The 115,021-nt window shown below is 65.9% G+C and carries 101 protein-coding genes, 4 tRNA genes and 6 pseudogenes (1 of these 111 cut by a window edge); 66 read left to right on the top strand and 45 right to left on the bottom strand.

Annotation, left to right across the window (positions count from 1 at the left end):
• Together pspA and pspM are read left to right on the top strand one after the other, a co-directional pair.
• Window positions 1-657, top strand: the 3' portion of a protein-coding gene (gene pspA / locus AC5Y6Y_RS15195) for a phage shock protein PspA (protein WP_463826924.1). Its footprint begins 165 nt before the window's first position; 657 of the gene's 822 nt are visible here — the last part of the coding sequence; its start codon lies off the left edge, out of view; the stop codon is at window positions 655-657.
• 12 nt (window positions 658-669) lie between these two features.
• On the top strand, window positions 670-1,494 hold the full coding sequence (gene pspM, locus AC5Y6Y_RS15190; protein WP_463826923.1) for a phage shock envelope stress response protein PspM: 825 nt from the start codon (window positions 670-672) through the stop codon (window positions 1,492-1,494).
• A 7-nt stretch (window positions 1,495-1,501) separates the two neighbouring features.
• Here pspM and AC5Y6Y_RS15185 read toward each other — a convergent pair whose 3' ends face one another.
• A complete protein-coding gene (locus tag AC5Y6Y_RS15185; RefSeq protein WP_463826922.1) occupies window positions 1,502-1,948 on the bottom strand; it encodes a limonene-1,2-epoxide hydrolase family protein in 447 nt (148 codons plus the stop codon).
• Window positions 1,949-1,991: 43 nt separating this feature from the next.
• Here AC5Y6Y_RS15185 and AC5Y6Y_RS15180 point away from each other — a divergent pair, with 43 nt between their 5' ends.
• Window positions 1,992-3,152 (top strand): glycosyltransferase, encoded by a 1,161-nt coding sequence (locus AC5Y6Y_RS15180; protein WP_463826921.1) that lies wholly within the window; start codon window positions 1,992-1,994, stop codon window positions 3,150-3,152.
• A gap of 21 nt (window positions 3,153-3,173) precedes the next feature.
• Window positions 3,174-3,368, top strand: coding sequence for a DUF3046 domain-containing protein (locus AC5Y6Y_RS15175; protein ID WP_473140071.1), 195 nt, complete (start codon window positions 3,174-3,176; stop codon window positions 3,366-3,368).
• A 139-nt stretch (window positions 3,369-3,507) separates the two neighbouring features.
• Here the strand turns inward: AC5Y6Y_RS15175 and AC5Y6Y_RS15170 are convergent, their stop codons facing one another.
• The gene (locus tag AC5Y6Y_RS15170; RefSeq protein WP_473140070.1) at window positions 3,508-4,152 is read right to left on the bottom strand and encodes a (2Fe-2S)-binding protein; all 645 of its coding nucleotides are present in this window, start codon (window positions 4,150-4,152) and stop codon (window positions 3,508-3,510) included.
• A gap of 179 nt (window positions 4,153-4,331) precedes the next feature.
• Here AC5Y6Y_RS15170 and recA point away from each other — a divergent pair, with 179 nt between their 5' ends.
• Genes recA through AC5Y6Y_RS15150 form a run of 4 tightly spaced genes read left to right on the top strand, consistent with a single transcriptional unit; the run spans window position 4,332 to window position 8,045 of the window.
• Complete coding sequence (gene recA, locus AC5Y6Y_RS15165; protein WP_463826918.1) at window positions 4,332-5,372, top strand: recombinase RecA; 1,041 nt, start codon at window positions 4,332-4,334, stop codon at window positions 5,370-5,372.
• A complete protein-coding gene (gene recX, locus AC5Y6Y_RS15160; RefSeq protein ID WP_473140069.1) occupies window positions 5,338-5,856 on the top strand; it encodes a recombination regulator RecX in 519 nt (172 codons plus the stop codon). Before recA ends, recX begins: the two co-directional genes overlap by 35 nt.
• 54 nt (window positions 5,857-5,910) lie before the next feature.
• Window positions 5,911-7,434, top strand: coding sequence for a tRNA (N6-isopentenyl adenosine(37)-C2)-methylthiotransferase MiaB (miaB, locus tag AC5Y6Y_RS15155; protein ID WP_473140068.1), 1,524 nt, complete (start codon window positions 5,911-5,913; stop codon window positions 7,432-7,434).
• Window positions 7,435-7,445: 11 nt separating this feature from the next.
• Window positions 7,446-8,045: an Rv2732c family membrane protein gene (locus tag AC5Y6Y_RS15150; RefSeq protein ID WP_463826915.1), complete on the top strand. Its 600-nt coding sequence runs from the start codon at window positions 7,446-7,448 to the stop codon at window positions 8,043-8,045.
• On the opposite strand, the gene AC5Y6Y_RS15145 is transcribed toward AC5Y6Y_RS15150, so the two are convergent.
• A complete protein-coding gene (locus AC5Y6Y_RS15145; RefSeq protein ID WP_473140087.1) occupies window positions 8,042-9,418 on the bottom strand; it encodes a DUF349 domain-containing protein in 1,377 nt (458 codons plus the stop codon). The two genes, AC5Y6Y_RS15150 and AC5Y6Y_RS15145, sit on opposite strands and share 4 nt — an antisense overlap.
• A gap of 505 nt (window positions 9,419-9,923) precedes the next feature.
• On the opposite strand from AC5Y6Y_RS15145, the gene AC5Y6Y_RS15140 reads away from it, so the two are divergent.
• The 7 genes from AC5Y6Y_RS15140 to AC5Y6Y_RS15110 all read left to right on the top strand — a co-directional run bounded on the left by AC5Y6Y_RS15140 (window position 9,924) and on the right by AC5Y6Y_RS15110 (window position 18,785).
• Window positions 9,924-10,889: a DMT family transporter gene (locus AC5Y6Y_RS15140; RefSeq protein WP_463826914.1), complete on the top strand. Its 966-nt coding sequence runs from the start codon at window positions 9,924-9,926 to the stop codon at window positions 10,887-10,889.
• A gap of 37 nt (window positions 10,890-10,926) precedes the next feature.
• Window positions 10,927-11,610 (top strand): class III extradiol ring-cleavage dioxygenase family protein, encoded by a 684-nt coding sequence (locus AC5Y6Y_RS15135; protein WP_473140067.1) that lies wholly within the window; start codon window positions 10,927-10,929, stop codon window positions 11,608-11,610.
• The gene (gene miaA, locus AC5Y6Y_RS15130) at window positions 11,607-12,527 is read left to right on the top strand and encodes a tRNA (adenosine(37)-N6)-dimethylallyltransferase MiaA (protein ID WP_473140066.1); all 921 of its coding nucleotides are present in this window, start codon (window positions 11,607-11,609) and stop codon (window positions 12,525-12,527) included. The genes AC5Y6Y_RS15135 and miaA overlap by 4 nt, the downstream gene beginning before the upstream one ends.
• 4 nt (window positions 12,528-12,531) lie before the next feature.
• On the top strand, window positions 12,532-13,401 hold the full coding sequence (gene dapF, locus AC5Y6Y_RS15125; RefSeq protein ID WP_473140065.1) for a diaminopimelate epimerase: 870 nt from the start codon (window positions 12,532-12,534) through the stop codon (window positions 13,399-13,401).
• 47 nt (window positions 13,402-13,448) lie between these two features.
• Window positions 13,449-14,873, top strand: coding sequence for a GTPase HflX (gene hflX / locus AC5Y6Y_RS15120; protein WP_463826910.1), 1,425 nt, complete (start codon window positions 13,449-13,451; stop codon window positions 14,871-14,873).
• An 84-nt stretch (window positions 14,874-14,957) separates the two neighbouring features.
• The gene (locus AC5Y6Y_RS15115; protein ID WP_463826909.1) at window positions 14,958-16,118 is read left to right on the top strand and encodes an acyl-CoA dehydrogenase family protein; all 1,161 of its coding nucleotides are present in this window, start codon (window positions 14,958-14,960) and stop codon (window positions 16,116-16,118) included.
• Between the two features lie 333 nt (window positions 16,119-16,451).
• The gene (locus AC5Y6Y_RS15110) at window positions 16,452-18,785 is read left to right on the top strand and encodes an LGFP repeat-containing protein (protein WP_473140064.1); all 2,334 of its coding nucleotides are present in this window, start codon (window positions 16,452-16,454) and stop codon (window positions 18,783-18,785) included.
• A gap of 9 nt (window positions 18,786-18,794) precedes the next feature.
• On the opposite strand, the gene lexA is transcribed toward AC5Y6Y_RS15110, so the two are convergent.
• Complete coding sequence (gene lexA, locus AC5Y6Y_RS15105) at window positions 18,795-19,511, bottom strand: transcriptional repressor LexA (protein ID WP_463826907.1); 717 nt, start codon at window positions 19,509-19,511, stop codon at window positions 18,795-18,797.
• A 293-nt stretch (window positions 19,512-19,804) separates the two neighbouring features.
• On the opposite strand from lexA, the gene AC5Y6Y_RS15100 reads away from it, so the two are divergent.
• The 3 genes from AC5Y6Y_RS15100 to AC5Y6Y_RS15090 all read left to right on the top strand — a co-directional run bounded on the left by AC5Y6Y_RS15100 (window position 19,805) and on the right by AC5Y6Y_RS15090 (window position 21,387).
• Window positions 19,805-20,311, top strand: coding sequence for a LysM peptidoglycan-binding domain-containing protein (locus tag AC5Y6Y_RS15100; RefSeq protein ID WP_463826906.1), 507 nt, complete (start codon window positions 19,805-19,807; stop codon window positions 20,309-20,311).
• 118 nt (window positions 20,312-20,429) lie between these two features.
• Window positions 20,430-20,891: a transcriptional regulator NrdR gene (gene nrdR, locus AC5Y6Y_RS15095; RefSeq protein ID WP_463826905.1), complete on the top strand. Its 462-nt coding sequence runs from the start codon at window positions 20,430-20,432 to the stop codon at window positions 20,889-20,891.
• Between the two features lie 10 nt (window positions 20,892-20,901).
• On the top strand, window positions 20,902-21,387 hold the full coding sequence (locus tag AC5Y6Y_RS15090; protein WP_473140063.1) for a peroxynitrite isomerase: 486 nt from the start codon (window positions 20,902-20,904) through the stop codon (window positions 21,385-21,387).
• 27 nt (window positions 21,388-21,414) lie between these two features.
• On the opposite strand, the gene AC5Y6Y_RS15085 is transcribed toward AC5Y6Y_RS15090, so the two are convergent.
• Window positions 21,415-22,440 (bottom strand): alpha/beta fold hydrolase, encoded by a 1,026-nt coding sequence (locus AC5Y6Y_RS15085; RefSeq protein ID WP_463826903.1) that lies wholly within the window; start codon window positions 22,438-22,440, stop codon window positions 21,415-21,417.
• Between the two features lie 39 nt (window positions 22,441-22,479).
• Window positions 22,480-23,457 (bottom strand): proteasome assembly chaperone family protein, encoded by a 978-nt coding sequence (locus AC5Y6Y_RS15080; protein ID WP_463826902.1) that lies wholly within the window; start codon window positions 23,455-23,457, stop codon window positions 22,480-22,482.
• A gap of 147 nt (window positions 23,458-23,604) precedes the next feature.
• On the opposite strand from AC5Y6Y_RS15080, the gene AC5Y6Y_RS15075 reads away from it, so the two are divergent.
• Complete coding sequence (locus tag AC5Y6Y_RS15075; RefSeq protein WP_473140062.1) at window positions 23,605-24,324, top strand: trypsin-like serine peptidase; 720 nt, start codon at window positions 23,605-23,607, stop codon at window positions 24,322-24,324.
• A 3-nt stretch (window positions 24,325-24,327) separates the two neighbouring features.
• Here the strand turns inward: AC5Y6Y_RS15075 and sthA are convergent, their stop codons facing one another.
• The gene (gene sthA / locus AC5Y6Y_RS15070) at window positions 24,328-25,734 is read right to left on the bottom strand and encodes a Si-specific NAD(P)(+) transhydrogenase (RefSeq protein WP_463827166.1); all 1,407 of its coding nucleotides are present in this window, start codon (window positions 25,732-25,734) and stop codon (window positions 24,328-24,330) included.
• 113 nt (window positions 25,735-25,847) lie between these two features.
• On the opposite strand from sthA, the gene AC5Y6Y_RS15065 reads away from it, so the two are divergent.
• Entirely contained in the window at window positions 25,848-26,897 is a 1,050-nt protein-coding gene (locus tag AC5Y6Y_RS15065; RefSeq protein ID WP_473140061.1) for a DUF4192 domain-containing protein, read from the top strand.
• 19 nt (window positions 26,898-26,916) lie between these two features.
• On the opposite strand, the gene AC5Y6Y_RS15060 is transcribed toward AC5Y6Y_RS15065, so the two are convergent.
• From AC5Y6Y_RS15060 to AC5Y6Y_RS15050, 3 genes and pseudogenes are all read right to left on the bottom strand, one after another.
• Window positions 26,917-27,609, bottom strand: a complete 693-nt coding sequence (locus AC5Y6Y_RS15060) for an iron-dependent transcriptional repressor DtxR (RefSeq protein WP_463826899.1) — start codon at window positions 27,607-27,609, stop codon at window positions 26,917-26,919.
• Between the two features lie 145 nt (window positions 27,610-27,754).
• Window positions 27,755-28,717: pseudogene (locus AC5Y6Y_RS15055) on the bottom strand (sigma-70 family RNA polymerase sigma factor); the annotation flags it as partial.
• Between the two features lie 145 nt (window positions 28,718-28,862).
• Window positions 28,863-29,276 carry a DUF3099 domain-containing protein gene (locus tag AC5Y6Y_RS15050; protein WP_463826898.1) on the bottom strand — a complete coding sequence of 138 codons (414 nt, stop codon included), beginning with the start codon at window positions 29,274-29,276 and terminating at the stop codon, window positions 28,863-28,865.
• A gap of 76 nt (window positions 29,277-29,352) precedes the next feature.
• Here AC5Y6Y_RS15050 and AC5Y6Y_RS15045 point away from each other — a divergent pair, with 76 nt between their 5' ends.
• Window positions 29,353-29,592 carry a DUF3039 domain-containing protein gene (locus tag AC5Y6Y_RS15045; protein ID WP_463826897.1) on the top strand — a complete coding sequence of 80 codons (240 nt, stop codon included), beginning with the start codon at window positions 29,353-29,355 and terminating at the stop codon, window positions 29,590-29,592.
• Here the strand turns inward: AC5Y6Y_RS15045 and AC5Y6Y_RS15040 are convergent.
• A complete protein-coding gene (locus AC5Y6Y_RS15040) occupies window positions 29,579-30,556 on the bottom strand; it encodes a YihY/virulence factor BrkB family protein (protein ID WP_473140060.1) in 978 nt (325 codons plus the stop codon). The two genes, AC5Y6Y_RS15045 and AC5Y6Y_RS15040, sit on opposite strands and share 14 nt — an antisense overlap.
• A 66-nt stretch (window positions 30,557-30,622) precedes the next feature.
• Complete coding sequence (locus AC5Y6Y_RS15035) at window positions 30,623-30,808, bottom strand: DUF7455 domain-containing protein (protein WP_055578419.1); 186 nt, start codon at window positions 30,806-30,808, stop codon at window positions 30,623-30,625.
• A 126-nt stretch (window positions 30,809-30,934) separates the two neighbouring features.
• On the opposite strand from AC5Y6Y_RS15035, the gene AC5Y6Y_RS15030 reads away from it, so the two are divergent.
• Window positions 30,935-31,318 (top strand): DUF952 domain-containing protein, encoded by a 384-nt coding sequence (locus AC5Y6Y_RS15030; RefSeq protein ID WP_473140059.1) that lies wholly within the window; start codon window positions 30,935-30,937, stop codon window positions 31,316-31,318.
• 122 nt (window positions 31,319-31,440) lie between these two features.
• Window positions 31,441-31,680, top strand: coding sequence for a hypothetical protein (locus tag AC5Y6Y_RS15025; RefSeq protein WP_473140058.1), 240 nt, complete (start codon window positions 31,441-31,443; stop codon window positions 31,678-31,680).
• 237 nt (window positions 31,681-31,917) lie between these two features.
• On the opposite strand, the gene AC5Y6Y_RS15020 is transcribed toward AC5Y6Y_RS15025, so the two are convergent.
• Both AC5Y6Y_RS15020 and ppgK read right to left on the bottom strand, forming a co-directional pair.
• Window positions 31,918-33,408, bottom strand: coding sequence for an RNA polymerase sigma factor (locus AC5Y6Y_RS15020; RefSeq protein ID WP_463826893.1), 1,491 nt, complete (start codon window positions 33,406-33,408; stop codon window positions 31,918-31,920).
• 177 nt (window positions 33,409-33,585) lie between these two features.
• The gene (ppgK, locus tag AC5Y6Y_RS15015; RefSeq protein ID WP_463826892.1) at window positions 33,586-34,374 is read right to left on the bottom strand and encodes a polyphosphate--glucose phosphotransferase; all 789 of its coding nucleotides are present in this window, start codon (window positions 34,372-34,374) and stop codon (window positions 33,586-33,588) included.
• Between the two features lie 147 nt (window positions 34,375-34,521).
• On the opposite strand from ppgK, the gene AC5Y6Y_RS15010 reads away from it, so the two are divergent.
• Complete coding sequence (locus AC5Y6Y_RS15010; protein WP_473140086.1) at window positions 34,522-35,379, top strand: inositol monophosphatase family protein; 858 nt, start codon at window positions 34,522-34,524, stop codon at window positions 35,377-35,379.
• 4 nt (window positions 35,380-35,383) lie between these two features.
• Here the strand turns inward: AC5Y6Y_RS15010 and cei are convergent, their stop codons facing one another.
• Complete coding sequence (gene cei / locus AC5Y6Y_RS15005; RefSeq protein ID WP_463826890.1) at window positions 35,384-36,046, bottom strand: envelope integrity protein Cei; 663 nt, start codon at window positions 36,044-36,046, stop codon at window positions 35,384-35,386.
• 194 nt (window positions 36,047-36,240) lie between these two features.
• On the opposite strand from cei, the gene AC5Y6Y_RS15000 reads away from it, so the two are divergent.
• Window positions 36,241-36,543: a DUF4193 domain-containing protein gene (locus AC5Y6Y_RS15000; RefSeq protein WP_003899437.1), complete on the top strand. Its 303-nt coding sequence runs from the start codon at window positions 36,241-36,243 to the stop codon at window positions 36,541-36,543.
• Between the two features lie 4 nt (window positions 36,544-36,547).
• On the opposite strand, the gene AC5Y6Y_RS14995 is transcribed toward AC5Y6Y_RS15000, so the two are convergent.
• Window positions 36,548-37,027 carry a DUF3093 domain-containing protein gene (locus AC5Y6Y_RS14995; RefSeq protein ID WP_463826889.1) on the bottom strand — a complete coding sequence of 160 codons (480 nt, stop codon included), beginning with the start codon at window positions 37,025-37,027 and terminating at the stop codon, window positions 36,548-36,550.
• Between the two features lie 25 nt (window positions 37,028-37,052).
• Here AC5Y6Y_RS14995 and dut point away from each other — a divergent pair, with 25 nt between their 5' ends.
• Window positions 37,053-37,517, top strand: a complete 465-nt coding sequence (gene dut / locus AC5Y6Y_RS14990; RefSeq protein WP_463826888.1) for a dUTP diphosphatase — start codon at window positions 37,053-37,055, stop codon at window positions 37,515-37,517.
• A 35-nt stretch (window positions 37,518-37,552) separates the two neighbouring features.
• Window positions 37,553-38,314, top strand: coding sequence for a DUF3710 domain-containing protein (locus AC5Y6Y_RS14985; RefSeq protein WP_463826887.1), 762 nt, complete (start codon window positions 37,553-37,555; stop codon window positions 38,312-38,314).
• Here the strand turns inward: AC5Y6Y_RS14985 and AC5Y6Y_RS14980 are convergent.
• Window positions 38,311-39,018, bottom strand: coding sequence for an alpha/beta hydrolase (locus AC5Y6Y_RS14980; protein ID WP_473140085.1), 708 nt, complete (start codon window positions 39,016-39,018; stop codon window positions 38,311-38,313). The genes AC5Y6Y_RS14985 and AC5Y6Y_RS14980 overlap by 4 nt on opposite strands.
• Before the next feature lie 153 nt (window positions 39,019-39,171).
• On the opposite strand from AC5Y6Y_RS14980, the gene AC5Y6Y_RS14975 reads away from it, so the two are divergent.
• Entirely contained in the window at window positions 39,172-39,540 is a 369-nt protein-coding gene (locus AC5Y6Y_RS14975) for an OB-fold nucleic acid binding domain-containing protein (protein ID WP_180918088.1), read from the top strand.
• 35 nt (window positions 39,541-39,575) lie between these two features.
• The gene (locus AC5Y6Y_RS14970) at window positions 39,576-40,238 is read left to right on the top strand and encodes a DUF3159 domain-containing protein (protein ID WP_473140057.1); all 663 of its coding nucleotides are present in this window, start codon (window positions 39,576-39,578) and stop codon (window positions 40,236-40,238) included.
• On the opposite strand, the gene AC5Y6Y_RS14965 is transcribed toward AC5Y6Y_RS14970, so the two are convergent.
• Together AC5Y6Y_RS14965 and AC5Y6Y_RS14960 are read right to left on the bottom strand one after the other, a co-directional pair.
• Entirely contained in the window at window positions 40,235-40,909 is a 675-nt protein-coding gene (locus AC5Y6Y_RS14965) for a potassium channel family protein (protein WP_463826885.1), read from the bottom strand. The genes AC5Y6Y_RS14970 and AC5Y6Y_RS14965 overlap by 4 nt on opposite strands.
• Window positions 40,906-41,577, bottom strand: coding sequence for a potassium channel family protein (locus AC5Y6Y_RS14960; protein WP_463826884.1), 672 nt, complete (start codon window positions 41,575-41,577; stop codon window positions 40,906-40,908). Before AC5Y6Y_RS14960 ends, AC5Y6Y_RS14965 begins: the two co-directional genes overlap by 4 nt.
• Window positions 41,578-41,696: 119 nt before the next feature.
• On the opposite strand from AC5Y6Y_RS14960, the gene AC5Y6Y_RS14955 reads away from it, so the two are divergent.
• From AC5Y6Y_RS14955 to AC5Y6Y_RS14940, 4 genes are all read left to right on the top strand, one after another.
• Window positions 41,697-43,694: an APC family permease gene (locus AC5Y6Y_RS14955; RefSeq protein ID WP_463826883.1), complete on the top strand. Its 1,998-nt coding sequence runs from the start codon at window positions 41,697-41,699 to the stop codon at window positions 43,692-43,694.
• Window positions 43,691-44,896, top strand: coding sequence for a class I SAM-dependent RNA methyltransferase (locus AC5Y6Y_RS14950; RefSeq protein WP_473140056.1), 1,206 nt, complete (start codon window positions 43,691-43,693; stop codon window positions 44,894-44,896). The genes AC5Y6Y_RS14955 and AC5Y6Y_RS14950 overlap by 4 nt, the downstream gene beginning before the upstream one ends.
• A gap of 69 nt (window positions 44,897-44,965) precedes the next feature.
• Window positions 44,966-46,882: a 1-deoxy-D-xylulose-5-phosphate synthase gene (gene dxs / locus AC5Y6Y_RS14945; RefSeq protein WP_473140055.1), complete on the top strand. Its 1,917-nt coding sequence runs from the start codon at window positions 44,966-44,968 to the stop codon at window positions 46,880-46,882.
• 184 nt (window positions 46,883-47,066) lie between these two features.
• A complete protein-coding gene (locus AC5Y6Y_RS14940) occupies window positions 47,067-49,403 on the top strand; it encodes an arylsulfatase (RefSeq protein ID WP_473140054.1) in 2,337 nt (778 codons plus the stop codon).
• 53 nt (window positions 49,404-49,456) lie between these two features.
• On the opposite strand, the gene AC5Y6Y_RS14935 is transcribed toward AC5Y6Y_RS14940, so the two are convergent.
• The gene (locus AC5Y6Y_RS14935) at window positions 49,457-49,657 is read right to left on the bottom strand and encodes a hypothetical protein (RefSeq protein WP_499930113.1); all 201 of its coding nucleotides are present in this window, start codon (window positions 49,655-49,657) and stop codon (window positions 49,457-49,459) included.
• Between AC5Y6Y_RS14935 and AC5Y6Y_RS14930 the strand changes: the two genes are divergently transcribed.
• Together AC5Y6Y_RS14930 and AC5Y6Y_RS14925 are read left to right on the top strand one after the other, a co-directional pair.
• Window positions 49,643-50,827, top strand: coding sequence for a DUF1214 domain-containing protein (locus tag AC5Y6Y_RS14930; RefSeq protein ID WP_499930112.1), 1,185 nt, complete (start codon window positions 49,643-49,645; stop codon window positions 50,825-50,827). The genes AC5Y6Y_RS14935 and AC5Y6Y_RS14930 overlap by 15 nt on opposite strands.
• Entirely contained in the window at window positions 50,824-52,356 is a 1,533-nt protein-coding gene (locus AC5Y6Y_RS14925; RefSeq protein ID WP_473140051.1) for a hypothetical protein, read from the top strand. The genes AC5Y6Y_RS14930 and AC5Y6Y_RS14925 overlap by 4 nt, the downstream gene beginning before the upstream one ends.
• A gap of 13 nt (window positions 52,357-52,369) precedes the next feature.
• Here AC5Y6Y_RS14925 and AC5Y6Y_RS14920 read toward each other — a convergent pair whose 3' ends face one another.
• The 3 genes and pseudogenes from AC5Y6Y_RS14920 to AC5Y6Y_RS14910 form a co-directional block, all read right to left on the bottom strand.
• The gene (locus AC5Y6Y_RS14920) at window positions 52,370-53,674 is read right to left on the bottom strand and encodes an HRDC domain-containing protein (RefSeq protein WP_473140050.1); all 1,305 of its coding nucleotides are present in this window, start codon (window positions 53,672-53,674) and stop codon (window positions 52,370-52,372) included.
• Window position 53,675: 1 nt separating this feature from the next.
• Window positions 53,676-54,313 (bottom strand): annotated as a pseudogene (locus tag AC5Y6Y_RS14915) (DUF3000 domain-containing protein).
• 57 nt (window positions 54,314-54,370) lie between these two features.
• Window positions 54,371-55,165: an enoyl-CoA hydratase/isomerase family protein gene (locus AC5Y6Y_RS14910; protein ID WP_473140049.1), complete on the bottom strand. Its 795-nt coding sequence runs from the start codon at window positions 55,163-55,165 to the stop codon at window positions 54,371-54,373.
• 54 nt (window positions 55,166-55,219) lie between these two features.
• Here AC5Y6Y_RS14910 and hemE point away from each other — a divergent pair, with 54 nt between their 5' ends.
• Genes hemE through hemQ form a run of 3 tightly spaced genes read left to right on the top strand, consistent with a single transcriptional unit; the run spans window position 55,220 to window position 58,334 of the window.
• On the top strand, window positions 55,220-56,281 hold the full coding sequence (gene hemE, locus AC5Y6Y_RS14905; protein WP_473140048.1) for a uroporphyrinogen decarboxylase: 1,062 nt from the start codon (window positions 55,220-55,222) through the stop codon (window positions 56,279-56,281).
• A complete protein-coding gene (locus AC5Y6Y_RS14900; protein ID WP_473140047.1) occupies window positions 56,278-57,633 on the top strand; it encodes a protoporphyrinogen oxidase in 1,356 nt (451 codons plus the stop codon). Before hemE ends, AC5Y6Y_RS14900 begins: the two co-directional genes overlap by 4 nt.
• A gap of 5 nt (window positions 57,634-57,638) precedes the next feature.
• Window positions 57,639-58,334, top strand: a complete 696-nt coding sequence (hemQ, locus tag AC5Y6Y_RS14895) for a hydrogen peroxide-dependent heme synthase (RefSeq protein WP_473140046.1) — start codon at window positions 57,639-57,641, stop codon at window positions 58,332-58,334.
• A gap of 77 nt (window positions 58,335-58,411) precedes the next feature.
• Here hemQ and msrB read toward each other — a convergent pair whose 3' ends face one another.
• From msrB to AC5Y6Y_RS14875, 4 genes are read right to left on the bottom strand one after another with little or no spacing between them, the layout of a single operon-like run.
• Window positions 58,412-58,822: a peptide-methionine (R)-S-oxide reductase MsrB gene (gene msrB / locus AC5Y6Y_RS14890; protein WP_463827164.1), complete on the bottom strand. Its 411-nt coding sequence runs from the start codon at window positions 58,820-58,822 to the stop codon at window positions 58,412-58,414.
• 5 nt (window positions 58,823-58,827) lie between these two features.
• A complete protein-coding gene (gene aftC, locus AC5Y6Y_RS14885; protein WP_463826875.1) occupies window positions 58,828-60,168 on the bottom strand; it encodes an arabinofuranan 3-O-arabinosyltransferase in 1,341 nt (446 codons plus the stop codon).
• A 40-nt stretch (window positions 60,169-60,208) separates the two neighbouring features.
• Window positions 60,209-61,765 carry an alpha/beta hydrolase gene (locus AC5Y6Y_RS14880; protein ID WP_463826874.1) on the bottom strand — a complete coding sequence of 519 codons (1,557 nt, stop codon included), beginning with the start codon at window positions 61,763-61,765 and terminating at the stop codon, window positions 60,209-60,211.
• Window positions 61,766-61,784: 19 nt separating this feature from the next.
• Entirely contained in the window at window positions 61,785-62,543 is a 759-nt protein-coding gene (locus AC5Y6Y_RS14875) for a pyrimidine reductase family protein (protein ID WP_463826873.1), read from the bottom strand.
• On the opposite strand from AC5Y6Y_RS14875, the gene zapE reads away from it, so the two are divergent.
• Window positions 62,542-63,627 (top strand): cell division protein ZapE, encoded by a 1,086-nt coding sequence (zapE, locus tag AC5Y6Y_RS14870; protein ID WP_463826872.1) that lies wholly within the window; start codon window positions 62,542-62,544, stop codon window positions 63,625-63,627. The two genes, AC5Y6Y_RS14875 and zapE, sit on opposite strands and share 2 nt — an antisense overlap.
• Here zapE and AC5Y6Y_RS14865 read toward each other — a convergent pair.
• From AC5Y6Y_RS14865 to AC5Y6Y_RS14855, 3 genes are read right to left on the bottom strand one after another with little or no spacing between them, the layout of a single operon-like run.
• Window positions 63,590-64,132: a GNAT family N-acetyltransferase gene (locus AC5Y6Y_RS14865; protein ID WP_473140084.1), complete on the bottom strand. Its 543-nt coding sequence runs from the start codon at window positions 64,130-64,132 to the stop codon at window positions 63,590-63,592. The genes zapE and AC5Y6Y_RS14865 overlap by 38 nt on opposite strands.
• A 1-nt stretch (window position 64,133) precedes the next feature.
• Window positions 64,134-64,658: a hypothetical protein gene (locus AC5Y6Y_RS14860; RefSeq protein ID WP_463826871.1), complete on the bottom strand. Its 525-nt coding sequence runs from the start codon at window positions 64,656-64,658 to the stop codon at window positions 64,134-64,136.
• A 49-nt stretch (window positions 64,659-64,707) separates the two neighbouring features.
• Entirely contained in the window at window positions 64,708-65,439 is a 732-nt protein-coding gene (locus AC5Y6Y_RS14855; RefSeq protein ID WP_463826870.1) for a Clp protease N-terminal domain-containing protein, read from the bottom strand.
• A gap of 100 nt (window positions 65,440-65,539) precedes the next feature.
• On the opposite strand from AC5Y6Y_RS14855, the gene AC5Y6Y_RS14850 reads away from it, so the two are divergent.
• The 13 genes and pseudogenes from AC5Y6Y_RS14850 (at window position 65,540) to AC5Y6Y_RS14790 (ending at window position 73,956) form a co-directional block, all read left to right on the top strand.
• Window positions 65,540-65,857 (top strand): DUF732 domain-containing protein, encoded by a 318-nt coding sequence (locus tag AC5Y6Y_RS14850; RefSeq protein WP_473140045.1) that lies wholly within the window; start codon window positions 65,540-65,542, stop codon window positions 65,855-65,857.
• Between the two features lie 273 nt (window positions 65,858-66,130).
• Complete coding sequence (locus tag AC5Y6Y_RS14845) at window positions 66,131-66,256, top strand: hypothetical protein (RefSeq protein WP_463826867.1); 126 nt, start codon at window positions 66,131-66,133, stop codon at window positions 66,254-66,256.
• Between the two features lie 153 nt (window positions 66,257-66,409).
• A pseudogene (locus AC5Y6Y_RS14840) lies at window positions 66,410-67,318 on the top strand (alpha/beta fold hydrolase).
• A gap of 101 nt (window positions 67,319-67,419) precedes the next feature.
• A complete protein-coding gene (locus AC5Y6Y_RS14835; protein ID WP_463826865.1) occupies window positions 67,420-68,049 on the top strand; it encodes a hypothetical protein in 630 nt (209 codons plus the stop codon).
• A gap of 86 nt (window positions 68,050-68,135) precedes the next feature.
• A complete protein-coding gene (locus AC5Y6Y_RS14830) occupies window positions 68,136-68,480 on the top strand; it encodes a DUF732 domain-containing protein (RefSeq protein WP_473140043.1) in 345 nt (114 codons plus the stop codon).
• Window positions 68,481-68,837: 357 nt separating this feature from the next.
• On the top strand, window positions 68,838-69,962 hold the full coding sequence (locus AC5Y6Y_RS14825; protein ID WP_473140083.1) for a tyrosine-type recombinase/integrase: 1,125 nt from the start codon (window positions 68,838-68,840) through the stop codon (window positions 69,960-69,962).
• A 104-nt stretch (window positions 69,963-70,066) separates the two neighbouring features.
• A complete protein-coding gene (locus AC5Y6Y_RS14820) occupies window positions 70,067-70,345 on the top strand; it encodes a hypothetical protein (RefSeq protein ID WP_473140042.1) in 279 nt (92 codons plus the stop codon).
• Between the two features lie 158 nt (window positions 70,346-70,503).
• Window positions 70,504-70,749, top strand: a complete 246-nt coding sequence (locus tag AC5Y6Y_RS14815; protein WP_473140041.1) for a MerR family transcriptional regulator — start codon at window positions 70,504-70,506, stop codon at window positions 70,747-70,749.
• A 301-nt stretch (window positions 70,750-71,050) separates the two neighbouring features.
• Complete coding sequence (locus AC5Y6Y_RS14810; protein WP_473140040.1) at window positions 71,051-71,599, top strand: hypothetical protein; 549 nt, start codon at window positions 71,051-71,053, stop codon at window positions 71,597-71,599.
• Window positions 71,600-71,878: 279 nt separating this feature from the next.
• The gene (locus AC5Y6Y_RS14805; protein WP_473140039.1) at window positions 71,879-72,307 is read left to right on the top strand and encodes a hypothetical protein; all 429 of its coding nucleotides are present in this window, start codon (window positions 71,879-71,881) and stop codon (window positions 72,305-72,307) included.
• Window positions 72,308-72,485: 178 nt separating this feature from the next.
• Window positions 72,486-72,944 (top strand): HNH endonuclease, encoded by a 459-nt coding sequence (locus AC5Y6Y_RS14800; RefSeq protein ID WP_473140038.1) that lies wholly within the window; start codon window positions 72,486-72,488, stop codon window positions 72,942-72,944.
• A 149-nt stretch (window positions 72,945-73,093) separates the two neighbouring features.
• Window positions 73,094-73,432: a hypothetical protein gene (locus tag AC5Y6Y_RS14795; RefSeq protein WP_473140037.1), complete on the top strand. Its 339-nt coding sequence runs from the start codon at window positions 73,094-73,096 to the stop codon at window positions 73,430-73,432.
• A 368-nt stretch (window positions 73,433-73,800) separates the two neighbouring features.
• Window positions 73,801-73,956: a hypothetical protein gene (locus tag AC5Y6Y_RS14790; RefSeq protein ID WP_473140036.1), complete on the top strand. Its 156-nt coding sequence runs from the start codon at window positions 73,801-73,803 to the stop codon at window positions 73,954-73,956.
• Window positions 73,957-74,166: 210 nt separating this feature from the next.
• Here the strand turns inward: AC5Y6Y_RS14790 and AC5Y6Y_RS14785 are convergent.
• A pseudogene (locus tag AC5Y6Y_RS14785) lies at window positions 74,167-74,536 on the bottom strand (transposase); the annotation flags it as partial.
• A gap of 233 nt (window positions 74,537-74,769) precedes the next feature.
• Between AC5Y6Y_RS14785 and AC5Y6Y_RS14780 the strand changes: the two are divergent.
• The 3 genes from AC5Y6Y_RS14780 to AC5Y6Y_RS14770 all read left to right on the top strand — a co-directional run bounded on the left by AC5Y6Y_RS14780 (window position 74,770) and on the right by AC5Y6Y_RS14770 (window position 78,112).
• Window positions 74,770-75,309 carry a hypothetical protein gene (locus AC5Y6Y_RS14780; protein ID WP_473140035.1) on the top strand — a complete coding sequence of 180 codons (540 nt, stop codon included), beginning with the start codon at window positions 74,770-74,772 and terminating at the stop codon, window positions 75,307-75,309.
• Window positions 75,306-75,839: a hypothetical protein gene (locus AC5Y6Y_RS14775; RefSeq protein WP_473140034.1), complete on the top strand. Its 534-nt coding sequence runs from the start codon at window positions 75,306-75,308 to the stop codon at window positions 75,837-75,839. Before AC5Y6Y_RS14780 ends, AC5Y6Y_RS14775 begins: the two co-directional genes overlap by 4 nt.
• 200 nt (window positions 75,840-76,039) lie before the next feature.
• Window positions 76,040-78,112: a GmrSD restriction endonuclease domain-containing protein gene (locus AC5Y6Y_RS14770; RefSeq protein ID WP_473140033.1), complete on the top strand. Its 2,073-nt coding sequence runs from the start codon at window positions 76,040-76,042 to the stop codon at window positions 78,110-78,112.
• A gap of 690 nt (window positions 78,113-78,802) precedes the next feature.
• On the opposite strand, the gene AC5Y6Y_RS14765 is transcribed toward AC5Y6Y_RS14770, so the two are convergent.
• Genes AC5Y6Y_RS14765 through pglW form a run of 7 tightly spaced genes read right to left on the bottom strand, consistent with a single transcriptional unit; the run spans window position 78,803 to window position 101,676 of the window.
• Window positions 78,803-84,163 carry a sacsin N-terminal ATP-binding-like domain-containing protein gene (locus AC5Y6Y_RS14765; RefSeq protein WP_473140032.1) on the bottom strand — a complete coding sequence of 1,787 codons (5,361 nt, stop codon included), beginning with the start codon at window positions 84,161-84,163 and terminating at the stop codon, window positions 78,803-78,805.
• 43 nt (window positions 84,164-84,206) lie between these two features.
• Window positions 84,207-86,288, bottom strand: a complete 2,082-nt coding sequence (locus tag AC5Y6Y_RS14760) for a DEAD/DEAH box helicase (protein ID WP_473140031.1) — start codon at window positions 86,286-86,288, stop codon at window positions 84,207-84,209.
• Entirely contained in the window at window positions 86,288-87,562 is a 1,275-nt protein-coding gene (gene brxD, locus AC5Y6Y_RS14755) for a BREX system ATP-binding protein BrxD (RefSeq protein ID WP_473140030.1), read from the bottom strand. The genes AC5Y6Y_RS14760 and brxD overlap by 1 nt, the downstream gene beginning before the upstream one ends.
• Complete coding sequence (pglZ, locus tag AC5Y6Y_RS14750) at window positions 87,559-90,207, bottom strand: BREX-2 system phosphatase PglZ (protein WP_473140029.1); 2,649 nt, start codon at window positions 90,205-90,207, stop codon at window positions 87,559-87,561. The genes brxD and pglZ overlap by 4 nt, the downstream gene beginning before the upstream one ends.
• Window positions 90,204-93,893, bottom strand: coding sequence for a DUF6079 family protein (locus tag AC5Y6Y_RS14745; RefSeq protein ID WP_473140028.1), 3,690 nt, complete (start codon window positions 93,891-93,893; stop codon window positions 90,204-90,206). Before AC5Y6Y_RS14745 ends, pglZ begins: the two co-directional genes overlap by 4 nt.
• Window positions 93,890-97,456 (bottom strand): BREX-2 system adenine-specific DNA-methyltransferase PglX, encoded by a 3,567-nt coding sequence (gene pglX / locus AC5Y6Y_RS14740; protein ID WP_499918465.1) that lies wholly within the window; start codon window positions 97,454-97,456, stop codon window positions 93,890-93,892. Before pglX ends, AC5Y6Y_RS14745 begins: the two co-directional genes overlap by 4 nt.
• On the bottom strand, window positions 97,456-101,676 hold the full coding sequence (gene pglW / locus AC5Y6Y_RS14735) for a BREX system serine/threonine kinase PglW (RefSeq protein WP_473140026.1): 4,221 nt from the start codon (window positions 101,674-101,676) through the stop codon (window positions 97,456-97,458). The genes pglX and pglW overlap by 1 nt, the downstream gene beginning before the upstream one ends.
• 257 nt (window positions 101,677-101,933) lie before the next feature.
• Between pglW and AC5Y6Y_RS14730 the strand changes: the two genes are divergently transcribed.
• From AC5Y6Y_RS14730 to AC5Y6Y_RS14710, 5 genes and pseudogenes are all read left to right on the top strand, one after another.
• Window positions 101,934-102,899 (top strand): AAA family ATPase, encoded by a 966-nt coding sequence (locus tag AC5Y6Y_RS14730; RefSeq protein ID WP_473140082.1) that lies wholly within the window; start codon window positions 101,934-101,936, stop codon window positions 102,897-102,899.
• Complete coding sequence (locus AC5Y6Y_RS14725) at window positions 102,892-105,432, top strand: S8 family peptidase (protein ID WP_473140025.1); 2,541 nt, start codon at window positions 102,892-102,894, stop codon at window positions 105,430-105,432. The genes AC5Y6Y_RS14730 and AC5Y6Y_RS14725 overlap by 8 nt, the downstream gene beginning before the upstream one ends.
• 214 nt (window positions 105,433-105,646) lie before the next feature.
• Entirely contained in the window at window positions 105,647-106,750 is a 1,104-nt protein-coding gene (locus AC5Y6Y_RS14720) for a hypothetical protein (protein WP_473140024.1), read from the top strand.
• Complete coding sequence (locus tag AC5Y6Y_RS14715) at window positions 106,751-107,653, top strand: hypothetical protein (protein WP_473140023.1); 903 nt, start codon at window positions 106,751-106,753, stop codon at window positions 107,651-107,653.
• 746 nt (window positions 107,654-108,399) lie between these two features.
• A pseudogene (locus AC5Y6Y_RS14710) lies at window positions 108,400-108,830 on the top strand (ATP-binding protein); the annotation flags it as partial.
• A gap of 50 nt (window positions 108,831-108,880) precedes the next feature.
• Here the strand turns inward: AC5Y6Y_RS14710 and AC5Y6Y_RS14705 are convergent.
• From AC5Y6Y_RS14705 to AC5Y6Y_RS14680, 6 genes and pseudogenes are all read right to left on the bottom strand, one after another.
• A complete protein-coding gene (locus AC5Y6Y_RS14705) occupies window positions 108,881-109,465 on the bottom strand; it encodes a hypothetical protein (RefSeq protein WP_473140022.1) in 585 nt (194 codons plus the stop codon).
• Between the two features lie 338 nt (window positions 109,466-109,803).
• Window positions 109,804-110,286, bottom strand: a pseudogene (locus tag AC5Y6Y_RS14700) (GNAT family N-acetyltransferase); the annotation flags it as partial.
• Window positions 110,283-110,558, bottom strand: coding sequence for a type II toxin-antitoxin system TacA family antitoxin (locus AC5Y6Y_RS14695; protein ID WP_473140021.1), 276 nt, complete (start codon window positions 110,556-110,558; stop codon window positions 110,283-110,285). The gene AC5Y6Y_RS14695 and the pseudogene AC5Y6Y_RS14700, both read right to left, overlap by 4 nt.
• A gap of 126 nt (window positions 110,559-110,684) precedes the next feature.
• Window positions 110,685-110,759, bottom strand: a tRNA-Val gene (locus tag AC5Y6Y_RS14690).
• Between the two features lie 16 nt (window positions 110,760-110,775).
• Window positions 110,776-110,846: transfer RNA gene (locus AC5Y6Y_RS14685), tRNA-Cys, on the bottom strand.
• Between the two features lie 27 nt (window positions 110,847-110,873).
• Window positions 110,874-110,946: transfer RNA gene (locus AC5Y6Y_RS14680), tRNA-Gly, on the bottom strand.
• Window positions 110,947-111,115: 169 nt separating this feature from the next.
• On the opposite strand from AC5Y6Y_RS14680, the gene AC5Y6Y_RS14675 reads away from it, so the two are divergent.
• The 6 genes from AC5Y6Y_RS14675 to AC5Y6Y_RS14650 all read left to right on the top strand — a co-directional run bounded on the left by AC5Y6Y_RS14675 (window position 111,116) and on the right by AC5Y6Y_RS14650 (window position 114,193).
• A tRNA-Val gene (locus AC5Y6Y_RS14675) sits at window positions 111,116-111,187 on the top strand.
• A gap of 31 nt (window positions 111,188-111,218) precedes the next feature.
• A complete protein-coding gene (locus AC5Y6Y_RS14670) occupies window positions 111,219-111,611 on the top strand; it encodes a DUF805 domain-containing protein (protein WP_473140020.1) in 393 nt (130 codons plus the stop codon).
• Between the two features lie 112 nt (window positions 111,612-111,723).
• Entirely contained in the window at window positions 111,724-112,017 is a 294-nt protein-coding gene (locus tag AC5Y6Y_RS14665) for a putative quinol monooxygenase (RefSeq protein ID WP_463826862.1), read from the top strand.
• Between the two features lie 2 nt (window positions 112,018-112,019).
• A complete protein-coding gene (locus tag AC5Y6Y_RS14660) occupies window positions 112,020-112,325 on the top strand; it encodes a hypothetical protein (RefSeq protein WP_463826861.1) in 306 nt (101 codons plus the stop codon).
• A 119-nt stretch (window positions 112,326-112,444) separates the two neighbouring features.
• Window positions 112,445-113,311 carry a hypothetical protein gene (locus AC5Y6Y_RS14655; RefSeq protein WP_473140019.1) on the top strand — a complete coding sequence of 289 codons (867 nt, stop codon included), beginning with the start codon at window positions 112,445-112,447 and terminating at the stop codon, window positions 113,309-113,311.
• A gap of 114 nt (window positions 113,312-113,425) precedes the next feature.
• Entirely contained in the window at window positions 113,426-114,193 is a 768-nt protein-coding gene (locus AC5Y6Y_RS14650; protein ID WP_473140081.1) for a sulfite exporter TauE/SafE family protein, read from the top strand.
• A 19-nt stretch (window positions 114,194-114,212) separates the two neighbouring features.
• On the opposite strand, the gene AC5Y6Y_RS14645 is transcribed toward AC5Y6Y_RS14650, so the two are convergent.
• Window positions 114,213-115,021: carboxylate-amine ligase (locus tag AC5Y6Y_RS14645; protein WP_499918468.1), on the bottom strand; the 809-nt coding region annotated here is incomplete at its 5' end.

Genomic DNA, 115,021 nt, shown 5'->3' with positions numbered 1-115,021 from the left:
CGCCAGCTGGAGATGCGGTTGAACCGGCAGCTGGCGGACATCGAGAAGCTGCAGGTCAACGTGCGTCAGGCGCTGACCCTGGCGGACCAGGCCGTCGCCAGCGGAGATGCCGCCAAGGCGACCGAGTACAACAACGCGGCAGAGGCGTTCGCTGCCCAGCTGGTCACCGCCGAGCAGAGCGTCGAGGACCTCAAGACCCTGCACGACCAAGCCCTGCAGGCGGCCGGACAGGCCAAGAAGGCCGTCGAACGCAACGCGATGGTGCTGCAGCAGAAGATCGCCGAACGCACCAAGCTGCTCAGCCAGCTCGAGCAGGCCAAGATGCAGGAGCAGGTGAGCGCGTCGCTGCGCTCGATGAGCGATCTCGCCGCGCCGGGCAACACCCCGAGCCTCGACGAGGTCCGCGACAAGATCGAGCGGCGCTACGCCAACGCGGTCGGTTCGGCCGAACTGGCGCAGAGCTCGGTGCAGGGCCGGATGCTCGAGGTCGAGCAGGCGGGCGTCCAGATGGCCGGGCATTCCCGGCTGGAGCAGATCCGCGCCTCGATGCGCGGCGATGCGCTGCCGGCCGGCGGCGCGGCCGCGCCGGGGATCAACACCACCAAGCCGGTGACCGAGACCGGCGGCGCGGTTCCCGAGAAACCCTTCGGCCAGTAGGAGAGTGGACTGATGGTGGCGAGGTCGAATCAGCGCGGGTTGTGGCGGGGATTGCTGCAGCGTGGATTCGACACCCTCGCCGACGCGACCGACCTGCTGGCCAGAAAGGTCACCGCCATCTCCGACCCCCGCGCGCGCCAGCTGCGGCGGCGTCGACGCGCGCTGCGCTGGGCCTGGATCTTCACCGCCGGAGTGGCGTTCTGGGGGCTGGTGACCGCGGTGCTGGCGGCGTGGGGCTGGTTTGCGCTGCTGCTGCAGATCACCGGCGCCGTGGCGGTGCTGATGGTGATTCCGGCGACGCTGCTGTTCTTCCGCTACCGATGGTTGAAAGCCGAGCCCCTTCCCGCGCAGCGACCGGCCGGCGTGCGACGACTGCCGCCGTCCGGTTCGGCGGCGCGCCCGGCGATGTATGCGCTGGGTGCCTCCGAACGGGGATTCTTCTCGCTGCTCGGGGTGATCGAGCGCGGCGCAATGCTGCCGGCCGAGGAAATCGGGGACCTGACCGACGCGGCGAAACGTAGCTCGGCGGCAATGGCGGCCACCGCGGCCGAGGTGGTGTCGATGGAACGCGCCGCGCATTCGTCGGCGTCCTCGCGCTCATACCTGGTGCCGACCATCAACGCCTATACCGCACAGCTGGGCGCCGGTGTCCGCCAATACAACGAGATGGTGACCGCGGCGGCGCATCTGGTCTCGTCGGCCAACGGCGACAACGGCGGCGGCGTGGTGATGCTCACCCAGCAGCGATACCGCGACGAGCTCGTCGGCGCCACCGACCGGTTACTCGGGTGGGCGCAGGCTTTCGACGAACTCGGCGGTCTCAGAAAGGCCCAGTAGGGACCTCTTACAGCGTTTTGCGCAGGGACGGGATGACGACTCCGACCAGCCCGCGCACGATCGCCTTGAGGAAGTCGAAGCTGTCGAAATAGTCCCGCCACAGCGTGATCCGGCCGTCGTGCACCTCGAAGATCCCGCACACCCAGAATTGCAGCCGCAGCGGACCGAAGATCAGCGCGTCGGTGCGCTCGGTGAGTACCGCGTTTCCGTCTGCCGCCACCCGGTGGAACTTCACCTCGAAGCCGATCCGGCCTTGCATCTTGCGGAACATCTTGCCCACTGTGCGTCCGCCGCGGATCTTTGAGTAGCCGACGTTCTCGTAGAGCAGGTCGTCGGCCAGGGCGGCCTCCGCAGTGTCGAAATCCTCATCCTGCAGGGCGTACAGAAATCCCTCCACTGTGCGGATGTTGTCGTCTGTCCGGGTCTTGTCGTCCGTCTGAGTCAGCTCAGTCATGGTTGCCAGCCTAGGCGAGTGCCGCTGTGGCAGGGTAGGGCCGATGCGCGTCGCCGTGGTCGCCGGGCCGGACCCCGGACACTCGTTTCCCGCGATCGCGCTGTGCCAACGCTTCCTGGCCGCCGGTGACACACCCACGTTGTTCACCGGGGTGGAATGGCTGGAAGCGGCCCGCAACGTCGGCGTCGACGCTGTCGAGTTGGACGGGTTGACGGCCACCGACGAGGATGTCGACGCCGGAGCCAGAATTCATCGCCGAGCTGCGCGGATGGCGGTGCTGATCGCGCCGACGTTGCGTCAGCTGGGGCCGGATCTAGTGGTTTCCGACGTCATCACCTCCGGAGGCGGGCTGGCCGCCGAACTGCTCGGGATTCCCTGGGTCGAGCTGTGTCCGCATCCGCTGTACCTGCCGTCCAGAGGACTGCCGCCGATCGGCAGCGGACTGGCGCCTGGGGTGGGGCTGCGCGGCCGCCTGCGCGACACCGTGATGCGGCAGCTGACGGCCCGTTCCGTGCGGGCGGGTCTGCGTCAACGCGCCGCGGTTCGGGTCGACATCGGGTTGCCGGCGCGCGATCCCGGCCCGGTGCGGCGGCTCATCGCCACGCTGCCCGCCCTGGAAGTACCGCGCCCGGACTGGCCGGCCGAGGCCGTCGTGGTGGGGCCGTTGCACTTCGAGCCGACCGACCAGGTGCTAGACGTCCCGCCGGGGCCGGGACCGGTGGTGATGATCGCGCCGTCGACCGCGGCCACCGGCACCGTCGGGCTGGCGGAGCTGGCGCTGGAATGCCTGAAACCGGGGGAGACGCTGCCGTCCGGTGCCCGGCTGGCGGTGTCGCGGCTCGGCGGCGACGAGCTGACGGTGCCACCGTGGGCGGTGGTGGGGTTGGGGCGCCAGGACGAACTGCTGACGCATGCCGATGTGGTGATCGGCGGCGGTGGTCACGGATTGGTGGCCAAGACGCTGTTGGCCGGGGTGCCGCTGGTGGTGGTGCCGGGCGGTGGCGATCAGTGGGAGATGGCCAATCGGGTGGTGCGCCAGGGCAGTGGTGAACTGATTCGTCCCCTGACCGCCGAATCGCTGGTGGCCGCGGTGGGCAAGGTGCTGTCCTCGCCCGGGTATCGCGCGGCAGCCCAGCGGGCCGCCGGCAGCGTTGCCGGGGTGGCCGATCCGGTGCGGGTGTGCCGGGAAGCTTTGGCCGGGTGACTGGCTGGGTATTTTGGCTGCGTGCGGCTGACGGAGTTCAACGAGCGGGTGGTGCTGCGCTTCGGTGCGGCTTATGGGTCGTCGGTGCTGGCTGATCACGTGCTGAGTGGTTTCGGTGGCCGGACCGCCGGGCAGGCGATCGAGGACGGCGTCGAGCCGCGCGACGTGTGGCGGGCGTTGTGCGCCGACTTCGACGTGCCCCGCGACCAGTGGTGATCGTCTCGCCCTTGGCGTCGAGGCTGTGGTGGCGCCGAGCCTGTACTGGTGGCGTCGAGCCTGTACTGAGGACGCCGGTTGGCCGAAAATCCCGCCGCCAGTACAGGCTCGTTGCGCTGCGCACCGCAGTCCCGATGGACTAGATGCCGCAGTCGCCGCACTTCCCGCCGCCGGGCAGGCGGTAGTAGAGGCAACAGCTGTTGCGCCGGAAGCCCAGGTTGTCGCTGATCTGGCCTGCTCCGACCAGTGCGCCAGTGTCCAACAGCTCACCAGTGGTACGCGCGATCGTGTCGCGCAGGTCTGGCCGCGCCGCGAGCAGCATGCGGGCGGTGCCGGTGAGCGCGGATGCGATGTTGCCGTAGAGCAGGCCGGGCGCCAGGTTGATGTCCAGTCCGGCCGCGAACCGCTCCATGTGGTCCTGCACGACGACGCGATACAGGAGTTCCGGGGACGGCGCGACGGGTTCGCCGGCGGGGGCGGGCAGCCGTAACTGTGCGCCGTCGTCGGCTCGCTGCAGGTCGCTCAGGTCGGGCAGGACGCCGTGGGCGAGTACGCAGGCCAGCACCGGGGACCACAGCCGGGCGGCGTGGCCGAGCTGCACCAGGGAAGCACCGATGCGCGGCTCGGAGCTGGCCAGGCGGGCGTTGGTGGCGTCGATCAGGTCGGCGAAGCCGTCGGCATAGGACGCGGTCACCGGATGCCATCCCGCCGGGTCGCCGCCCACTGTGACTGCGAAAAAACCGCCATACGCGGAGATTTCGACGAGCGGTGCGGAGATGTCCATGTGTCTTTGCGGGTGTCTTTCCGGCGATATTGCCATACACCGCGTGTCGAACTTGAGTCGAACAGGTGTTCGGCTACTGTGGGTGACATTCGGTGATCTCGACTTGTCGGTGGCCTTCTCTAGTGTCACAGCCAACCGACCGATCCCGGTCACCGAACACCGACTACAGGAGAGGCACCATGGCACAAGCCCCTGACCGCGAGAAGGCTCTCGAACTGGCGATGGCCCAGATCGAGAAGAGTTACGGCAAAGGCTCGGTGATGCGCCTCGGTGACGAGGTGCGCCAGCCGATATCGGTGATTCCCACCGGATCCATCGCGCTGGACGTCGCACTGGGCATCGGCGGGTTGCCGCGTGGCCGGGTCATCGAGATCTATGGCCCGGAATCCTCGGGTAAGACCACTGTGGCGCTGCACGCGGTGGCCAACGCCCAGGCCGCCGGGGGTGTCGCGGCGTTCATCGACGCCGAACACGCGCTGGATCCGGATTACGCCAAGAAACTCGGCGTCGACACCGATTCCCTGCTGGTCAGCCAGCCGGACACCGGTGAGCAGGCCCTCGAGATCGCCGACATGCTGATCCGTTCGGGCGCGCTGGACATCGTGGTCATCGACTCGGTGGCGGCCCTGGTTCCACGCGCCGAGCTCGAGGGCGAGATGGGCGACAGTCACGTCGGACTGCAGGCCCGGCTGATGAGCCAAGCGCTGCGGAAAATGACTGGCGCACTGAATAATTCGGGCACTACCGCGATCTTCATCAACCAGTTGCGGGAAAAGATCGGAGTGATGTTCGGCAGTCCAGAGACCACCACCGGCGGTAAGGCGCTGAAGTTCTACGCGTCGGTGCGGATGGACGTGCGTCGGATCGAGACGCTCAAGGACGGGACCAACGCGGTCGGCAACCGCACCCGGGTCAAGGTCGTCAAGAACAAGGTGTCGCCGCCGTTCAAGCAGGCCGAGTTCGACATTCTCTACGGCCGGGGAATCAGCCGGGAAGGCTCGCTGATCGACATGGGTGTTGATCAGGGCTTCATCCGCAAGTCCGGCTCCTGGTTCACCTACGAGGGCGAACAGCTTGGCCAGGGCAAGGAAAACGCCCGCACCTTCTTGTTGGAGAACGCCGAAGTGGCCAACGAGATCGAGAAGAAGATCAAGGAAAAACTCGGCATTGGCGCAGTGGTGACTGATGACGGCGTCCTGCCCGCCCCCGTCGACTTCTGAGCGTCGCGATGAGCAGGCGCGGGCGCTGTGCCTGCGCCTGCTCACCGCACGGGCGCGCACCCGGGCCGAATTGGCCGGGAAGCTGGCCCAAAAGGGCTATCCCGACGATGTCAGCAAACGGGTTCTGGATCGGTTGGCTGCCGTCGGGCTAGTGGACGACGAGGATTTCGCCGAGCAGTGGGTGCGGTCGCGGCGGGCGAACGCGGGCAAGAGCAAGCGCGCGCTGGCTGCCGAGTTGCACACCCGAGGGGTGGACAACGAGGTGATCAGCACCGTGCTGGCCGGGATCGATGCCAGCTCTGAGCGGGCCCGAGCCGAGCAACTGGTGCGCACTCGCCTGCGCCGGGAGGAGCTGGGCGAAGACGACACCAAGGTGACGCGCAGGTTGATCGCGATCCTGGCCCGGCGCGGGTACAGCCAGGCGGTGGCGTGCGAGGTGGTGTTGGGCGAGATGGCTGCGGAACGGGAGCGGCGCCAGGTGTAGGGGTGAAGACGGCCGACACGGCACCGGCGTGCCGACCGCCAGTACCATGGCCCAGTGACTTCGACGGTGGCTCCGGACGTGGCGGGCGACGCTGCGCCGCTGTCGGCGCGCACTTACCAGGTCCGCACCTACGGCTGCCAGATGAACGTCCACGACTCCGAACGCCTGGCGGGCCTGCTGGAGGCGGCCGGCTACCGGCGCGCAGCAGACGGGACCGATGCCGACATCGTCGTGTTCAACACCTGCGCCGTCCGGGAGAACGCCGACAACAAGCTCTACGGCAACCTCAGCCACCTCGCCCCGCGCAAGCGCAGCAACCCCGACATGCAGATCGCGGTCGGCGGCTGTCTGGCCCAGAAGGACCGCGACCTGGTGCTTCGCCGGGCACCGTGGGTCGATGTCGTCTTCGGCACCCACAACATCGGCTCGCTGCCCACGTTGCTGGAACGGGCCCGGCACAACAACGCCGCCCAGGTGGAGATCGCCGAGGCCCTGCAGGAGTTTCCGTCGTCGCTGCCCAGCGCCCGCGAATCCGCTTATGCCGCTTGGGTTTCCATCTCCGTCGGGTGCAACAACAGTTGCACGTTCTGCATCGTCCCGTCGTTGCGGGGCAAGGAAGTCGACCGCAGCCCGGCCGACATCCTGGCCGAGGTGCGGTCGCTGGTGGACACCGGCGTGCTCGAAATCACGCTGCTGGGCCAGAACGTGAATGCCTACGGCGTTTCGTTCGCCGATCCCGCACTACCCCGCAACCGCGGCGCTTTCGCCGACCTGTTGCGGGCCTGCGGCCACATCGACGGTCTGGAACGCGTCCGGTTCACCTCGCCGCACCCGGCCGAGTTCACCGACGACGTGATCGAGGCGATGGCGCAGACGCCGAACGTCTGCCCGGCGCTGCACATGCCGCTGCAGTCCGGGTCGGACCGCGTCCTGCGGGCGATGCGTCGGTCCTACCGCGCCGAGCGCTACCTGGGCATCATCGAACGCGTCCGAGCGGCCATGCCGCACGCGGCCATCACCACCGACCTGATCGTGGGTTTTCCCGGTGAGACCGAGGAGGACTTCGCGGCCACCCTCGACGTGGTGCGGCAGGCGCGCTTTGCGGCCGCGTTCACTTTTCAGTACTCCCAGCGCCCCGGCACGCCGGCCGCGGCGCTCGCCGACCAGCTGCCCAAAGCCGTGGTGCAGGAGCGGTACGAGCGGCTCGTCGAACTGCAGGAACGCATCTCTCTCGAGCACAACCGGGCGCTGGTCGGCCAGCCGGTCGAGTTGCTGGTCGCCACCGGTGAGGGGCGCAAGGACGCCAGCACTGCGCGCATGAGTGGCCGCGCCCGCGACGGGCGACTGGTGCATTTCGCCGCCGGTGACGCGCGGATCCGTCCCGGCGACATCATCATCGTGCAAGTCACCGACGCCGCACCGCATCACCTCATCGCCGACGCCGGCATCTTGACCCACCGCCGTACCCGGGCCGGCGACGCGCACGCCGCCGGCCAGGGCCGTCGCGGCGTCGGTCTGGGGATGCCCGCCGTCGGGCAGCCCGCCGCCGCAACCCAGCCAATCGGGTGCGGCGGATAGGCTCGGAAGGCATGAGCAGAAAAGCGGACGGCGCGGATTTCGACGCCTACCGGTCCGAGATCGAGGCGGCTGAACGGCGCGTCGCCCGTGAAATCGACCCCGGCGCGCGAGCTTTGGCCGTGGCGATCCTGGTTTTCGTGCTGTTGGGGTCGTTCGTGCTGCCGCACACCGGCAGCGTGCGCGGCTGGGACATGCTGTTCAACACCCACGACGCACCGGGGGCCGCCGTGGCGCTGCCATTGCGGGTTTTCGTCTGGTTGACGCTGGTGTTCGGCGTCGGGTTTTCCATGCTGGCGTTGCTGACCCGGCGCTGGGCGGTGGCGTGGGTGGCGCTGGCCGGATCTGCACTGGCCAGCGGCACCGGATTGCTGGCCGTCTGGTCGCGGCAGACCGTGCCGGCCGGCCACCCCGGTCCGGGCGTCGGGTTGTTCGTCTCGTGGCTGACGGTGATCGTGCTGACGTTCCACTGGGCCCGGGTGGTGTGGCAGCGCACCGTGGTGCAGTTGGCCGCCGAGGAAGAACGTCGCCGCGTTGTGGCCCAACATCAATCCAAGACCCTGCTGGACGGCCTGCAGCCCGACGAGCCACCGGCCGACCCCGGCGACCGCTAGGACCGCCGGGTCAGCGCCTTCGCAGCCGCGTCCGCCCACTGCCGCCATTGTTCGGCGTTCGCTTTGGCTTCCTCGGCTTCCTTGGTCTTTCCGGCCGCCGCAGCCTTGGCGACCTGCTGTTCGTACTGCTCGGCGCGCGACCGGAACTGCTCGGCGCGCGCCTGAGCCTGCGGATCGGCGCGATTGGACTCACCGGCGTCGCGAACCTTCTTCTCCACCGCGCGCAGCCGTCGCTCCAAATCGGCGGACCGCTCCCGGGGCACCTTGCCGATCGCGTCCCACTTGTCTCCGATCGTGCGCAGCGCGGCCCGGGCGGCGTCCTGGTTGCTCGGGTCGATCTTCTCGGCTTCAGCCAGCAGCGCCTCTTTGGCCGCGGCGTTGGCGCGGAACTCCGCGTCCTTTTCCGCGGTGGCGGCATTGCGCGCTGTGAAGAACGAGTCCTGCGCGGCCTTGAAGCGGCGCCACAGGGCGTCGTCGACGTCTTTGCTGGCCCGGCCGGCCGTCTTCCATTCGGTCAGCAGCTTGCGGAACTCCGCGCTGGTGGTGCCCCAGTCCGTCGAATCCGACAACGCCTCGGCGCGTTCGCACAGCCGCTCCTTGGCCTGGCGCACCCCCGAACGCTCCCGGTCCAGTTCGGCGAAATGGGACCCGCGCCGCCGGTTGAACGTCTCGCGGGCCGCGGAGTAGCGCTTCCACAGCGCGTCGTCGACCTTGCGGTCGAGTCCGCTGATGGTCTTCCACTCGTCGAGGATGGCCCGCAGCCGGTCGCCGGCCACCTTCCAATGCGTGGAGTTCGCAGCCAGATCCTCGGCCTCGGCGGCCAGCGCCTCCTTGCGGGCGGTCTGCGCGGCCCGGTGCTCCTCGCGTCGGGAACGGTGCGCGGTGACATAGACGTCGATACGGGCCTGGATGTCGGACAACCGGCGTTCCAGCGCGTCGATGTCGCCCAGCACCGCCGCGGTCGGCAAGGTCGCGGCCAGCGCCGCGGCGTTGGCGTTGATCTTGCGCGGATCTCCCGTGCCCGACACCAACCGCTCTTCCATCAGGGTGACTTCGGTGCTGAGGTCGTCGAACCGCCGGCCGAAGTGGGCAAACGCCGCCTCGCGGTCGCCGGCCTGCCAGGATCCCACGACGCGCTCACCGGAGCCGGTGACCAGCCACACGGTGCCGTCGTCGTCGACGCGGCCGAATTTGTGCGGGTCACTGTGCGGGGCCTTGACCAGGTGAGCCGCCGACGGGCGGGGCCCGGGGCCGGGTACGCCGGGACGGGGGCCCGGTCCGGGGCGAGGCCCCGGACGAGGTGCGGGCACCGGCTTCGCGGTCGGATTGATCGACTCCGCGGAGTCATTGCTACCGGGCTGGTCACCCGTCATTGTGCTCGTCACCTGTCCTTCTCCGATCGCGCGGTCGACTTCCCGCGCAGCGGCCGCGCGCAGCGGCACCTCGACGGTCGGCAGTTCTGGTGCGGTGCCGACCGGTTTCCCACAAGTATTGAAGCAGTTCGGCGAGCGGTGTGCCGCCACCTTCGGCTATCGCTGCTTTTCAGCGCCGCCGCCCGGGTAACGAATCGGTTCCCGTTCGATTGCGCCGGATAGGCCCTATCCGCAGGCGGGTACCGTGACTTTGGGCATTGCGACAACACGCAGGGCAGGTGTTTTTCACAGCTTCTGCATAGCCGGCCCTGGGTGGCGCTCAGCTTGATGAGCGAGGCTTTGGGGTCGCACCAGCGGGTATCGAAGGCGTCGCGAACGTGCTGGATCACTGTTCACAGCGCCTTGCAGAGCCATAGAGTGTTCGGTTAACTGCCAGCGACAATCAGGTGTACGTGCACCTGACGGGGGGAAACTGGCGGCGGAGTTCGGGAATTGAGGGTCGCCCATGTCAATGGTTGGGATCGCCGGGATCATCGCTTTGTTCGCGGCGCTGGCATCGGCAACCGGTGATGTGATCCGGCAGCGCTCGGCTCACGAGATCACCGACAAGGAGGTCGGCCACCTCCAGCTGTTCGGCATGTCCTTGCGCGACGCCCGGTGGTGGACGGGCGGTCTGTGCGCGATCCTGAACTACAGCCTGCAGGCTGTGGCGTTGATCTGGGCATCGGTCATGCTGGTGACCACGCTTCAGGTGACGGCTCTGCTGTTCGCGTTGCCCATCTATTCGCGCCTCACCCATCACAAGATCACCCGATCGGAATGGATGTGGGCCGTCACCCTCGCCGCGGCCCTCGCCGTGGTGATCAAGGTCGGCGACCCGTTGGCCGGCCACGACCGCGCGCCCCTGCTGACCTGGATCATCGTCGCCGCGGTAATGGGCCCCCTGCTGGTGTCGTGTCTGGTGGCGGCCAGGATCTGGCACGGACGTCCGCAGGCTGCGGTGTTGCTGGCGGTCGTGGCAGGCTCGTCGCTGGCGTTGTTCGCGGTGCTGACCAAGGGCGTGGTGGAAGTCGTGCACAAAGACGGACTCGGCGGCGCGGTCACCTCGCCGGAGTTCATTCCCTGGTTGGTCACGATGTTGTGCGGGATGATCTTCCAGCAGTCCGCGTTCCGGGCCGGTGCGTTGACCGCCTCTTTGCCGACGATGACAGTCGCTAAACCCGTGGTGGCTGCGACACTGGGCACCCTGGTGCTCGGCGAGACGATCTCGGCCAACGGCCCGGAGGCATTCGTGCTGATCGCGGCGGTCGCGATGGTGATCGTCGCGACCGTGGCGCTGGCCCGCGGCGAAGCTGCGCAGATCGTCGCCGACGCCGGCGGCGACGCCCCGCACGTCGACGAATCAGCCCCGCCTCCGACGGGCACCGTCAGCGCGGCCGACGGCTCGGCGCTGGGGTCGACCTCCGGGTAGACCGGTCGGGGCCGCCTGGAGAAGTTAGTTTTAGGGCGTGCTGAGCGCAATCGCGATTGTTCCGTCCGCGCCGGTGCTGGTCCCCGAACTGGCCGGCGCGGCCGCCGTAGAAATTGCCGACCTGAGCGCTGCGGTGAGCGCGGCCGCGGCAGTCCTGCCCGACAGCTGGGTCGCCCTGGGCATCGGCAGCGCCGACGCGGTGCTGGGTCCGGAATGCACCGGCAGCTTCGCAGGATTCGGGGTCGACGTGCGGGCTCAGTTGGGGCCGGACGGCACGATGCCGGTGACGATGCCGCTGTGCGGGCTGATCGCGGCCTGGCTTCGCGGCCAAATCCGGCCCGACGGCAGCGCCTCGGTCTGGGTGTGCGCGGCGGGCCAGGACTCCGGCGCCGCGGTGGCCCGCGGCCGCCGGCTGCGTGCTGAGATCGACCGCGCGACCGAACCGACCGGCGTGCTGCTGGTCGCCGACGGCGTCAACACCCTGACGCCGCGCGCGCCCGGCGGGTACGACCCCGCCAGCACCGACATACAGCTGGCCCTCGACGACGCACTGGCCGGCGGCGACGTCGGCGCCCTGACCCGGCTGCCGGATCAGGTCCTGGGCCGGGCGGCGTTCGCGACATTGGCCGGCCTGATGCTCACCGCACCGCGGACGGTCAAGGAGCTCTACCGGGGGGCACCCTACGGGGTGGGCTATTTCGCCGGTGTCTGGCAGCCGTGAGACCGCTGGCCATCATCGGACCGACCGGCACCGGCAAATCGCAACTGGCACTCGACGTCGTCGAACGGCTCGGCGGTCCGGCCGAGATCGTCAACGCCGACGCGATGCAGCTTTACCGCGGCATGGATATCGGGACCGCCAAGCTGCCCGTCGCGCAGCGCCGCGGTATCCCGCACCACCAGCTCGACGTCCTCGACGTCACCGAGACAGCGACTGTGGCGAACTATCAGCAGGCCGCGGCCATCGACGTCGAGGCGATCCGGCGCCGGTCAGCGGTGCCGGTGGTGGTCGGCGGGTCGATGCTCTATCTCCAGTCGTTGCTCGACGACTGGTCTTTTCCCGCAACCGATCCCGTGGTGCGCGCCCGATGGGAGCAAAGGCTCGTCGAACTCGGGGTCGGCGGCTTGCACGCCGAACTGGCGCAGCGTGATCCGGCCGCTGCCGCGACAATTCTGCCCACCGACGGCCGGCGCATCGTGCGTGCGTTGGAAGTCGTCGAGCTCACCGGCCAGCCGTTCGCCGCGTCCGCGCCGCGCATCGGTGCCCCCCGCTGGGACACGGTGATCATCGGATTAGATTGTGAGACAACGATTCTCGATCAGCGCCTGGCGAAGCGCACCGAGGCGATGTTTACCGACGGGCTGGTCGAAGAAGTGCGCGGGCTGCTGGATCGCGGCCTGCGCGACGGTGTCACCGCGTCCCGTGCGCTGGGGTATGCCCAAGTGCTTGCGGCGCTGGATGCCGGCGGGACGCCCGCGTTGCTCGACGACGCCCGCGAGCAGACATTCGTCGGTACCCGCCGCTATGTACGACGACAGCGGTCCTGGTTCCGTCGCGACCACCGGGTGCAGTGGATCGACGGGACCGCCGAGGGTGCCGTCGATGAGGCGTTGCGGGCCTGGCGGCACGTAACCTGATCTGGTGCGTTTCGCCAAAGGTCACGGCACCCAGAATGACTTCGTGCTGCTGCACGACGTGCAGAGCCGAGCGGACCTGTCCGCCTTCCGGGTTGCTGCGTTGTGCGACCGGCGCCGGGGCCTGGGCGCCGACGGGGTCCTGCGGGTCACCACCGGTGGCGCCGCTGTGGCGGCCGGCGCGCTGGCACGCCTGCCCGACGGAGTGGGCGCCGACGACTGGTACATGGACTACCGCAACGCCGACGGCTCGACCGCGCAGATGTGCGGCAACGGCGTGCGGGTCTTCGCCCACTATCTGCGGGCCAGCGGGCTGGAATCGCGCGACGAGTTCGTCGTCGGGTCACTGGCCGGCCCCCGGCAGGTGAGCCTGCACAGTGTCGATGCCACCAACGCCGACATCACCGTTGACATGGGCAAGGCCAACCGGACCGGCGCGGGGGAGGCGCTCGTCGGGGAGCGACGTTTCACCGGGGTAGCTGTCGACGTCGGCAACCCGCACCTGGCCTGCGTCGACCCGCAGCTGACGCCGGCGACCCTGGCGGCGCTGGACGTGGCGGCCCCGGTCGGCTTCGACGCCGAACAATTCCCCGACGGCGTGAACGTCGAGATCCTGACCGCTCCCGCGGACGGGGTGGTCTGCATGCGGGTGCACGAACGGGGTGTCGGCGAAACCCGTTCCTGCGGAACCGGAACGGTGGCCGCGGTGGTCGCCGCGCTGGCAGCCGAGGGCCTCGACACCGGGACGTTGACGGTCCGGGTGCCCGGCGGCGACGTCGTCGTCACCCTCACCGAGGCCACCAGCTTCCTGCGGGGCCCTTCGGTACTGGTGGCCCACGGCGAGCTCGACGACGGCTGGTGGGACTCGCCGGTCTGATATTCGGGTGCGTCAGCCGCCGCGACGTGCCACCATCGAAAGCGCCTATGACATATCCAGATTCGCCCGAGACGGGCATTCCAGAACCCAGCCTCGGTGAGCTGGCGCTCGAAGACCGATCGGCGCTGCGCCGTGTCGCCGGGTTGTCGACCGAACTCACCGATATCTCCGAGGTCGAGTACCGCCAGCTGCGGCTGGAACGAGTAGTGCTGGTCGGTGTGTGGACCGAGGGCAGCGCGTCGGACAACCAGGCCAGTCTGGCCGAACTGGCCGCCCTGGCCGAGACCGCCGGATCCGAGGTGCTCGAGGGTCTGATCCAGCGCCGCGACCGTCCCGACCCGTCCACCTACATCGGGTCGGGCAAAGCGCAGGAGTTGCGCGAAGTGGTGGTCGCAACCGGCGCCGACACGGTGATCTGTGACGGCGAGCTGTCGCCCGCCCAGCTAACCGCGCTGGAGAAGGCCGTCAAGGTCAAGGTCATCGACCGCACCGCGCTGATCCTGGACATCTTCGCCCAGCACGCGACCAGCCGGGAGGGCAAGGCGCAGGTGGCGCTGGCCCAGATGGAATACATGCTGCCGCGACTGCGCGGGTGGGGTGAGTCGATGTCACGGCAGGCCGGTGGCCGGGCCGGTGGCAGTGGCGGCGGCGTGGGGTTGCGTGGCCCCGGCGAGACCAAGATCGAGACCGACCGGCGGCGCATCCGTGAGCGCATGTCCAAGCTGCGCCGCGACATCAGGGCGATGAAGCAGGTCCGCGACACCCAACGCAGCCGTCGGTTGCAGGCCGACATGCCTTCGATCGCCATCGTCGGCTACACCAACGCCGGGAAATCCAGTGTGCTCAACGCCTTGACCGGCGCCGGCGTCCTGGTCCAGGACGCGCTGTTCGCCACCCTGGAACCCACCACCCGCCGCGCCGAATGGGACGACGGTCGCCCGTTCGTGCTCACCGACACGGTCGGGTTCGTCCGTCACCTGCCCACCCAGTTGGTCGAGGCGTTTCGCTCCACCTTGGAGGAGGTGGTCGACGCCGACCTGCTGGTGCACGTGGTCGACGGCTCCGATGTCAATCCGTTTGCCCAGATCAGTGCGGTGCGACAGGTCATCTCGGACGTGGTCGCGGATCATCACGGCGATGCGCCGCCAGAACTGCTGGTAGTGAACAAGATTGACGCGGCCGGCGACCTGATGCTGGCCAGGTTGCGGCACGAACTGCCCGGCGCGATGTTCGTCTCGGCCCGCACCGGCGACGGGATCGACGCTTTGCGGAGCCGGATGGCCGAACTCGCGGTGCCGACCGACACCGCGGTGGACGTGGTGATCCCCTACAGCCGCGGCGATCTGGTGGCGCGGGTGCACTCCGACGGGCGGGTGCAGCAGGCCGAGCACCAGACCGACGGCACCCGTATCCAGGCCAGGGTCCCGGTGGCGCTGGCCGCCGCCCTTGCGGAGTTCGCGGCACGCGGCTGACGACCTCCGGCACCGACCAACCACCCGGTTGGTATATGTTGGGGAAAGAGACACACATCTTTCCGACATCCGGAGGCCATACGCATGGGTAGCGCCGTCAAATACCAGCGCACGCTTTTCGAACCCGAGCACGACTTGTTCCGGGAGTCTTACCGGGCCTTCCTGGACCGCCACGTCGCTCCCTACCACGAGGAATGGGAGAAGGCCAAGATCGTCGACCGCGGCGTCTGGCTGGAGGCCGGCAAGCAGGGCTTCCTGGGTATGGCGGTGCCGGAGGAGTACGGCGGCGGTGGCAACCCCGACTACCGCTACAACACGATCGTTACCGAGGAGACCGTGGCCGGGCGCTACAGCGGTCTCGGATTCGGCCTGCACAACGACGTGGTGGCGCCCTATCTGCTGAAACTGACCAACGAAGAGCAGAAGCAGCGGTGGCTGCCCAAGTTCTGCACCGGCGAGCTGATCACCGCGATCGCGATGACCGAGCCGGGCACCGGCAGCGACCTGCAGGGCATCAAGACCCGCGCCGTCAAAGAGGGTGACCACTACATCCTGAACGGGTCGAAGACGTTCATCACCAATGGAATCAACTCCGACCTGGTGATCGTGGTCGCCCAGACCGACCCGGAGAAGGGCGCCCAGGGATTCAGCCTGCTGGTCGTCGAGCGCGGCATGGAGGGCTTCGAGCGGGGCCGCCACCTGGACAAGATCGGTCTGGACGCGCAGGACACCGCCGAACTGTCCTTCACCGACGTCAAGGTGCCGGTGGAGAATCTGCTGGGCGAAGAGGGTCTGGGCTTCATCTATCTGATGCAGAACCTGCCGCAGGAGCGGATCAACATCGCCATCATGGCCGCTGCGGCGATGGAGGCGGTGCTGGAGGACACCGTGCAGTACGCCAAGGAGCGCAAAGCATTCGGCAAGCCGATCGGCAGCTTCCAGAACACGCGGTTCCTGCTGGCCGAACTGGCCACCGAGGCCACCGTGGTGCGCATGATGGTGGACAACTTCCTGGCCCTGCACCTGGAGGAGAAGCTGACGGTCGAGCAGGCCGCGATGGCCAAGTGGTATTCCACCGAGAAGCAGGTTCACCTGATCGACCGGTGCCTGCAGCTGCACGGCGGATACGGTTACATGCGCGAATACCCGGTTGCCCGCGCGTATCTCGATGCTCGCGTGCAGACCATTTACGGTGGCACGACCGAGATCATGAAAGAGATCATCGGCCGCAGCCTCGGCGTCTGACGGTCGGCGGCCGCAGGCCGCGATTTCGATGTGGAACGTTGACCGGATCGAGCCCTAACGTAGCGTCGGTCCGTGCGAAATGCGTATCCGCTGCGCTCGGTCGAGACGCAGGTGCCGCTCTCCCATCTCTCGCGACACGGGCGCGGCCCGGCATCATTTCGACGTCGGGTCGATAACCGTTTCCGTAATATCTACAATTTGACTTCGCATTTCTCGTTCGCTAGAGCAAAGTTATGCGAGCCCGGCAACGATGCAGGTCGTAGCTGGGGAATGGCCCACGGCGGGCGATCCGCCGGCTCGCCAGGTGGGCAGGGGCATCGGCTGGGAGGCTTGGTGGACGGGCGGAGAGGGCAATTGAGCAAGCTGGTCGGTCGGGCGCTGCTCGGCTTGGCGGCTACCGCGCTGGCTGTGACGCTGCTGGCGCCGACCGCTGCGGCGTCCCCGATCGGCGACGCCGAGGCGGCCATGATGGCCGCGTGGGAGAAAGCCGGTGGCGACACCTCGACGCTGGGCGCCCGCAAGGGCGACGTCTATCCGATCGGGGACGGCTTCGGGCTGGACTTCGACGGCGGCAAGATGTACTTCACGCCTGCCTCCGGCGCGAAGTTCATGTTCGGCCCGATCCTGGAGAAATACGAATCGCTGGGTGGTCCCGCGGGTAGTGACCTGGGTTTTCCCACCATCAATGAAGTGCCCGGCCTCGCCGGACCGGACAGCCGGGTCAGTACCTTCGCCGCCAGCGACAACCCGGTGATCTTCTGGACGCCCGACCACGGTGCGTTCGTGGTGCGCGGCGCCCTGAACGCGGCGTGGGACAAGCTGGGCAGCTCCGGCGGCGTGCTGGGCGCCCCGATCAGCGATGAGACCTACGAGGGCGAGGTGACCTCGCAGAAGTTCACCGGCGGTGAGGTGTCCTGGAACCGCAAGACCAAGGAGTTCACCACCAATCCGGCGAACCTGGCCGAACAGCTCAAGGGTCTGCAGGTGGCGATCGACCCCACTGCCGCCATCAACATGGCGTGGCGCGCCGCAGGTGGCGCTGCCGGACCGCTGGGCGCCAAGAAGGGTAGTCAGTCGCCGATCGGCGGGGACGGCATCGCCCAGGAGTTCGACGGCGGCAAGATCTTCTTCAGCCCGGCCACCGGCGCCAACGCGGTCGAGGGGCCGATCCTGCAGAAGTACGAAGCAGTCGGTGGTCCGGTGAGCAGCGACCTGGGCTTTCCGGTCGCCAACGAGGCCGACGGCGGCATCACGCCCGCCAGCCGTGTCGCTGTGTTCTCCGCAGCTGACAAGCCGGTGATCTTCTGGACGCCCGAACACGGCGCTTTCGTCGTGCGCGGAGCCATGAAAGCCGCCTGGGACAAGCTCAAGGGGGCCACCGGCAAGCTCGGCGCCCCGGTCGCTGACCAGACGGTGGACGGCGACGTGGTGTCGCAGAAGTTCACCGGCGGCAAGATCTCGTGGAACCGCGCCAAGAACACGTTCACTACCGACCCGGCCAACCTCGCGCCGCTGCTGTCCGGCCTGCAGGTGTCGGGGCAGAACACCCCAAGTAATTCGGCGTCGGCGCCCGCGGGCAAGAAGTTCACCTTCCACTGGTGGTGGCTGATCGCGGCCATTCCTTTGCTGCTGCTGGTGCTGATGACGGTGTTGGTGGTGTCGGGTTTGCGTCGGCGCCGCGCCGCAGTACCGGATGCGCCGGTGTACGACCGCGACCGGGACCTCGGTGTGGAATACGACCCCGGTGCCGATGACCGCTGGCCGCATGAGGAAATCGATTACGGTTCCGAGCGTTTCCCGCCCGTCGACCAGCATGTCGAGGCAGAGGCGGACGCAGACCCCACCGCCGGCCGGGTCAGCTGGTCCAGAGCGGGGGCCGTCCCGCAGGCCGGCTCCGAGCAGGGTGTTGACGACGACGAATACGGCCACGTTGCCGAAGAGCATTTCGATCCGGACGGGTCGGCGGAGTTCGAGGAGGAAGACCCCGACGCGGTGGGCACCACGCCCATCCCCGTCGTGTCGCGCGGCGCTCTTGGTGAACTCGCCGAGGAGGAGCCGGTCGTGCCGGAGACAGTCGCGCCGGACGATTTCGCGCCGGAGGTGTCGGTGCCGCAGACGAATGCGCCGTACCTGCCGGTCCCGGACGTGCCGGAGTTCGAGGAAGTGCCCGAACCCCTGGACGTTCAGGAGAGCCCGGAACCCCCGGAGTTCGTGGAGTACCCGGAAACGGAGCCGGCCCGGCCGTCCAGCGAGGATTATGCGGACGCGTTTTACCCGGTGACCGAGCCGGGGCGCAATGCGGACGACGAGTCACCCGATCTCGCCTCACCGCCGGATGCCGTCGCGGTTCCCGAGCTGCGAAAGGGTCGACATGCCGCAGCGGACCCGGCCGGGTATGCCGTGGAACCTGACACGCCGTTCGGGGCCGCCCCGCAGGTCCAAGCGCCGACCGCCGCGCCAGCAGGCAGCGCCGCGGTGCGCCCGACCATCCATCTGCCGCTCGACGACGACCCGTACCGGGCGCCGGACGGCTATCCCATCAAGGCCAGTGCCCGGTTCGGGCTGTACTACACGCCCACCAGCGCGCTGTACCACGACACCCTGGCCGAGATCTGGTTCGCCAACGAAGACGCCGCGCGCGCCAACGGTTTCGTCAGAGCCGATTGAGGATGCGCGCTACACCTTGCGAATCACGGTGACGACCTTGCCGAGCACGATCGCATCGTTGCCGGGAATCGGATCGAACGCGGGGTTGTGCGGCATCAGCCACACTTGACCGCCCGCTCGCTTGAACGTCTTCACAGTGGCCTCGCCGTCGATCATCGCCGCGACGATGTCGCCGTTGTCAGCGACATTCTGCTGGCGGACGACGACCCAGTCGCCGTCGCAGATGGCGGCCTCGACCATCGACTCACCCACCACCTTGAGCAGGAACAGCGTCCCTTCGCCCACCAGCTCGCGGGGCAACGGGAACACGTCTTCGACGGCTTCCTCAGCCAGGATCGGGCCGCCGGCGGCAATGCGCCCCAAGACCGGGACGAAAGTGGGTTCCGGCAGGGCGTCCGAGCCGATGACATCGGTACGGGGCACTGCCGCATCGTCGGCACCGCGCACGTCGACGGCGCGCGGGCGATTCGGGTCGCGCCGCAGATAGCCTTTGCGCTCCAGGGTGCGTAACTGGTGGGCGACCGACGAGGTGGACGTCAGGCCCACCGCGTCGCCGATCTCGCGGATACTCGGCGGATAGCCCCGCGTTGTCACCGAGGTACGGATGACCTCGAGGATGGTGCGCTGCCGCTCGGTCAGCGTTACATCGGCCGCAGGTGGCCGGCCTTGTGTCGCTTTCGCACTACCCGGGCCGAAACCGGCCGCGGTGTCGTTGCTGTCGCTCATGGATCTGAATGTAACCGCACCAGGCTCAAAATTCAAACATGTGTTCGACCGGGCGTGTCATCGCCCAGACCACAGCCGAAATCTGCGGAAATAAAGTGAATCACAAGTGTGTAACTTCCGCGTGGTCGGGGTATCTGATAGTCACCCAGCTGGTTGCACCGACAAATCCTTGTCGGTGGTGAGGTCTACCGTTTTGCTCGTGCGACACGCGTCGCTCAAATGTTCGGGTTTCGAACACGTGAGCGACTATGGTCGAACACACGAGCGATAAGTAGTCGACCGGAGGGAACGGCATGACACTCATCTACGCGGGTCCGCACCGCAGCGGGAACACGCAGGGCCACCTGAACAGGCCTGTTGGGCGGCCGGTGCGCCAATATCCCTCGTACCGCGCCGGCCAGGGTGGATCCAGCAGACCGGGGCCCGCACGCCCGGGTGTGGCGCCCGTTCGCTACTACGGCACCGGCGTCACGCGCTCGACGGTCGCACATCGCAGACGCCCGGTGAGCGTGGCCACCACGATCGGACTGGCCCTGCTTGCGGGCGTCATCACCGTGTGGCTGGGGCTGATGGCGAACTTCGGCAGCATGGTCAACGACGGCGCGGCCGAGTCGGCGCCGCAGGTGCCCGCCGCCCTGGCGGTCGTGCGGGTGGAACCGGGGGAGTCGTTGCAAGACCTCGCTGCCCGGGTGGCGCCCGGCGCGCCGGTGCGCGACGTCGTGGAACGGATTCGCGACCTGAACGCACTGGATTCCAGTGCGGTCTCGGCGGGTCAGACCCTGATCGCCCCGATCGGCTGAGCGAGCACCCGCCCGATCGGTGGTTGCCCGGGTCAGCGTTGGCCCGCTACGGAGCACGCAGGTACTGTCGGGGTGTTCTTCTACCCGGATACCAGTCGGTACGGCAAAGGAGCGGCTCTTGCACTGCCCGTTCTGCCGGCATCCCGATTCGCGGGTGATCGACTCGCGAGAAACCGATGAGGGCCAGGCGATTCGCCGTCGTCGCTCGTGCCCGGAATGCGGACGCCGGTTCACGACGGTGGAGACCGCGGTGTTGGCCGTGGTCAAGCGCAGCGGCGTCACCGAGCCCTTCAGTCGCGAGAAGGTGATCAGTGGCGTCCGCCGGGCCTGTCAGGGGCGCCAGGTTGACGACGATGCGCTGAATTTACTTGCCCAGCAGGTGGAGGACGCGGTGCGTGCCGCCGGCCCCGAGGTCCCCAGCAACGAGGTCGGCCTGGCCATTCTGGGACCGCTGCGCGACCTCGACGAGGTGGCCTACCTGCGGTTCGCCTCCGTCTACCGGTCCTTCTCGTCGGCCGACGATTTCGAGCGCGAGATCGAGGCGCTGCGCGCGCACCGCAACGTTTCGACGTCCGGCTGACCGCACCCCGATGGGCGCCGAACTACATCCTGATCTGCATGCGCTGGCGCCGTTGTTAGGTACCTGGGTGGGCCGGGGCGCGGGGGAGTATCCGACGATCCAGCCTTTCGAATACCTCGAAGAGGTTGTCTTCGCCCACGTCGGCAAGCCCTTCCTGAGCTATGGACAGAAGACCAAGGCCCCCGCCGACGGCAAGCCGTTGCATGCCGAGACGGGCTATCTTCGGGTACCGCAGCCCGGTCACGTGGAGCTGGTGCTGGCCCATCCCAGCGGCATCACCGAAATAGCGGTCGGCACCTACTCGGTGACCGGTGACGTCATCGAAATCGATGTGGCGACAACCAGTATCGGACTGACGCCGACGGCCAAAGAGGTCAGCGCCCTGGGGCGGTCGTTGCGGATCGCGGGGGACGAGCTGTCGTACTCGCTGCAGATGGGTGCGGTCGGGCAACCCCTGCAACACCATCTGTCCGCCACGCTGCGCCGACAGCTGTGACAGCCGCGCCGGCTCGCGGACGCGAACTCAGGTGGCGCTGCGCTCGTCGGCACCCATCGCGTTGAGCACGGCCACCCGGGTGTCAGTCGGACCGCTCACGGTTCCCTCGCCGCCGCCGGTGCGAAGCAACTCGCGCAGCGCGGCCTGGTCGTAGTCGGGGGGCGCGGTGGTGTCGATGAAGCGCTGGACGAGGTCGAGGAAGCGGGCCGGGTCGTCGTGAAACGGAAAGTGCGCGGCGTTCTCGAAGATTTCGAGTTGGGACCCCGGCATTGCGGCGTGCGCCATGTACGCGTGCTGGACCGGGATGACCGAGTCCTTGCGGCCCCAGATGATCTGCACCGGAATCGCCTGGGTCAAATAACATCGGTCCAGCATGGTGACGATCTGGCCGCGCCAGTCGACGACCGCCCGCAGGGTGCGGGTGAACGCCGCCGAAGCGGTCGGCTCCGGGAGATCGTCCAATATCCGCAGCATGTTCGGCAGATCCTGGCCGATAGCCGTCGACCCGAGCGCCAGACCCGCCAACCGGCCCAGCAACTGCACCGCCGGCAGCACCAGCGGCAGGCGCAGCAGCGCCAGCGCCTCGGCGCCCATCGGCAGCGACGCGAACCGCAACGCGATGTTGACGTCCTTGGTGACGCCCCCGGCGCCCACCAGGATCAGGCGCTCGACCAGATGGGGGAACTGGTAGGCGAACTGCATGGCCACCCCACCGCCCAGCGAGTGGCCGATGATGGTGACCCGCTCGATGTCCAGCACGCTGAGCAGGTCGCGCATGCCGTTGGCGTACGCCGCGGCTGAGTAGTCGGCGCGCGGTTTGTCAGATTTGCCGTGGCCCAACAGATCTGGGGCGATGACGGTGAACCGCTGGGCCAGTTTGGCGTGGATACCGGTCCACGTCGTGGAGTTGTCGCCGATGCCGTGGATCAGCAGGATCGCCGGGCCGGATCCGGCGATCCGGAACGCCCGCTTGTAGCCGTGGATGGTGCGGAACTGCAGCGACGGGGTGGTCACTTCCCGCACCGGGCGAAGATTGCGTTTTCGCTCGGTCATGTCGCCAACCTCGTCGTCGGGCCGTTAAGGCGTTCGGGACTAACTCGAATCGTCGTCGTCGTGCTTCTTCTCCGCCTGCTGAGCCAGAAAGCGCTCGAACTCGGCGCCCAGCTCGTCGCCGCTGGGCAGTTCCTCGTCACGTGCCAGCAAGGATCTGTTTTCCTGAGCGTCGATGAACGCATCGTACTGGCGCTCGAGCGCGGTCACCACTTGAGCGACTTCCGCGCTCGCCTGGACCTGTTCGTCGATCTTGGTCCGGATCTCAGCGGCCGCCTCGGCCAGCGCCTCCACCGGCAGATCCAGCGATCCCGTCTTCGCCACCTGCTCGAGCAGAGCCTGCGCGGCGGCCGGGTAATCAGTCTGGGTGAGGTAGTGCGGGACGTGCACGGTGAAGCCGACCACCTCGTGGCCGTGTTGCGCCATCCGGTATTCCAGCAGGTTGGACGCGCTACCCGGGACCTGGATCTCGGAAATCCACGGCTGGAAGTCGGCGATCAGCTCGGCGTTGTTCGAGTGTGCGGTCATCGTGACGGGCCGGGTGTGGGGGACGGCCATCGGAACAGTGCCCAGGCCGATCGTCTGCCGCACGCCCAGGCGTTCGGCCAGCAGTCGCACCGCGGTGATGAACCGCTCCCACTTCAGGTCCGGTTCCATGCCGGCCAGCAGCAGAAACGGGGTCCCGACGCTGTCGCGCAGCGCGTACAGGCTTAATTCGGGATCGTCGTACTTGGTGAAGTGGTCGGTCTTGAAGGTCATCATCGGCCGCCGGGAGCGGTAGTCCAGCAGCTCGTCGATCGCGAATGATGCGACCAGTTCGGTGTCCAGCACCTCTTTGAGGTGGGCGGCGGCAAGCCGAATCGCGTGACCGGCGTCGGAGAACCCCTCCAGGGCGTGGACCAGCACCGGACCGCGGCCGTCGGATGCCGATAACTGAGGTGCCGGGAACTCCAGCTCGTACATGCCGGGTTGTCCGGGCTGGTATTCCTGCGCCTCGCCTGGGTCGTGATGGTCGGACATTGAGCGTGCCTCCTTCCGGGATTCGCGCGCGGGCCTCTCTAGGTTGCCCTAACCAGTCTTCCTCAATCGACGCCGCATCTCTCAGAACGCAGTCGGACCGGTTTCTATTCGCTTGCCGGTCCCCTCCGGTCGGGCAGGATGGGACCGATGCGCGCAGTGACGGCAACGATCAGCCTGGCGGTGATTCTTGCGTCCTGCGCCGCGCACGAGGGCGCTCATGTGGCGCCGGACCCGCGGGTGGGTGCGGTTTTCCGGGACGGCGGCAATCGGCACGGGTGCAGCGGTTCGGTACTGCACTCGGCGAGCGGTGACCTCGTGCTGACCGCTGCGCATTGCCTGCTGGGCCCGACGAAGACGACCTTCGTTCCGGGTTTCAGTGGTGCCCCCGGGCCCGCCGACGTCTGGACGGTCGACGCGGTGTACTTCGACCGACGCTGGACTGGCAGCCGGGACCCGCGCGCGGACTACGCGATCGCCCGGGTGAGCGGTGCGCGCGGGACGGTGGAGGGCCGTGCCGGCGCGGCCCTGAGCCTGGGGACCTCCCCGCTGCCGGGCACCCGGGTGAGTGTCACGGGCTATCCCGCGGGCGTGGGTGGCGGTCCCATCGGCTGCCAGGGCACCTCCGGCGTCACCGGGAGCGGATTCCCCTCGTTGCCGTGTGCCGGGCTGGTCGGCGGAACGAGCGGCGCGCCCTGGGTCGACGGGTCGAAGGTCGTCGGGGTGGTCGGCGGTCTGGAGGGTGGCGGATGCACCGAAAACCTCTCCTACAGCGCGCCTTTCGACGAGAACATCGCACAACTGCTCGCCCGCGCCGAAGCCCGCGGTCCCGGCGACGTCGCACCAACCGACTACGACGACCACTGCTGAGATTTACCGCAAGAACTGGCTGAGCGCGCGCATCTTGTTGGTCACGTCCAGCGCGGCGACCTTGTAGGCCTCGGAGAACGTCGGGTAGTTGAAGACGGCGTCGACCAGGTAGTCGACGGTTCCACCGCACCCCATGACCGCCTGCCCGATGTGCACCATCTCGGTGGCGCTGGTGCCGAAGATGTGCGCGCCGAGAATCTTGCGGTCGCGGGTGGACACCAGCAACTTGAGCATGCCGTAGGAGTCGCCGGCGATCTGGCCGCGAGCCAGTTCGCGGTACCGGCACACACCTACCTCGTAGGGGATGGATTCCTTGGTCAGGTCCACCTCGGTGGCGCCGACGTAGGAGATCTCCGGGATGGAATAGATCCCGATCGGCTGCAGCGCAGTGATGCCGTCGGTCGGTTCCCCGAACGCGTGGTAGGCGGCCAGCCGACCCTGGTCCATCGAGGTCGCCGCCAGCGCCGGGAAGCCGATTACATCGCCCACCGCATAGATGTGTTCGACCTTCGTCTGGAACTGGTCGTCGACGAAAATCCTTCCGCGATGGTCGGTTTCGAGTCCCGCGTTCTCCAGGCCGAGGCTGGCGGTCTGTCCTTCCCGGCCGGCGGAATACATCACGGTCTCGGCGGGTATCTGCTTGCCGCTGCCCAGGGTGGTGACGGTGCCCGAGGAGCCGACGTCGACGGCGGTGACCTCCTCGCCGAAGCGGAAGGTGACCGCCAGGTCGCGCAGATGGAACTTCAGCGCTTCGACGATCTCCGGGTCGCAGAAGTCCAGCATGGTGTCGCGCTTCTCCACCACCGTCACCTTGGTGCCCAGCGCCGCGAACATCGACGCGTACTCGATGCCGATCACGCCGGCGCCGACGACCACCATGGAGGCGGGCAGCGAACGCAGATCGAGGATGCCGTCGGAGTCCAGCACCCGGCTCTCGTCGAACTCGACCCCGGACGGGCGCACCGGTTTGGTGCCGGTGGCGATGACGATGTAGTCGCCGCTGACCGTGACCCGCTCGCCCTGCGCGTCTTCCTCCACCAGCACGGTGTGCGGGTCGATGAATCGGCCGTGGCCCAGGACCAGGTCGATACGGTTGCGCATCAGCTGCGAGCGGACCACGTCGACCTGCTTGGTGATCACGTGCTGGGTGCGCGCGAGCAGGTCGGCCGGGGTGATCTTGTCCTTGACCCGGTAGCTGGCGCCGTAGAGTTCGCGCTGGCTCATGCCGGTGAGGTAGACCACGGCCTCCCGCAAGGTTTTCGACGGGATGGTGCCGGTGTTGACGCAGACTCCGCCGACCATGCGCCCGCGTTCCACGATCGCCACGGACTTGCCCAGCTTGGCCGCCGCGATGGCGGCTTTCTGTCCGCCGGGTCCGGAGCCGATAACGACCAGGTCGTATTCGCGCATGGAGGTCATGGGATAGACGATAAGGCCCACAGTCCAGACTTTCTCCACAAGCGCGGCGCTGAATCACGTTGCGCGAGCGCGGACTGACGGTGTCAGTCGTCAGCGTTGTGGTCATGACGAAGCATCGAGAAGACTTTCAACTGAATCGGCCCGGCGCGTTGATCGCGGCCCTACCCGCCATCCTCGGTTTCGTGCCGGAGAACTCGTTGGTGTTGGTGTCGCTGGAGGACGGGGGACTGGGTGCGGTGATGCGTGCCGACCTGGCCGACGACCTGATCGAGCGGGTCGATCAGCTTGCGGAGGTTGCCGCCGCGGCGCGCCCGGACGCCGCGATCGCGGTGATCGTCGACGACGAGGGTGCGCATTGCGCGGTGTGCAACGAGGAGCATCAGCGGCTCTGTGCAGCGGTCGCCGCGGCCTTGGCCCGTTACGACATCGACCTGTACGCGGCGCACGTGGTCGACGAGATCGCGCGCGGCGGACGGTGGCACTGCGTCGATTCCTGCGGCAAAGGCGGCGAGATCGACGATCCCTCGGCGTCGCCGCTGGCGGTGGCGGCGGTGGTGGACGGCCGGCGGCTGTACCGGCGGCGTGCCGATCTGCAGGCGGTGATCGCCCCGGACGTAGCGCGCGGTGCGACGCTGCTCGCGGCCCTGAAAGACGCGGAGAGCGTGCGCGAGAAGGCGGTTCGAACCGATGCGGCCGCCTGTTGCCGAGCCGAGGTGGAGAAAGCGCTGGCGGCCGCGGCCCAGGTGCTCGACGGCGAACTGCTCTCGGATGCCCAGATCGCCGAGCTCGGTTGCGCCTTGAGCGATACCCGGGTGCGGGACACGCTGTATGCCCTCGCTGTTGCGGAGAGCGCCGACGCGGCCGAGTCGTTGTGGTCGGTGCTGGCACGGCTGCTGCCACCACCTTGGCGGGTGGAGGCCCTGGTGCTGCTGGCCTTCAGTGCCTACGTGCGCGGTGACGGGCCGCTGGCGGGTTTGTCGCTGGAGGCGGCACTGCGCTGCGACCCGGACCATCGGATGGCGGGCATGCTGGACACCGCCTTGCAATCGGGGTTGCGGCCCAACGACATTCGCAGATTGGCAGGCACCGGTTACCAGCTGGCCGAGCAACTCGGGGTACGGCTGCCGCCGCGCCAAGGCAGGCGCGCCGGGTGACGGCGCGGAACGAGGCGGGTCAGACCTTTTCGACCTTCACCGCGTGGGCCATCTCGTGCGGCAGGGTGACGTTCTCGTGTCCGGGGATGACGATGGTCACTCCACCACCCGGGCCGGTCTCGACCGTGACGCGGGCGTTGGGCACCACTCCGGCGTCCTTGAGTCGGCTGATCAGGTCGATGTCGCCCTGCACGTGCTCGGTGAGTTGACGCACGACGACGGCGACCGGCGATCCGCCCGGCAGCTCGGTCAGCCGGACCAGGTTGGCGTCGTCGGCGCCGGATTCGGCGGTCAGGCCCAGGTCCAGCAGGCCGGGGATCGGGTTGCCGAACGGCGAGGTCGTCGGGTTGTTGAGCACTTTGACCAACCGGCGTTCGACGTCCTCGCTCATCACGTGCTCCCACCGGCAGGCTTCGGCGTGCACTTCCTCCCACGGCAGGCCGATCACGTCGACCAGCAGACGTTCGGCCAGCCGGTGCTTGCGCATCACTGCCACGGCCAGCGTGCGGCCCTTGTCGGTGAGCTCAAGATGCCGGTCGCCGGCCACCCGCAACAGTCCGTCGCGTTCCATCCGGGAGACGGTCTGGCTGACGGTGGGGCCGCTCTGCTCGAGCCGTTCGGCGATCCGGGCGCGCAGCGGCGTCACGCCCTCTTCCTCGAGGTCGTAAATAGTCCGCAGGTACATCTCGGTGGTATCAACCAAGTCGTTCATTCAGCATCCTCCGTTGCCGCCGAGTCTACTTCGCCAGCCCTGCGGGTGTTCGCGCAAAACACCCCACCGCAGCAGTATGCCCGCCGCGTAACCGCGGCGGGCACACCGTCTCCAGTAAAGCTTGCCAAACGAGCGAATTCGTACCTCAGCTGGCGTACGACCGCAGCCGATCAGCTCGTTCGCCGTGACGCAGCTTGCACATCACATCCCGCTCGATTTGCCGGACCCGCTCGCGGGACAGGCCGAACAACTTGCCGATCTGGTCCAGCGTGCGGGGCTGGCCGTCATCGAGTCCGAAGCGCAACCTGATCACCTGGTGCTCGCGCTCGTCGAGAGTGGCCAGCACACTGCGGATGTCGGTGTGCAGCAATTCGGCGATCACCGCGTTCTCGGCGGACATAGCCTCGGCGTCCTCGATGAAATCACCAAGCGGGGCTTCCTCTTCCGACCCGACCGGCATGTCCAGGCTCACCGGGTCGCGGCTGTGCTCGAGCAGGTCGTTGATCTTTTCAACGGCAATGCCGGACTCGGCGGCCAGTTCCTCGTCGGTCGCCTCACGACCCAGATTCTGGTGCATCTCCCGCTTGATCCGCGCCAACTTGTTGACCTGCTCCACCAGGTGAACCGGCAGCCTGATGGTGCGGCTCTGGTCGGCCATGCCGCGGGTGATCGCCTGACGGATCCACCAGGTGGCGTACGTCGAGAACTTGAAACCCTTTGTGTAGTCGAACTTTTCCATCGCGCGGATCAGGCCGAGGTTGCCTTCCTGGATGAGGTCCAGCAGCGGCATTCCCCGACCGGTGTAGCGCTTGGCCAGCGAAACCACCAGCCGCAGGTTCGCTTCCAACAGGTGGCGCCGAGCCGCCTGCCCGTCCCGCACCACCGCAGCCAGATCGCGTTTTCGGTTCTCGCCCAGGCGCTTCCGAGTTGCCAGCAGGTGCTCGGCGTACAGTCCGGCCTCGATGCGCTTGGCCAACTCGACTTCGTCGGCGGCGTTGAGCAACGCCGTCTTGCCGATGCCGTTCAGATATACACGCACCAGGTCCGCAGCTGGGCTCTGAGCATCCAAATCGCCGTCAAATCGGCCTGTGGTGGCATGTGCCATTGCGCCCTCCCGGTTGGCTTGTCTTGTTCATGTGGTTAACGAGAAGCCCGCATCGAGAGTTCCCACGAGGTCGTCATCTCACACCCCGTGACGTGCGGGAATGCGCTTGTGACCTGAGAATGTCCTGAGAAGTGGCGCGAGTGGACGGTTACTCGGAACCGTCGGGCTCGACCGTCCGCCAGTCCGGTTCCGGCGTCGGGTGCGGCCGTGGCGCCAGAGCCGGCCGCTCGGCAGTCGGGAACAACGGCGTACGGCGCCTCGTCTGTTCGAAGCGGCGGGGTTCGTCCGGGCTGCGCGGCGGCCGGTCGTTGGCGATTAGGACTGCCATCCACGGCAGCGGTATGGAAGCGGCGACGATCAGCAGCGAGATCAGACCGTTGTGCCAGGCGCCGTAGGCAAGGGCGGCCAGGATCAGCGCCGGAATCCGAAACGACATGATCGTCAGGTATTTCCGCACACGCGCCCGGTGCTGCACCTCGTAGGAGGGTGCAGCAGCGGTGATAAGTACCGGGCGACCGTGTTCATCGAAGTCGTCGAAACTCAGCTCGGGGCCGCGCTTCATTCCTCCACTGTGGCACACCTGAGCCGATCGCGGTTTCCCGGTGTCCCGCTGCGGGTCAGGATGCACAATGTAGGTCATGGAGACCCAGACGATTGAGCGCACTGACGCCGACGAACGCGCCGATGACGGGACCGGCAGCGATACGCCGAAGTTCTTCCACTACGTCAAGAAGGACAAGATCGCTGAGAGCGCGGTTATGGGCAATCATGTTGTGGCGTTGTGCGGCGAGGTGTTTCCGGTGACCAAGGCGGCCAAGCCGGGTTCGCCGGTGTGCCCCGACTGCAAGCAGATCTACGAGCGGCTCAAGAAGGGCTGACCCCTGCGTCGTCCGCGGACTGTGGCGGCGCCGCATCGGTGGTGCCGGTCATGGACGAAGTGCGATGGACCAGCCACTTGCGCAGCCGGTGGGCGTGCGTCGCAGGCGCCGGCCATTCCTCCTGCAGCGCGGCATTGAGTTCGGCCCCGATCATGATCGAGAAGCCCCCGAAGAACGCGAACAGCAGGAACGCGATCGGTGTGGCGAGTGCGCCGTAGGTGTAGCCGGTGCTGCCGATCCAACTGAGATACAGCCGTAGGCCCAGGGTGGCGACCGCGAAAACCACTGTCGCCAGCACTGTTCCGGGTATCAGCCGGTGTGTCGGCAGCGGGACCGGCAGTGCCACCCGATACAGCACCGTCACCCCGGCCATCAGGCCCAGAATCAGGGCCGGGTAGTAGCCGTAGTGCAATAGATTCTGGGTGCCTTCCGGAATATGTTCACTGACTTTGCGGGGGCCGACGACCGCGACCGGCGCGGTCACCACCACGAACAGCAACATCATCAGGTACAGAAACAGCGCGAAGAACCGCTGTCGGACGGGATGACGCAGCGGGGTCTGGTCGTGCGCCTCCACGATGGCGTCGACGAACGACGAGATCGCCGACGATCCCGCCCACAACGAGATCAGAAATCCGACGGAGGCCACCTCGCCGCCGGCGATACCCGTGATATCGCGGATGGTCGGTTCGATGATCTGGTCTACGACGTTGGGGGAGAAGAAGTTCCGGGCCGTGGACAGAATGCTCTTGATGATCGAGGACAAGGTGTCCTCCCCGAAGAGGGGAGCCACCCAGGCCAAGGTGCCCAAGATGCCCAGCAGCAGTGGCGGCGTCGAGAGACAGGTCCAGAAGCCGGCTTCGGCGGATTCCGAGAAAATCGAGTCATCCCAAGCCTTGGACAGTGTCCTACGGCTTATTTGCCAGACGTGATGGCGGGCGTGCGTGGAACCCTGCTCACTCATATCCGTCCAGCATTACCGATGACCCCTCGCCCGGTCGGCATTAGGCCGGGCGAGTTCGACGGCAAATTACTGGCCGCTGACCTCGAGCACCGCGGCAAGCTCAGCCAACTTGGCTTCGTGCTTGTTGGCGTGGTGCTGGCAAAAGAGGAGCTCAGCCCCCGAAGGAAGCTTGGCGCGCACCCGAGCCGCGGCACCGCAGCGATCGCAGCGGTCTGCCCGAGTGAGCTCGGGACTGGTCAGAGTTGCGTTCATGGCTCCTCCGTTCTGGCGATAAATTCACTCTGTCAGACGTTCGGAGTTTTTGCCTTGTTCCCCGACCGTTATTGGGTGTGTCGTTTCTCACGCATATTTGCCCCAAAATCGGGCACCGTAATCAACGTGTTTCACCAGGCCAACGAACGGCTGGTGCGGTTGTGTTCCGCAGCGGAGTGGACGGCCGCCCGCGAGCAGGGGGCGATCCTTCCGGATCCCGCCGACGGCTTCGTCCACCTGTCCAGAATCGACCAAGTGCACCTGCCGGCGACCCGCCTCTATCGCGGTCGTCGCGACCTCGTCCTGCTCCACCTCGATGCCGCGTCGCTGGACGCGCCGGTGCGGTGGGAGCCGGGGGTCCCGACCGATCCAGAGGCGATGCTTTTTCCACATCTGTACGGCCCGCTGCCGGTGCAATCCGTGCTTCGGGTCGTGCCGTACCCGCCCGGAGAAGACGGCGCGTTCGCGGCCCTACCGAGTCAAGTAGACCGCACTCGACGGTGCAATTGAGATAAGCGCCGATACGCCAACGCGTAACAACGCTCGAGAATGTCAACCAGCTGTGATTGTTTTGGCGATTTCGAGGGCTTGAGCTCCACGAGGCGGATAACTTCACTGCATCTACGAATCGCATGAGTCTCCTGCCTGCCTCGTGTGCCGCCACCGCAAGCGGTGGCGCGGGCGGCGCGGGCGGCACCGCTTCGATCAACGCGACCGACGCTTCAGCGAAGATCACCGGCGGCACTGCTCACGGCGGTAACGGCGGAGCGGGGAACACTAACACCGCGCAGGGTGGCAATGGCGGAAATGCGTTGATGCAAGCCAGCGGCGGCAGAATTGCGGCGGCCCAGGGCAGAGCGTTTCCATTATGAATCAGGACGGCCGAACAACTATCGGCCACGACGGCCTCGATCGCCCCTAGACCTCCAGGCGATACCACCTTCGGGCTGCATACCGTCCGGGCATTGTTGGCCGGGAGTCAATGATCAGCGCGGGCGCCAGTGCCTCGCCGGCACTCGACCGCCCGCATTCCTGGCGGCGCCTTCGGCAAGCCGGACTCTTGAGGCGCGACGATGATGCTGATAACCCGGATTGCGCCGGTAGGTCGCTCAGTCCAGGTAGTCGCGCAGGACCTGCGAGCGACTCGGGTGGCGCAGCTTGGACATCGTCTTGGACTCGATCTGGCGGATCCGCTCGCGGGTGACGCCGTAGACCTGCCCGATCTCGTCCAACGTGCGCGGCTGGCCGTCGGTGAGACCGAACCGCAGCCGCACCACGCCTGCCTCGCGCTCGGACAGCGTGTCCAGCACCGACTGCAGCTGATCTTGCAGGAGGGTGAAGGAAACGGCATCGACCGCGACGACGGCTTCGCTGTCCTCGATGAAGTCCCCGAGTTGGCTGTCGCCCTCGTCGCCGATGGTCTGGTCCAGCGAGATCGGCTCCCGGGCGTACTGCTGGATCTCCAGCACCTTCTCCGGCGTGATGTCCATTTCCTTGGCCAGCTCTTCAGGGGTGGGCTCGCGGCCCAGGTCCTGCAGCAGCTCGCGCTGGATACGGCCCAGCTTGTTGATCACCTCGACCATGTGCACCGGGATACGGATGGTGCGGGCCTGGTCGGCCATGGCGCGGGTGATGGCCTGGCGGATCCACCACGTCGCGTAGGTGGAGAACTTGTAGCCCTTGGTGTAGTCGAACTTCTCCACCGCGCGGATCAAGCCCAGGTTGCCTTCCTGGATGAGGTCCAGGAAAGCCATGCCGCGGCCGGTGTAACGCTTGGCCAGCGACACCACCAGACGGAGGTTGGCTTCCAGCAGATGGTTTTTCGCGCGGTCGCCGTCGCGACAGATCCACATCATGTCGCGGCGCTGGGCGGCGGGCAGCTTTTCGCCGCGGTCGGTCAACTCCACCATCAACTGGGTGGCGTACAGACCGGCCTCGATGCGCTTGGCCAGCTCGACTTCTTCCTCAGCGTTCAGCAGCGCTACTTTGCCGATCTGCTTGAGGTAGGCGCGGACCGAGTCGGCGGACGCGGTGAGCTCGGCATCTTTGCGCGCCTGCCGCAGCGCCTCGGACTCGTCTTCGTCCCAGACGAAATCCCCCGACGCCTTGTCCTTCTCGGTGGGTTCGGCGATGTCTTCTTCGTCCTCGGCGGCCGCCGCGGTGGACTCGACCACGACTACGGGCTCGCCGTCCTCGGCCTCGGCGTCGGCCGGGTCGATCACGGCGTCCTCTTCTTCGGGCGTCTCGTCGACTTCCAGCTCGTCGAGAACGAGGTCGGCGGCATCGAGTTCGAGGTCTTCGCCGGGTTCGACGTCGATGTCGGTGTCGAGTTCCTCAGCGGCCTCGGAGCCGACGGTGTCGGTCGAGACGTCGTCGGCGTCTTTCGCCTTCGCCGCACCGCGGGCCGGGGCTTTCGCAGCGGCCTTGGCCCGGGCCTTCTTGGGGGCCTCACCGTCTGTTTCGTGCGCGCCGGCCTTGGTGGCCCGCTTGGCGGGCGCGGTTCCGTTGGCGGCCTTGGCCGCGGTGCGCTTGGCGGGAGCCTTCGTGGCGGTGCGTTTCACCGGCTCATCAGTCGCCGGAGTAGCCTTCGTCGCTGCCACATACACCCCTTCGGTCGGACGCACTTCCGGTGGGTCTGGGCATGGTTGACCGAAAGTGTCTGCTATGTCGAATGTCGGCGTTTGATATCAGCGTGAGTATCGCGCGCTATCGGTTTGGGCGGCCGCCGACGACCATTGTAACTTCACCGGGACCTGCTACTTGCCCGGCAGCGAAAATCAGTGTGTCACGTCCCTGGTCGCTGCCATGGCCGCGCCGACGATCCCGGCGGTGTTCTGCAGGGTGGCGGGCACCACCGGGGTGCGGTTCTCCAGCAGATGCACCCATTTGTCGGCCTTACGGCTGATCCCACCGCCGGCGATGAACAGGTCGGGCCAGATGGCGTTCTCGATGGCGACCAAGACTCTGGTCACCTGTTTGGTCCACTTCTCGTAGGTCCACCCGTTCTTTTCCTTGACCGACGACGCAGCCCGCTGTTCGGCCTCTTTCCCACCGACCTCGAGGTGACCGAATTCGGTATTCGGGATCAGTTTCCCGTTGTGGATCACCGCTGAACCGATACCTGTTCCGAAGGTGAGCAACACGACCAGGCCCTCGTGGCCCCGACCGGCGCCGTAGCGTTCCTCGGCCAGACCTGCCGCATCGGCGTCGTTGAGGATGGTGACGTCCTGGCCGTCGAGCGCGGCGCTGATCACGTCGCGCGCGTTGGTCCCGATCCAGGCTTTGTCCACATTGGCCGCGGTCTGCACGATCCCGTGCGTGACCACTCCGGGGTAGGTCACCCCGAGCGGGCCGGTCCACCCGAATCCGTTGACGACCTCCGCGATGGTCTTGGCGACCGCCGCGGGGGTGGCCGGTTGCGGGGTGAGCAATTTGATCCGGTCGCCGATCAACGCGCCGGTGTCCAGATCGACCACCGCACCCTTGATGCCACTGCCACCGACGTCGACACCGAACCCTCGACGTTGTCCGGTGGCGGTGTCGGTCCCAGGGACGGTGCTGGTCATCGGATCTCCTCGGCGAGACTGGGTGGTTCGCTCACCTTAGCGACCATCCGGGGCCGGCGCGGTGAGGCGGGTTGGGGCAGTTGGGAAGTCGCCTCAGAGCGGCGAGAAGTCGCTGTGTGATGCGATAGAGCGGTGACTCCGCCCGATTTGGCCCTCGATGAGATCGCAGAGCTGCGCTCGGTGGCCGCAGCGCTGGCGGCCGAGGCGGCCGCGTTCGTGCGCCGTCGACGGGTCGAGGTGTTCGGCGGCGGATCGGGCGCCGGCCGTGGCACCGTACGCGCCAAGACCACTCCGACCGACCCGGTCACCGTCGCCGACACCGACACCGAACGGCTGCTGCGGGAACGGCTGGCACAGCTGCGGCCCGGTGACCCGATTCTCGGGGAGGAGGGCGGCGGGCCGGCGGATCTGAGCGCTGCCCCGGCCGACGCGGTCACCTGGGTGCTGGACCCGATCGACGGGACGGTGAATTTCGTCTACGGCATCCCGGCTTACGCCGTCTCGGTCGCCGCTCAGGTGGGCGGCGTGTCGGTGGCCGGTGCGGTCGCCGATGTCGTTGCGAAACAAGTGTATTCGGCGGGCCGGGGCCTCGGGGCGCACGTCACCGGCGAGGGCGGGGCGCGCGCACTGCGATGCACCGATGTCGGCGACCTGTCGATGGCGCTGCTGGGGACCGGGTTCGGGTACTCGCCCCGGCGACGGGTCCGACAAGCCGCGTTGCTCGCCCAGATACTGCCGGTGGTGCGCGACGTGCGTCGGGTCGGTTCGGCGGCGCTGGACCTGTGCATGGTCGCCTCAGGCCGGTTGGACGCCTACTACGAACACGGGCTGCAGGTGTGGGACCAGGCCGCGGGTGCGTTGATCGCCGCGGAGGCCGGCGCGCGGGTGGTGTTGCCGGCGCCCGACGTCAGCGGTGCCGGCGTGGTGGTCGCGGCTGCGCCCGGGATCGCCGAGGCCCTGCTGGGGGCGCTGGGACAGGCGGGCGGACTGGAACCGCTGGACTGAGGGCTCAGCAGCTGTTGGAGTGAATCTTGGCCAGCAGCGTGTGATCCGCCGGTTCGGTGGCCCCGGGGCGCAAGGTCGCCAGCACGGCGTCGATGTCGTCGTTGTGGGCCAGCGAGTTGAAGTCGGTGCCCAGGGCGAGGTCGACGGAGTCGTCGCCGCGGCTGTCGCGGAACAACTCGGTGCAGGGCGCGACCAGCCAGAGCGCAGCTGCGGTGGCCTGCCCGGCGGTGCCGAATCGAATCTGACCCTGACAGGTCAGGCGGGTGCCCGCGTAGATCGGATCGTTGCTCGCGGCTGGTTGCGCGAAGCCGAGATCCTGCAGGGCCCCCGCGATGTCGCCGGCCTGACCGCCACGTCCACTCGCGTTGAGCACGCGCACCTTGGTTTCGGCGAGTTTGGCCGGTGCCACATCGATCATGTCGGTCCGGGACACCTGCTCACCGAGCTTGGTCGGACCGGCGGTGGCTGCCGTGCCCGTCGGCTCCGGGGGCGGGTTGCACACGGTCGCCTCACGGACGTCGGTCGGGCGGGTCAGCGCGACCGTCCACACCACGCCCGTCACCACTACCAGGAAGATCACCGCGATGATGGCAGGGCGGGGGTTGCGGCGCCGGAACGGCCGGCCGTGCTTATCGAAGGCGGTGCCTTCGGTAATGTGTGCAACCACACATGCACTCTAATCGCACCGGGAACGCACCCGTTTAAGGCCGACTACCCGGGTTAATCCCTCGGTGTGACGCATATCACACTCTATTCCGCCGCAATACGGGCACGAATCATTTGGTGCACGCGTTCGACGCTGGTACAAAGCGTTGCTTGAACTTTGTGAGAGCTCCGAGGGGACAGGACGGGGAGAAGACCATGCCTACCGACTACGACGCTCCACGACGCACCGAGACCGACGACGTCTCTGAGGACTCGCTGGAGGAACTCAAAGCGCGACGGAACGAGGCCGCGTCGGCGGTGGTCGACGTCGACGAATCCGAGTCCGCCGAGTCCTTCGAACTGCCTGGCGCCGATTTGTCCGGCGAAGAGTTGTCGGTGCGCGTGGTACCCAAGCAGGCCGACGAGTTCACTTGCTCGAGTTGCTTTTTGGTGCAGCACCGCAGCCGTCTCGCCAGCGAGAAGAACGGCGTGATGATCTGTACCGACTGCGCGGCCTGACGGTTCAGCTCCGCAGGGCCGAGAGGACCCGCTCGGGGTGACGACAACTCACCAACCAATACGGCGTCGGGTCGTCGGGATCGTCGAGAACCAACAGGACCATGGGGCCGATCCAGGCCCGGTGCACCACGTAAGCCGCCGGATCGAGTTGGCGGCCCAATGCCGCTGACTTGGCGCTACGCGCAATCGCCGCGGATCGGCAGATCACGGTGACCGGCAGGTGGGCGTCGCCGGCCCACAGCTCGACCCCGTCGGCCCCGGCGACGATGCGCACCTCGACGCGGCCCAGCCACAGCAGCGTTCCGACGGCCACCGCGAACAGCGTGACGAAGGGCAGCCAGTCGGGCAGGGACCGCACACCGACGTTGACTTCGGCTGCGATGAGCGCCGCCAGCGCGAAACCCGGTGGCCACCACCACCACGGCACCCACAGCCGCTCGCGATACCGCACGCTCTGCGGCGCGACGTGGCGGGTATCGGACACGCGGTCAAGGGTAATCTGTGCCCCCGTGTCGAACACTCTGGCCATCGTCCGTCTCGACCGGGGGCTCCCGTTGCCCAGCCGCGCCCACGAGGGCGACGCCGGCGTGGATTTGTTCAGCGCCGAGGACGTCGAGCTGGCCCCCGGACACCGGGCGCTGGTACCGACGGGCGTGGCGGTCGCGATCCCGCTCGGCATGGTCGGGTTGGTGCACCCGCGGTCCGGGCTGGCCTCGCGGGTGGGACTTTCCATCGTGAACAGTCCCGGGACCATCGACGCGGGCTATCGTGGCGAAATCAAGGTCGCGCTGATCAACCTGGACCCCACCACGCCGATCGTGGTGCACCGAGGCGACCGCATCGCGCAGTTGTTGGTGCAGCGGGTCGAGCTGGTCGAGTTGGTCGAGGTGTCGTCGTTCGACGAGGCCGGGCTGGCCGCCACCTCACGTGGCGAAGGCGGCCACGGTTCGTCGGGCGGACATGCGAGTCTGTGACAGCGGGGACGTGGCGATGAGAAGGGGCGGCGCAGATGGCTGCATTCGGTAGACGCAAGGGCGCCACGGCGGGCGGGCCGGCCGACGAGGACACCGTCGCGGTCGACGATCTCGTCGCCGACGACGAGTCCGGCGAGGAACTCGAGGGTCCGTTCGACATCGAGGACTTCGACGACCCGGCCGCGGCCGAGGTGGCCCGGTTGGACCTGGGCTCGGTGCTGATCCCGATGCCGGCGGCGGGCCAGGTGCAGGTCGAGCTCACCGAGACCGGGGTGCCCAGCGCCGTGTGGGTCGTCACGCCCAACGGGCGTTTCACCATCGCGGCCTACGCGGCGCCGAAAAGCCCCGGGCTGTGGCGTGAAGTGGCCGCCGAACTCGCCGAATCCCTCCGCAAAGACTCGGCGAAGGTCTCCATCAAGGACGGCCCGTGGGGCCGCGAGGTGGTCGGCACCGCCTCCGGGGTGGTCCGTTTCATCGGCGTGGACGGATACCGCTGGATGATCCGGTGCGTGGTCAACGGACCGCACGAAACCATCGATGCGCTGACCGACGAGGCACGTGCGGCGTTGACCGACACCGTGGTTCGCCGCGGGGACACGCCGCTGCCGGTGCGCACGCCGCTGCCGGTGCAACTACCCGAACCGATGGTGGAGCAGCTGCGGGAGGCCGCCGCCGCGGCCCAGCAGCCGGCGCCCGACCCGGCGCCGGATGACACGCCGTCCGACGAGCCGGTGGCGCGTCGTAGCGCTGAAGGGTCCGCGATGCAGCAGCTGCGCAGCACGATCACCGGCGGCTAGCGCCCCACCGCGACGAGCGCGGCCAGGCAGGCCGTACCCAGCGCGGCCGTGTCGGCCCCCATCTCCTGCAGGGTCACTGTGCGCAGCGCCGCGCGCGGGGCCGCGCTGACCCAGTCGGCGGCCACCTGCAGCGGGTGGATCGGGTCGTCGACTGCGGCCGCCACACCCAGCGGCGGGACCAGGCGGGCCAACTCCGCGGTGCTGGGCGCTGTGTAGCCGGCCGCCTCCTCCATCGCGTCGGGCAGCGCCGGCCACTGCGCCCGCCAGGACCGGGCCAGTTCATCGGCCAACCACGCCGGGCTGGACGCGCGCATCTGCGCCGTCGTCGCCGCCAGACCGTCGCGGCGCAACTGCGCGGCGGTGTAGCGCGCGGCGTGTGCGGCCGGTGCCGAGCTGGAGTCCCCGTTCCACGGCGGCAACGCGGCCAGCACCGCCACCGTGCGCTGCGGGTGGGCCAGCGCCCAGGCGGCCGCCACCGCAGCGCCGATGGACACGCCGCCGACCCCTATCGCCCGGCCGCCGTCAGCCGCGGAGTCCAGGGCGGCCAGGTAACCCTCGACCAGCCGGTGCGGCTGCGGCTCAGGTGTGACCAACACCGCACCGGCGCGTCGCAGCGGACCGGAAAAGGCCCGGTCGACGTAGTTATCGTCGGACCCGGTGCCAGGCAGCAACACGGTGGTGACACCGCGCAGATCGACAGCCACCTCCTCATAGTGCCCGGTGCCGACTGGTGACCGGATATCGGTGGTTTCAGCCATGTGGCGTGCGGGAACCAACAGGTCTACGGTGACCGTTGGCATAGTGGAATGTTGTCGGCAAGAGGCATCCCTAACGACGTCGAATTGTCAGGAGTGGCCATGGGGGCCCAAGGGTATCTACGCCGGCTCACCCGTCGGTTGACGGAGGACCCGGAGCAGCGCGACGTCGAAGAACTTTCCGACGAAGTCCTCAATACCGGCGCGCAGCGCGCCATCGACTGCCAGCGCGGCCAGGAGGTCACCATGGTGGGCACGCTGCGCAGCGTCGAGACCAACGGCAAGGGCTGCTCGGGCGGAGTCCGCGCGGAACTGTTCGACGGCAGCGACACGGTGACGCTGGTGTGGCTGGGTCAGCGACGCATCCCCGGCATCGACTCCGGACGCACCCTGCGGGTACGTGGTCGCCTGGGCAAGCTGGAGAACGGAACGAAAGCTATTTACAACCCGCACTACGAAATTCAGCGGTGACGCGGCCGCCCCACGCCGCGACGCCCCGATCTCCCGTGAGCGACAACAAGGCCGCGCGCCTGCTGGTACAGGCCGGTGGCATCAGCGGTCTGATCTACTCGTCCATGCCGGTGCTGACGTTCGTGATCGTATCCAGCATCGCCGGGCTGCTGCCCGCGATCTGCGCCGCGCTGGGAGCCGCTGTTCTGATCCTGGGTTGGCGGCTGCTTCGCCGGGATTCGGTGCAACCGGCCCTGTCCGGCTTTTTCGGGGTCGCCATCTGCGCGCTGATCGCCTATCTGGTCGGCCAGTCCAAGGGCTATTTCCTGCTCGGCATCTGGATGTCGTTGGCGTGGGCGGTGGTGTTCGCGGTGTCGATCCTGATCCGGCGGCCCGTGGTGGGTTATCTGTGGAGCTGGGCCAGCGGTCGCGACAACAGCTGGCGTGCGGTGCCGCGAGCGGTTCACGCGTTCGACCTGGCCACCCTGTGCTGGACGGTGGTGTTCGTCGCGCGGTTCGGCGTGCAGGGGCATCTCTACGAACTGGGCAAGACCGGCTGGCTCGGGGCGACCCGCATCGCGATGGGCTGGCCGCTGACCGGGCTGGCGGCGCTGGTGACCTACGTGGCGATCAAGGCCGTGCTGCGGGCCACCGGGCAGGGCGGCAGCACGCAGGACGACGTGGACGCAGCCGCGATCGACAAAGCCGTCCTGGACTAATCGACGCGATCACTCGCCGGCAGCAACAGCGACCGCAGTTCCTCCTCGACCTCGGTGACCGCGACGAACAGCAGCTCGTCCCCGCCTTCCAGGGGTTCGTCGCCCTGCGGCACGATCACCCGCGGTCCGCGCAGGATGGTCACCAGCGCGGCGTCGCGGGGTAGTTGCAACTTACGCACCGCCTTGCCGCCCCAGGGGGTGTCGTCGGGCAGGGTGATCTCGACCAGGTTGGCCTGGCCTTTGCGGAACTCCATCAGCCGCACCAGATCGCCGACGGCGACGGCCTCCTCGATCAGCGAGGCCAGCATGCGCGGAGTGGACACCGCCACGTCCACACCCCAGGCGTCGGTGAACAGCCACTCGTTGCGTGGGTCGTTGACCCGCGCCACCACCCGGGGCACCGCGAACTCGGTCTTGGCCAGCAGGCTGAGCACCACGTTGACCTTGTCGTCGCCGGTCGCGGCGACCACGACGTCGAAGTCTTCGAGGTGCATCTGCTCGAGCAGGCTCAGTTCGCAGGCGTCACCCAGCAGCCAGTGCGCGGCCGGGATGGCGTCGGTGTCCAGATGGTCCACGTTGCGTTCGATCAGGGTCACGTCGTGCGAGTTGGCGACGAGTTCGCGGGTGACCGAACGGCCGACGGCACCCGCTCCGGCGACGGCGACTTTCACTTGTCCAGATCCTCACTCGGTGGCAGCGCCGCAATGGCCACCGCTTCGGCGGCGCGACCGGAGATCGCGGCCACGTAGACCTGGTCGCCGGCCTGCAGCACCGTCTTGGGTTCGGGCAGCACGCCGGTGCCGAAGCGGATCAGGAACGCGACCCGCGCGCCGGTGGCCTGCTCCAGATCGGTGGCGCGATGGCCCACCCAGTCTTCGTGCAGGACCACCTGGGCGACGGCGACGGTGCCGGTGGGATCTCGCCACTTGGCGGTCTCGGTCTCCTGCGTCAAGGCGTTGAGCAGTCGATCGGTGGTCCACGGCACGGTGGCGATCGTCGGGATGCCGAGGCGCTCGTAGACCTCGGCGCGTTTGGCGTCGTAGATCCGGGCGACCACCCGTCGTACCCCGAAGGTCTCGCGGGCCAGCCGCGCCGAAATGATGTTCGAGTTGTCACCGGAGGACACCGCCGCGAACGCGTCGGCCCCCTCGATGCCCGCGCGCAGCAGCACATCCCGGTCGAAACCCTGGCCGAGCACCCGCTCGCCGGCGAATTCGGGACTGAGCCTGTTGAACGCGGCACTGTCGCGGTCGATGACCGCGACATCATGGCCGATGCGGGACAGGCCGTCTGCCACCGAAGAGCCCACCCGGCCGCACCCCATCACAACCACCCGCACTCCGAGGTCCTTTCGGTTGAGTACTGCGTGTCGCAACTGATCGGTGACCGACGTCGGCAACCGATTCGGGTCCTAGGGAACGCTACCGCCAAACCCGCGTGGGCTTACTCTTGGCTCTCGTGTCCAAACTTTCAACCGCTGCGCGCCGATTGCTGATCGGCCGGCCGTTTCGCAGCGACCGGCTCAGCCACACGCTGCTGCCGAAGCGGATCGCGCTGCCGGTGTTCGCCTCGGACGCGCTGTCGTCGGTGGCATACGCCCCCGAAGAGGTCTTTCTGATGCTTTCGGTGGGCGGCCTGGCGGCGTACTCGCTGTCGCCGTGGATCGGGCTCGCGGTGGCCGCGGTCATGCTGGTCGTGGTGGCCAGCTACCGGCAGAACGTGCACGCCTACCCCTCCGGCGGCGGCGACTACGAGGTGGTCACCACCAATCTGGGCCGCAACGCCGGCTTGACCGTGGCGAGTGCTCTGATGGTGGATTATGTTCTGACCGTTGCGGTTTCGACGGCATCGGCGATCTCGAACATCGGCTCGGCGGTGCCGATGGTGGCGCAGAACAAGGTGTGGTTCTGCGTCGCCGCGATCTTGTTCGTGACGGCGCTGAACCTGCGCGGGGTGCGGGAATCCGGACTCGCCTTCGCCATTCCGACCTACGCGTTCATCATCGGTATGACCGGCATGCTCGGGTACGGGCTGTTCCGGATCTTCGTGCTGGGTAACCCGTTGCGCGCCGAGTCCGCCGGGTTCCAGATGCATTCCGAGCACGGCAAAGTCGCCGGATTCGCGCTGGTATTCCTGATGGCGCGGGCATTCTCCTCCGGTTGTGCGGCGCTGACCGGGGTGGAGGCCATCAGCAACGGGGTGCCCGCATTCGAGAAACCGAAGTCGAAGAACGCGGCGACCACGCTGCTGATGCTGGGCGCCATCGCCGTCGCGCTGCTGATGGGCATCATCGTGCTGGCCAAGAAGATCGGCGTCCAGCTGGTCAGCGACCCCGCAGAACAGCTGTCCGGCGCGCCGGCCGGCTACTACCAGAAGACGCTGGTCACCCAACTCGCGGAAACGGTCTTCGGTAACTTCCACATCGGCTTCGTGGTGATCACCGCTGTCACCGCGCTCATCCTGGTGCTGGCGGCCAACACCGCGTTCAACGGGTTCCCGGTGCTCGGTTCGGTGCTGGCCCAGCACAGCTACCTGCCGCGCCAGTTCCACACCCGCGGGGACCGGCTCGCGTTCTCCAACGGGATCGGGTTTCTCACCATTTCAGCGCTGCTGGCGATCGTCGCGTTTCGTGCCGAGCTGAGTGCGCTGATCCAGCTCTACATCGTCGGGGTGTTCATTTCCTTCACGTTGAGTCAGATCGGCATGGTGCGGCACTGGACAAGGTTGCTGCGCACCGAGACCGACGCGGCGGCGCGCCGACGGATGATGCGCTCGCGGGTGGTCAACACCATCGGGTTCATCGCCACCGGCACGGTGCTGCTGGTGGTGATGGTCACCAAATTCCTGGCCGGGGCCTGGATCGCGCTGGTCACCATGGCGTTGCTGTTCATGCTGATGAAGCTGATCCGCCGCCACTACGACGGGGTCACCCGCGAACTCGCCGAAGAAGCCGCCGAGCACGGCGACGAGATCGTGTTGCCCAGCCGCAACCACGCCCTGGTGCTGGTGTCGAAGTTGCACCTGCCCACATTGCGCGCGGTGGCCTACGCGCGGGCGACCCGGCCCGACGTGCTTGAAGCCGTCACGGTCAGCGTCGACGACAACGAGACCCGCGAGCTCAAGCGCGAGTGGGAGGAGAGCGACATCAGCGTTCCGCTGAAGGTGATCGCCTCTCCTTATCGTGAAATCACCGGCCCGGTGTTGGAATACGTCAAACGGGTCAGCAAGGAGTCGCCGCGCACGGTGGTGACGGTGTTCATCCCGGAGTACGTGGTGGGGCGCTGGTGGGAACAGTTGCTGCACAACCAGAGTGCGCTACGACTCAAGGGCCGGTTGCTGTTCATGCCCGGCGTCATGGTGACGTCGGTGCCCTGGCAATTGACGTCGTCGGAGCGGATCAAAGCGTTGCAACCGCAGTCGGCACCCGGGGATGCGCGCCGGGGCATTTTCGATTGAGCACCGAATCGGCCTGCGGGGAGCTGGTTCTGGTCACCGGGGCACCCGCGAACGGCGGCAGCTGCATCGCGCATCATGAGGGCCGGGTGGTGTTCGTTCGCTACGCGTTGCCGGGGGAGCGGGTTCGGGTGCGGGTCACTGCGGATCGCGGAAGTTATTGTCACGCAGCGGTTGTCGAGGTGCTCGAGCCGTCGGCGGACCGCATCGGGTCGCTGTGCCCGATCGCCGGGGCCGACGGGGCGGGTTGTTGCGACCTGGCATTCGTGCAGCCGGCGGTGGCCCGATCGCTGAAGGCGGCCGTGGTGGCCAATCAGCTCGAGCGCCTCGGCGGGCAGCACTGGTCGGGTGCGGCCGAACCGGTCTCCGATGCCGATGTCACCGGCTGGCGCACCAGGGTCCGGCTCGACGTCGGCGCGGACGGTCGACCCGGCTTCCACCGCTATCACAGCGACGAACTCATCACCGATCTGCGATGCGGGCAACTGAGCGAGGGGATGCTGGCGGGGCTGGCCGAGTCGCACTGGCCGCCGGCCGCTCACCTGCACGTGGCCGTCGACGACGACGGACAGCGTCACCTGGTGCGCACCGCGCGGAAGGGCAAACACACCGTTTCGAAGGTGATCGAAGGCGACTATCACGCGGTGCAGCGCGTGGGCGGCCGGCACTGGCGGGTGCCGGTGACGGCGTTCTGGCAGTCCCACCGCGACGCCGCGCAGGTGTACAGCGACCTGGTCGCTGAGTGGGCGGCGGCCGCTGCAGGGATGACTGCCTGGGATCTGTACGGCGGCGCCGGGATCTTCGCGGCGGTGCTAGCCGAGGGAGTGGGGGAGTCGGGCCGGGTGCTGAGCGTCGACACGTCGCGGGGAGCCACGGGCGCGGCGCGGGCCGCGCTGGCCGACCTGCCGCAGGTCGAGGTCGTCACCGATTCGGTGCGACGGGCTCTTGCCGCGCAGCAGTTGCGCGCCGACGTTGCTGTGCTGGATCCGCCGCGCGCGGGTGCCGGGCGCGAGGTGATCGACCTGCTGGCCGCGGCCGCCGTGCCGCGCATCGTGCACATCGGTTGCGAGGCTGCGTCTTTCGCGCGTGACATCGGTCTGTACCGGGGGCACGGATATGCCGTCGAGAAGATCAAGGTGTTCGACGCGTTTCCGTTGACCCATCATGTGGAGTGCATCGCCCTGGTGACCCGGCGAGCGTCGTGACCTCGCTTTGGGCGCGGTACCGGCGCTCGGGCGCAGCGGGTCAGCGCCAGTTCTGCGTAGACTGGCCGGATGCTGGAAAAGATCCGCGGGCCCGCTGATCTGCAGCACCTCTCCCAACAGCAGCTGAGTGAGCTGGCGCAGGAAATCCGCGAGTTCCTGATCCACAAGGTCGCTGCCACCGGGGGACACCTTGGCCCGAACCTCGGCGTCGTCGAGTTGACCCTGGCGTTGCACCGGGTTTTCGACTCCCCGCACGATCCGATCATCTTCGACACCGGCCACCAGGCCTACGTGCACAAGATGCTGACCGGGCGGGCCCAGGATTTCGAGAGCCTGCGCAAAAAGGACGGGCTGTCGGGTTATCCCTGCCGTGCCGAGAGTGAACACGACTGGGTGGAGTCCAGCCACGCCAGCGCCGCGTTGTCCTATGCCGACGGCCTGGCCAAGGCTTTCGAGCTGACCGGACACCGTAACCGGCACGTGGTTGCGATCGTCGGCGACGGCGCGCTGACCGGCGGCATGTGCTGGGAGGCGCTGAACAACATCGCCGCCTCGAACCGGCCGGTGATCATCGTCGTCAACGACAATGGGCGCAGCTACGCACCGACCATCGGTGGCGTGGCCGATCATCTGGCCACCCTGCGGCTGCAGCCGGCTTACGAACAGCTGCTCGAGCGCGGTCGCAACGCCATGCGGTCGGTGCCGCTGGTCGGCGAGGTCGCCTATCACTTCATGCACAGCGTCAAAGCCGGCATCAAGGACTCGCTGGCCCCGCAACTGTTGTTCACCGACCTCGGGTTGAAGTACGTCGGACCGGTCGACGGTCACGACGAGCGGGCGGTGGAGGTCGCGCTGCGCAGTGCCCGCGGTTTCGGCGGCCCGGTGATCGTGCACGTCGTCACCCGCAAAGGCATGGGCTACGGTCCGGCGGAGGCCGACGAAGCCGAGCAGATGCATTCCACGGTGCCGATCGACCCCATTACCGGGGTGGCCACCAAGATCGCCGGCCCCGGCTGGACCGCGACGTTCGCCGAGGCACTGATCGCGATCGGCCACCGGCGCCGCGACGTCGTCGCCATCACCGCGGCGATGCCCGGTCCCACCGGGCTGAGAGCTTTCGGGGAGGCTTTCCCAGACCGGTTGTTCGACGTCGGGATCGCCGAGCAGCACGCCATGACGTCGGCGGCCGGGTTGGCGATGGGCGGTATCCACCCCGTGGTGGCGATCTATTCGACGTTCCTCAACCGCGCGTTCGACCAGATCATGATGGACGTGGCGTTGCACAAGCTGCCCGTCACCATGGTGCTCGACCGCGCCGGTGTCACCGGCAACGACGGTCCGAGCCACAACGGCATGTGGGATCTGTCGATCCTGGGCATCGTGCCCGGCATGCGGGTGGCTGCCCCGCGCGATGCCACCCGGCTGCGCGAAGAACTCGCCGAGGCACTCGACATCGACGACGGTCCGACGGCCCTGAGGTTCCCCAAAGGTGATGTGGGCGAAGACATTCCGGCCCTCGAGCGACGGGGCGGGGTGGATGTGCTGGCCGTGCCGTCGGCAGGCTTGCACACCGATGTGCTGCTGGTTGCGGTGGGCGCGTTCGCGTCGATGGCACTGTCAGTGGCCAAGCGTCTGCACAAGCAGGGCATCGGCGTGACGGTGATCGATCCCCGCTGGGTGTTGCCGGTGCCCGAGGTGGTGCACGAACTGGCGACCCAGCACAAGCTGCTGGTGACGTTGGAGGACAACGGAGTGGCCGGCGGAGTCGGTTCGGCGGTGTCGGCGGCGTTGCGCCGTGCCGATGTCGACGTGCCGTGCCGCGACGTCGGGCTGCCGCAGAACTTTTACGACCACGCCTCCCGCGGCGAGGTACTGGCCGAGCTGGGGCTCACCGACCAGGATGTGGCCCGGCGTATCACGGGTTGGGTTGCCGCGCTTGCGGTTTCGCCGGTGGAGCAGAGCGAGATCAGCGAGCGTCTGGACTAGGACACATCTGCACGAGACTGCTGATCTTGGGTCGGCGGCTGAGTTGGGTCGTCCATTTCATTGCTCAATGGGTCGCAGTGGTTGTTCAATGAAGATCTGCTTCCGGTCGGGACGGATCAGCGGGCAGGCCTTTTGAAGATGCTCCGGGTGAAGCGCATCGTGGAGCCCTGGCAGCGAGGCGGAAATGGCGAATCCCAATTTCCAGGGTGTGATCAAACTCGATGTGCGAGATTCGGTGCCGGACTGGGATGCGTTCACCGCCAAACGTCCGCCGGCCGGGTCGCCGAATGTGTTGGTGGTGCTCTACGACGACACGGGACTGGCAGCGTGGTCGCCCTACGGCGGCCGGATCAATATGCCCACCATGGACCGGTTGGCCGCCCATGGTTTGACCTTCAGTCAGTGGCACACCACGTCACTGTGTTCGCCGACCCGATCGACATTCCTGACCGGGCGCAATCATCACCTCAACGGTTTCGCGCAGATCGCCGAAGCCGCCACCGGCTTCCCCGGTTACTCCTCGCACATCCCGCCCGCCAACGCCACCATCGCTACGGTGCTGCGTGACGCCGGCTATTCCACGCTGTGGGTGGGCAAGAATCACAACACACCGATCGATGCCTGGACTGCCGGGTCGTCGCGCAAGGAGTGGCCGCTGGGTCAGGGTTTCGACCGGTTCTACGGGTTCATCGGCGGAGAAACCAATCAGTGGTTCCCGTCGCTGGCCGAGGACAACCACTACATCGAGCAGCCGTATGGTCCCGATGAGGGGTATCACCTGTCGAAAGACCTTGCTGACAAGGCGATCTCGTTCCTGCGAGATGTACGCCAGACCGAGACCGGCAAGCCCTGGTACCTGTGGTTCTGCCCGGGTGCCAATCACGCGCCGCACCACGCTCCCAAGGACTACATCGACAAATACAAGGGGATGTTCGACGACGGGTATGAGGCTTACCGCGAGTGGGTGCTGCCGCGCATGATCGAACGCGGCATCCTGCCCGAGGGCACCGAGTTGACGCCGCTTAACCCGATGACTCCGGGCACGTTCCTGGAAGGCGACGGGGTGCGGCCGTGGGATTCGTTGTCGGTGGAGGAAAAGCGGTTGTTCTCTCGCATGGCGGAGGTGTTCGCGGGCTTCTCGGAGTACACCGATGCCCAAGTTGGGCGGATCATCGACTATCTGGAGGAATCCGGACAACTCGACAACACGCTGGTCATCTACGCCGCGGACAACGGCGCATCGGGGGAGGGCAGCCCGAACGGCTCGGTCAACGAAGGCAAATTCTTCAACGGCTGGCCCGACGACATCGAAATGAACTTGGCGATGATCGACGAACTCGGTGGCCCGAACACCTACAACCATCATCCGACAGGCTGGGCCGCGGCCTTCTGCACCCCGTTCCGGATGTTCAAGCGCTACACCTACCAGGGCGGACTGTGCGATCCGCTGGTGATGTCCTGGCCGGCCGGGATGACGGCTCGCGGTGAGGTCCGCGGCCAGTACCACCACTGCACCGACATCGTGCCGACCATCCTGGACTGCTGCGGCGTCAGCATGCCCGATGCCGTGAACGGCGTTGCGCAGCATCCGCTTTCGGGAGTGTCGATGCGGTATTGCTTCGATGACGCCGACGCTTCAACACAGAAGCAAACTCAGTACTACGAAATGGCCGGCCAGCGCGGAATCTGGCATCAGGGTTGGAAGGCCGTCACAGAGCATGGCCCACTGTCAGGCATGGGGCACTTCGAGAAGGATCGTTGGCAGTTGTTTCACACCGACGCCGACCGCTCGGAGGCCCATGACCTGGCCGAGCAGCATCCGGACAAGGTCGCCCAACTCGCCGAGTTGTGGATGAAAGAGGCGGTGGCCAACAACGTGCTGCCGCTCAACGACTACGCCGGCGTCGGCAAGGACCTCGAGGCGATGCACAAGCTGCTCTACAAGGTCCAAGTGCCCGAAAACGGCCAGTACACCTACTATCCGGGCACCAGTCCGATTCCGGAGGCGTCGGCGGCCAACACCCATGCGGTGTCGTTCAAGATCCTTGCCCAGGTCGTGACCGAACCGCACACCCAGGGTGTGGTCTTCGCGCAGGGCTCACGGTTCGGCGGGCACGCGCTGTACATCAAGGACGGCAAGGTCCGCTACGTCTACAACTTCCTCGGCGTGCCACCGCTGCAGGTGTTGGAAGCCGACCTGCCCGCCGCCGGTCCACACGTGATCGGCGTCGACTTCGCCAAGGAACGCATCGGTGAGCACCAGGCCGTGTACGGCACGGCGACCCTCTTCGTCGACGAAAAACCCATGGCCAGCATCGAGATCCGGACCATCGTCGCGTTCTTCTCGCTATGCGGTGAGGGGTTGTGCATCGGGTACGACAGCTCGGACCCGGTCACTCCTGACTACACGGGAAGATTCGAGTACACCGGTGGCCGCATCGAGAAGGTCGTGTTCGACATCGCCGACAACGCGTACATCGACCTGCAACAGCAATTCGCCGCAGCCATGGCGCGGGACTGAGCAGCGCCACCATGGATCTTGAGCCGCACGGCTGGCCGACCACCGAGACATTGTCAACCCCCTTCGGCGATGTCGAGTTCCAGGGTGGTTATCCCGTCGGGGACACCGGACAACGGCTGCTGACTCAGTTGCGGTTCAACCGAGCTGTCGAGGTCTATCTGACTCAGCTCACCGCCGTCAGCCAGATCGCTCAGCGCGAAGGACTGCGGGCTTTCGGGGCCACCACCGCGCAGCACGTGGTGATCTGGGAGCAATTGATGAACTCACGGACTCTGTTGCTCACGGCGAATGCCGAAACCGTCTATGCCATAGCGCAATTAGATCTCCGCACCGACGGCCCCACGGTCGTCGAAGCGCCCCCGCACATGCTGGGCCTGATGCAAGATGGGGTGCAACGCTATCTGGTCGACATTGGAGCCTTGGGTCCCGACGAAGGCCGAGGTGGTCGATTTCTGGTCTTGCCGCCGGACCACGAGGGTCCGGTTCCCGACGGATTCTTCATCGTACGTTCGCCGACATATTCGGCCCTGGTTGCATTGCGCGGGTTTCAGGTCGATGGGAGCACCGAAACCGCAGTAGCTCTGATCCGGCGCCTGCAGATTTACCCGTTGGGCGTCGATCCGCGACCGGCCATGGTTTTCCTCAATGGTTCCGACGCGGACATCGACACCATATTCCCCGACACCTATCGATACTTCGAACTGCTGGCGAGGCTGGTCGAGGAAGAGCCCACCGGGATCTTCGGTCCGCTGGAGCGATTCCAGATGCAAGCGGTGGGCATCGAGAAGGGATCACCGTTTGTCCCAGACGACAACACCCGTGCCCTGCTGGACCAAGCGGCGCGAACAGGTGGTGCCATGGCGCGGGCCAATACCTACGGTGTGGCCGACGGCTTTTACCCGGGCAAGCAGTGGCAGGGGATCGCCGACGGAGACTACACTTTCACCAGTGATGGTGTCCCACAGGTGGATACCCGCAACAACGTCTATTACCTGGCCATCGGCAACTCGCCCGCCATGATGGAGAAGCACATCGGGCAGGGTTCGCAATATCTCTGGACCTACCGCGACGACAGCGGTGCGTTCCTGCAGGGCGACAACACCTATCGGCTACACCTTCGACCCGATATCCCGGCCCTGAACTTCTGGTCTGTTCTGGTGTACGACGCCGTCAGCCGCTCGCAAGTGCAGACGAGCCAGCCACTGCCCTCGGTCAGCTCCTACACCGATCCGGTAGTCAATGACGATGCTTCCATCGATATCCACTTCGGCCCGCATCCGCCTGTTGGACACGCGAATTGGATCCAGACGGTGCCGGATCGGGGATGGTTTGCGATGGTCCGTTTCTACAGCCCCACCGAGGCATTCTTCGACAAGTCCTGGCAACTCGACGACATTGCTCTGCTAAGTAAGGCGACTCGATGACATCACTACCTGCCGCACCACCGCGTAATCCCTTCCTGGCCGACTCCAATGTCGCTCTTGCGCACTCGAACTCCGCACAGACCGACTCCACCACCGATGCCGGGCCGGTCGGCCCGAGCCGGATCCTCGGTCCAGAAGATCTGCGATATCACGATCTGGGCATGTTCAATCTGGTCTACCTGGTCTCAGGTCCCTACCCGGACGGCAAACAGGTGGTGTGGACCAATGGTTCGCAGTACCTGACGAAGTTCGATTACGACACTTTCGATGTCATCTCGTCGCTGCGCATGCCCGGATCAGACCACGCCGACGGGCTGGCGCACGAGCAGTACATCGGTGTATTCGATTCCGACGCATCGTTCGAAGAGAAGTGGGCCGCAGCGCAACGCTCCGGCATACCGCCCTTGGACGGCATCTACACCCTCCTCGACAACGACAACCAATATGTCGTGGCCGGCGCCGGATTCGTTCGTACATATGGGGATTCGACCCCCGGTGACCGGCACGCCGGGATCGTCGTCAAATCCCACTGGGACAAACCCGACCACATCACCGGGTCCTTCATCGGCATGAATATGACCTTTGACGGGCGCTTGATCCTCGCTACCGCCGACGGCTATCTCCTGGCGCTGACCCGCGACTTCACCCAATACGACTGCATCCGGCTACCCGGCGCGGATGTCGAGGTCGCCCAGCAGCCCGAAGGTGTGCCGTGGATCCGCAACGGCTTCGCGATCGACGAGCATGGCGGCATCTATATCGCTTCGCAGAACAATTTGCACAAGGTTGTCTGGACCGGCACCAAGCTATCCACCGACGAGGGCGATGGAGCGTGGCGCGCGCCGTTCAGAAACTCGCTGGGCCGCGGTACGGGGTCAACACCGTCGCTGGTGGGATTTGATGACGAACCCGACAAACTCGTCGTCATCACCGACGGTGACACGCTGATGAACGTGACTGTCTACTGGCGCGATGAAGTCCCGCCGGGCTGGCAGCAACTCGACGGAGCGCCTTCGCCTCGCATTGCGGGATGGCAACCCGCCGACTTCGGGGATCCGACCTTGCAGGCCGCGCAATCGGAACAATCCGTGGCCTGTTCGGGATACGGCATGTTCGTGGTGAATAACGAACCACGCAACGTCCCAGCGGCGATTCTCAATGATCCGCAGTCCAAACTACAGTTCATCGGCTACCTCTCGTATCTCGACGAGTTCGCACCTCGGGGTGGTCACAAGTTTGAGTGGGACCCGGTGGCGAAGAATCTCCGCAGCGCCTGGGCGAATACCGAAATCAGTTCACCGAATTGCGTCCCGTATGTTTCCACCGGGTCGAACATCGTCTACGTGTCCGGAGCGCGCGACAACCTGTGGACGTTGGAGGGGCTCGATTGGACCACTGGCGAGTGCACGTTCCACTACACGCTCGGGAGTGCACGGTTCAACAGCTTCTACTCCCAACCCTGCGTCGACGGCGAGGGCCGGGTCATGGTCAGCGCCCTCTACGGAGCATTACGAATTCAGCCGCACTGAGGCAGTGGCATGGCTAGTCACCGTCGGCCGGGGTTTGTGCGGCCCGCAGTAAGGCTGCGGCGAGCACCGGGACCACCAGTTCGCGTTGCCACGGGCGTGCCTGCCCGGTCCGCAGAAATTCTTCGGTGATCGCCACCGCGTCGGCGCTGCCCGGTCCCAGAGTGTCCCACTCCCAGCACAGGCGCCGCACCAGATCGGGCGCGACGAGATTCTCCGCCGGTATCTCCACCCGCTGCGACAACTCCGCCAACGCGGCGCGGGCTGCCTCCAGTCGGGCGGCGGCTTCCGGTTTGCGCCTGCTCCACCGCGCCGGCGGCGGCGGCCCGTACGGCGGTTCGCCCTGCTCCGGCAGATCCTGGTTGCGCCGCGCATTCTGCAGCGCCGACAACCACATCGGGGCGCTGCGACGCTGGTTGCGTCCGCCGAACACGGGTAGCGCGACGAGTTCGTCGACCGTCGCCGGATCGGCGATCGCGGCCTCGATGATCGCCGAATCCGGCAGGATTCGCCGTGGCGCGATGTCGCGGCGCTGGGCGATCCGGTCGCGTGTCGTCCACAGTTCGCGTACCGCCGCCAGCGCGCGACGGTCGTGCACCTTGTGGATGCCCGAGGTGCGCCGCCAGCGGTCGGTGCGCGCGGCCGGAGCGGCACGCGTCTCGAAGGTGCGCAGGTACTCGAATTCCTGTGCGGCCCAATCGGTTTTGCCCTGCTGAGCCAGAATCTCGGAGATCGCGGCACGCAGCTCGATCAGCAGTTCGACGTCCAGGGCGGCGTAGTTGAGCCACGCCGACGGCAACGGCCGCTTCGACCAGTCCGCCGCGCCGTGGCCCTTGGCCAGCCCCTGGTGCAGCAGCCGTTCGACCATGGTCGCCAGGTTCACCCGTTCCAAGCCGGCCAGCCGTCCGGCCAGTTCGGTGTCGTACAACGCGGGCGGTCGCATGCCGACCTCGGCCAGGCACGGCAGGTCCTGGTCGGCGGAGTGCAGTATCCATTCGTCCTGGCCGAGCACCTCGGCAACGGGTTGCAGCACGGTCAGCGGGTCACCGCCGTGGCTGACCGGATCGATCAGCACGGTGCCGGCGCCGGACCGCCGGATCTGGATCAGGTAGGCCCGGTTGGAGTACCGGAAACCCGAGGCCCGCTCGGCGTCCACTGCGAACGGTCCGTGCCCGCGGTCGAGTTGCGCTGCGGCTGAGGCGATTTCGTCTGCATAGACGGAAAGGTTCGGCATGCCGTCGGCTGGGTGCAACAGCATGGGGACTTCGGGTTCCGCGCTGCCCGGCGCAGCTGCCTCCGCAGGAGACGGGTCGGGGCACATGTCAGGCGCGGGACCGTGAGCTCAGGTCGGTGACTCCCGCCGGCGGCAGGCCGGCCGCGTGCTCGAGCACATCGCAGAACGCTTTGACGTGGCTGCCCACTTCGGGTGTGGTGGCCGTCCACGACGCCCGCAGTTCCAGCTGGTGCGCGCGCGGCGGACCGGAGATGTCGCCGTAGCGAACCGACGTGGTGGCGGTGACCGTCCCGCCGAGCGCCGTCATGTGCTGGGTGTGCGAATCCAGCGCCTCGGAGAGCCAGCTCCACGCCACTTCCGGCAGCAACGGGTCGATCGCCTCGTGCGAGTCCAGATCCGCCTGAATGTAGGCGACCAGGCGCAGGGTGCCGTCCCAGGCGTCGGAGCCTTCCGGGTCGTACAGCAGTATCAGCCGGCCGAAAGCGTCACCTTCGGAACGTTCGGGCACGATGTCGAGGTCGGGGTGTTTGACCTCGGCGCCCAGCGCATAGCTGTAGGGCGCCAGGCGCTGCGGCGGACGAATGGGACCGAGCTCGATCTCCGAGCGCACGGTGACGGTGTTCATCGCCGCGACCGCCTCGCGGAACGGTTCGGGTTCGGCGGCTGACGTCATGAGCGCCGCTCCTCCGCATCGCTGCGCTCTGCATCGTCGTCGTCGCGCGTCACAGCTTCCGACGGTAGACCTATCGTCCAACCGGCGAAATCAGGCGCGCCGACGCGCGGTCAGTCGATGAAACGGGCGGGTCGCTTTTCTCGGTGTGCCGCCAGGCCTTCGCGCACGTCGGGGCCGGCGAAGCCGATGAATTCCAGGCCGAGCGACGTTTCGAAGGCGGGGGCGAACATCCGGTACCAGTGATTCAGGCTGTGCTTCGTCCAGCGGATCGCATTCTGGGCGCCGGCGGCCAGATTCTCCGCCAGACGCGTCGCGGTGGACAGCACATCATCGTCGTCGACGCAGGTGGAGACCAGGCCGATGCGCTCGGCCTCTTCGCCGGACAGCGCCTCGCAGGTGAGCAGGTAGTACTTGGCCTTGGCCATGCCGGCCAGCAACGGCCAGCAGATCGCCGCGTGGTCACCGGCGGCCACGCCCAGTTTGGTGTGCCCGTCGATGATCTTCGCCGAGCGGCCCGCCACCGAGATGTCGGCGAGCAGGGCCACCACCAGGCCGGCACCGACGGCCGGGCCGGTGATCGCCGAGACCACCGGCTTGCTGAAGTTGACCAGGTGCAGCACCAGGTCGCGGGCCTCACGCATGATGCGCAACCGGCCTTCGTAGTCGTTGATGGTCTCGTCGATCAGGTCGAAGCTGCCACCGGAGGAGAACGCCTTGCCTTCGCCGCGGACCAGGACCGCCCGCACCGCGGGGTCGCGGTCGATCACCGGCCAGATGTCGGCGAGGTCGCGGTGCATCTGCGGGCCGACCGAATTCAGGCCCGGTGCGTCGAGGACCAGATTCAGCACGCCGTCACGCTCGGATTCGCAGCGCAGGCTGGGGAAGTCGTCGTAGGTGAGGGGCATTGGCGTGATGGTACGCGGGTGGACCGTCGCAACCCCGTGGCAGCATGGGAGCCGATGAGTACCCGTCGTGACCTCCCGCAGTCGCCCTATCTGGCCACGGTCGCCGGGCGCAAACCCAGCCGCATCCCGGTCTGGTTCATGCGCCAGGCCGGCCGATCCCTGCCCGAATACCGCGCGCTGCGCGAACGGCATAGCATGCTGGCGGCCTGCTTCGAGCCGGAAGTGGCCTGCGAGATCACCCTGCAGCCGATTCGTCGCTACAACACCGACGCGGCGATCCTGTTCTCCGACATCGTGGTGCCGCTGCGAGCGGCGGGCATCGATCTGGACATCGTCCCCGACGTCGGACCGGTTATCGCCCAGCCGATCCGCACCGCTGCAGACGTCGCAGCCATGAAACCGCTTGACCCGCAATCTATTCAGCCCATCCTGGATGCTATCGGCCTGCTGGTGGCCGCGTTGGGTGAGGTGCCGCTGATCGGATTCGCCGGGGCGCCGTTCACGCTGGCCTCCTACCTGGTGGAGGGCGGCCCGAGTCGCAACCACGCGCGCACCAAGGCGATGATGCTCGCCGAACCGGCGAGCTGGCATGCGCTGATGACCAAGCTGACCGACCTCACCATCGAGTTCCTGCGCGGTCAGATCGGCGCCGGGGCGGATGCGATCCAGTTGTTCGACTCCTGGGCCGGGACGCTGTCATTGGCCGACTACCGCCAGTACGTGCTGCCGCACAGCGCGCGGGTGTTCGCCACGCTCGCCGAGCACGACGTGCCGATGACGCATTTCGGTGTCGGCACCGCCGAATTACTCGGCGCCATGTCGGAGGCCGTGCAGCCGGCGCGCGCCCGCATGGTCGGGGTGGACTGGCGGACCTCGCTGACCGATGCCGCCACCCGGGTGGCGCCGGGTACGGCACTGCAGGGGAATCTGGACCCGGTGGTGGTGCTCGCGGGCTGGCCGGTGACGGAGAAAGTAGCTCGCGCCGTCGTCGACGACGGGCGCCGTGCCGTTGACGCCGGAGCCGCCGGACACGTCTTCAACCTGGGTCACGGTGTGCTGCCGGAGACCGATCCTGGTGTGCTGACCGAGCTGGTGTCGCTGGTCCACTCGCTATGACCGCCCGCTCGTATTGCGTTGTGGGCGGCGGTATTTCGGGCCTGACCGCGGCGTACCGGTTGCGGCAGGCCGCGCCGGAAGCGGCCATCACGCTGTTCGACCCGGCCGATCGGCTCGGCGGCGTGCTGCGCACCGAGTCGCTGGGCGGGCAGCCGATGGACCTCGGCGCTGAGGCGTTCGTGCTGCGCCGTCCTGAGATGCCGGCGCTGCTGGCCGAATTGGGCCTGGCTCACCACCAACGGGCCACCACCGGCGTGCGTCCGCTGATCTACAGCGGCCGACGGCTGCACGCGATGCCGTCGGACACCGTGGCGGGCATTCCGTCGTCGGCGGCATCGATGGCCGGTCTGGTCGACGAGGCCACGATCGTGCGGATCGAATCCGAGCCGGGGCGGGCACTGGACTGGACCCCCGGCAGCGACCCCACGGTGGCCGACTTGGTGGCCGAGCGGTTCGGCGCGCAAGTGGTGGCCCGGTCGGTGGATCCGCTGCTGGGTGGGGTGTACGCGGGATCGGCGGCCACCATCGGATTGCGTGCGGCCGTGCCCACGGTGGCGGCGGCCCTGGACCGCGGCGCGGCCAGCCTGACCGAGGCGATCCTGAGCGTGTTGCCGCCGACCGGGGGCGGGCCGGTGTTCGGCTCGCTGCAGGGCGGCTACCAGGTGCTGCTCGACGAACTCGTCGCGCGCAGCCGGATCCGGTGGGTCCGGGCCAGGATCGACGCGCTCGAACCTGGTTGGACACTGCGTGACGAGACCGGCGTGCAGTGGCAGGCCGACGGCGTGGTGCTGGCGGTCCCGGCGGTGCAGGTCGCCCGGCTGGTGCAGACACTGGCGCCGGCGACGGCGGCGGCCGCCGGTCGGATCGTGACGGCCTCTTCGGTGGTGGTGGCGCTTGCGGTGCCGGCCGACACGCCGTTTCCGCAGTCGTCGGGCGTACTGGTGGCCAGCGGGGAACCGTTGCACGCCAAAGCGATTACGTTGTCGTCGCGCAAATGGGGGCTCGATGGCGATGTCCAGCAGGTGCGGCTGTCCATCGGGCGGTTCGGTGACGACGTCGCGAAGGGGACGTCGGAGGGCGACCTGCTTGGCTGGGCGCTGGAGGACCTGGCCGACGTGTTCGGGGTAGACCTCGAGCCGGTGGATGTGCGGGTGCAGCGCTGGATCGACGCCATGCCGCAGTACGGTCCGCAGCACGCGAACCTGGTGGCCACCTTGCGGGCCGGCCTGCCGCCCACGCTGGTCGTCGCGGGCAGCTACCTCGACGGCATCGGGGTACCGGCCTGTATCGGCGCGGCCGGAAAGGCCGCGGCCAGTGTGGTCTCGGCCGTGTCGGGACGAGTGGCACGATAGGTGCCATGGCACGCCTGGACTTCGACGCCCTCAACTCCACCATCCGCTACCTGATGTTTTCGGTGTTCTCCGTGCGGGCCGGGGAGCTCGGGGAGGAACGCGGTGCCGTCGTCGACGAGACCGCGACCTTCCTCAAGCAGCAGGAGGAACGCGGGGTGGTGGTGCGCGGCCTCTACGACGTCGCCGGCCTGCGCGCGGATGCCGACTTCATGATCTGGACGCACGCCGAGCGGGTCGAGGCCCTGCAGGCGACCTACGCCGACTTCCGGCGCGCCACCGCGCTGGGCCGCGTGTGCACGCCGGTATGGAGCAGCGTGGCGTTGCACCGGCCGGCCGAGTTCAACAAGAGCCATGTCCCGGCTTTCATCGCCGGGGAAGACCCCGGCAACTACGTTTGCGTGTATCCCTTCGTGCGGTCCTACGAGTGGTACCTGCTGCCCGACGAGGAGCGTCGCCGCATGCTCGCCGAGCACGGCATGGCGGCGCGGGAGTACAAAGACGTGCGCGCCAACACGGTGCCGGCCTTCGCGCTGGGCGACTACGAGTGGATTCTGGCCTTCGAGGCGCCCGAACTGGACCGCATCGTGGACCTGATGCGCGAACTGCGCGCCACCGACGCCCGCCGGCACACCCGCGAGGAGACGCCGTTCTTCACCGGCCCGCGGGTGGGGGTCGAGCAGCTGGTGAGCGCGCTGCCCTGAGCGCGGGTTGGCTCTGCGCTGAGGGCGGGGGTTAGTCGCACTTGGCCGCCGTGGACGCAAAGTCAACGCCCAGCGGGTCAGCCCTCGTCGGGGACCAGGCGCAGCGAGATCGAGTTGATGCAGTAGCGCTGGTCGGTGGGCGTGGGATATCCCTCACCGGAGAACACATGCCCCAGGTGGCTGTGGCAATTCGCGCATAACACCTCGGTGCGAATCGCACCCATCGAGTGGTCGGGCCGCAGGATGACCGCATCCGAACTCGACGGGTCGAAGAAGGACGGCCAGCCGCAGTGCGACTCGAATTTCTCTGTGCTGCGGAACAATTCGGCACCGCAGGCCCGGCACTGGTAGCTGCCCTGGGTCTTGGTGTCGGTGTACTCGCCGGTGAACGGTCGTTCGGTGCCGGCCTGGCGCAGCACAGCGAACTCCTGCGGGTTGAGCTTCTTGCGCCACTCGTCGTCGGTGAGTTGCAGTTTCGGACGGGCGATGTCAGTCACGTTGCCCCACTCCTTCCCAAGTCTGGTGTGGGTGAACTTCCCACGCTAGCGCGGTCCGGTTCGGGCGTCAGCCACGCCGGGTCGATGCCGTCGTCCAGGCGGTTCTCCGCCTTGGCATCCAGGTAGCGGAAGTACAGCACCGTGAACGTCACGATCAGCAGCAGGGACCAACCGTAGGTGATCTTCAGGTATTCCATCGCCCGCCCCCACCGCATCCAGTTGAACAACAGCCAGCGATCCAGGGTCATGAAACCGTAGATCCCCAGCCACGCCGGCCAGTTGCGGATCACCGAGTTGGGCAACACCACCGTCATCAGGAACGGGAACAGCATCATCGAGTAGTAGCCCTGGGCCAGCGACAACGCCAGCCACGACCACAGCAGCAGCACGCCCGATGAGGTGGTGAACCAGAACAGTGGATCCCGGGTGCGGTAGTAGCGGTAGAGCAGCCATATCGCGCCAATGGCGATGGCGGTGAACAGCAGCCGCAGCCCGATGATCAACCAGGTGGGCAGCCCGAAGTACACGCCGTTGCCCTCGATGGAACTGTTGAAGTAGTCGCGGGTGCCCAGGATGTAGGGCAGGGTGCGGGTGAAGAAGTCCATCGCGCGGGGCACCACCGGCAGCGCGGCCAGGTTGACCACCAGCGGCACCAGCAATGCGGTCGCCAGGGCCCGCCACTGCCGGTTGAGCAGCGGCAGCAGTAGCAGCGGGCCGAGCAGCGGTTTGAGGACCAGCGTCAGCCCGATCGCCAGCCCGGCCCACCACTGCCGACTCGCGCGGCCGTCCAGCAGCCACTTCAGGAACAGCACCTCCAGCAGCAGGATGCAGCCGTTGATGTTGGTGAAGACCAGGGTGTTGGTCACCGTCTCGGTGCAGAACATGGCCAGGATCAGCGCCGGCGCGGCCACCGAGGACAACGTGAAGTGGAACATCCGCAGCAACAGATAGGCGGCGACGAGGATGGCCACGGTGTTGATCGAGATGAACAGGTAGCGCGACGGCGCGAAGGGCAGGTACCCGAACGGCGCCATCAGCAACGTGCCACCCGGCGGGTACAGGTAGTGCGGGTCGACGTAGTCGAAATGCTCGTTGTAGAGCTCCAGGCCGTGCCGGAAGTTCAGCGCCGCCCGGTACACCGGTTTGAAGTCGTCGGTGATGTTGCCGTTGGTGGTCAGCACGATGCTGCGATGCAGCACCGACAGGATGGCGATCGGCCACAACACCGTCCGAACGATGGCTGCGGTGCTGCGGGGGCCGGGACGGAATGCGCCCTGCACGTATTCGCGGAGGCCGGTTCTGGTCGAGTCAGCTGCCGTCACCAGCGCACCGTACACCGGCGTTGGGGGCGCGGCGTCGGGCGGTCCGGGCCGATTATCAGGCGGGACAGTACGTGTCGGTGCCGGGCAGTTTGCCGGTGTCGAGGTAGGCCGCCAGCGGCGTGACCGCGCAGGACGAGTAGATGCTGGCGCCGTGCCCGATGCCCTGCCACATCACCCGCTTGCTGGCGGCGTTGGCGTTGATGACCGCGGCTGAGGTGGCCGCAACTCCCTCATTGCCGGCGATCGGGTCGTTCTGCACACCCAGCAGCAGCACGTCGAGCTTGAGTTGTTTCGGTGGCTGCGGGGTGGCACCGGTCGGCCAGTGCACACACTTGATCAGGTTGAGCGCCGCGACGGCGCCGAACTGGGGGTACAGCTTGCCCCAGGCCACCACCAGCTCGCGCACCCGGTCCGGGGTGGGGCGGTTCACCGAGTCGCTGCAGTTGTTGACGAATTGCCCGTCGCTGTGCTGAATGGTTTCGGCGCGGTTGATCAGGTTGTTCAGCGCATTGAAGTCCCCGGAACGCGCCGCGGCCAAGGCGTTGGCCAGGTTCGTCGTGTTGCCCACCCGGTCGCCGGTCGGAAAGCCCAACGCGGTAGTGATGGCCATCGTGATCGACGCCACCGAAGTGCGGCCCAAGCCGTAGCTGCGCGCCGACGTCAACAACGCGCTGATCGCGCCCTTCGGGTCCGGACCCAGCGCACAGTTGATCGCCACGCACTGCGCCGCGAACGCGTCCAGCGCGGCCTGCTGGCCTTTGACCTGCTGCTCGGCGGCCGCTTCGGCGCTGGCCCCCAGCGCCACCGGCGAGTCCAGGATCAGGCGGGCCACCTTGTCCGGGCGTGATCCGGCGTACGTCAGCGCGACCTGCGCTCCGTTGCCGACCCCGACCAGCGCGACCGCGGGGACGTCCCAGAGGTTGCGCAGCCGCTCGATGTCGGATGCGGCATGGGCGTTGTCGTAGGCGGAGTCGCCGGGCGCGATGGCATCGGTGCAGTTGGTGGTGGCGGTGTTGGAGATTTCGGAGAGGTTGGCTACCGGGTCGTCACCGGTCTCGAACTGGGTCTGGTCGCGCATCTCTTCGCGGTCGAGGCGGTCGCGGCAGTCGATGGGGCTGGACATGCCGATGCCGCGGCGGTCGACGGCGACGATGGGGTGGGTACGCAGCACGTCGGCCCCGGCGTGGGACAGCCAGACCGGCAGCTGCGTGGACGACGCGATATCCGAGCCGGTGGTGAACACCAGCGGCCCGGCATCTTTCGGGGTCTGACCGGAGCGGGCACGCACCACGCCGATGCTCACCGAGCCCGATCCGCCGTTGAGCGAGTCCAGGTCCGCGTCGTAGGTGGCGCATTCCAGCTTGACGCCGGGTGCGCCGGGGACGCCGGCGTCGGCGTTGAGCTTGGAGGTGCAGTCGCGCCATGACAGATCGTTCTTGGGTGCCGCGATCGGCGGTGGACCGCTGGGCGGTGGTTTGGTGGTCGACACTCCCTGCGGGCGGGCGCCGGAGTCGGTGGCGTAGCGGGGGTCGGCGCCGAAGACCGGGACGCAGCCGGCCAGCACGGTGGTGACCACCAACAAGATCGTGGCGGGCAGGATGCGCCGATTCATGCCGACCACAGTAGCCGGGCTACACCCTGACGTAGCGCGTGTACAGATAGCCGGCGTCGTCGGTGAGCACATGCGCGCAGCGCATCCGGGTCTGCAGCTGGCCCAGACCCGAGACGATGCGGTGCGCGGCGCCGCCGACGACGACGGGCGCGATGGTCAGGCACAGCTCGTCGAGTAATTCGCGGTCGAGGAAGGCGCCGAGCAGCGTCGGTCCGCCCTCGGTCAGGACGCGCGACAGTCCACGCCCCCGCAGGGTGCTCAGCACGGTGCCTACGTCGACCTCGCCGGGATCGTCGGCCGAACAGGCGATGACGTCGTCGACCACACCCGACAGCAGGCGGCGGGCATCGTCGGCGGCGGCGGCGCAGGTGAGTACCAGTGGCGCCACCTCGGTGCGGGTGAAGACCGCCAGGTCGTGGTCGAGGTGACCGGTTCGGGTGACGATCGCTATCGGCGGCACCTCGCCTTGACCACGGGCCTGCCGCTGTTGGCGCTGCGCGACGCTGAGTTGGGCACCCGCGTAACCCTCCGAGCGCACCGTTCCCGCCCCGACCACAATCACGTCGGCCAGTTCCCGCAGCACGACGAAGACCGCCCGGTCACCGGGGCTGCCCAGGGCGCCGCTGAGACCCTGGACGGTGGCGCCGCCGTCCAGGCTGGTGATGAAGTTCGCGCGCACCCACCCGAGGTCGGGCGGATAACCGTAGAGCCGGGGGAGTTCGGCGGGATCCAGGTCGCGCGTGGCGCCGAGCAGCGTCAGAGACGTCTCGCCAGGCATGAGGTCGATTGCAGCACGTCGCTACAGTTCGTGCATGCACGGGGCCAGTTCGGCGCAGGTCGGTCACCTGGTGGATCGGCATCCGTCGGTGTCGCCGGAGCGGTTGATCGGCCAGTTGCGGCCGCCGCCGACGTTCGCCGACGTCAGCTTCGCGACGTATCGGCCGGACCCTGCCGAACCAACCCAGGCCGCCGCCGTCGAATCCTGCCGGGAGTTCTGCCGGCAGGCCGAGCAGCGCCGGGCGGGCCGCAAGAAGTTGTTCGGCCGCCGCGAGGTCCTGCCGGGCGTCGGGTTGTATCTGGACGGTGGGTTCGGCGTCGGCAAGACCCACCTGCTGGCCTCGGCCTATTACCAGTTGCCCGACGCCGCGCCGAAGGCGTTCGCGACGTTCGGCGAGCTGACCCAGCTGGCCGGGGTGTTCGGCTTCGCCGAATGCATCGAGCTGCTGGCCGACTACACCGCGGTGTGCATCGATGAGTTCGAGTTGGACGACCCGGGCAACACCACGCTGGTCTCCCGGTTGCTGTCGTCGCTGGTCCAGCGGGGGGTCTCGGTGGCCGCCACCTCCAACACGCTGCCCGAGCAACTGGGCGAGGGACGGTTCGCGGCGCAGGACTTCCTCCGCGAAATCAACACGCTGGCAAGCATTTTCACCACGGTTCGCATCGAGGGACCCGACTACCGGCACCGCGACCTGCCGCCGGCGCCGCCACCGCTGTCCGACGAGGAGGTCGCCGCGCGCGCCGCCGAGGTCGCCGGGGCGACGCTGGACGACTTCGACGCGCTGTGCGCCCATCTGGCCACCATGCACCCGTCGCGGTATCTGACGTTGATCGAAGGCGTGACCGCGGTGTTCCTGACCGGCGTGCACGGGGTGGACGACCAGAACGTGGCATTGCGGCTGGTGGCGCTGACCGACCGGCTCTACGACGCCGGTGTGCCGGTGGTGGCCTCGGGCGCGAAACTGGACACCGTCTTCAGCGAGGAGATGCTGGCCGGCGGTTACCGCAAGAAGTATCTGCGGGCCACGTCGCGGCTGCTGGCGCTCACGCTGATGTCGGGGAGGCGAGCGCCCGGACCATGACGTGGTCGTCCTCGACGAAGTCGCCCATCTGAAATGTCCTGCTGCCGTTGATCGTGAAGTCGAACTTGGCGTAAAAGCGCAGTGCGCGAACGTTTTTCTTGTTGGTGCCCAGCCACATGCAGCGTGCACCCCACCGCGTCGCGGTATCCAGCGCGGCACTCATCAGCGCCGCCGAGACGCCGTGCCCGTGGAAGTCGGGCAGCACATACAACTTCGACAGTTCCACCGCCGGGCGCAGCGGGACGGCGCGCTGGATGTCCGCGTCGTCCGGCACACCGCGAATCAGCATGGCGTAACCTACAATTCGGCCGTCGTGCCGGGCTACGAAGACCGCACGTCGCTGGTCGGTGAGGTACTGCGCGAAACGTGGCGCCGACAGGTTCGTGTCGATGAAAGCGGCGATGTCCTCGGCGCGCGACCACGGCGGGCACGCCAGTGGAAAGGTGCGCGCCGCGACGTCGGCCAGGTCTTCGGCGTCGCCGAGGGTGGCGAGTTCGATATTCAGTTCAAAGATTCCACTGCGCGAGGTGAACTCCGGTCTTGCGGTCCAGCAGGACGACCACCGACACCGGATCGCGGTAGGCGTCCCAATACACTCCGCCGCGCACCACCGCACCTGTCGGGGCGTTGCCCAGCTGGGCGTCCAGCCAGTCGGGTGCGTCGCACGGCCGCGGCTTGTAGGCGTCGGCGAACGGCGTGACACCGTCGAAACTGAAGTTCGACGCCATGATGTAGGAGTTCGGTACTCGGACGGCACGGACCACCACGTCGGCCCGGGCCACCGTGCTGTCGGGGAAACTCTTGACCGGCACGCCACTTCGCGTGTAGCCGAAGCCCGGTGGCGGTTCGACCGGCACCACACTGGTGACGGTGACGTCGGCGACGTAGGTGCCGGTGTCCACCCGCAACGTGTCACCGAGATGACCGATGGGTGCGTCACCCGCCCGCGCGGCCGGCAGCGCGGCGTCAACCGGCAGCGTCCCGGCCGTGACGACGAGGAACGCGGAAAGGGCGATCAGCCAGCGGCGCATCCTCGCATGATGACATATGCGCAAACGTCGCGGGAGGGGTTGATCGGGCTCAGGTATCGGTCGGCTCCGCGGTGGTGAGCGATTCCAGTGCGGCGCGCAGATCAGCCTCCACCCGATCTTTCTCGACACCGGCCCGGTGCAGTGGCCCGGCGCCGTCCTCGAGCTCCAGCAGCGCAAGGAGCAGGTGTTCGGTGCCGATGTAGTTGTGGCCCAGGCGAAGTGCTTCACGGAAGGTGAGTTCGAGCACCTTGCGGGCCGGGCCGCTGAACGGGATCAGCGCGGGCGGTTCGCCGGTGCGCGGCGGGAGTTCAACGGACTGGCCCAGTGTGACGGTGTCGATCTGTTGCAGCCGCAGCAGAGTGGTGGCCAGTGCGGCCGGATCGTTGAGCACGCCGAGCAAGAGGTGGTCGGGGGTGATGTGGCTGTTGCCGGCCTGGTGCGCGACGTTCTGGGCGGCGACCACCGCATTGCGCGCCCGCGGCGTGAACCGGCTGAAACCCTGCTCGGGGTCCAACGGGGTGGCTTCGGCTTTGGGCACGAATCGCTTCTGCGCGGCTTGTTTGGTGACGCCCATGGCTTTGCCGATCTCAGTCCAGGAGGCCCCGGAGCGGCGGGCCTGGTCGACGAAGTGTCCAATCAGATGGTCGGCGATCTCGCCGAGGCTCTCCGCCGCCAGTACCGCATCGGTCAACTGGTCCAGGGCGCCGGTGTGCACCGTTTTGATCACCGCGATCAGGTCGTCAAGGCGGACCGGGTAGGCGATTTTGGTGGATTCGACCATGTCGTCAACTTTAGGTTGACGGTCTGGATGCGTCAACCTCATGTTGACGATTTGCGTTCGAGATGCAGGGTTGCCGAGCCTCTGGAACCATCACAGAGCTATGAGACTTCTGCTGGTGCTCACCGGTTTAGCCGCCTTCACCGGCCTCGCCGCGCCGGCACACGCCAGTCCTGACGAAGACCAGGCGCTGCTGGTCTCGCTCAATGCGGCGGGCATCAAGTACAAGGACACCGCGAGCGTCATCACGACGGGCAAAGCGGTGTGCGAGATGGCGGCCGCCGGCAAGTCCGGCGTCGAAGTGGTTCAGGTGCTGCAGAGCGCGAATCCCGGGCTGACGCAGGAGAATGCCGCCAGGTTCACCGCGATCGCGGCGGGGGTCTACTGTCCGGCGCGGCTGCCTGCACAGACGGGCTCTTGAGCGACGTGTCCCGATACCAGCCGGGTGCTGCCGTGCCCGGCCACGCATGCGGGACGTACGCCTGCCTCTTGGGCGAGTCGATCAGTCGGACCAGCAGCACGATCACGGCGGCGGTGACGCCGAGTCCGCCGAGTGCCAGCACGATCAGGATCAGCAGACTCGCCATGACGACATTGAACCAGCGGCCGGCACGCCAATGCGGCAGGAACTGTTTCGTGCAGTGCGAGCCCGGGTAGCTCACACGCAAACATCCAACGCGTAGACGGAGGAGCCGTGACGACCGCTGAACAGCCGCCGCCAGAAGGTGACAAGCAACCCCCGCAGGCCACTTCGGTCAACAACACCAAGGACGGTGCCGGGGACGCAGAAGTCGAAGGCGACGACGCCACGGACCAGTGAGCCGCGCTGGAGGCCAGAATCTGTAGTGCGGGTTGGTTTTTCGGTACGTCGGAGATCGTGTGCGGTCGACTCCGGACGGCACTCGATAGCCTGTGAGCTATCGAATCTTCGGAGGTCGGGTTGAGAACAGGGTTGCTGGCGGGTACGGCACTGGTGGCGGGCTGGGCCGGGTTGCGCGGATTGGTCGCGTGGATCGAACGCAACCCGGATCCGTTTACGCGCGAACAACTTCTGGCCGAACCGCACGGCGCGGAGGTATCGATCACCCGGCCGGACGGCACAGTGTTGCGTGCTGTGTCTGCGGGGGAGGGGCCGACGGTAATCCTGGTGCACGGTTATTCGGTGACCCTTGCGGAGTGGAACATCGTTTGGGATGAGTTGCTGGGCAAAGGATTTCGGGTTATCGCGTTCGATCAACGCGGTCACGGTCGCTCGACGCTGGGCGCGGACGGCATCGGATCGGAAGTGATGGCGGCCGATCTTGCCGCGGTATAGAAGCACTTCGATGTCAGCGATGCGGTGCTTGTCGGGCATTCGATGGGTGGATTCGTCACTATCCGCGCCTTGCTGGAGCGGCCTGATCTGGTGTCGCGACTGCGCGGCGTGGTGCTGTTCGCCACCTGGGCGGGCCGGGTGCTGGACGGGGCTCCGCAGAACAAGTTGCAGATCCCGCTACTGGAGTGGGGCGTATTGCGGCGGCTGATCAAGAACGAGACCGTTGCGACGCTGTTCGGGGCCGCGCAGTGCGGCACGCGGCCGTCGCCGGCGATGGTGAAGGTGTTCGTGGAGGGGTTCCAGGAGCATGTGGACCAGCACGGGCCGCACGTGGCGATCGTGCGGGCGTTCTCGCGGGAGGATCGTTACCCGCGGCTGGAGGAGATCACGGTGCCGACGGTGGTGATGGTCGGTTCGGCCGACCGAACCACGCCGCCCAATCACTCACGCCGGCTCGCCGACGGTATTCCCGGGGCGCGGCTGGTGACCGTGCCGGCTGCGGGGCATGCGCTGAACTGGGAGGCGCCCGGCGAATTGGTGAAAGTCATCGAATCCTTTGGGAAATAGCGGCTTTCGGTTTCCTTTGCCCGATGTATTCCCAGCGGGTCGACGATGGGCTATGTTGCGCGATACGGCCGCTGTCCAATTTCCGAAAAAGGGAGTCAATGGTGACAAACGTATCGACGGCGGGAGCCGCGTTCGCGGTGGCCGCCCTGGTAGTGGGTGCAGCGGTCACGGGGTGCGGGAGCGACAACTCGCCAAGCCCGTCGTCTTCGTCGTCGTCTTCGGCTTCTTCGTCCGCGGCGTCCTCGTCGACGGCGCCGTCGGGCACCGCCACCGGGCAGCCCGGCGACTACACCGGTCTATTGATCCCGGCCACCGACATCGTCGTACCGGGGGACACCTTTGTGCAGACCCAGTCCCTGCCCATCGCCACTCCGGCCGGAGTCGAAGGGGTGTTCAACAACCAGGCCAACACTCGCAAAGTCGAGATCTCGATCTACGTCTACAACAACCCGGACGAGGCGAACCAGGCGCTGGACACCACCTCGAAATCCATTCAGGAGCTGAGCGTCAAGGCGCCGACGACGCCGGCCGAGGTGGGCATACGGGGCGTCATGGCGATCGGTCCATCACCTGACGGCACCAAAGCCAAAGGTGTGGTGATCTTCACCGAGGGCAAGGCGCTGGGGCTCATCGAAGCCGAAGGGGCACCGGACGACCCGGTGGACCAGGGCTTCCTGCTCGATGTCGCGCGCAAGCAGGACGCCAAGATGAAGGCGGGACTGCCCGGCTGATCTCCACCCGCAATCGGAAGTGCTTGCAGGCGAGCTGATTCGGGGCCCGTAGGCTGAACCAACCTGCCTCGACGTAGAGCTGTGGCTTGATCGCGCCGCTTGCCGGACAGACAATCGTGTTCATGCGCGCTGTTCGTATCGTTGTAATCGCTGCGGCATTGTGTTGCGTCGCAGGGACGCCACCTGCTCACGCTGACGACGTCAGCTTCCTCGACCGGGTGCATGCTGCTGGTATGCCGTTGACTGACGAGAAGGCGCTCCAGTTGGGTAACGCGACTTGTGTGGACCTTGGCAATGGCATCGCAGGGGCGGCGATCTTGGAGGCGAACAATCCCGGAGTTGGTGACCCGTTGCTGACCGAGACGCAGAACTTGGAACTATTCAACGTTGCGGTGTCCGAGTTGTGTCCGGAATTGTGGAATAGGAATTGAGCCGGCCGGAGGCTAAAGACGGAGAGTTACCACCGCTGCGTCAGCAACACCGAAAGTGCCTGTAGCTGGCCCCCAGGCAAGGCGTAGCTGACAGGCTATTGCAAATTCCGGTACGACTGATAACCACGGTTGATCAGGCAAGACTCTGGTGCGCGATACTGGTTAGAACTAGCTCAGAGTGTTAGCCGATGAATATGTTCTGACCTCGCGTTTCGTTCCTCCATCTGCGATGTCATGTCACAGGGTAACGTGATCCAGACGGAACAATCCGGAAACAAAAGTTGCTGGATGAGTTCACGTCCAGTTCACGTGAACTCGCACAGTGAACAACGATCCATCGCGCTGGGAGGTCCTCCGGTGGCACGGAAAAACGCCAAATCGGGCACGTTCGGATCTGTCGATCAGCTGCCCAGCGGCCGTTATCGCGCGCAGTATTACGGGCCCGACGGTCGCCGTCATAAGGCGCCGACGACGTTCGTCGCGAAGCGGGATGCGCGCGCGTGGCTGTCGCTGCGACAGTCCGAAATCATCTCGAAGGCGTGGCAGCCGCCCGATGCTGTCCAGGCGCCGAAGCTCACGTTCACCGAGTACGCGGAGACATGGCTAGCGACCCGCCAAGTGGCCGGACGGCCGCTGAAGGACCGCACCCGCGAGCACTACGAGAAGCTGCTCGAAGACCACATCTCGAACACGTTCGGGTCGCTGCCCATCGCCTCGATAACCGCCGACGACGTGCGCGCCTGGTACGCCAAGACGTTGACGGACAAGCCGACGATGCGATCGCACGCTTACGGACTGCTGCGAGCCATCATGACGACGGCGGCGAGCGACGGGAAGATTTCCGCGAACCCCTGCATGATTCGTGGCGCCGGCACGGCGAAGCGTGTCCATAAGGTGAGGCCGGCGACAGTCGCCGAGATTGGCGTGATCGCCGACGAGATGCCCGCGCAGTGGTCAATGATGGTGTTGTTCGCCGCTTGGCTGGCGATGCGCTTCGGGGAGCTAACGGAGTTGCGGCGCAAGGACATCGACCTGAGCGACGAGGTAGTGAGGGTGCGCCGCGCTGTGGTGCGCACCGACGACGGCTTCACGGTGACCACGCCCAAGAGTGACGCCGGCGTCAGGGATATCGCGATCCCGCCGCACCTACTCCCGGCCATCGAGGCGCATCTGTCCAAGCATGTCGGCGGGAAGGCTGACGCACTCCTGTTCCCGGCCGTCGGTGGCGGACATCTTGCGCCGGCCACTCTATACCGGCGGTTCTACAGGGCGCGCGGGAAGGCGAACCGAGATGATTTGCGCTGGCACGATTTACGCCACTCCGGCGCGGTCCTCGCCGCAGCGACTGGTGCGACGCTGGCGGAATTGATGGCGCGCCTCGGGCACTCGACGCCGGCCGCTGCGATGCGTTACCAGCACGTCGCACAAGGTCGCGACCGTGAGATTGCGGCCCTGTTGTCGAAGCTGGCGGCGAACGGATGAGGGATTCAAAGTGGTGGCAGCAGCGTTACGGCGGGCCCCCACCGACACCGGCTGTTCTCGTCTGCACCGGCCGCGGTGAGCACAAGCGGGTAGTCCTGCTCGGCGTGATGGTCTACACGCACAGCGGGCTGGTTGAACTGGCTGACCGCCACTACGCGCCACGCGTGACGGGCAGCGGCCGGCTCGACGTCGGCGAGCCGGCCGGCGCGCTGCGTTATGTGCGTGTCGCACGGACACGGGAGCAGAACCAGGAAGCATTGAGTGATGCTGCCGCATGGGAATTTTCGTGTCCACGCTGCCCACGGGCCACGCCGCGAGTTCGTAAGGAACTGATTGCCGCCGCGGTTCGTCAAGGGAACGTCGAACTCGACGTGTCGCAGTAGGTTCTCCGAGCTTCCTGATATCGTCGGAGCTGTTCCGTTTGACGGGACTTGCCGGCTGTACTCGCAGGGATGGCCGGGAGATGTTCGCCAAATGGCCTGCGTTGTTCGGCCCCTGCTCCAACCCGGCGGGATTCTGTTAGAACCCTTGGAGTTGGGCGATGGCGAAATCTGTCGTAAGTACAAAAACCCTTGCAACGCAAGGCCCTAACCGCGCCGAGCGCCGCGGTCGCCGCTACGCGACCTTGCAGCAGGCCGGTGAATACATTGGCGTAACTTCCAGGTGCGTCCGCGAAATGATCTCCGTCGGCCGGCTTATCGGCTACCGCAACGGCACCCGGCTGGTGCGCGTCGACCTGGACGAAATCGACGACAAGCTAATGCAGCCGTTCGGCGGCGGCGCGTGAATCGGTCACCTGATCGGCCGGACGTCCATGTCGGGGCTAACGCATCGCGGCCGGGATTTGTCCTGTTTGCCGTGGGCTCCGGCACAGATCCGTTTTCGGTCACTCCCGAGTTCGCCGACGATGCGGTCACCGAAGCCTGCGGCGCGCGGAGCGATGACACATATTGCGACGCGGAAGCTGCGCGTAGGCACACCGAACGCCCGACGGTCACACAGCCGACGAGCAGCAACTATTCGGAAATGTCCGCCCGGACAGCGGCCGGACATGTTTCGGGCGAACGGACCTTTCGTCGCGGTGCGACGTGACAGAGCAACTGGCGTTCTGGGGTTCGCCGCGGCGACGCCGGCGACTGGGCCGGCCGTCGCGGCGGGCCCGTTTCGATCGAGCGCTCGAAACGATGTACATCTACGCGGCGCTAACCGCTGGCGCCGACCCGACCAACAACCGTGCCGAACCGTCGATGCTGTGGATCCAAATGAGCGACGACGACTGGAAGGACCCCTGGCTCGCCAACGTCGGCATGGCCGCATTCGGCCTGTACTGGAAAGCACTTTCCTGGGCCAACGACCAAACCCGCGGTCGCGATTTTCTGTCCGCGGAATCAGTGCTCGGAGACTTGGAGTCCTGGTTCATCCCGGAGCGGGAAGTGCGCGGCTGGAAGGCGGGCCGCGAGGCCAAACAACTGGTTCAAGCGCAGATCTGGGTTGCGATGCAGGGCGGCTACCGATACCTCTACCTGCGCGATGAGAACAAGCCGAAGACGGTCTTTGAGAGGCGTTCCAGGGACACCAGCCGCAAGCGCAAACAGCGCGCGCCCAAGCGCTCCGAGTCCGCCGCTGGGGGATGGTGAATGTGTTTGCTGGAACAGGCTTGTCCCGATGGGACACCTGGCGGGACAAGGTTTCGGTCATTTCAAACCTCGCTACAAGTGCGCCACCTGTGAACTGCGCAAATCGGTCAATGTCCCCGCGGGACATATGGGTACGTCTCGAACTAACGCGAGCTTGTGTCAGCGATGAGTTTGCAGACGTAACCGCTGCCGCCTTCACGGCGCAACGTTCCAGTCCCGAAAACGCGCTGCCGCGGGACTCTGCCCCCTTGCCACGTATCGGTTTCTGGTTGCTTGTCGATGTCTGTCGCTGCTGCGCGCATCAACCACAGCCTCACGCCGAGCGTCTCCGTCGAACAACGGACGCGTTGGCACGCGAACAGCTCACAGAAAGCGACCAGCCGCAATTTCATGGCAACCGAGCGCAGCGAGGGCGGCAGCCTGTCGTTGCGTTTCTCGGGTACGGCACTAACGCGCGAGCACGCGGACAGAGGGTGGTGGCCGATGACCCGGCGTGACGCCATCGAGCAGGCCGCGCGCCAGGCGAGAATTGCCGCAATCCGCTCCTGTGGCGGCTGTGACCCATCCGGCTGGCTCCTCGGCCCTGACCGCACGCCCATCGAGCCCGCAGTCCGGTGCGACCGCGCCGCACCGGCCAAGCCGCCCGCCGTTCGGGACATCACCCAGCCGGTCCACCAGCCAAACCGAACCGAGGAGTCTCAACAGTGACCACGGCCGCGACCCGACTCGAACAGTCGGTGCCCATCGAGGACCAGGACGTTGCCGCCGGAGCCGCGCTCGTCTGCCACCGCGGCCCGAATGCGGGCTACCAAGCCGAATGGACCTTCTTGGACTCCATCGAGCAGGTACGCGAAGCCGAAGCCGAACTGACACCATGCGGCCCGTCATGCATCAAAGTCCAAAGCGCCCTCCGCATCCCGAACACAACGACGCGGCCCGGGACCGCCACGACAACGAGGACCAGGACGTGACCGCTAATCCTCGCTACGCCAACGGCGCCCGCCGCCGCGCACTACGAATACGGATCCTCCGGGAGCAAGACTACTGCTGGATCTGCGACGAAGAGGTCGACAAGACGATCCCAACACCCGATCCAATGTCCCCCGAAGTCCACGAAATCATCCCAATCGCCCACGGCGGCAACCCAATCGACCCCACCAACTGCGTCTTGACACATCGCATCTGCAACCAATGCCTCGGCACCGGCAAGCACCGCGGCTTCTGCCCCGTGTGCCAACGTGACACCGCCGACGTCACAGACACTACCGGCGCCGACGCATACGGACGCCGCGGCCACATCAACCCCCGACCAGGAGTCTCCTACATCACCTGGCGCACCTGGTGAACTAGCACAAGCTGCTGACCAGGGGGGATGACCCGCCCCCAGGGCCCCGGGGCGCTCCCATGGCCTAGCGCCCTCCCTCCCCAGAGGTTTCTTTTTTCACAGCAGGAAGGACGAACATGACTCCACGGAAACGGCAAGCCCCATTGCAGGTGGTGCACGACGAAAATACGCCGAAGAAGGCACTAGCCCGGAAGGCGCCGGCGGCGAAGCGGGCGCCGCTCAAGGCTGCGCCCAAGTCGGTTGCGGAGGCTGCGGTGAGTGGGGATCGCCGGGAGTTGTTGTTGGCGCTTGGTAACCGTGTCGGCAAGGCGCTCGATGATCCGAAGACAGCGGGTCCGGCTTTGGCTGCGTTGATCAAGCAGGCGCGTGAAATCTCCGAGGCGATCGCGGCGATCGACCAGGCCGCCGATGCCGCCGAGGCGCTGTTGGGTTCGAAGTCAATCGTCGCGACCACACCAGATGAGGCTTGGGATGAGTCGATGATCTAGGCCCCGTCAACCGCCCACCCGCTATGCATTTGTTCAGGCAAAGAAGCGGAACACCGTGACCAACCAAGATGAACTGAGAGGCGCGCCCCACACATTGATTTGCGATATGCGAGAGCTGCCACCCGGGGCCCCGCGACATCAATCGCCCTCGCTGAAATTGAGGGCTACTCGCGACGCTGGGAAGGGAACCGTTGGTGGCACGTGTCCGGTCTCATTCTCGTCGTCAGTCGGGACCCTAGAACAATGACAACTTCGCTGAGCCAGCCGCGGCGCGGTTCATCTCAATGATGTTGTCCCTTCCGTATTGGCATTCTCTCCGAGTCGCTCGACCGTCTGCAACCCTGGGCGACGGCCACTAAGCAGCCAAGGTGATCGTCGCCCCCACGGTGCCAGTGGCATTCACCGCCAGCGAAACATCCGGAGTCGGTGTCGACCGCGGATCATCGGTGTCACCGGACTATCTCGACCGGCGCCCGTTCCGGTTCGACTGCACCATCGAGCACATCGATGTGAAGGTCTCCTAGACACGGTGACCACCGAGACGGCCAACGCTCGCCGCCACGACGGTCCTCCACGTCCCGTCGCCGGCCTGAGAGGGACCCGTTTGGTGCCCCAGCCGCTATGTGACTTTCGGTTGATGGGTCGCGGCCCACTGTAGGGCAAACTCAGCTGGGTGCGATCGCCATGGGCGGAGTGGTGCCGATTGGCGTTGTAATCAGGATCTTCATGATTGACGGGTGTAGTTGGGGCCTGCATCCGCCGGCTTCGAGTGGTGATCTGGCGATGTAGTTGGTGAGGTTGCGGAAGCCGAGCGCGGAGCCGCCGAGATGCTCGAGGCGGCCGTTGATTGCTTCGGTCGGGCCGTTGAAGGTGCCGGGTCGGTCGAAGTAGGCCGACACGTCGGCGGCACGTTTGTTCAGGGTCCGCCCGAAAGTGAGCAGTTCGGTCAGTGCCTTCGGGACGCCGACACTGAGGGTGGTGATCAGTGCCTATAGTCGAGCTTCTGCCTGTATGTCAACAGGTCAGCTCCGGTGTGCAGGGTACGCCGCGCCCGACATAGCGGATCCTGTTGCGGCCTCGGTGCCCGCAGGTGGCCAACTGGACCACGCAAATGCCCGCCTGGAGCCGCCGGTGCACGCCTGCGTCGTAGACCGCCTACCTATATGAGGAGGTCTGACCGACCACAGCTCCCGGCACGTGTCCAAACACCCGTACGGCCACGGACCGGACGATAACTCGGCATCCGACACGACCAAGTAGCGACACGGTGGGACCCAAATCGTCGGTGCCCGGCAGTACTGTGAAAGTGATTCGGCCGAAGTGAGGAGTGCGGATTGATGGGCGCCGATCGTGGCGAGCCGCTGGGGCGGCGCGGCCGACGGCCGCACGACTACTTCGACAGTGTTCCCAACCACCTCGATACTCTTCCCGACTACAGAAGGCTGGCCCGCGAAATCGGACAGAAGATCGCCGCCACTCGGCCGCCGAATGTCCTGGCGCACAACGGTCGGGTGTTCTGGAAGCTCACCGATGCCGACAGTGGAGCACTCGCCTGGCTCGCATTCACCCGGCCAGGTGCACGTTCGGCGCTGGCCCAGCGCAAGGTGTGGACCCTGATCCCGCACCTGCAGGAATTCATCGCTAACTGGTACGTGAGCGTCGACCATGAGCTCACCGATCAGAGCCAGTGGATACACACGAACATCGACGTCTATGAGGCACGCGAACTGGTGCTGCTGGTGCCGCAGCCGCACGCCGAGGACATCAAGCGGATCACCCGACCCGAAGCGGTGCTGACCCTCGACGACATCGACCGGCACAAAGTGACGACCGTGCTTGGAAAGGGAACTGCTCAAGCGATGAAGGCTCGACGATGACTCGCCTGAATAAACAGGAATTTCTAGCCTGGGCGTACGACGACCTACTCACGAACACGACTCGTGGTGTGCTGGCCGAGTACATCGTGGCCAAAGCACTCGGCATTCGCGACACGACACGCGTGGAATGGGACCAGTACGACCTCGAGATCGACGGTGTCAAGGTAGAGGTGAAATCAGCTGCCTACGTGCAAACGTGGAAGCAATCGCAGCTATCGAAAATCGTGTTCGGAATCCGCCCCGCGATGGGCTGGGACTCCCGCACCGACACCTATGCGACCAGCACACAGCGAAGCGCCGACGTGTACGTTTTCTGTCTGCTCGAGGGTGAGGACCGCGGACATATTGACCCACTCGACGTGGCTCAGTGGACGTTCTACGTCCTGTCAACAAGCGAGCTGAACCGACAAGTTCCGACACAGAAGAGGATTCGACTCGGACCGCTGATAGCGCTCGGTCCGCGCAAGTGCACATACGACGAGCTCAAAGCCGCCATTCACGAGGCAGCATCGGTTAATCGCGGCGCTTAGAGTGCCGTCCCCGCGCGGTTACGTCATGCTGCCCCTGCGGCAAATGGTTCAGGTCTCCTCGAAAGATGCCCGCTGGACGTGAGAGGGACCCGTTTGGTGTCCAGTCCTATGCGACTTTCGGTTGATGGGTCGCGGCCCACATGGTTAGAAACCCCGCCGACATCAGCTGGTGCACAGCGCTTGATGGATATTCTGCAGGGATGCGTGCCAAGGAGGGTACTTTCCGGGATCTAATGACCCAGGATCGGCAGTTTCAGGTTCCGCTATACCAGCGTCATTACCGCTGGAAGACCGATCAGCAAGAGGTGCTTTGGCAAGACATTCTCGAGCAATACCGGGCGTTGACGGAGGGCTCCGCGGCGCCCAAGCACTTCATCGGCAGTGTCGTCGCGGTTGAAAAGGATGCCGACCCGCTGCATGACTTCCGGGAATTCCGCGTCGTCGATGGCCAACAGCGCCTGACGACGCTATCGCTAGCGTTGGCCGCACTTCGTGACGTCGCCAAGGTCGATGATCCCGAGCAGTTCGATCGTCTCAACAAGAAGTACTTGATCAATGACACCGAACCGAAAGGTTCACACCGGTGGGCGCGGTTGGTGCCCGGTGACGAGGACGCCGCGCCGTATTGGACAGTGCTCACCGACCCCGGCGCCGCATCTGGGCACAGTGCGATTGTCAACGCCTATCACTTCTTTCACCGCAGGATCGGCGTTCTGCATGCGTCGGGCGAACTGGTGTCCGATAGCCTCGCTACCACGATTGGGGATCGGCTGGCTTTGGTGTTCGTGACTGTCAGCGAAGGGGAACGCCCGCATAAGATCTTCGAATCAATCAACGCGACCGGTGTTGGATTGACCCAATCGGATCTGCTGCGCAACTACCTGTTCATGGCCTTGGGGCCGCGGTCCAACTCGGTTTACGTCCAGCACTGGCGGCCGCTGGAGAAACTGCTCGGCACCGACGGCCTCGAGGGGCTGGTACGAGATGACCTGCAATCCTCCGGTGACTTCGTCAAACAGGGCGACGTTTACCGCACTGCGCGAAGCCAACTGGAACCGTACGCCGCCGACCTCGACTTCTTGGAAAGTCACGTCAAGAAACTCGCTCGCCGCGGCGCCTATTACGCGGTCTTCCAGCAACCCGCAGACCCTGGCGTCAACGTAGCTGAGCTCGGTATCACCACGGAGGCGTTACGCCACCTCGCCTTCTTGAAAGGATGGGGTGCCAGTACGACCTACCCTCTGCTGCTGCACCTCTATGCGCGAGTTGACGCCAGCGGCGCTACTCCTGAACAAGCCGAACGCTGCCTGGAGGCCATCGAGTCGTTTCTCGTCAGGCGCTACCTCGTCGACACCCCGACTAACGTCTTGAACCGACTGTTTACAACCGCTATCGGCAATCTGCCCCAAGGTGAACCGATCGACACCGCGCTGCGCCGAGAGCTATCGCGGGACAAACGCTGGCCCGACGACAACCGGGTACGGGAAGGCATCGCCACGGTCCCGTACTACCTCAACGGCCGCGCGTATCAGCAGCGTCTGGTGCTGCAGCGATTGGAGTCGTATCTGCGAGCCGAGGTGGATCTCGACTTCAATTCGGCGAAACTGTCCATTGAACACGTCATGCCCCAAACCCTGAGTGACGGCTGGAAGAAACAACTAACCGGCGCCGGCCACGACCCTCGGGAGGTGTTCGACCGGCTGGGACACACTCTGGGCAACCTCACCCTGACTGCCTGGAATTCCAAGCTGTCGAATCAACTCTTCGAGCGCAAACAGGAGATCCTCCAAGACTCCGATTTCAAGCTCAACGACGCCCTGACCGCAGCGTCGGAGTGGGGACCCGAGCAGATCGAGGCCCGATCGCACGCATTGGCCGACGCAGCGATCGCCCTGTGGTCACCACCAGTGCCTGGTGTCGTATCGGCCAAATCTGGGTTCGACTGGAGCCGCGTCGACGACGCCGTCGCCGCCATCCCAGCCGGCTCCTGGACCTCTTACGGCGACCTGGCCGAGTTAGCCGGCACCGCAGCCCAACCGACGGCCAACCACATTGCACACGACCCGACGGTCACCAAGGCTTACCGCGTGCTCAGCGGCGACGGCTCCATCAGCTTCAAGTTCCAGTGGCACGATCCCGCCGACGATCGCGACCCCATGGAGATGCTGATCGGCGAAGGCATTGAATTCGATGACAACGACAAGGCATCCCAGGCGCAACGCCTGGGACCACCTGAGCTGGAAGCGCTGATCGACAACCAACCACCGGAATAGCGCAATCAGCTCGGCTCGCTGCACACCTGAATACCGATGGTGTTTGGGGCGTTATGAACATATTGTGCTGAGTGGCAGAGGTTGTTGGTTCCAGCAGCCGCGCCGAATATGCACGGAAACGGGCGGCCCCTGTCGGGCGAGACGCTACCGCGCGTGGTGGCCTTTAGAGGGTTTGTGCCATGTGCCCAGCCGTAGGCATCCGTCTAATCTGCCGTCACAGGCGAGGGAAATATCCTGTCGCTTCTGGAGCGGCTTCAGTGGTCGGCTTGGGGGCGGGTGCACGGTGAGTCTCCAACTGGGGAAGTCGGCAAACGGCAAACGGCATCGGTTCGCGTGTCCCCCACCGGGGGAGGGGCGCGGGGTGGCTGTGATTGGCCATAGTTCATGCATCTGGCATATCGACAGAGTTGCTAAACAATAGCAACAGGTCGACAACCGAATCGGGCTTCGCTATATAAGAATTGCCAACTCAAGCGAACACCTTGCACTGCAATCGTATTGGAGTTCATCGCACGGAACTCCGGTGGAGTTGCTCGATTCATCGCTGGACAGTCTGGTTGCGTATCGAGGCAGACTGTAAGAATCACTTTGGTGATGATCGAGTCGGACCAGTCCTTTGGTGGCTGCGATTTTCGGCTGCAGGTCGGCTACTGCAGTTGTGAAATGCGATTGCCGTTTCAGGGAATGCGATTACAGCGAACGGGGAGGCTCAGCTTTCGGCGAAAACGTGTATCGCAGGCCGCTGCCGACAACGCGATAAGTTTCAGATCCGCGCTGTGAGAATGGGTTTGGAAGGAGAAGGGGATTCGCGTGCTGTGGGTCCAAGGCGAACTGAACGTAGACAATGCGGTACGCGTCCCGCTTGGTGTTCTTTCGCGCCGCATCAATCTCCCGCTGGGTGAGTTCGAATTCGGTTCCGTCCTCCGCCGCCCCCTTGACCTCGAACATGAACCGCCCCGCCCTGGTCTGGACATCAATGTCGTAACCAAGAGTATCGTCGCCGTCGCGACCGCCCTCGACCTTGTCCCTGTATCCAGAACGCCAGTTGACAACCCCACTGGTCGCGTACTGCTGCTTGAGCCAGGCCAGCGCAATCACTTCAGCGGCGAGGCCGATGACCTGTCGCTGGCCCTCGCTGAAGCGGGTTAAGTTGCGGTAGACGGACCTCGGCCCCGCCTGATTGCGAGTTGGCTTGCGGGCGGCGGGAATCGGGCCAGGCTCGATTCTGAATGGGCTCCGTAACACGCTGGGCGGCAGTGTCTGGCGGACCTCGGCGGCTATCTCGGCGAAGCAATCGGGATCCACGCCAAATCGCCGCGAACCTAGCGTGATCGTGAATCTTTCTGCCTGTTGCCTAGCTCGTTGCTGTTCCTCCTCCGAACGGCCACGGGCGAGATCGTCGTCGGTGAGACTCAACCTCGCGGCCTCAAGGCTGTGAGGCATGTCAGCTGGCCAGATTTGTTCGCGTTCCATGTGTCCGAGAAGTGGTTGCAGGTCCCTGAGCTCGACGAAGTCGAGCAGACCTTGTTCATCTGCCCAGTCGGCGAGACGACCGCCGCACCCGTCGCCCGACCAGAGTTCGGGGCACGGCACGCTTGCCTTGATGCACCACGATCGCACCAATTTCGCAGCCGCGTCCCCAGCCGCGGTGACCTGACGACGATTGGCGGTCTGAAGGGCAGTCACCGAATTGGCAACGCCGACGTCGTGGGACAGTGCAAATGCCTCATTTTTTCGGAGCCAGTCGTCCACCTCGGAATGCATCACCGCATCATCTGGTATTTCGTAGTCATCGAGCCACGACGGGTTCCGGTCCAGTCCGGGGAGGCTGCGCAGCCTGACGTAGTTTCCCAGAGGTTCTCCGTCAGTGAACCGGGCGATGAATACCTGCTGTAGACGGCAGAGGATCGCGTCACGATTCCGCTTGACGAAATAAGCGAAAGCTTGTTCATGTGCGTCGGGGTCGGCGAGTGTTGGACGGCCCAAGCCCTCTAAGGCGAGGTTGAAATCCCGATATGTCACCTGCAACGCGTCGCGTAGTTCGCGAAGGCTCGACACGGTCTTAGTAATGGGAAGCAGATCCGGGGATTGAGGGAGATCGAAGGTCGTCAACGCCGAGCGGACGTCGTCCTCGGTGTTTGCGTGAGACAGCAGTCCAATCATCTCTTCGCCGGCAGCGACAGAGACCAAGCAAGCCACCGCAATAGGTATTCGATCACGCAGAACATCGATCTCGGAGCCAAGCCGTGCGGTCACATCATCGATCTGGCTTCGCGTGATGTCCAACGATGCAGCGCATCGATCCAACGTCGGTGGTTGATCGTCGTCGACGTCGTCGACGTGGTCGCGCCTCAAGCGGACCAGACTCTCGAAAAGAACTGAGCCGATTTCAGGTGCTCCGGTCACGGCGGCTATAGGGTGTGCCAACTTCTCCAGCGTTTCCCATCGGACTTCGTCATTGAAATCCGTGACAACAATCACAGGTTGGGATGGAGTGACGACCGCGAACGCCTCACGATGCGGCATCCGATCCGTGGCGGTGTGGCCGCCGATGGAAAGTCGCAATTCCCGTGCTGGTACCAGCCGGATCGTCCGCAAGCGTGACGCAGCTTCACGCAGGGATCGGTCGCCATACCTGCGGAACTGACCGCTGCGAAACTCTAACGCCGCAACTACGAGGCCGACGAGCCAGTCGTCCCCTGGTGAGATCAGCGGGAGACTGGGAGTGTCGTCGTCCAACGGAACACCGTCAATCTCAATCGAGACCTCTACATGCGAGAGCAACTGCACGTCATCACCGGATGCGCCCGCCTTGAGAGCTGCGGCAATCTTGCGACCATCCGCTGGTTCTGCACATACGATTGGAGCGCGGACCTCCTCGAGGAGTTTCGTTTTGGCGCGGTCGGTGCCGTCGTCGACATAGACCGGACCCCGTCCTTCTTCAAGCTCGAGAGCTTCGATCAACCCCTCACCACGCCGCACCAGGACCGAGGGTACGTACTCGGTCGGCCACCAATCACGTCCCTGTTGCAGGCTGTGATGGATAGCTCGTTCGTATTCTCGGGCAATTGGCCCCATCTCGGAGGGATCGGTCGCTCCGTCAGCGACCATCGCGTACAACTGTTCGGCAACATCAGGCGCATCGCGCGGATCGTTCCAGCATCGAATGCCACACCAGGAGCGAAGACGCTCGGGCACAGCGCTGTTTTGCTGTGCGAGTCGACGCAATGACGGCGGTACCAGCACCGCAAACTTCGGTGAGGTTTCGGACTTGCCGTCATCGAAGAGCCACGCTCCGGCTGGATCGCTGAATCGGGATTCGTCGCGATGCAGGACGGGCACCCAACGGGCCTCCCGGAGGAAGACCTGGACTGGGGTCGGCCATTTCAGCGGTACGTCCTGTGGGTGATTCGCTCTGCGTACCCCAACCGTCAGATAATCGACGGACCATACTTCGAGATTCTTAAAGATGAGCGCAGCGTATTGCTCTTTGGCTGCCGCGGAGAACTTCTCGAACTCGAATTGTCCCGGTAATCCCCATAGTTTGGTAACAGATGTGCACCTGGTCATGGGGTACCTAGAAAACCATTGTGCTTCACCGGTTTTTGATTGCCAGAGATTGGCAAAATCCAGGTCTAGATTGGCGAATCTCGCCCAAGCTCTGGGCGTGAATATCGAACCATCCGACCTGAACGGATCTTTACACAAGGACATCGGATGCAATCCGTCGCGTACACCGAGCCGCTTCAGATAGGCCGTCCACTCCGATATCGGCGCATCGTCAGGTACCCAGGTGTCAGGGGCTAGCAGCAGGTGTTCGTAAAGCTCGGCCAGGCTGGGCGAGGTTGAGCCTGTCAGTTGAATGAGCTGAACCAATGACGACCCCTGGGTATTAGGCCACTGCGCGGAGAACAGAGCTTCACCCGCGGGTCGCCAGTCGCTATTCGTGGGGACACGCAGGCCGATGGATCTCAACGTGGAATCGTTCGCCTTGTCCTTAAGTTTGTACGCGAATCGAAGGGCCGCTCGTAACACCGCAACATCGTCGTGGTTCTTCGGGTTCCTCAAAAAGCGTTGTACTGCAGCGAGGACATCCTGTGTTCGGTAGCGGTGCACAAGGTCGCTGTCTTCCAGAAACTTTCGGCACCTGCGGGCGATCTTCCGCGACCCATCTGCCGGGACGTACCAATTGAGGTCTTCGCGGGTGAATGAAATAGCCTTCGCAAGCTCAGGTGGCAGCGTGAAATCGAAGGCCGTATCGACATCTTCTTCACCTTCTGTTTGATCTCGAACGGGTGCGAAGAAGACTGTCCGAGACTGCCGCGCTTTATCGGAGATGCCGCAGTGCACTAGTTTGCTGTTGGTGTCGACGATCAGCCGGCGCCCGTGCAGCGGGGAAGCGTCTCTACCTGCGAATGCGTTGGCTATATCGTCGTAGAAATCCATCCACTGCTGACCTGTTGGTGCCGGATCAGTGCGCCACAACCGTTTGGCGACGACCTCGAGCCACTCGGCCACTTCGACATCACTGGGGTGCCCGTCATCAGTTCCGTTCGACAACTGGAGGCGTAGGTCGCCGAGATTCTCGATGCGCGCCGGCCCGAGATCGGGGTCAACGATTGTGGCGCCGGTGTGCTTGCATAGGAATTCAGCGGTGACTGTGTTCATCGCGTGACCGAACGTGTCCCAGCGACGTACGTCAGCGACGGCGCCGAATGTCGGCGTCTGGTTCAGAGAGACGATTGGCACAAGTCCTGACTCATCGATCGACCTTCCGAATTCCTCGAATGCAGTCGTCAGAAGCGGGAGATGATCGCTGTCCCAACAGATCAAGTCGAGACATAGCGGAGCGTAGTCGGTGGCGTTGTCCCGAATCCAGAATGCAGCATCGACAGAGAGTCGTGCGATCTCTTCGAGCAGGAATGCGTTGAACCGAACGCTGAACCGGACGCTGTTGCGATCGAGCTTGGTGAAAAATGGTGCATTCACATGGGCGGGAAAGGGCGCCTCGGAATCTTCCATCGGTAGGAAGGTGTAGAACCGCCACTCGCTGTCGGCATGATCGAGTTGCAGCGCAACGGAAACGGTGGAGTCTTGCTTCCAAGACGCCCACCGATCGCTGATCTCGGGGGCAGAATCGGAAATCGCGGCGCTTAGCGCGGTACCAGAAATGGGACGGGTGGCGACAATGAAAGTGCCCTGCTCGCCGAGGTCCACTTGGTCGACAGCCAGAGCATCCTGCTTGGCCATGCGCTTGATGCGGCGATGCATTCGGTCGTCACGTTGTGCCAAACCATCGGTAGCGCGGATACGCAGGTGTAGTAGATCGATGCGCTCGAGGAAGAGCAGCAGCGGTGTCGTGCTAGCTGTTAGCCGACCCATCTCGGTTTTCACGCGACGTGCGGCTCGCTCATCGTCCAGCGGAAGGCGAACCACGGTGCAGTAACCGGAATGTCGGAAGTCTGCGACCTGCGCCGGGACCTCATCAACCGGTATCGGAAGCGCGTATGGCGGGACGTCACGGAGCACGTCTTCGAGGTCTCCCTCACCGACCAACTGAGCGACATCCAGGCGTGTCGGAAGCCGGAAGCAGTAACCGTCGAACGTGCTCCTATCCGTCGAACCAGGTCGCGCCGAGTAGATCTCGGGCCATTGCGACACCTGCAGGACGCTCTTGAAGCCGACTCCTTTGTTGCCGATACCTTCACCAGGCTCCTTGTCGCTCTGGGCAATGTCTGTGATTGCGTCGAAGTTCTCGTCGATGAAGGGCCGACCGGTATTCGCTACGTACAACACACCGTGTTCGCCCTCGGCGAGGTCGAGGAGGACCGAAACCTTTCCGGCCGATAAGTCTTTTGGGTTTGCGTCGTACGCGTTCTGAATCAACTCGATCAGAAAGCGATCTCCGTACTCACGGGCAGCGTCTTCGCCATAGTGCTTGACGCTCGACGCCCATCGAACGCCTCGGGCACGCTCAAAGCGGTAGGCATCGATCGCGTTTACGGCTTTTTGACTGATGCGGTTGGCATAGTGCGCTGCGGATTGTTTCATCGGTCTCGCCTTGTCGGATGAAGCTTCGTACTCATGGTGTTCGCTATCGCACAATCTGTCTCGGCTGGACAACCACCGCACGTGCCGCGCCTTCATCACCGAGGCGCGCACCCAACGTCTGCATCGCGAAGTCAGGCGGCAGCGCCGCCGAAAACTTCAAACCCCGTAGCGCATTCGCATCGACATCGGGGTCGCGCCATTGGACACCCAACAGTGCTGCCGAGAACTCCGCGATCGTAACTCCGGGTAGCAGTCGCACCGATTTCTCGTCGATACGCTGTCGTGGGTCGATCAGCGTGGGCAGTGACGCCTGCAGGGTGCGGTTGGCTGCGGTGCCGGCCCAGGTCCACCACCGCCCGGTCGAATCACTGGGTAGCAGAACGATCAGCCGGTCTGCGGCCACGGTGTCGGCGAACCCGGTACGCAGTTCGGTCAGCACCCTCGACGCCCGCAGGGTGAAGGTCACGCCGGCTGGCGAAGCGCCTAGCAGCACTGCGCGCATACCGCGAGTGATCTCATAGGAGAGCCCGCCTGGCACACCTGACCACCTGGCTTTGCCGCCGCCGGCGGCGGGTTCGACGAAGCAGCGTCGGCGTTCCCAGTCGACGTGGGTCACCTTCCACGACCGCCCACCCAGCAGTAGTACCCGTGGTCCTTCGACGTTTTCGGTCAACAGATCGGTGCCGATGGTGCCGACCTCGACGCGGCCGGCCAGCACGATGAACTCCGGCGGCGCGGTGAACACCGCGGTCAGATCGGAGAAATAGCGCCGACCAAACCGGCGTTCCGCTTCGGGGCCGATGTGCAGGAACGGGCCATCGGTCGCGAAATAGCCTTCGGCAACAAGGAATTCAAGAATCTCTGAGGTCGACGAGTCGAACACCGGCAGATCACCCCACCACGAGGCCCACTCAGAAGCCGATATCCGGTGTTGCTGCAAGCACAGCGCCATCAACTGCTGGGCCGCGATGTGCCGCGGGTGTGGTGGAGGCGTGATGGGCTCCACCACACCCGCGGCCCACCGCTGCAGCATGCCGGCGGCCAGCAGGACGGCCTCATCATTCAGACACAGGAAAAGGCAATTGCGTGACGACCCGGCACGGCGACCGGTTCGACCCAGCCGCTGCAGGAGGGACGCCACCGTGCGGGTGGAGTTGATCTGGATGACGCGGTCCAGGTCGCCGACGTCGATGCCCAACTCCAGGGTTGAAGTGGCGACGATGACGGTGTCGCGGGCTTCGGCGAACGCCGCTTCAGAGCGGCGTCGCTCGGCCGCCGACAATGACGAGTGCGAGATGTAGGTCTCGATATCTGCCTCGCGCAGGGCCGCGCCCAGTTCCTCGGCCTGGCGGCGGCTGTCGACGAACACCAGCCGCTTTTCGCCGGGATGCAGTGACGCGATCACTTTGGCCGCGTTGGCAATCGATCCGACGTAGTCGACGGTGATGTCCGGTGCGGCCGGGGTTTCCACCGCGGGCGCCACCACGGCGGACGCCCGGGCATGGAAACTGCCTTGGAGCCAGGCCAACAACTCGGACGGGTTGCCGACGGTAGCCGATAGCCCGATCCGCTGTAACGGCCGCCCGGCCACCCGCGAAAGGCGTTCCAGCACCGCCAGCAGGTGCCAGCCGCGGTCATCGCCGGCGAAGGCGTGGATTTCGTCGACCACCACCGCTTGCAGGCCGAAGAACAACACCGCTGGATCGACCTTGGTGGACACAAGCATCGATTCCAGTGACTCCGGGGTGGTCAGCAGAACGTCGGGGCGCTCCACCAGAATCCTCTGGCGTTCCGCCTGGCTGACGTCGCCGTGCCACACCGCCGCGGAGCGGCCCAGCCACTGGCAGTAGCCGTGGATGCGCGGTTCCAGGTTGTTCAACAGCGCCCGGAGCGGGCACACGTACAGCACCGATACGCCCTGCCAATCCTCGGTGGCCATTCGCGACAGCAGCGGGAACATCGCCGCCTCGGTCTTTCCGCCGGCGGTGGGCGCGAGCACCAGGGCGTTAGAGCCGGCCAGCACCGGTTCCACCGCCGCCGACTGGGTGGGCCGTAACCCGTTCCAGCGCAGGGTGTTCGCCAGGTGATACTGCACCCCGGGATGAAGAAGCTCGAAGGCATCCATCACACATCGAGCGATACATCGTCGGCGGTCAACGCCGCTCGCTCGGCGTCGGACAACTCTGCCGCGGCGATCTTCACCTCGTAGTCGGTGTACGGGTCGAAGTCGTGGAACTGTTCGATCTTGTCCAACACGTCCACCAGCTTGCGCAGGAACAGTCGTGGCGCGATACCGACCTTTCCGCCCAGCTCTCCCGCCACTGCGGCGGAAAACCGTTCAATGAAAGCATCATCGGCCACTGCGGCAACCCGCTCGGGATCGGCAACGCCGCCCAGATACAGCGAGCGGACCCGCCCACCCAGTTCGACCAGCCGGGTCTGGTCAAAACCGGTCAGCCGCAACTGCGGCGCCCTCGGGTTGTCGAAGCGCGGGTCCTTGGCGAACTCGGTGTGCAGCCGATCGGCCAGCGGCGGCAGCAGCGGAATGCCTTGGCGGCCTTCAAAAAACGCCGGGGTTCCGGTGATCAACAGGTACAGCCCGGGGAAATGCCCGTCGTGCACCTCGTCGATCAGCTGCCGCAACGCATTGAGCGCCTTGGCGCGGGCATCACTGCGGATCCGCTGCAGCGTCTCCACCTCGTCGAGCACCAGCAGCAGTCCGTGGTTGCCGGCGTCGGACAGGATCGCCAACAGTCCGCGCAGAAAGCCCAGGGCCAGATAATGATCCAGGTCACCCTTGATGCCGGCCCGCCGTTTCACCGCGGCGGCCACATGTGGTTGCCCACCCAGCCAGGCGATCAGGGCGTCGGCGCCGTCGTGATCGCCCTCGGCGACGAAACGGCGGTAGGCCCGGATGGCCATCGGGAACACCGGGGCGCGCACGGCCACCTCGGCCAGTCGTCGCTCCAGAAGCGCGACGGCGTCCGCGCCCTGCTGGCGGGCATCATCGTCGATGGTGAACAGCCACGCATCCAGGATTGGCCGCAGCGCGCTCGGCGGCACCGACGCGGTGCGGAGCGATTCGATGCTGCGCCGGTACACCGTTTCGAGTTTGTGCAGCGGGGTGTCGATCTCGTTGATCTGTACCTCGGCGACGGCGAAGCCCTTTTTCATCGCTCGGTCACCAAGCCAGCGCGCGAAAAAGGTTTTCCCCGAGCCGTATTCACCGCGAACCGCCTTGAACACCGCTCCGCCAGCAGCCACCACATCCAGTTCGTTGTCCAGTTCTGCCTCGAACCGGCCCAGCCCGACGGCAAGTTGGTCCAGCCCGTAAGACGGCACGGTGCCGCGGCGCAGCGCGTCGAGAATCTCGCGGCGCCGCCGCGCCGATACCGTCACGGCTTCACTCCGAACTGTTCGCGCAGCGCCGCCTCATCCAGTTTCACCACCCCGCCGCCGACGGCCAGCACCTCATAGCCCTCGACGTCGAGCACCCGCTTGGCCTGCATCAGCGCACCGTTGACACCAGCGGTCGCAACACCGAGTGCGGCGGCGGCCTGGGCCAGGGTGAGTTCCTGCGCGCCGGCGGCTAGAAGCTCGGTCAACAGTGCCTTGATCTGGCCGTCGGTGACCACGATGCGTCCGGCCAGTTTGAATTGGGCGGCGTAGACCTTGCTGCCGATCACCTTGGCTGGCAACGGGTTTACCCGCAACGGCTCCTCGACGTCGAACAGGCTCGGGGCATCCGAGGACTTCGTGATCACCGTGACCGCCTCCGGCGTTCCGGCATACCACCAGCCCGGTTCGACGGCGGCCACCTGCTGCGCCCAGGCCGGCAGTTGGCCCGCGACGAATGTCAGCACCGGCACAATTGCCTCGGCCGGTGCACCGCCGCCATGGTAGCCGGCGTTGCGGGCGCCGTAGCGGATGTCGGGGTCGACGGCCAGCACCACCTTATGGGTGTCGGTGAGCACCCGCGGGCCTTCGACCACCACTTCGCGGCCGGGGTCCACATGCGCGAAATCGCCATGGGCGCGTTGGCCGTAGGTGTTCGCCCGGTCTACCTTCGCGCTGGCGCCGTATTCGATCAGATGCCCGTGGTCGGAGGTGATCACCACCACGCGCCCGGCGCTGCGGGCCGCGCCGAGTAGCGCCCGCAGATGCGTGATAGCGCCGACGGTCCAGTCGGTGCCGCCGGGGTCGGTGTGGTGCAGGGTGTCGTCGACGTAGTTGAGCACTGCCGCCACCAACGGCCGGTGGTCGGTGTCGGCCACCGCGTTGGCGACGTCGGTGGCGAGCGACGCGCCGGACGGGATCGCGTCTAGGGCGGCCTTGTGGAAGATCGGGTCCGGGCCGCCGCCAGTGGCTTCCAGATTTGCGTCGCGGATTAGCGACAAGAAGCCGCGACGCTCCACATCTTCGGTGCCTTCGCGTAGTTCGCCGCACAGCAGCGAGCAGCGGCTGCGCCGGGTCAGGGTGGGCAGCACCGCCAACACGCTGCCGCGACGGCCGTCGGCGGAGACTTCGGTCCAGCCGTCCTGCTGGATGGCGGTCACCAGATCGTTGGCCGCGGCCAACGACAGCGCGTCGATGACCAACAGCAGGGTCGGGGTCTGCCGGGCGACGGGTACCACGACCTCGCGCAGCACGTTCTCGATTAGCGGCACGGCGGGTTTGGGCGCGTCGGCCAGGGCTCGGGCAAAAGCGCGGTCGTGGCGGGCGCGGCGGGCTGCGACGGTGTCGATGACGGAGCGCAGCGCGGCCGCGGCTACCGGGTGCTCGGCGCCGCGGCGAGCCTTGGTCAACGCTGTGTCCACCCAGGAGTCGCGGGCGATATAGGAGGCGGTGGCCTCCGGGAGGCCGGTGGCGATGGTCACCGGAGTGGCCAGCCACCGGACCAGCCGGACCGCCCCGGCGAACGCGTAGACGGTGGGGGAGCCGGCGCTCAGGAAGTGTCGGTTGACCTCGGCCCACTGGGTTTCGACGCGGGCGCGGTCGGCCGGGGTGATCAGCGCGGCGTCGGGGTCGGTGGGCGCCGGGTGCGGCAGCGCCTCGGTCAGGGCGTCGGCCAGTACGGCGACGCGGGCATGCAAGCCCTGCGGTAACAGGTCCGATGTTGCTGCCGCAGATCCGATCCCGAGGTCGTTACCAATCGATGCCGCGGCCGCCAGGACGGTTTGTGGGTCTTTGAGCGCGGTGGTCACCAGGCCGCGGGCGCTGGTGTACCAGGCCTGCAGGCCGGCGGGTGCCAGGTTGGTCAGCCCGTAGCGACCGAGGAACATCCCGAGTGCCTTCGCGTGGGTGTTGTCGTCCTGGCAGAACAGACCGGCGACCACACCCAGCGGCACCAGTTCGTTGATCCGGCCGGCGCCCAGCAGTGCGGTCAGCGGTTGGGACAGCAGCCCGGCGCGGCTGCCCAGCCAGGCGGCAGTCGCGTCGAACAGGTCGGCGCCGCCGCGGGCGTGCAGGTCGGCCAGGTTTGCCGGGGTGTCGGCCGAGCGGCTCCACTCCAGGATCGCCAGCGGATCCACTTCGACGCCGGTGTCCTTGACGATCTTGAGGACGTCGCGGGCCACGGTGGTCATGGTGTGGTCGCGGGTCAACACCCCGCCGGGCGCGGGGGTATAGGAGTCTGGGGACAGCACCGCGAGCAGGCCGTTGGCCACCGCGCGGTCGTTGGCCACCCGGTAGAGCGCGGGTTCGATGGTGGTGGCGGAGAAGTTGCCGCGCAATGCATCCCACGGGTCGGGGGTGATTAGCCGGCCGTCGAGCAGGTGCGCCAGCACGGTGTCGCCCAGGTCGTCGTCGTCGACGTCGGTGAGCACCACGGTCCAGCCGTCGGCATTGCGGTTGTCGATGGCTTCCCAGATGGCCAGCACCGACGGACACGCCACCACTTCCACCGGGACACCCTTATAGTCGAAAGAAGCACCGGCCCAACGTGGTTCGGCGCGCAGGCCCAGCACGCCGCGGCGGTACTGTTTAGCGGCGGCCTTGTCCAACCGGGCCCGAATGATGGGTTCGGTGGCGTTAAGGACGCTCATTCCAGCCACCAGCGCACGTGTACTTTCTTGCCGGAATCTTGCAGCGCCGCGGTGATCTCGGTTTCCAGCTCGGCCAGATCGGCGGCGTTGCGCAACACGCGGTCCTTGGCAGGCTGCGGTGGCTGAGGCGGTTGGGGCGGCTCGGGCTTGGTCTGCGCCGGTTCGCGGGCCACCACCCAGTTCACTAGTTTGGTTTCCCCGGCGGTCAACTCATCGGACAGTGAGCGACCCGGGATCGACACCGCCTCCTGCAACGTCTTCCAGATGGCGTTGGCCTGATCACCCGCCTCCCCGCTGACTTGCGCTCCCGTCTTGAGCACATCCACCAGCGGCCACTTGAAGTTGCGCAGCGCACGGGTGTCGCGGGCGGCGTCGGCGTTGATGTTGCCGGCCGTCTCCAAGGCCACTGGCAGCGCGATACCGGCGACGGCATCGATCACCGCGACGTTTCCCGAAGTGCGAGAGAGTGTTTCGGTCACACCCAGCAGTGCCTGGGCGGCGGTCAGCCGGTCGTTGGGGCCGGCGACGGCGTCCAGACGCTCGTGTGCGGTCTGCAGTTCATCGACCAGGTAGCCCAGTTCGGTGGCCGCCTCGGTGGCGTGGGTGCGGACCTGCGCGGCGAAGTCGGCGACGTTGGCCCCGGTGAGGTAGGTGCGCGACATGGTGTAGCCGAACAGCTTGGCGGCGTTGGCGCGGGCGTCGTCCCAGGCCTGCTGCTCGGGCAGCTGCTCGGCGCGCAGTTCGATGTTGGGCCGCAACCGGCCCAGCGGCGGGGCGGCGATGGCGCTGCCTGCCTCGAACCAGGCCCGTTTGCGCAGCAGCGCCCACGCGCTGACCACCAGATCGCGGGCTTCGGGCCGCAGCCCCCACGCCGGGGACAGCGCGTCGATATGGGCTTGCAGCGCACCGATGGTCACCGGGTCGGCAGCCTGGGCGGCCTTATCCAGTTCTGTGGCCCAGAAGTCGAACGAGGTTTGATCGAACAGGAAGTGGTCCTCGGTGGCCTTGCCGACGCGCAGCGGCCCGGCTATGCGACGCACCGCAGTGCGGTCGGCACCAGGGTTGGTGGGCACCCGGCCGTCGCGGTGGGTGCTGGCCTGCTCGACGTAGTCGCGGATTGTTTCGAAGTTGCGGGCGGTGACCTCGCTGTCGGCGGGGTCGAACTGTGGATGGTTGGGGTAGCTGGCAGTGAACGCCTGATCGACGATGTTCAGGAACGCGTTCTCCAGGTTGGCCGCCGGCGGCAGCTGCGGCTGGAAGTCCCGGCTGAGCGAGGTCAGCACGTCGAACTGCTGGGAGTCGGCGGTGATCCGCTTGGCGTCGGCCGGTTCGATGCCGTAGGCCTGCTTGAGCAGTACCTGGAAACCGGCATGGGTGCCGCTTCGAAGGTTCTCCAGGATGCTGCGAGCCTGCGCCCGGTCGGTGGCCGACAGGTGATCGGAGTTCTCGGTCCAGCGGTCGCCGCTGCCGGTGAACAGCCAGTCGAGCTTCACCAGCAGCGCCAGGTCTTCCATCGCCGATTCGGTGAAGAACCGCGGCAGCCACACCACGGTGTGCCGGTCGCCGCCGGCCAGCAGCCGGTCGATCCGGTTGACGTCGTCGGCGCTGGTGAACCCGGCCTCGTCGAATGGGTAGTCCACCACCACCCGCCAGGTGCCGGGCCGGGCGTCAAACGACTGCTCGGGCAGCGACGCCGCGTCGCGGACGTTGCCGAAAACGATGTCGACTTCACGGCGCGAACCGCGCCAGACGACGGTACGGGTGGCCGCCCCACCCAGATCGTCTTGCGCGGTCCCCACCCCAAGTGCCTGATGGATCAGCCGGCGCAACAGCGCGCGGCGGCGGCCCGAATTGTCCTCGGCGCGAATACGATCCAGCACCGACTGGTAATCCACCTCGGCCAGCTGCACCCGGATAACCGGATTGGCGCCGTCGGAGCAGCTGATCTCCGGGGCATCCTTCTGCATCCAATCGCGGACTATGGCCAGCACTTTGCGGGCTTCGCCGCCGGCGACCATCGTCTTGATCGAGCCGTGGTTCAGGGCGGCCAGCCGGCCGGCGGTGATGTCGCGCAGCGAGGGTACGTTCGGTGCGATCGCCGACAGCAGCAGGGTTTTGGCGACGCGTTCCTCACCTCTGAAGCCGTTGGGCACCGAATCGGGGTCGGTGTCCAGTTGCTCGGTGCTCACCCCATGCTTGTCCAGCAACGCGGGCAGCAGCCGGTTGCGGTACAGGTCGTGCGCGGCGTCGAACATGTTTTTGGCGTGGCTGTCGATTGGCTCGCTGCCCTCAACGATGTAGTCGAAGGAGTCGCCGACCGGAATCAGGTCATCGACGGTCAGGGTGTCGCGGCGGTCGACCAGCATGCGCTGCATGACCTTCAGGGCGGTTCGTTCACGTTGCATCACCGAGGACAGGTTGCGCAGTGTGGACACCAGCACCGGGGAGAACGGGTAGGTCAGCCGGAATTCGGCTTCCGAGGCACCACGGTGTTTGTCGTCGGTGTTGAGGCTGTCGCGCAGCACCTCCCACACCTCGGGGCTGCGGGTCAGGTCGGCGAACGCCTTGTTCAGGATCTCCTGTGCAGCTTCGTCTTTCGGCTTGAGCAGGCGGGCGTGCGCGACCTCGGCCAGGTTGTCATCACCCAGTTCGATCTCGCGGAATCGGCCCTGCTGGTACTGGAAGGCGCGGTCCAGGGCGTCCTGCTCGGCGCCAGAGGCCCCGGCGTCGGCGAACCACTTGCGCAGGTCCATCTGCCGGGAGATCAACGAGATCAGCGGGATGGCGCGCTGGCGGCCCGACGATTCGACCAATTTGGTGATCTTCTGCGATTCGCGGGCGAAGAACTCGGTGTCGCGGACCGAAAACGCCAGCCACAACACCAGTTCGTCGAGGAACAGCACCACCCCGTCATAGCCCAGCGCTTTGGCGTGATCGGAGATCACTACCAGTCCGCGGTCCAGATCGACGTAGTCGGCGGTCTCAGTAAACGACCCGAAGTAGCTGCCCACCAACGCCGACACCAGTTCCCGGCGTTCGGGGTCTTCCGGGGTGGCGGCCAGCGCACCTTGGTAGCGCGGCAAATCCCAGCCGCCGCCGATCAGCCCGCCCCACGGGTCGGCACCGCCGCCGCTGCCGCCTGCCAGACCGGCCAGGAACTCGTCTTTACCCATCCGGGTGCGCAGGTTCTCGGCATCGGCAAGCAGCTTGTCGGACAGATGCACCGCCGGCAGCGGGGCCTCGGGGTGCAGCCGGGTGATCTGGTCGACGTAACCGCGCAGGACAGCCTGCTCTAACGAGGTGGCGCCTAGCAGGTGATAGGTCAGCCGCAGCAGCTTCTTGCCGGCCAGCGCGCCGTCATAATGCCCAGTCAGCGCCTGGAACGTCGGGGTACGCACCGCGGGATGGTTGCCCAGCAGTGCGTACAGCACGGCCATGAAGTGGCTCTTGCCGGAGCCGAACGATCCGGTCAGGTACGCCGCCCGGGAGGTGTTCTGCTTGAGGGCATCAGCCACCAGATCCAGTGCAGCGTCGAAGTTCTCGCGCAGCGAGTCGGTGAGCACATAGGCGTCCAGAGTCGCACGGATGTGGGCGTCGTCATCGGTGCTATCGGTCAGGCGCAGCACGTAGTCGTCGCTGCCGACCCGTTCGGTGATGTCGATGACATCACGTAGCAGAACCGTCATGTGCGTGTTGCCCTTCGGCCGCGGCGAGGCGCTTGCGACGGCCGCCAACTGGTCAGATCGGTCACCGTGAGGTGATGTTCGTTGAGGCGTGAGGTCAGCTCGGCGTCGATGGTGTCAGCCACCGATTCGCCGTACTCGGGGTCGATCTGGTTGTGCCACTGCCGAACCCACGGTGCCAGCTCGTTCAGCCCGGCCAGCAGCGGCAGCAGCTTCGGGGTGTCCCAACCTTCGTCGATGCGCGCACTGATAAGCGACGCCAGCGCCAGCGTCTGTTGTGCGTGATCCCAGCCGGCCCAGCCGAGCAGTTCGGTGGCATCGGTGTCACGCCCGGCGGCGGGATAGGAGATGAATCGCTCCTTGGGGACGTCGAGCTTGCCGCGGTGTGACCAATAGGAGCCCTTGACGAAATCGGCGGGCTTGTACTTCGGCGGTACCGGAATGGGGGAGGCCAACTTTTCCCCGGTGTCCTCGCGTCGCTGCAGTGCCCAGGTTTCCTCCCATGCGGACCGCTTGTCCAGGCCGGAGTCCTTATACCGGTAGGCAGCCAGGAACGGAACCGCCTCATCGGCAAGCAGTTTCGCCAGCGCAGCACCGGTGGTGGCGTTCGGGTCACCTGCCCACAGCTGCAATACCGAGCGGAAGTCCGCTTCGCGATCCAGCACGTCGGCCAGTTGCGCCACCGACTGCGGCATCGGCCGGCCATCCCGGTCGAACCACAGCGCACGGTCCTCCACTCGCTCCAAGAGCCAGCCTCGCAGCGCGGACTCAACCTGCTTGTCCCACGGCTCAGAAGCCCAGCGGCGCTTGTACTCCGGCCTTTCAAGTAAGCGGATGTGCGGATTGGATTCCATCGCGTCCAGCCGACGCTGCACTAGGTCGCGGTAGTCGGCGGGGAAGTGGTCGGGGATCTCAGTGAGGGGGGTGAACCTGTGGTTGTGGTGACGGAACCAACTGCTCTCAGTTGAGCCATCGTCTATCTGCCGGGCCAGAGCAATTGCGAATGCACGTTCCTCAGGCCGGACCTCGGGAAGGTCTCCGCTGTAGACGAGACCGACTTCGATGAGACCGTAGATGCGGTAGTACTCCCAATCGAGTTCCTCCTGGTATGCGATCATCAACCCCCGCAAGCGGTCCGATTCGGTGTGTGCGGCTTGAAGTGCGGTCGCCGAGGGGGTTTCACGTTTAGTCAGCTCGGCAGGAGATTGGCGCTGAAGTTCCTCGGCTAAATCATCGAGCATCTCCGGTAGTTCAACCGGCATTGCAGTCGGCAGCGGGAAGCTCAGCAGGGCCGAGCCATTAAATTGGAAACGATGTTCCCAGGGTTCGTCGGCGCCCGCTTGCTCCGCTCCGGGACGGCCTTTGTTGAAACAGTTCTGTTTGAGCCAGAAGCAGGCCACGGACGAGTTCAGCACACCGAGCAGGCGCAGATGGTCCTCAATCGACGCGCCCGCGGGCAGCTTGATTACCGGAGCCGTCTGCTTGAAGACCTTCCCGTCGCGGTCCAGAACGAAGTGGTTAAGGGTGGCGATCTCAGCGAAGGTGATGGAAAGGGACGTGCGTAGCTTGGCGGAGTAACTCTCCAAGTAGGCCCACCACGGTAGTCCGCGTTCAGCCAACGTCTTCTGAAAGACAGTACGCTGTCTCAGAAGATTCTTATTGGGCCAAAGCTGCTTGATCACTGGTGACGTGTCGGCGACCAGCTCCGAGTTTTCGCGATTTAGGTAGGGGTTAAGTGCTATCAGGCTGCTAGCAATTTGATAGTCGCGGACGTCCTCGCCAATTACAAAGGTTCTGAAGGGCAATACGTGGTTATTGGTCAGAGCGAAATGGGTTGGGTAAAGCCATGCGTCGTCCTCGCCTACAACAGCGGTGCGCCCAACCGAGTCCGCAAGGCGCCCAAGTTGCAAATGGCTTATTGAGTTGATGTTCGCGAGCAGCTCAACAGCACCGCCGCCGGAGAGACTCCAGGGATGCGTTGCGAGGGTTTGGCGCGGAAGATCGCTGACATTGATGAATGCATTCTCAAAGCCGGGCTCACCGATGTGATCCACAATCGCTGACCAAACAAGACCTTTCGCTGGATCCAATGGTCGGCCAGGCTCACTGCGAATGCCGAGCACCGCACGCACAGAGTCGGACGATGGCCGCTGCTTTCGTCCCACGATGATCACCGTTGGCGTTCCGTGGCCGGGGATGTAGGCCCCAGACGTGTCGATTACCGCGCGCAAATCAACTGACGACAGGAATTCTTCGATGAGTTTGGTTCCAAATAAGCGCTGCATGAACGAGTTCGACGTGATCTGGCCGACCCATCCGGCGGGCCGTGCTCCTGCCGAACCGTGCCCGAGCCGGAAGAACAACTCCATGAACGGTGCAGTCAACGCGTATTGCCGATGCGCGGTCTCATATAGCTGTCGGTACGCCCCATTCAGCGCCGCATCCTTGACGGTGATGTACGGCGGATTGCCCACCACCACATCGTGTTCCCGTTGCAGGATGCCCTTGAGCGCCTCGGCGTCCTCGGTGGCATCGGCGCGAATCGCCGGGCCGGCCAACAGGTCTTCGGGCAGCAGTTGCTGATTGGCTCCCCACAGCAGGCTGTCACCGGACGCCAGGTGCGGGGTGTAGCCGATGCTCTGCTCGATGCTGGTATCGCCAGCAGCATGCAGTGCGGCCACCAGCAGCCTGAACCGGGCGATCGCCACCGCGAACGGGTTGATGTCCACCCCGTAGATGCCGTCCAGTGCCTTGGCGACCAGTTCCCGCGCACCCAGTGCTGGGGCCTCGCGCTGCCAGCGTTGGTGCAGCCGGGCGAACGCGCCGAGCAAGAAATGTCCTGAGCCGCAGGCCGGGTCGATTACGGTGAATCCCTTTAGTGGCCGGTCGGCCAGGGCGGGTTCCATGGTCTGGTCGAGGATGAATTCCTCGACGAACTCCGGGGTCTGCAATAGGGCGTAGGTCTTCTTGGCGTGCTCGGACAGATCCTGATAGGCATCGCCCAAAAAGCGGGTGTCCACCCCGGCGAATCCGTAGAACGGTTGCCCGTCGCTGTCCTGGTGCCACCAGACCTCCAGGAGGGCCCGGGCGGCGTCGCCGGACGGTGCTACCAGGTGCAGCGGCGAGAACCGGTCCACCAGTCCGGCTGTAGCCTGACACTTGGTGAAGTGGTTGATGATCTGGTGTAGCCACTCGCGGTCGGTGTGTTCGGGGTTTTGCTGGAAGTAGGCGCGGCGTGCGTCGAGTGCCTGCGCGCGGTGATCGGCATCGGCGCCGCCGATCCAGCGCGGCGATAGCAGTGCGTTGTCCTCGCAATAGCGGGCGAACACCGTGAGCAGTACCCAGGCCACTGCGGCCTGGGTCACCCGGTCGTTGCGCCACTCCTGCCAGGTTGCGGCGGTGCGCTGTGCGGCGAACGCCGCGTCGTAATATCGGCGCCACGTATCGAGCACCCTGTCCTGCCGGGAGCGCTCGTCGTCGCCGTCGACCCGCGCCCGCAGATCGATCTCCAGCGCCAGCACCTGACGCTTGAGCGTGGTCACCAGTTCCGCTGCTGCCCAGCCCATTAGCTCGCCCCTCCGTCACCACTGGCGCGCACCGCATCCAGTGCGTCCCGCCACAACACGAACTGGCCACCTGGGGACCCCAGCTGGATCGGCTTGCGGTCCACCAACGCCCCGACCTGCCCACGCAGCTGCGGCAGCACCACCCACACCGGCCGCCGTCGCGGGGCGGCCAGATCGCTGAGCGTGGCGAGTAAGTCGAGGTGCCCGTACCGGGCCAGCGGCGACACCTCGGTCAGGATCAGCGGCGCGGTGCTGCGCGGACAGTCGAACACCGAGGTGTGCAACTTTTCCCGCAGCGCCGGGGTCACCCGGTCGATCACCGCCCGCAGACCCTGGGCATCCCGGGCGGCGGCCTCGGCGGCATCAGCCCCGCGGATCAGATCCCACGGGATGCCCCGCTCATCGGCCAGCTGTTGCATGCCTGTGATCAACTCGGTGGTCACGTCGATCAGTTCGCCGTCATAGCTCTGCGCCAGGTGTTGCGCCACCCGTTCGTGCTCACCGGGCCGGTCCCGCGGAATCTGCACCCCGATGGCCACGAACCCGGCCTCATCCAGCGAACGGCGCAGCAGCACAACGGAGTTTGCGGCCTGAGCGATGTCGGCGGCCGGCTCTCCAGGTGTTGGCAGCGTGGTGGGCTGGCGGGTGTGCATGCTGGTGGTGCTGGGCGGCTCGGCGTCGGGGAAGCAGTACACCTCGCGCGCGGCGTCCCAGTTCAGGTTCAGCGCCGTCTGGGCCAGGATGTTGTCCAGGTGCGGACGCTGGGGCACCTTGTCCAGTTCGGGAAACCGGGCGGTGACGCGGCTGCGGATCTGGGATGCCGACAGCGACTCGTTTTGCGCCAGCCCGCGCAGCGCCTCGGCGACCGCAGCGGCCGGCGACATGGCGGTGTTGTGCAGTTCGCCGCGCCCGGACACACCGGTGTGTTTGGCAGTGGCTGCGGCCAACCGAACCAGGCGGCCGTCGCTGGGCATCGACACGGTGGTGTCGGCGCTGTCGGCGACCGCGGTGTAGCCGTCGTGGTACGCCGTTCGCAGCTCCTGCGCGGCGCGGGCGGCCGGGATGACGGAGTTTGGGTCGGCCGCCACCAAGTCGTCGGCGCGTTTGGCGGCCGCCTCGGCGGCGCTGAGCAGCTTTTCGTCGGTGGCCAGCAGTGCGAGCCGGCGGCCATGCCGTCGTCGCACCAAAGTGATTTCGTCCGTCGCCGTTTCGTGCTCGTGCAACCGATCCAGCGCGACCCGCAGCAGCCCTGCCGCGGCGCGTTCGGCGCGGGGGTCGATGCCACCCGCACTGGCCTGGGGGAGCCGAGCGCGAATCTCGGCGGTCAGCGTCGACACAGCGGCCACCCCACCGAAGTCGTCGATCACCCCGAGCGTGATGCCAGTCAGCGCGTCCAGCAGCTCACGGGTGGCCGGGGTCTTGGCCCAGTCCTCCTGCAGCTCCTTTATCAGCTGGGTGCCGCGCTGCGGGGCCTTGCCCAGCTTTTCGGCCAATTCGGTGCTGCTGGCGAACCCGTCGAGGCCTGGCGTGGTGCCCAGCAGCAGGGCGGCGGCCTCGCGGCGGGTGGTCGACCCGCGCTGCGTGGAGACGGCCGAAAGCAGCAGTGCGACAGTGTCGTCCAGGCTGCGCAGTTCGGTACCCGATGGCCCCGGCTTCTGCTTGCCCAGCCGTTTGGTCCAGGCCCGGTACCGGTCGACGATCTCCTTGCGGGTGTCCTTGGCTTCGCGGGCCACCAGCCGGTTCAGCGTGGTGGAGTCCACCGCCAGCAGCTCCCCGACGGTAGTCACCGCCACCGAGGCCAGCGCGGAGATGGCCCGCGGGCTCAGTCCGGCTGCGCTCAAAACGGTAGTGGAGTCGGCTTTTTCGGCGTCAGCGTCGCTGGCCTGCGGGGTCGCCGGGGTATCCGCGGCGGTGAAGGCCTGCTGCCAACCGCGCAGCATGTCCTCGGCGGTGCCGGGCCGGCGCGTGATGTCCCGCGACAGCGCGGCGGTAAAGAACGCGGCCATCGCCGGGGCCAGGGTGGCGTCGAACATCCCTGGTTCCACCGTGACATCGTCATCGACGGTGCCCGGATGGGAGCGGGGGTCGAGGCCGTAGTTCGGGGTGGCGCCGGTGGCCATCTCAAACAGCACCACGGCGGCGCCGTAGCGTTCGGCGGCGGTATCGTAGCGGCGGCGCTCGCCGGTGCCCAGGAACGGATCCAGATACGGCGGCGTCCCGGCCTCGACATTGTCCGGTGACACCCCAGCCATCGAGAAGTCGAACATCACCAGGTGCGTGTCGGCGCGTGAACTACTCTGGTAGACACCAAGATTGGATGGCTTAATGTCACGGTGGGTGACGCCGTTGCGTTCCAGAGCCACCAATGCGGTCAGCAGGTCGGTGCCCCAGCGCTGCAGCACGTCGATGGACAACCGACCGCGGTTATTGAGTTCCTCGGCCAGCGTGGTGCGCCCGGCGTAACGCAGGATGAGCGCGGTGCGCCCGCCCACGTCCTCCACACCGTGGAGGGTGACGATGCGGTCGTCGTTCTCGAAGCGGCCCAGCGCTTGGGCTTCGGCGCGGAGCCGTTCGGCGGCGTCGCGATCCTTGGCGACCTTGAGCACGCGTTGGGCGCCGCCTACCTGGTTGTCTTTCACCAAGATTCCCACGGCGGTGGAGCCGGCACCCAGTTTGCGTTGGTAGACGAAGCGTCCGCCGGCCAGCTCGGTGCCGGGTCCGGCCTCCAGAGGGTCGGTGCCGGCGGTCTTGAGCAGTACCTCGTTTCGGACGTCGTCGAGTCTTGCGACGAACTCGCCGACATCGGCGATGCGGTCGGCCGGGCTGGGATTGGTGGCGTCGAGCACCAACTGGCGCAGCGGAGTGCGGGCCTGGGGCATTTCGGCGGCCAGGTCCAGGCCGCGGTCGCGGCGCAGCCGGTCGATCAGTTCACCCCGTTCGGTGGCCGGGGCGGTGCCGCCGGTCAGGATGAAGAACGCCAGCGCACCCAGACCGAATACGTCGATGCGGGCGGGGTCGGTGGGCCGCGAGCCTTCCGGGGCGGCGAAGAGCCGGGCGGTGTCGCTGGGGGAGCCGGCCATCAGCGTCAGCGAACCACCCGACAGGCGGGTGACCGCGGTGTCGGGGTTGGCCGGCAGGATGCCGGCGCTGTCCCAGTCAGTGACCTGGGGTTCGAGATGGCGGCCGCGTTCGCGGATAGCCACCGAGCGCGGGTTGAGGCTGCGGTGCACCACCCGGTGGCGGTGCGCGTAGTGCACGATGTCGGCCAGCTTCGCGATCAGGTCCAGCTGGTCGTCCAGCGGCAGGGTGTGATCGGCCAGCCACAGGTCCAGCGGAGTGTCGGACTTGGGTTGCGGGAACACCAGGCCGATGCCCAGTTCGGGTTCGTCGACCAGGTCCTTGGGCGCCTGCAGACCGTCGTAGGTCAGACGCTGCAGCAGGTTGAATTCGTGGGTGACGGCCTGGCGGCGGGCATGATCCTCGGCCTTCGTGGCGCTGGGGTTGGTGGTGTAGAACCGGATGCGGACGTGGTCCTCGGTGTTGACATGGTGAAACGCCGGCCAGTCCTGCCAGCCGTCGCCGTCGGCCAGCGGCTGGTCGTCGATGATCCAGGAGCCCACCTCACGCTGGCGGCGCGGCGCCAGGCCGATGGCCTTCATCAGCCCCGCGATCAACTTGCTGTCGCGTTCGGAGATCGGATCGTGCTTCGCGGGTGCGAGCAGGATTTTAGAGATGCCAGGCAGCTTGGTAGTGCCCTCACTGCCGTCAGGGCCGTACAGATTGATCTTCGAGTTCGGCGGCAGGTCGCAGACGAATCGCTCGTGATGCAGGAACACCAGTTCCTGCACGTACGGAATCCGGCTGACCGCCTCGTTGCCGCCGCGCTCCCGGATGGCGTCCTTGAGCAGGGAGGAGAAGTATTGGGCCTTGCGGCGTGCCAGCAGCAGGGGGGAGTCCTCGGTGCGGTTGTTGCGCCGCCATAGGTGATCGTTGCCGGTCAGGATGCCGCGATAGTGCTTGAGCTCGATCAGGTACAGCGTGTCGCGGGCCAGTACCAGGAGGTCGACCTCATGCCAGCGACCGCGGTTGTCGCGGAACTCGAAGTTGGCCCAGGCGCGGAACGGCTCGGCGTCGGGCAGCTTCGCCTTGATGGCGTTCAGCCCGGCCTTTTCGTGGTCGAACTGCGACTCGGCGATCGTGACCCAGCGGCCGTCCTTCACCGTCGAGTCACCCCCTTGTCGTGTGCTTGGTGAACAACCTACTTAGTTGTACTTCGGCTATTGCGGGTTGCGTTCGGTTTCGCCGGTGAGGTCGCGATGAAAAGGGAGTATTGCGAGATGTAACTGACAAGTGGGTCTTGATCGTTCGCCGGTGAGAACGCGGGAGCCCATTCGTGCTCAAACGGTTACTGGATGCCGCGGTCTCCTGACGGGCCCCGCCTCTACACTCAGGTAGCTGCACGTGGTGGGAGGTGAACGTGGCCGGCTCAGGTGAGCACTTCAAGGCACTCGTGCGTAGCCACGCGAGCGGGGACGACCAGGCGTTCTACGCCATTGCTCTGCAGGTGGCCGCTCAGGCCGCCCGGCAGGGGCACCATAAGCTTGCCGCCGACTTGAAGGCCGCCGTCGAGAGCTCGCGCGCCGATCGCCCCACCAAGGTGGTTTCGATCGCGCAGCCTCGTGGCGATCTCTCCGACCTGGTCGTCGCATCACACCCGACGGTGACATTGAAAGACCTCGTGCTGCCGGCTGACCTGGATGCGCGTGTGCGACGGATTCTCACCGAGCAGCGGCAGCGCAAGAACCTTCTGGACCATGGCTTCCAACCAGCACATCGGCTGTTGTTTGAAGGACCGCCCGGAACCGGCAAGACCATGACGGCGGCTGTGCTCGCGCACGAGCTGGCGCTGCCGTTGCTCACCATCCGGCTGGAGTCGTTGATGAGCAAGTTCATGGGTGAGACCGCTGGGAAACTCCGGACGATATTCGACGCCGCCGAACAACAGCGCGCCGTGTATCTTTTCGACGAGTTCGATGCTCTGGGCGGCGATCGCGCAGGCAACGACGTCGGCGAAGCGCGGCGAATCTTGAACTCGTTCTTGGTGTTTCTTGAGAACAGCAGCAGCGAAGGCATCATCATTGCCGCCACCAACCACCGGGCAATCCTCGACCGGGCGTTGTTTCGCCGTTTCGACATGGTGTTGGACTATGCGCTGCCCGACGCCAAACAGGGCGCCGTGGTGATGCGATCACGTCTTGGCTCCTTAGCCAAGGGGATTCGCTGGGCTTCGCTTGCAGCCGACATCGAGGGGCTCTCACACGCTGACCTGGTACGGGCAGCAGAGTCGGCTGCGAAAAGCGTGATCTTGGAAGGTCATTCACAGGTAAGTGTCGAGGAGCTTCGTAGGGCATTGAGTGCACGGAAGTCATCGAGCCTTGGCTAATGGCCGCGACCATCTCAGTCACTTCCTTGTCGTAGGTCGAGTAGCCAATGAGGATTTCCTTCGCCCCGGTGGTGGGAATCCGAGAGTCAGACCAGTCGAAGACCGTGCGGAGCACGGGCGTGGCCGGGTCAGCGAGCTGGAATCCGCGCTCGTTTCCGGTGATGCCGCACGTCAGGAGTTACTCACCGAAGAGGAACTTCGTGCGCTCGGCACGATTGTCACACTCGAAGGTGGCGATGCTGCCTACCCATTGAAAGTTGAATCGCTTCAACAATTCTCGCGGCATCGGAAGACGCCACGCCGACCGAAATGGCTCCTGCTGTCGGTACTGCCAGCGGAACCGGCTGAGGGACTTCCTGAACGGGCGACTGTATGGGTAGCCGATCAGTATCGCGCTGAGTTCGTCGGCCTCTTCGAGGATTACTTGGAGGACACCAAGACTGGGAAGCCCAAGAATAACGGGTTGGTCGCGAACATCGCGCGCATTCGGTCTACGCTCTTGCGCGACCTGTGGCAATCCAGCGGTGACCCGCCGCAGGGTTCATCGACATGGTGGGAAGTGTGGTTGCGCCGCACCGACAACGGTCCGCAGCTCCTGCGGAACCTCGCCGAAAGCTTGGGCCTCGGCATTTCGTCGCGAGTGCTGCGGCTGATCGACCGCGACGTGATGTGGGTGGAAGCACGGTGGGCTGATCTCCAAGCGCTTCCTGTGTCCGCGGTGCCCGTAGCCGAGATACGTCGCCCAGAATTTGTCGACACCGTGGAGGACTTGACCGCCGGCGAGCAAGCCGAATATTCGGATGACCTCGCCCAGCGACTCCAGCCTGCTGAAGCACACGAACCCGCTGTGTGCCACCTGGATACTGGTGTTGCACGCACCCATATCTTGCTGGAAGCGTCGCTGTCGACCGAGGATCTCCAAACCGTCGTCGGCACAAGTGGATTCGATGTGGAAGGTCATGGCACGGCGATGGCAGGCATCGCGCTGTTCGGGCACGACCTGGATCGGTACCTGATCGGTGGTGACACGATATCCCTACGCCACCGGTTGGAGTCCGTTCGTATCAAACCGACTCGATCAGAGCCCAAGCACGAACCGCTTGCGTTCGGTGATGTTACGGCGCAGGCGGTGTCGCTCGCTGAGGCCACATCGGCACGCCGTCGGGTGTTCTGCTCACCCGTGACCGTCGATGGCGACACGCCAGAAATTCCTGGCCAGCCAACACTGTGGTCATCCACCGTCGATGCTCTTGCGGTCGGATCGGACGTCGTTCGCGATGGTGACGAGCTGCAGCTTCTGGCACCGCCCGATGATGGTGCAGCGCGGCTGATAGTGGTATCGGCGGGCAATGTAGATCGCTTCGTCGCCGACCACCTCAATGAATCTGATACGTCGCCGGTGCAGGATCCCGCGCAGGCATGGAACGTACTCACGGTCGGCGCGCATACCGAGATGGTCGATGCGCCAACTGATCCGGCATATGCAGGATGGGAGGCCGTTGCCACCGTCGGCGATTTATCACCCCACAGTCGAACCTCGTTGCTGTTCGGACTGGGGCCCTGGCCCATTAAGCCGGACATTGTCATGGAGGGCGGCAACGTACTTAGTGATGGCAGTTCTCTTTTCGAGCCCAGCCATCCAGCGTTGTCGGTGCGTACCACTGGCCACGTCAATGACCAAGCGCTTTCGTCGGCCAATGCGACAAGCGCTGCCACGGCCCAGGCTTCGAGACTTGCAGCTCTGGCGATGGTCACCTACCCGGAGTATTGGCCCGAGACCGTTCGTGCTCTGCTGGTTCATGCGGCCGAGTGGACACCGGTGATGCGGCAGGCGTTGGATGCCGCCGGCAGGTTGGGGTTGAAACAAAAGCAGTTGATGTTGCGACGCTACGGATGGGGCGTGCCTTCGGAGCAAGGGGTGCTCTACTCGTCTGATCAAGCGGTCACCCTCGTCATCCAGGATGAGTTCGTGCCCTTCGAAGGTGATGATTTCAAGGTTCCGGTCTTTCGGCTACACGAGTTGCCTTGGCCGAGAGAAGTTTTGGAAGGGCTTGGTGGTACGAGAGTCGATCTGCGTGTCACGTTGTCGTACTTCATCGAGCCGACCGCGTCGCGGCGTGGTTGGCGGCAGCGGTACAAGTATCCGTCGCATTCTCTTCGATTCGAGCTGCAGGACCCTCTGGAGTCAGAGGAGCTCTTCGTGCAGCGCGTCAATCGGGATGCCGGTACGGAGGACGGTGGGGGCCGTCGGGCGCCGAGCCAGGTTCGGTGGCTTGTCGGAGCTAATCAGCGAAACCTCGGCTCACTGCATCAAGACGTATGGGAGACATCGGGAGCCGAGCTCTCCCAGTCAGGCAAGCTCGCCGTGTATCCGGTCGGTGGTTGGTGGAAGTACAGCAAAGCACGCGATCGTGTAAACCGAGCTGTGCGCTACGCCCTCGTCCTGTCGTTGCGGACGCCGGAGAGCGGTATCGACCTGTACACGCCGATCGCCAACGTGTTGCGAATTCCGATTGCGGTCCCGATCGAGTGACATCGACGGCGCAATGGCGTGCTCAGAGTGGACTGCGTCCGGCTTTAGGCGCATAGCAATCGGACCGCAGATTCTTCCTAGCACTACGCCCTGGGTCAGCCTGTCAGATCCGGAGGTTCGCCGCGCGGTCGAGCAGGTCGTTGCGTGTTTCGACGACTCGTCGGACTATCTGTCCGTGCGTATCCGTATAGTGCGGGCGCGTCCGGATCTGCGAATGGAGGCCACGTTGGGTTACGCAATTGAGTGGGACGGCTACACGGTCACGCTTCCGCCGGTGGGGGATTCGATCGATGACGGACTCTCGTTCACGACCTGGGATGACGCATCTCTGAGGTTCGCGCGCTACGCAGCGGACACGTTCAACGCGGGCCCCGAAGGTCAGACCCTAATTATGGCCCCGGTGGTGCTTATCCCGCGCCCGGACAACGAGCACGATCCGGGCGCCGTGTCGATCGCCAGGCCGCGATCAACGGGAGGTGACATCGACGACCGCCACATGGGTTTCGTCTACCGTCGGCTCCTGTCCAAGCTTCCAGAGAACGCGATCCCACTTCTGGCTGAAATGTCTGGCGGTGAGGTCAATTGCAGCGTCATCATCGAGCGCGACGACGCCGACTACTACGGTCTGGACTTCGACGACCCCGACGACCTCCCATGCGCGTACAGTAAGGCCAAACTCGCGCTCCCCCCGGCAGCCGAGTTGGCGTACGCGGTGCACAGTGTCTTGGTCTCCCGAGGAATGGACCCTGACGACGAAGGGCGCCAGCGCACGAGTCACGTCCTCGAACGCTTGCGCATATTTCCCGGGCACAGCCGGCCCCTCGGACCGCTTTCGGTGACCGTTCGCGAAGGAAAGTCCGGACAGCCCAGTTCATTGACCGTGTACTCCGGAGACACACCGATTGGTTCCGTCGCCCTTGGCTATCTGTTTCTCGACGACGAGCGCCTGCGCCCCGCAGTGCTCGACGGGCTACTCAAGATGGGCGTACCAGCGGCTGCGTCCCGGGAGCCCCGGAGTGAAGCCGTGAGCCAGGAGTGGGAGCCCGGCGCCGTGCCTAACGTGCATGTGGGCTGGCGCCCCGGCGGCATGAAGCTGCGGTGGGCCGAACCGGACGGACCCTCGACACGAACAACCTTCGCCCAATACAACCCGACAGCCGAGACGCTGTGGGTCGAAGACGAGCGACTTGTCGCGCCCGCGTGTGCGTTCGCAGCCCGCCTGGGCGTCCCGGTGGACGGCATTGGACTACCACCCCTTAGATGGACATTGCGTGAACGCGTGTGGCGAGGTCACCTGCGTGACTTGTCCTACGAGTAGATGATCACCGGACCCAACTTCCGGCCGCTGAACCCTGCCGTGGCGGGCCTGGTGCCGGACACACTGTTCGAGGCCTCGGAGTTGGCTCGTTTCGCCCAGCCAGCACACAAGCTCGGTGCGGAACCGACCGCGCTTCTGGAGAGACTGACCACCCATCGCGGCACGCTCTTTCCCGGCCATACCTATCTCGACACGATCGGTACGTGCCGGATCTGCGAACGGCCGGCTGGCGATTTCCGCGCACCCTTGTGCGAGCAGACCTTGGCCTACTGTCACCGCTGCCTTGCTGTGGCTGTTGAGGGTCTCCCGAACATGGGGGCGACGCTCACCCGGGCAATTGCTCGCGCGACGCTGGCGGTCCGCGCTCTGGCCGACGACGAATTCGGCGGCGCAGCATTCGTCGAGTCCCAGCTGTCCACGATCCACGCAGACCCCCAGCATCCGGTGTCGCCGGCCGATATCGACCGTCGCTTGCTTCTCCGCATTGCGATCACACGCCGCCAGCTTCCGTGGACACACATCCTCATCGGCACCGGGCTGGCCAACAACGGTGTGCGGGTGTCGCGCGGCACCGTACTCAAGGCCACCGACGGACACTTGTGCCCGTCACTGCAAGAGAAAGCGGTCGATGACTTCTTCGACCGGCACCGCATCGGTCACACGCGCGAACCCCGATATCCCTTCGACCCGGAGCTGAACCCGAACACCCGTCGCCGCGCTGATTGGCTCCTAGAGGACGGTACGTTCGTCGAGATGTGGGGTATGCCCGAGGATCCGGTGTACGCCGAGAAGATGCGCGAAAAGATCAAGTTGACACGCCGACACCGGTTGCAGTTGATCGGTCTCACCGCCGCCGACATCGGGCGGCTCAGTGAGATTTTTACCCAATGGCCAACGAACTAGGAAACGCCGCCATGGGCACCGCGAGTCGCGTTCATCGATGCGGTTGCCTGCACAATGAACCGTAATCAGGACAGGGGAGGATGCTGCTGGTTGTCATTGTTCTCCGGCGAGAGTGGTTGGGGTATAACAGAATAATGGGCATATGGACGGCAACTCATGAAGCCTTGCCAATGTAACGGGCCGGCCCGACAGCAACCTCTACGCCTCCGCTGCAGCCACCTACCAAGCCATTCCGGCTGGCCGTGGTGTCCGCGCCGACTTTGGGCGATGGCGTTACCGAGCGGGCGGTCCTTATCGTGGGCCAGTGTGAAAGCTATTGCCGAGCTGTAGCTTTCGGGCTGATGCTGCAGACGCGCCACAGGGCGTACTTGCAAGAGGTGGCGCGGACGCCGCTATCACGACGGTGGACGGAACCACCGCGAAGTGCCGCGCAGGCACCCCTGCGCCTTCTCAAGCTGGCTTCGATGGCGATGCCGAGACGCTAAGGCCAGCAGAATGATCGGTTCGCACATCGATTGGGAACCAATTCTTCATGACTGCCGACGTCGCAATCCCCAACTCCGCCAACGTGATAATTGGTTCGGCGCTGATGGATGCGCACATCGAAAAGGTTCGCCTGCAGCCGCGATGCAGGGTGTCGCAACGACGATATGCATGAAAGGCCAACGGTCGCGTTGGCCAACGGCTTGAGCCATGCCGCCATTGTGCGCGCCGTCGACGCTGACAACGCTGCACGGGTTGCTGTGACCGGGGAATGGGTAGGGCGCCGGGAGAATCTGGTGGTCTGCGGGCCGGCCGGCACCGGTAAGACGTTCTTCCTGGAAGCGTTGGGCCAGAGGGTGATCGAGGCCGGAATGCCGGTGGCGTGGTTCACCCTCGAACAAATCGGGGGTGCTCGTTCGGTCCCACCGCGCCGACGACTCTCTCGGGCAAGGCAGCGGCCAAGATCGTGCGCGCCGAGCTCGTGGTCATTGATGACGTCGGCCTGCTCCCGGTCGGTACTGATACCGCCGAAGGGCTTTATCGCATTGTCGATGCAGCCTATGAGCGCAAGTCGGTGGCGATCTCGTCAAACCTTCAGCCGAGCGGATTCGATGAACTGATGCCCAAAACCTTGGCCACCGCGACAACGCGTCGAGGTGTCGGCTCAGCCACTGACGGAGGCGGCGCGCGACTCCAACCACTTCGTCTGGGGTGGCCTGTTTGGGCAGGTGGGGATTTGAGATTTCAGGGCACGAAAGTGAGGGGTGGTCCGTCGCAGTCCACTTCGATGACTCGAAGCTCCGGGCTGTTGCCGTGGGTCGCATTCATCACGGCGGCGGTCTCCTCCGCGACCTGCTTGTCACCGAATCTCCACGCCATCGCTGGGTCGCTCTGCAACTTGTAACTGGTGCCGGGCGCCCAGCCCTCCCCGTAAAACGGGAGGTACTTGACGGGTTTGCCGTCGCTGTCGAGTGCGGCGATGGCGTAGCAAGTGGTGGTGACAGCCGCCAGTCCGGACAGCCTGGCGTTTACCGCCGCGTCACGCTCGGCGTCGCTCAGCAGTGTCACGGTGGCGTGTTCATTGATCACCGCAGCCGGCATGAACCATTGGCGCGGCGCACCAACGGGCAGTTCGTAGATGTTGAGGTTGACGTCGTCACCGAATTTGACCCGTAGGAGCTGCTCGCCTGTTGCGCCTTCCATGGCATCCATCAGCGGGTGCTCGCTGAGAAACACGCCCTCACCGGGCACGATTGACCCGATGCTATCGCGGAAGCCTCCGCTGAGGATCGCATCGGCCGCATCGGTGGTGTGATAGCAGATCGTCATGAAGGTCCCTCTTCGGCGACGTCGTCGCGGATCTCGTCGGTGTCCTCGTTGTCGGCGTCGATCAAGACGGCACTCCCGTCGGGGAGCGTCACCGCCCGTAGTGCCTTATCGGTAAATCCGGTGGCTTCGCGAGCGGCGGTCAGCGCGTCGCCGGCCTGGTCCGGGGCGAGTTTGTGCAACTCGTCGGCGTGGGTGAGCACCATGACTGCCATCAGACGGCGGAACTGCTCATTGGTGAACGATTCGAGGTGGTCACGGTCTGCACCGGTTTGGACCATCATTTCGATTAGGTCGCGACGAGCGGTATTCCTATCTTTCTGCAAGGCCGGAACGCTCAACCTGGCGTCTTTGACCATCAGCATTAGGTGAAGAGGGTCGGTGGGGGACGGTTCGAACTGGTAGCGGGTATAGAAGCTGCGCGCCTGGTCGTGGAGCGCATGCACGAGGATGGCACGGACGCCGATATCTTCGGCGACTTGCACGCTGCGTCCGATGGCGTCGCGGAGCAGGTTCTCGCCCAGCCCGCAGCCTTGGTGCTTGCGGTCGATGGCGAGGCGCGATAGCAGGATCACCGGTATCGGGTCGGGCATGTTGCGGCGGAACTTGCCGGTGCAGTCAGCATGCGAGACCGCCCCGGTTGACAGTGCGTAGTAGCCGACGATGCGGCCGTCGCGGCAGGTGACAAAGCAACGGGATGCGCCGCTGACGTGGTTGGCTAGCGCGCGTTTACGGAGGTAGTCGTCGAGGGTGGATTCGCCGCTGTCGAATGCAGCGGCGTCGTCAACGTCGCTGATCGGTCGGGGGATGCTGTAGCCGGTCATGCGTCCCGTTCGAAGATGGACGGCTTGGCAAACATCTTCGCCAGCGCTTCCTTGAACTGGGCGGGCCGGTCGAGTAGGGCGTTGAATTCGGTCCATGCGGCGTCGTCGATGACGAAGTGTCGACGGTCTGCGAGGACGTCGCGAGCGTGCGCGACAGTGGCTCTCACGGTGAAGCTGGTGAGGTCAAGTCCTTCGACCTCGGCGGCATGGCGGATCAGTGCGTCCTGCTCGGGGGTCAGGCGCACAGCGAAACGCTCGGATTTCGTAGCCATGATCCCATTGTGTGCCTGATAGGCGTACGCGTCAACCGTGAGCACATGGGCGCGCAGAGGGAGTTCACGGGGAGTTCACGAACTTCAGGAAGTGTCGCGAACAATATCTCTAACCTGCATGAATGCTGGTGCGCGATACTGGGATTGAACCAGTGACCTCTTCCGTGTCAGGGAAGCGCTCTCCCGCTGAGCTAATCGCGCTGGAGTCAAAAGTCGGAGGTGGAGACGGGAATCGAACCCGTGTGCACGGCTTTGCAGGCCGTTGCCTCACCACTCGGCCACTCCACCGCTGGATTGATGCCATTTGCACCTTCGAGCGGATGACGGGATTCGAACCCGCGACCCTCACCTTGGCAAGGTGATGCGCTACCAACTGCGCTACATCCGCGCGCAACGAGCGAGATCGTCGCTCGGTGCGAAGCACGACGATAGTCCAGTGCGCGAGCGCACACAAATTCCTTGGTACCGAGCGTGTCCAATGCGGGGGTGGACGGTTCGCGTCGCACGTCCCCTCAGCGGATCGTGATAATCTTCGACGTCGTTCGCCTCTCGGCGCCGGTCCCGTGGCTCAGTGGAAGAGCGTCCGCTTCACACGCGGAAGGTCGCTGGTTCGATCCCAGCCGGGACCACAAGTACGCATCCCGATCCGGGGGAGATGAGATGGGCTTCGGGCAGGCCGTCGCGACCGGGTTCACCAAGTACGTCACCTTCAGCGGTCGCGCCTGCCGGTCCGAGTTCTGGTACTGGGTCCTCTTCACCGTCCTGGGCGGCATCGCGTCCACACTGGTCGACGCCAGCATGGACATGCAGATCGTCTCGGTCATATTCAACCTCCTCACCGCGATCCCGAGCCTGGCCGTCAGTGTCCGACGCCTGCACGACGTGGACGCCTCGGGCTGGTGGGTGCTGCTCAGCCTCATCCCGGTCATCGGGGCCATCGCGCTGCTGGTCTGGGTTGTCGCGAGGGGCACCGAGGGGCCGAATCGCTTCGGTCCGGATCCGCTGGCCGCGACGCCTGGCCTGCCCAACGAGCAGTACGGCGCGCCGGCATAGCTACCGCCCCGCCGCCCGGAGTCCGGGTAAGGCATTCGGTGCGACCGCTGGCCAGTGCCCACGAAGTACCATTCCCCTGACCGCACGCGCCGCGGCAGAACAGGAGACGACGATGCCGGTCACGGTGATTCTCGAGCTGCGATTCAAGCCCGATCAGGTATCGGCCGGGCGAGAACTGATGGGCCGGGCCCTGCAGGACACCCGCGCGTTCGACGGCAACCTGCAGACCGACGTGTGGGTCGACGAGCAGGACGAGGCGCACTGGCTGATCTACGAGGTGTGGGAATCGGTGGACCACGACGAGGCCTACCGCCGGTTCAGGGCCGGGGAAGGCAAGCTGACGCAGCTTCCGCCGTTGCTGGCCGCGCCCCCGGTCAAGACCCGGTATCTCACCAGCGACATCTAGCAATGAGCTTCTCCGAAGGCATCGGCACGCTGAAACTCGAATGCCCACAGCAACATCCGGTCGGAAGGATCCTGCGCGAGAGCGCGCATCAAGCCGTTCAGTACGACCCGGGAGCCACGGTGGGGCCACGCCGATTCTGGCCCGGTGAGGACGAGCACGCCCGGTTCGCGGCCCGGTGCCGCTTCTGCGACAAGCCGGTTGGAGACGCGACGGCAACCCTGCAGGCCAAGTTCGCCGAACTGCTCGCGGACACCGTGGAGACCTACCGGACTACGACGCTTCCCTACCTCGCGGAAAGCATGCGTTGATGCTGATATCGACGGGTCTTTATTGATTTCGTAAGGTTCATGAGGAAACGTCTACGAAAGCGCACGACACCGAGTTCTTCTAGGTCCCAATTAGCTGTCCCTACCAGTACGGAGTTCTCATGACGCTAACCCGCAGGCACCCGTTGGGCGTCCTCGTCGCGATACTGGCGGCCGTCGCAGCCGTCGTATCCTTCGGCGCGCCGACGGCTCAGGCGTTCTACGTCAAGTACCACGAGACGATCACGCGCAACGCGCTTCCCGCTGACCAGGTCAGCCAGCTGGCGGTCAACCAGATCCTGGTGGGGCCGCCGCCGGGCGGCGGCGCGCTGGGCAGCGATGCCTTCGCCACCGACGAGTTCCGGCACCTGGACAACTCGATCAACCCCACCGACATCTGCAATCGGGCGCGAGTCGCCTGGGACACCTTCTCGCCGATCGTCCTGAGCGGATCGGTGCTCAACGGCAACGTCGAGGCTGACGGGCCCGGTGCCCGCGCCGCGTTCGGTGCCCTGCTGCACACCCTGCAGGACTTCTACTCCCACTCCAACTGGGTCGACGACAACATCGCCATCGGCCAGCTGGACCGGCTCGCCCCGCCGATCTTCCCCGTCTGCAACCCGGCCGACTTCCCGGCCGACCTGCACACCGGTTACTACAGCATCGACTTCGCGCAGCAGTTCCCCCTCGAGGGTTGCCCTGCAGGCGGACCGCCGCCGGGATTCCAGGAGTGCCACACGCTGCTGAACAAGGACGGCCCGCACACCCCGCGCGGTGGTACGCCCGTCCCGGGCACCAACCTCAATGAGTACGACGTCGCCGCGCAACTGGCGACCCGGGCCAGCACCGATCTGTTCTTCACCATCCGCGACTGGGTTGCCAACGCGAACGGGCAGGACGCTGCGGTGCAGCTGTTCCAGCAGGGCGGCCCGCTGCCCAACTGGCACAACATCCCCAACCTGCCCGGCGTTCCCTACCTAGGTTCCTAGCACAGGGCTACGCCGTCAGACCGGATCAGCGGGTGCTCGGGTAACCCCCGGGCGCCCGCTGAATTTCGTTGTCGTCACTAGACTTTCGGGGTTCTCGGGGTGTCGGTTCACCACCTGCTCCTGATCGGGCTGGCTGGACTCGGGGCCGGTGCGATCAACGCGCTCGTCGGCTCGGGCACCCTGATCACGTTTCCGACGTTGGTTGCCCTCGGCTATCCGCCGGTCACGGCCACCATGTCCAACGCGGTCGGTCTGGTGGCCGGGGGAGTGTCCAGCACCTGGGGTTACCGCGCCGAGTTACGCGGTCAGTGGGATCGGTTGCGCTGGCAGATTCCGGCTTCGCTGGCCGGCGGGGTGCTGGGCGCCTACCTGCTGCTGCATCTGCCCGAGCAGGTGTTCACCCGGATCGTGCCGGCGCTGCTGGTGCTGGCTCTGGTGCTGGTGGTGCTCGGGCCGTGGTTGCAATCCTGGGCGCGGCGGCGGGCCGAACAGGAGGGCCGCTCGGTCGAGCGGATCACCTCCGCCCGGATGGTCGCACTTGTGGCGGGGACCTTCGCGGTCGGCGTCTACGGCGGGTATTTCACTGCCGCGCAGGGCATTCTGTTGGTCGGGATGATGGGTGCATTGCTGCCGGAGTCCGTCCAGCGCATGAACGCCGCCAAGAACCTGCTCACGCTGGTGGTGAATGTTGTTGCCGCCGTTGGCTATACGTTGGTGGCGTGGGATCGCATCAGCTGGCCGGCGGCAGGTGTGATCGCAGTGGGCTCGTCGATCGGCGGGCTGGTCGGTGCCCGGTACGGCCGACGGTTGTCGCCGAATGCATTGCGCGCCACCATCGTTGTGGTGGGATTGATCGGGTTGTACCGACTGCTTTCCCTGTGAGCCGAGTCAGTGAGCCCAGTCAGTGAGCCGACAGTGTGGCCGCGGCAGCCGCTTCGATGACGTCCATCACCTCGCCGCGCTCGCGCCACGCCCGCAACTGACGCATCGCCCCGTTGCCCTGCGTGGCAACTCGGTCGACTTCCTCGACCACCCGGGCGTACTCGCCGAGTGCGTCCAGCGCCGGGCGTACCCGCTGCACCAGCGCGGAAAGCTGCTCGCGGGCCGGTACCGAGCCGCGGCCGCTGATCAGATCCAGCGTGTTGCCGGCCAGTCCATCGTGCGCGGCCTGCCAGTACGCGGCGCGCAAGACCGCCGGGGGCAGCCGGTCGGCACCTGCCGGCGCTTCGTAGACGGCGGTGATCACCGCGGCCCTGATCAGGGTGGCCAGCAACACCGTCTCGTCAACCGTCGCCGGCACGTCGGCGACCCGCACCTCGACCGTCGGGAACACCGCGGACGGGCGCACGTCCCAATAGACCATGCCCTGATCCAGCAACACCCCGGTGTCGACCAGCATCTGCACGGTGCGGTCGTACTCGTCGGGCGAGGCGAAATACGGCGGAGCGCCCGCCACCGGCCAACGCCGCCACAGCACGCTGCGCCAGCTCGCATAGCCGGTGTCACAACTGCGGTACACCGCCGAATTCGCTGACAGCGCAAGCAGTGTCGGCAACCACGGCCGCAGCCAATTGCTCGCGTGGACGGCGGCCGCCCGATCGGGAACCTCGACATGCACATGAGCGCCGCAGATGCCCTGCTCGTGTGCGACCATCCCGAACCGCTCACCGATCTGCTTGTACCGCGGGGTGTCGGTGACCGGGAACTCGT

The sequence above is a fragment of the Mycobacterium sp. NGS24 genome (assembly GCF_059813065.1).
This window is presented reverse-complemented; position numbering and strand designations above follow the sequence as displayed.

Coding starts and splice junctions, on each gene's coding strand:
- pspM (WP_463826923.1), top strand. CDS start 670: ATGGTGGCGAGGTCGAATCAGCGCGGGTTGTGGCGGGGATTGCTGCAG.
- AC5Y6Y_RS15185 (WP_463826922.1), bottom strand. CDS start 1,948: ATGACTGAGCTGACTCAGACGGACGACAAGACCCGGACAGACGACAAC.
- AC5Y6Y_RS15180 (WP_463826921.1), top strand. CDS start 1,992: ATGCGCGTCGCCGTGGTCGCCGGGCCGGACCCCGGACACTCGTTTCCC.
- AC5Y6Y_RS15170 (WP_473140070.1), bottom strand. CDS start 4,152: ATGGACATCTCCGCACCGCTCGTCGAAATCTCCGCGTATGGCGGTTTT.
- recA (WP_463826918.1), top strand. CDS start 4,332: ATGGCACAAGCCCCTGACCGCGAGAAGGCTCTCGAACTGGCGATGGCC.
- recX (WP_473140069.1), top strand. CDS start 5,338: ATGACGGCGTCCTGCCCGCCCCCGTCGACTTCTGAGCGTCGCGATGAG.
- AC5Y6Y_RS15150 (WP_463826915.1), top strand. CDS start 7,446: ATGAGCAGAAAAGCGGACGGCGCGGATTTCGACGCCTACCGGTCCGAG.
- AC5Y6Y_RS15145 (WP_473140087.1), bottom strand. CDS start 9,418: ATGACGGGTGACCAGCCCGGTAGCAATGACTCCGCGGAGTCGATCAAT.
- AC5Y6Y_RS15140 (WP_463826914.1), top strand. CDS start 9,924: ATGTCAATGGTTGGGATCGCCGGGATCATCGCTTTGTTCGCGGCGCTG.
- hflX (WP_463826910.1), top strand. CDS start 13,449: ATGACATATCCAGATTCGCCCGAGACGGGCATTCCAGAACCCAGCCTC.
- AC5Y6Y_RS15115 (WP_463826909.1), top strand. CDS start 14,958: ATGGGTAGCGCCGTCAAATACCAGCGCACGCTTTTCGAACCCGAGCAC.
- lexA (WP_463826907.1), bottom strand. CDS start 19,511: ATGAGCGACAGCAACGACACCGCGGCCGGTTTCGGCCCGGGTAGTGCG.
- AC5Y6Y_RS15100 (WP_463826906.1), top strand. CDS start 19,805: ATGACACTCATCTACGCGGGTCCGCACCGCAGCGGGAACACGCAGGGC.
- AC5Y6Y_RS15090 (WP_473140063.1), top strand. CDS start 20,902: ATGGGCGCCGAACTACATCCTGATCTGCATGCGCTGGCGCCGTTGTTA.
- AC5Y6Y_RS15085 (WP_463826903.1), bottom strand. CDS start 22,440: ATGACCGAGCGAAAACGCAATCTTCGCCCGGTGCGGGAAGTGACCACC.
- AC5Y6Y_RS15080 (WP_463826902.1), bottom strand. CDS start 23,457: ATGTCCGACCATCACGACCCAGGCGAGGCGCAGGAATACCAGCCCGGA.
- AC5Y6Y_RS15075 (WP_473140062.1), top strand. CDS start 23,605: ATGCGCGCAGTGACGGCAACGATCAGCCTGGCGGTGATTCTTGCGTCC.
- sthA (WP_463827166.1), bottom strand. CDS start 25,734: ATGCGCGAATACGACCTGGTCGTTATCGGCTCCGGACCCGGCGGACAG.
- AC5Y6Y_RS15065 (WP_473140061.1), top strand. CDS start 25,848: ATGACGAAGCATCGAGAAGACTTTCAACTGAATCGGCCCGGCGCGTTG.
- AC5Y6Y_RS15060 (WP_463826899.1), bottom strand. CDS start 27,609: ATGAACGACTTGGTTGATACCACCGAGATGTACCTGCGGACTATTTAC.
- AC5Y6Y_RS15050 (WP_463826898.1), bottom strand. CDS start 29,276: ATGAAGCGCGGCCCCGAGCTGAGTTTCGACGACTTCGATGAACACGGT.
- AC5Y6Y_RS15045 (WP_463826897.1), top strand. CDS start 29,353: ATGGAGACCCAGACGATTGAGCGCACTGACGCCGACGAACGCGCCGAT.
- AC5Y6Y_RS15040 (WP_473140060.1), bottom strand. CDS start 30,556: ATGAGTGAGCAGGGTTCCACGCACGCCCGCCATCACGTCTGGCAAATA.
- AC5Y6Y_RS15035 (WP_055578419.1), bottom strand. CDS start 30,808: ATGAACGCAACTCTGACCAGTCCCGAGCTCACTCGGGCAGACCGCTGC.
- AC5Y6Y_RS15025 (WP_473140058.1), top strand. CDS start 31,441: ATGAGTCTCCTGCCTGCCTCGTGTGCCGCCACCGCAAGCGGTGGCGCG.
- ppgK (WP_463826892.1), bottom strand. CDS start 34,374: ATGACCAGCACCGTCCCTGGGACCGACACCGCCACCGGACAACGTCGA.
- AC5Y6Y_RS15000 (WP_003899437.1), top strand. CDS start 36,241: ATGCCTACCGACTACGACGCTCCACGACGCACCGAGACCGACGACGTC.
- AC5Y6Y_RS14985 (WP_463826887.1), top strand. CDS start 37,553: ATGGCTGCATTCGGTAGACGCAAGGGCGCCACGGCGGGCGGGCCGGCC.
- AC5Y6Y_RS14975 (WP_180918088.1), top strand. CDS start 39,172: ATGGGGGCCCAAGGGTATCTACGCCGGCTCACCCGTCGGTTGACGGAG.
- dxs (WP_473140055.1), top strand. CDS start 44,966: ATGCTGGAAAAGATCCGCGGGCCCGCTGATCTGCAGCACCTCTCCCAA.
- AC5Y6Y_RS14940 (WP_473140054.1), top strand. CDS start 47,067: ATGGCGAATCCCAATTTCCAGGGTGTGATCAAACTCGATGTGCGAGAT.
- AC5Y6Y_RS14925 (WP_473140051.1), top strand. CDS start 50,824: ATGACATCACTACCTGCCGCACCACCGCGTAATCCCTTCCTGGCCGAC.
- AC5Y6Y_RS14920 (WP_473140050.1), bottom strand. CDS start 53,674: ATGTGCCCCGACCCGTCTCCTGCGGAGGCAGCTGCGCCGGGCAGCGCG.
- AC5Y6Y_RS14910 (WP_473140049.1), bottom strand. CDS start 55,165: ATGCCCCTCACCTACGACGACTTCCCCAGCCTGCGCTGCGAATCCGAG.
- hemE (WP_473140048.1), top strand. CDS start 55,220: ATGAGTACCCGTCGTGACCTCCCGCAGTCGCCCTATCTGGCCACGGTC.
- AC5Y6Y_RS14900 (WP_473140047.1), top strand. CDS start 56,278: ATGACCGCCCGCTCGTATTGCGTTGTGGGCGGCGGTATTTCGGGCCTG.
- hemQ (WP_473140046.1), top strand. CDS start 57,639: ATGGCACGCCTGGACTTCGACGCCCTCAACTCCACCATCCGCTACCTG.
- AC5Y6Y_RS14880 (WP_463826874.1), bottom strand. CDS start 61,765: ATGAATCGGCGCATCCTGCCCGCCACGATCTTGTTGGTGGTCACCACC.
- zapE (WP_463826872.1), top strand. CDS start 62,542: ATGAGGTCGATTGCAGCACGTCGCTACAGTTCGTGCATGCACGGGGCC.
- AC5Y6Y_RS14875 (WP_463826873.1), bottom strand. CDS start 62,543: ATGCCTGGCGAGACGTCTCTGACGCTGCTCGGCGCCACGCGCGACCTG.
- AC5Y6Y_RS14860 (WP_463826871.1), bottom strand. CDS start 64,658: ATGCGCCGCTGGCTGATCGCCCTTTCCGCGTTCCTCGTCGTCACGGCC.
- AC5Y6Y_RS14855 (WP_463826870.1), bottom strand. CDS start 65,439: ATGGTCGAATCCACCAAAATCGCCTACCCGGTCCGCCTTGACGACCTG.
- AC5Y6Y_RS14850 (WP_473140045.1), top strand. CDS start 65,540: ATGAGACTTCTGCTGGTGCTCACCGGTTTAGCCGCCTTCACCGGCCTC.
- AC5Y6Y_RS14815 (WP_473140041.1), top strand. CDS start 70,504: ATGGCGAAATCTGTCGTAAGTACAAAAACCCTTGCAACGCAAGGCCCT.
- AC5Y6Y_RS14805 (WP_473140039.1), top strand. CDS start 71,879: ATGTCTGTCGCTGCTGCGCGCATCAACCACAGCCTCACGCCGAGCGTC.
- AC5Y6Y_RS14800 (WP_473140038.1), top strand. CDS start 72,486: ATGCATCAAAGTCCAAAGCGCCCTCCGCATCCCGAACACAACGACGCG.
- AC5Y6Y_RS14780 (WP_473140035.1), top strand. CDS start 74,770: ATGGGCGCCGATCGTGGCGAGCCGCTGGGGCGGCGCGGCCGACGGCCG.
- AC5Y6Y_RS14775 (WP_473140034.1), top strand. CDS start 75,306: ATGACTCGCCTGAATAAACAGGAATTTCTAGCCTGGGCGTACGACGAC.
- AC5Y6Y_RS14770 (WP_473140033.1), top strand. CDS start 76,040: ATGCGTGCCAAGGAGGGTACTTTCCGGGATCTAATGACCCAGGATCGG.
- AC5Y6Y_RS14765 (WP_473140032.1), bottom strand. CDS start 84,163: ATGAAACAATCCGCAGCGCACTATGCCAACCGCATCAGTCAAAAAGCC.
- AC5Y6Y_RS14760 (WP_473140031.1), bottom strand. CDS start 86,288: ATGGATGCCTTCGAGCTTCTTCATCCCGGGGTGCAGTATCACCTGGCG.
- pglZ (WP_473140029.1), bottom strand. CDS start 90,207: ATGAGCGTCCTTAACGCCACCGAACCCATCATTCGGGCCCGGTTGGAC.
- AC5Y6Y_RS14745 (WP_473140028.1), bottom strand. CDS start 93,893: ATGACGGTTCTGCTACGTGATGTCATCGACATCACCGAACGGGTCGGC.
- pglX (WP_499918465.1), bottom strand. CDS start 97,456: ATGGGCTGGGCAGCAGCGGAACTGGTGACCACGCTCAAGCGTCAGGTG.
- AC5Y6Y_RS14720 (WP_473140024.1), top strand. CDS start 105,647: ATGGAGGCCACGTTGGGTTACGCAATTGAGTGGGACGGCTACACGGTC.
- AC5Y6Y_RS14715 (WP_473140023.1), top strand. CDS start 106,751: ATGATCACCGGACCCAACTTCCGGCCGCTGAACCCTGCCGTGGCGGGC.
- AC5Y6Y_RS14705 (WP_473140022.1), bottom strand. CDS start 109,465: ATGACGATCTGCTATCACACCACCGATGCGGCCGATGCGATCCTCAGC.
- AC5Y6Y_RS14695 (WP_473140021.1), bottom strand. CDS start 110,558: ATGGCTACGAAATCCGAGCGTTTCGCTGTGCGCCTGACCCCCGAGCAG.
- AC5Y6Y_RS14670 (WP_473140020.1), top strand. CDS start 111,219: ATGGGCTTCGGGCAGGCCGTCGCGACCGGGTTCACCAAGTACGTCACC.
- AC5Y6Y_RS14665 (WP_463826862.1), top strand. CDS start 111,724: ATGCCGGTCACGGTGATTCTCGAGCTGCGATTCAAGCCCGATCAGGTA.
- AC5Y6Y_RS14660 (WP_463826861.1), top strand. CDS start 112,020: ATGAGCTTCTCCGAAGGCATCGGCACGCTGAAACTCGAATGCCCACAG.
- AC5Y6Y_RS14655 (WP_473140019.1), top strand. CDS start 112,445: ATGACGCTAACCCGCAGGCACCCGTTGGGCGTCCTCGTCGCGATACTG.